At 46.3% G+C, this 112,353-nt stretch carries 119 protein-coding genes and 1 pseudogene (2 of these 120 only partly in view); 71 read left to right on the top strand and 49 right to left on the bottom strand.

Annotation, left to right across the window (positions count from 1 at the left end; translation table 11 throughout):
• A protein-coding gene (locus VBY75_RS04035; RefSeq protein WP_054487254.1) for an OmpA family protein crosses the window boundary here: on the top strand, positions 1-337 show its 3' portion. The gene continues 290 nt to the left of window position 1, outside the view; only the last 337 of its 627 coding nucleotides appear in the window; the start codon falls outside the window, past its left edge; it ends in the stop codon at positions 335-337.
• Between the two features lie 16 nt (positions 338-353).
• Here the strand turns inward: VBY75_RS04035 and VBY75_RS04030 are convergent, their stop codons facing one another.
• The 7 genes from VBY75_RS04030 to VBY75_RS04000 all read right to left on the bottom strand — a co-directional run bounded on the left by VBY75_RS04030 (position 354) and on the right by VBY75_RS04000 (position 4,574).
• On the bottom strand, positions 354-941 hold the full coding sequence (locus VBY75_RS04030) for a DUF938 domain-containing protein (protein WP_271331504.1): 588 nt from the start codon (positions 939-941) through the stop codon (positions 354-356).
• 59 nt (positions 942-1,000) lie between these two features.
• Positions 1,001-2,509 (bottom strand): PH domain-containing protein, encoded by a 1,509-nt coding sequence (locus VBY75_RS04025; protein ID WP_416511147.1) that lies wholly within the window; start codon positions 2,507-2,509, stop codon positions 1,001-1,003.
• Complete coding sequence (locus tag VBY75_RS04020; protein ID WP_416511145.1) at positions 2,502-3,044, bottom strand: PH domain-containing protein; 543 nt, start codon at positions 3,042-3,044, stop codon at positions 2,502-2,504. Before VBY75_RS04020 ends, VBY75_RS04025 begins: the two co-directional genes overlap by 8 nt.
• A gap of 130 nt (positions 3,045-3,174) precedes the next feature.
• Entirely contained in the window at positions 3,175-3,582 is a 408-nt protein-coding gene (locus VBY75_RS04015) for a BON domain-containing protein (RefSeq protein ID WP_416511143.1), read from the bottom strand.
• Positions 3,583-3,654: 72 nt separating this feature from the next.
• Positions 3,655-3,948 carry a hypothetical protein gene (locus tag VBY75_RS04010; RefSeq protein ID WP_054487261.1) on the bottom strand — a complete coding sequence of 98 codons (294 nt, stop codon included), beginning with the start codon at positions 3,946-3,948 and terminating at the stop codon, positions 3,655-3,657.
• A 10-nt stretch (positions 3,949-3,958) separates the two neighbouring features.
• On the bottom strand, positions 3,959-4,330 hold the full coding sequence (locus tag VBY75_RS04005; RefSeq protein ID WP_199494717.1) for a phage holin family protein: 372 nt from the start codon (positions 4,328-4,330) through the stop codon (positions 3,959-3,961).
• Complete coding sequence (locus VBY75_RS04000; RefSeq protein ID WP_199494716.1) at positions 4,317-4,574, bottom strand: DUF883 family protein; 258 nt, start codon at positions 4,572-4,574, stop codon at positions 4,317-4,319. The genes VBY75_RS04005 and VBY75_RS04000 overlap by 14 nt, the downstream gene beginning before the upstream one ends.
• A 232-nt stretch (positions 4,575-4,806) precedes the next feature.
• Here VBY75_RS04000 and VBY75_RS03995 point away from each other — a divergent pair, with 232 nt between their 5' ends.
• Together VBY75_RS03995 and VBY75_RS03990 are read left to right on the top strand one after the other, a co-directional pair.
• Positions 4,807-4,950 (top strand): DUF3149 domain-containing protein, encoded by a 144-nt coding sequence (locus VBY75_RS03995; protein ID WP_082332135.1) that lies wholly within the window; start codon positions 4,807-4,809, stop codon positions 4,948-4,950.
• A gap of 15 nt (positions 4,951-4,965) precedes the next feature.
• A complete protein-coding gene (locus tag VBY75_RS03990) occupies positions 4,966-5,280 on the top strand; it encodes an antibiotic biosynthesis monooxygenase family protein (protein ID WP_054487267.1) in 315 nt (104 codons plus the stop codon).
• Here the strand turns inward: VBY75_RS03990 and VBY75_RS03985 are convergent.
• A complete protein-coding gene (locus VBY75_RS03985; RefSeq protein ID WP_054487269.1) occupies positions 5,277-6,272 on the bottom strand; it encodes a branched-chain amino acid aminotransferase in 996 nt (331 codons plus the stop codon). The genes VBY75_RS03990 and VBY75_RS03985 overlap by 4 nt on opposite strands.
• Positions 6,273-6,409: 137 nt before the next feature.
• Here VBY75_RS03985 and VBY75_RS03980 point away from each other — a divergent pair, with 137 nt between their 5' ends.
• The 3 genes from VBY75_RS03980 to arfB all read left to right on the top strand — a co-directional run bounded on the left by VBY75_RS03980 (position 6,410) and on the right by arfB (position 8,516).
• A complete protein-coding gene (locus VBY75_RS03980; protein ID WP_199494714.1) occupies positions 6,410-7,792 on the top strand; it encodes a serine hydrolase domain-containing protein in 1,383 nt (460 codons plus the stop codon).
• A gap of 69 nt (positions 7,793-7,861) precedes the next feature.
• On the top strand, positions 7,862-8,104 hold the full coding sequence (locus VBY75_RS03975) for a hypothetical protein (protein WP_054487273.1): 243 nt from the start codon (positions 7,862-7,864) through the stop codon (positions 8,102-8,104).
• Between the two features lies 1 nt (position 8,105).
• Complete coding sequence (gene arfB / locus VBY75_RS03970; protein WP_054487275.1) at positions 8,106-8,516, top strand: alternative ribosome rescue aminoacyl-tRNA hydrolase ArfB; 411 nt, start codon at positions 8,106-8,108, stop codon at positions 8,514-8,516.
• Between the two features lie 171 nt (positions 8,517-8,687).
• Here arfB and VBY75_RS03965 read toward each other — a convergent pair whose 3' ends face one another.
• Positions 8,688-9,107: a hypothetical protein gene (locus VBY75_RS03965; RefSeq protein ID WP_416511138.1), complete on the bottom strand. Its 420-nt coding sequence runs from the start codon at positions 9,105-9,107 to the stop codon at positions 8,688-8,690.
• 135 nt (positions 9,108-9,242) lie between these two features.
• Here VBY75_RS03965 and VBY75_RS03960 point away from each other — a divergent pair, with 135 nt between their 5' ends.
• Entirely contained in the window at positions 9,243-9,902 is a 660-nt protein-coding gene (locus VBY75_RS03960) for a flavin reductase family protein (protein ID WP_054487279.1), read from the top strand.
• Here the strand turns inward: VBY75_RS03960 and VBY75_RS03955 are convergent.
• On the bottom strand, positions 9,889-11,073 hold the full coding sequence (locus VBY75_RS03955; protein ID WP_222236813.1) for an MFS transporter: 1,185 nt from the start codon (positions 11,071-11,073) through the stop codon (positions 9,889-9,891). The two genes, VBY75_RS03960 and VBY75_RS03955, sit on opposite strands and share 14 nt — an antisense overlap.
• Before the next feature lie 134 nt (positions 11,074-11,207).
• Between VBY75_RS03955 and VBY75_RS03950 the strand changes: the two genes are divergently transcribed.
• Positions 11,208-11,522, top strand: coding sequence for a YebG family protein (locus VBY75_RS03950; protein WP_416511136.1), 315 nt, complete (start codon positions 11,208-11,210; stop codon positions 11,520-11,522).
• A gap of 66 nt (positions 11,523-11,588) precedes the next feature.
• Entirely contained in the window at positions 11,589-12,500 is a 912-nt protein-coding gene (locus VBY75_RS03945) for a M14 family metallocarboxypeptidase (RefSeq protein ID WP_416511134.1), read from the top strand.
• A gap of 42 nt (positions 12,501-12,542) precedes the next feature.
• Here the strand turns inward: VBY75_RS03945 and VBY75_RS03940 are convergent, their stop codons facing one another.
• Positions 12,543-13,793, bottom strand: coding sequence for a DEAD/DEAH box helicase (locus VBY75_RS03940; protein WP_054487287.1), 1,251 nt, complete (start codon positions 13,791-13,793; stop codon positions 12,543-12,545).
• A gap of 185 nt (positions 13,794-13,978) precedes the next feature.
• On the opposite strand from VBY75_RS03940, the gene VBY75_RS03935 reads away from it, so the two are divergent.
• The 4 genes from VBY75_RS03935 (at position 13,979) to VBY75_RS03920 (ending at position 17,520) form a co-directional block, all read left to right on the top strand.
• Positions 13,979-15,466, top strand: coding sequence for a methyl-accepting chemotaxis protein (locus tag VBY75_RS03935; RefSeq protein ID WP_224797564.1), 1,488 nt, complete (start codon positions 13,979-13,981; stop codon positions 15,464-15,466).
• Complete coding sequence (locus tag VBY75_RS03930; RefSeq protein ID WP_271331497.1) at positions 15,459-16,007, top strand: DUF6436 domain-containing protein; 549 nt, start codon at positions 15,459-15,461, stop codon at positions 16,005-16,007. Before VBY75_RS03935 ends, VBY75_RS03930 begins: the two co-directional genes overlap by 8 nt.
• Before the next feature lie 25 nt (positions 16,008-16,032).
• Positions 16,033-16,935, top strand: a complete 903-nt coding sequence (locus VBY75_RS03925; protein WP_222236816.1) for a GGDEF domain-containing protein — start codon at positions 16,033-16,035, stop codon at positions 16,933-16,935.
• A 78-nt stretch (positions 16,936-17,013) separates the two neighbouring features.
• Positions 17,014-17,520 (top strand): DUF2937 family protein, encoded by a 507-nt coding sequence (locus VBY75_RS03920; RefSeq protein ID WP_222236817.1) that lies wholly within the window; start codon positions 17,014-17,016, stop codon positions 17,518-17,520.
• Here the strand turns inward: VBY75_RS03920 and VBY75_RS03915 are convergent.
• Positions 17,471-19,153, bottom strand: a complete 1,683-nt coding sequence (locus VBY75_RS03915; protein WP_416511130.1) for an isovaleryl-CoA dehydrogenase — start codon at positions 19,151-19,153, stop codon at positions 17,471-17,473. The two genes, VBY75_RS03920 and VBY75_RS03915, sit on opposite strands and share 50 nt — an antisense overlap.
• Before the next feature lie 130 nt (positions 19,154-19,283).
• Between VBY75_RS03915 and VBY75_RS03910 the strand changes: the two genes are divergently transcribed.
• The 3 genes from VBY75_RS03910 to VBY75_RS03900 are packed head-to-tail and all read left to right on the top strand — an operon-like array spanning position 19,284 to position 22,623.
• On the top strand, positions 19,284-20,693 hold the full coding sequence (locus tag VBY75_RS03910; RefSeq protein ID WP_222236819.1) for a diguanylate cyclase: 1,410 nt from the start codon (positions 19,284-19,286) through the stop codon (positions 20,691-20,693).
• Positions 20,693-22,051, top strand: a complete 1,359-nt coding sequence (locus VBY75_RS03905; protein WP_199494710.1) for an MBL fold metallo-hydrolase RNA specificity domain-containing protein — start codon at positions 20,693-20,695, stop codon at positions 22,049-22,051. Before VBY75_RS03910 ends, VBY75_RS03905 begins: the two co-directional genes overlap by 1 nt.
• Positions 22,052-22,104: 53 nt before the next feature.
• Positions 22,105-22,623, top strand: coding sequence for a porin family protein (locus VBY75_RS03900; protein ID WP_199494709.1), 519 nt, complete (start codon positions 22,105-22,107; stop codon positions 22,621-22,623).
• A 42-nt stretch (positions 22,624-22,665) separates the two neighbouring features.
• Here the strand turns inward: VBY75_RS03900 and VBY75_RS03895 are convergent, their stop codons facing one another.
• Positions 22,666-23,364, bottom strand: a complete 699-nt coding sequence (locus VBY75_RS03895; protein WP_199494708.1) for a nucleoside-binding protein — start codon at positions 23,362-23,364, stop codon at positions 22,666-22,668.
• Between the two features lie 170 nt (positions 23,365-23,534).
• Between VBY75_RS03895 and VBY75_RS03890 the strand changes: the two genes are divergently transcribed.
• Positions 23,535-25,124, top strand: a complete 1,590-nt coding sequence (locus tag VBY75_RS03890) for an EAL domain-containing protein (RefSeq protein ID WP_416511126.1) — start codon at positions 23,535-23,537, stop codon at positions 25,122-25,124.
• A 46-nt stretch (positions 25,125-25,170) separates the two neighbouring features.
• On the top strand, positions 25,171-25,866 hold the full coding sequence (locus tag VBY75_RS03885; RefSeq protein ID WP_416511124.1) for a 2OG-Fe(II) oxygenase: 696 nt from the start codon (positions 25,171-25,173) through the stop codon (positions 25,864-25,866).
• Positions 25,867-25,903: 37 nt separating this feature from the next.
• On the opposite strand, the gene VBY75_RS03880 is transcribed toward VBY75_RS03885, so the two are convergent.
• Entirely contained in the window at positions 25,904-28,678 is a 2,775-nt protein-coding gene (locus VBY75_RS03880; RefSeq protein WP_416511122.1) for a M16 family metallopeptidase, read from the bottom strand.
• A gap of 214 nt (positions 28,679-28,892) precedes the next feature.
• On the opposite strand from VBY75_RS03880, the gene udk reads away from it, so the two are divergent.
• Together udk and VBY75_RS03870 are read left to right on the top strand one after the other, a co-directional pair.
• Positions 28,893-29,525: a uridine kinase gene (gene udk / locus VBY75_RS03875; RefSeq protein ID WP_054487310.1), complete on the top strand. Its 633-nt coding sequence runs from the start codon at positions 28,893-28,895 to the stop codon at positions 29,523-29,525.
• Positions 29,526-29,538: 13 nt separating this feature from the next.
• Positions 29,539-30,747, top strand: a complete 1,209-nt coding sequence (locus VBY75_RS03870; RefSeq protein WP_054487312.1) for a NupC/NupG family nucleoside CNT transporter — start codon at positions 29,539-29,541, stop codon at positions 30,745-30,747.
• Positions 30,748-30,771: 24 nt separating this feature from the next.
• Here the strand turns inward: VBY75_RS03870 and tesB are convergent, their stop codons facing one another.
• Positions 30,772-31,632: an acyl-CoA thioesterase II gene (gene tesB / locus VBY75_RS03865; RefSeq protein WP_054487313.1), complete on the bottom strand. Its 861-nt coding sequence runs from the start codon at positions 31,630-31,632 to the stop codon at positions 30,772-30,774.
• 259 nt (positions 31,633-31,891) lie between these two features.
• Between tesB and acnA the strand changes: the two genes are divergently transcribed.
• Positions 31,892-34,561, top strand: coding sequence for an aconitate hydratase AcnA (gene acnA, locus VBY75_RS03860; RefSeq protein ID WP_054487315.1), 2,670 nt, complete (start codon positions 31,892-31,894; stop codon positions 34,559-34,561).
• A gap of 45 nt (positions 34,562-34,606) precedes the next feature.
• Here the strand turns inward: acnA and VBY75_RS03855 are convergent, their stop codons facing one another.
• The gene (locus VBY75_RS03855) at positions 34,607-35,314 is read right to left on the bottom strand and encodes an SDR family NAD(P)-dependent oxidoreductase (protein WP_199494974.1); all 708 of its coding nucleotides are present in this window, start codon (positions 35,312-35,314) and stop codon (positions 34,607-34,609) included.
• Positions 35,311-35,739 carry a 2-amino-4-hydroxy-6-hydroxymethyldihydropteridine diphosphokinase gene (gene folK / locus VBY75_RS03850; RefSeq protein WP_224797554.1) on the bottom strand — a complete coding sequence of 143 codons (429 nt, stop codon included), beginning with the start codon at positions 35,737-35,739 and terminating at the stop codon, positions 35,311-35,313. The genes VBY75_RS03855 and folK overlap by 4 nt, the downstream gene beginning before the upstream one ends.
• Before the next feature lie 88 nt (positions 35,740-35,827).
• Between folK and VBY75_RS03845 the strand changes: the two genes are divergently transcribed.
• The 5 genes from VBY75_RS03845 to asnB are packed head-to-tail and all read left to right on the top strand — an operon-like array spanning position 35,828 to position 40,963.
• Positions 35,828-36,319, top strand: coding sequence for a hypothetical protein (locus VBY75_RS03845; RefSeq protein WP_054487319.1), 492 nt, complete (start codon positions 35,828-35,830; stop codon positions 36,317-36,319).
• Entirely contained in the window at positions 36,312-37,745 is a 1,434-nt protein-coding gene (locus VBY75_RS03840; RefSeq protein ID WP_224797552.1) for a sodium:solute symporter family protein, read from the top strand. The genes VBY75_RS03845 and VBY75_RS03840 overlap by 8 nt, the downstream gene beginning before the upstream one ends.
• Positions 37,735-37,857 carry a hypothetical protein gene (locus VBY75_RS03835; protein WP_263621029.1) on the top strand — a complete coding sequence of 41 codons (123 nt, stop codon included), beginning with the start codon at positions 37,735-37,737 and terminating at the stop codon, positions 37,855-37,857. The genes VBY75_RS03840 and VBY75_RS03835 overlap by 11 nt, the downstream gene beginning before the upstream one ends.
• A gap of 4 nt (positions 37,858-37,861) precedes the next feature.
• Positions 37,862-38,929 carry an aspartate/ornithine carbamoyltransferase family protein gene (locus VBY75_RS03830; RefSeq protein WP_278355902.1) on the top strand — a complete coding sequence of 356 codons (1,068 nt, stop codon included), beginning with the start codon at positions 37,862-37,864 and terminating at the stop codon, positions 38,927-38,929.
• Positions 38,930-38,947: 18 nt separating this feature from the next.
• Positions 38,948-40,963 (top strand): asparagine synthase (glutamine-hydrolyzing), encoded by a 2,016-nt coding sequence (asnB, locus tag VBY75_RS03825; RefSeq protein ID WP_416511116.1) that lies wholly within the window; start codon positions 38,948-38,950, stop codon positions 40,961-40,963.
• A 10-nt stretch (positions 40,964-40,973) separates the two neighbouring features.
• Here asnB and msrB read toward each other — a convergent pair whose 3' ends face one another.
• Complete coding sequence (gene msrB / locus VBY75_RS03820; RefSeq protein ID WP_411814755.1) at positions 40,974-42,038, bottom strand: peptide-methionine (R)-S-oxide reductase MsrB; 1,065 nt, start codon at positions 42,036-42,038, stop codon at positions 40,974-40,976.
• 99 nt (positions 42,039-42,137) lie between these two features.
• Between msrB and VBY75_RS03815 the strand changes: the two genes are divergently transcribed.
• Positions 42,138-43,190 carry a hypothetical protein gene (locus VBY75_RS03815; RefSeq protein WP_224797550.1) on the top strand — a complete coding sequence of 351 codons (1,053 nt, stop codon included), beginning with the start codon at positions 42,138-42,140 and terminating at the stop codon, positions 43,188-43,190.
• Here the strand turns inward: VBY75_RS03815 and VBY75_RS03810 are convergent.
• Genes VBY75_RS03810 through VBY75_RS03790 form a run of 5 tightly spaced genes read right to left on the bottom strand, consistent with a single transcriptional unit; the run spans position 43,094 to position 50,634 of the window.
• Positions 43,094-44,863 (bottom strand): ExeM/NucH family extracellular endonuclease, encoded by a 1,770-nt coding sequence (locus VBY75_RS03810; protein WP_416511114.1) that lies wholly within the window; start codon positions 44,861-44,863, stop codon positions 43,094-43,096. The two genes, VBY75_RS03815 and VBY75_RS03810, sit on opposite strands and share 97 nt — an antisense overlap.
• Before the next feature lies 1 nt (position 44,864).
• The gene (locus VBY75_RS03805; RefSeq protein WP_054487334.1) at positions 44,865-45,344 is read right to left on the bottom strand and encodes a MarR family winged helix-turn-helix transcriptional regulator; all 480 of its coding nucleotides are present in this window, start codon (positions 45,342-45,344) and stop codon (positions 44,865-44,867) included.
• A 17-nt stretch (positions 45,345-45,361) separates the two neighbouring features.
• The gene (locus VBY75_RS03800) at positions 45,362-46,459 is read right to left on the bottom strand and encodes a CsiV family protein (protein WP_222236829.1); all 1,098 of its coding nucleotides are present in this window, start codon (positions 46,457-46,459) and stop codon (positions 45,362-45,364) included.
• Between the two features lie 15 nt (positions 46,460-46,474).
• Positions 46,475-49,957, bottom strand: a complete 3,483-nt coding sequence (gene mfd, locus VBY75_RS03795; RefSeq protein WP_222236830.1) for a transcription-repair coupling factor — start codon at positions 49,955-49,957, stop codon at positions 46,475-46,477.
• 47 nt (positions 49,958-50,004) lie between these two features.
• The gene (locus tag VBY75_RS03790) at positions 50,005-50,634 is read right to left on the bottom strand and encodes a PilZ domain-containing protein (protein ID WP_199494964.1); all 630 of its coding nucleotides are present in this window, start codon (positions 50,632-50,634) and stop codon (positions 50,005-50,007) included.
• Positions 50,635-50,719: 85 nt separating this feature from the next.
• Here VBY75_RS03790 and VBY75_RS03785 point away from each other — a divergent pair, with 85 nt between their 5' ends.
• The 3 genes from VBY75_RS03785 to VBY75_RS03775 are packed head-to-tail and all read left to right on the top strand — an operon-like array spanning position 50,720 to position 53,863.
• Positions 50,720-51,949 carry a lipoprotein-releasing ABC transporter permease subunit gene (locus VBY75_RS03785; protein ID WP_416511110.1) on the top strand — a complete coding sequence of 410 codons (1,230 nt, stop codon included), beginning with the start codon at positions 50,720-50,722 and terminating at the stop codon, positions 51,947-51,949.
• Positions 51,942-52,628, top strand: coding sequence for a lipoprotein-releasing ABC transporter ATP-binding protein LolD (gene lolD, locus VBY75_RS03780; protein WP_416511108.1), 687 nt, complete (start codon positions 51,942-51,944; stop codon positions 52,626-52,628). The genes VBY75_RS03785 and lolD overlap by 8 nt, the downstream gene beginning before the upstream one ends.
• Positions 52,628-53,863 (top strand): lipoprotein-releasing ABC transporter permease subunit, encoded by a 1,236-nt coding sequence (locus VBY75_RS03775; RefSeq protein WP_416511106.1) that lies wholly within the window; start codon positions 52,628-52,630, stop codon positions 53,861-53,863. Before lolD ends, VBY75_RS03775 begins: the two co-directional genes overlap by 1 nt.
• A 2-nt stretch (positions 53,864-53,865) precedes the next feature.
• On the opposite strand, the gene VBY75_RS03770 is transcribed toward VBY75_RS03775, so the two are convergent.
• The gene (locus VBY75_RS03770; RefSeq protein ID WP_054487350.1) at positions 53,866-54,372 is read right to left on the bottom strand and encodes a DUF2062 domain-containing protein; all 507 of its coding nucleotides are present in this window, start codon (positions 54,370-54,372) and stop codon (positions 53,866-53,868) included.
• Between the two features lie 50 nt (positions 54,373-54,422).
• Here VBY75_RS03770 and VBY75_RS03765 point away from each other — a divergent pair, with 50 nt between their 5' ends.
• Genes VBY75_RS03765 through kdsB form a run of 5 tightly spaced genes read left to right on the top strand, consistent with a single transcriptional unit; the run spans position 54,423 to position 60,435 of the window.
• Positions 54,423-56,720: a DNA internalization-related competence protein ComEC/Rec2 gene (locus VBY75_RS03765; RefSeq protein ID WP_416511105.1), complete on the top strand. Its 2,298-nt coding sequence runs from the start codon at positions 54,423-54,425 to the stop codon at positions 56,718-56,720.
• Positions 56,721-56,755: 35 nt separating this feature from the next.
• Entirely contained in the window at positions 56,756-58,504 is a 1,749-nt protein-coding gene (gene msbA, locus VBY75_RS03760; RefSeq protein ID WP_199494799.1) for a lipid A export permease/ATP-binding protein MsbA, read from the top strand.
• Positions 58,504-59,490, top strand: coding sequence for a tetraacyldisaccharide 4'-kinase (lpxK, locus tag VBY75_RS03755; RefSeq protein WP_199494800.1), 987 nt, complete (start codon positions 58,504-58,506; stop codon positions 59,488-59,490). Before msbA ends, lpxK begins: the two co-directional genes overlap by 1 nt.
• A complete protein-coding gene (locus VBY75_RS03750) occupies positions 59,480-59,677 on the top strand; it encodes a Trm112 family protein (RefSeq protein WP_054487358.1) in 198 nt (65 codons plus the stop codon). Before lpxK ends, VBY75_RS03750 begins: the two co-directional genes overlap by 11 nt.
• Positions 59,674-60,435, top strand: a complete 762-nt coding sequence (gene kdsB, locus VBY75_RS03745; protein ID WP_287818251.1) for a 3-deoxy-manno-octulosonate cytidylyltransferase — start codon at positions 59,674-59,676, stop codon at positions 60,433-60,435. The genes VBY75_RS03750 and kdsB overlap by 4 nt, the downstream gene beginning before the upstream one ends.
• Here kdsB and VBY75_RS03740 read toward each other — a convergent pair.
• Positions 60,432-61,778: a KamA family radical SAM protein gene (locus tag VBY75_RS03740; RefSeq protein WP_054487361.1), complete on the bottom strand. Its 1,347-nt coding sequence runs from the start codon at positions 61,776-61,778 to the stop codon at positions 60,432-60,434. The two genes, kdsB and VBY75_RS03740, sit on opposite strands and share 4 nt — an antisense overlap.
• 213 nt (positions 61,779-61,991) lie before the next feature.
• Positions 61,992-63,272, bottom strand: a complete 1,281-nt coding sequence (gene gltA, locus VBY75_RS03735; protein ID WP_199494802.1) for a citrate synthase — start codon at positions 63,270-63,272, stop codon at positions 61,992-61,994.
• Positions 63,273-63,597: 325 nt separating this feature from the next.
• Between gltA and sdhC the strand changes: the two genes are divergently transcribed.
• From sdhC to VBY75_RS03690, 9 genes and pseudogenes are all read left to right on the top strand, one after another.
• A complete protein-coding gene (gene sdhC, locus VBY75_RS03730; protein WP_054487366.1) occupies positions 63,598-63,972 on the top strand; it encodes a succinate dehydrogenase, cytochrome b556 subunit in 375 nt (124 codons plus the stop codon).
• The gene (gene sdhD / locus VBY75_RS03725; protein WP_416511101.1) at positions 63,966-64,313 is read left to right on the top strand and encodes a succinate dehydrogenase, hydrophobic membrane anchor protein; all 348 of its coding nucleotides are present in this window, start codon (positions 63,966-63,968) and stop codon (positions 64,311-64,313) included. Before sdhC ends, sdhD begins: the two co-directional genes overlap by 7 nt.
• A complete protein-coding gene (sdhA, locus tag VBY75_RS03720) occupies positions 64,314-66,080 on the top strand; it encodes a succinate dehydrogenase flavoprotein subunit (protein WP_054487370.1) in 1,767 nt (588 codons plus the stop codon).
• A 15-nt stretch (positions 66,081-66,095) separates the two neighbouring features.
• Positions 66,096-66,809 carry a succinate dehydrogenase iron-sulfur subunit gene (locus VBY75_RS03715; protein WP_222236837.1) on the top strand — a complete coding sequence of 238 codons (714 nt, stop codon included), beginning with the start codon at positions 66,096-66,098 and terminating at the stop codon, positions 66,807-66,809.
• Positions 66,810-66,919: 110 nt separating this feature from the next.
• Positions 66,920-69,727 carry a 2-oxoglutarate dehydrogenase E1 component gene (locus tag VBY75_RS03710; protein WP_054487374.1) on the top strand — a complete coding sequence of 936 codons (2,808 nt, stop codon included), beginning with the start codon at positions 66,920-66,922 and terminating at the stop codon, positions 69,725-69,727.
• 13 nt (positions 69,728-69,740) lie between these two features.
• On the top strand, positions 69,741-71,309 hold the full coding sequence (gene odhB, locus VBY75_RS03705; RefSeq protein ID WP_416511098.1) for a 2-oxoglutarate dehydrogenase complex dihydrolipoyllysine-residue succinyltransferase: 1,569 nt from the start codon (positions 69,741-69,743) through the stop codon (positions 71,307-71,309).
• A 136-nt stretch (positions 71,310-71,445) separates the two neighbouring features.
• On the top strand, positions 71,446-72,612 hold the full coding sequence (sucC, locus tag VBY75_RS03700; protein WP_416511096.1) for an ADP-forming succinate--CoA ligase subunit beta: 1,167 nt from the start codon (positions 71,446-71,448) through the stop codon (positions 72,610-72,612).
• Entirely contained in the window at positions 72,612-73,484 is an 873-nt protein-coding gene (gene sucD / locus VBY75_RS03695; RefSeq protein ID WP_054487381.1) for a succinate--CoA ligase subunit alpha, read from the top strand. The genes sucC and sucD overlap by 1 nt, the downstream gene beginning before the upstream one ends.
• Positions 73,485-73,685: 201 nt before the next feature.
• Positions 73,686-74,113 (top strand): annotated as a pseudogene (locus VBY75_RS03690) (Dps family protein); the annotation flags it as partial.
• A 103-nt stretch (positions 74,114-74,216) separates the two neighbouring features.
• Here the strand turns inward: VBY75_RS03690 and VBY75_RS03685 are convergent.
• From VBY75_RS03685 to VBY75_RS03665, 5 genes are all read right to left on the bottom strand, one after another.
• Positions 74,217-75,287, bottom strand: a complete 1,071-nt coding sequence (locus VBY75_RS03685; RefSeq protein WP_416511093.1) for an alpha/beta hydrolase — start codon at positions 75,285-75,287, stop codon at positions 74,217-74,219.
• Between the two features lie 62 nt (positions 75,288-75,349).
• The gene (locus tag VBY75_RS03680) at positions 75,350-76,006 is read right to left on the bottom strand and encodes a hypothetical protein (protein WP_416511091.1); all 657 of its coding nucleotides are present in this window, start codon (positions 76,004-76,006) and stop codon (positions 75,350-75,352) included.
• An 18-nt stretch (positions 76,007-76,024) separates the two neighbouring features.
• A complete protein-coding gene (locus tag VBY75_RS03675) occupies positions 76,025-76,720 on the bottom strand; it encodes a GOLPH3/VPS74 family protein (RefSeq protein ID WP_416511089.1) in 696 nt (231 codons plus the stop codon).
• A gap of 97 nt (positions 76,721-76,817) precedes the next feature.
• Positions 76,818-77,729 (bottom strand): pirin family protein, encoded by a 912-nt coding sequence (locus VBY75_RS03670; protein ID WP_416511087.1) that lies wholly within the window; start codon positions 77,727-77,729, stop codon positions 76,818-76,820.
• A 15-nt stretch (positions 77,730-77,744) separates the two neighbouring features.
• Positions 77,745-78,884, bottom strand: coding sequence for a DEAD/DEAH box helicase (locus VBY75_RS03665; RefSeq protein ID WP_416511085.1), 1,140 nt, complete (start codon positions 78,882-78,884; stop codon positions 77,745-77,747).
• A gap of 399 nt (positions 78,885-79,283) precedes the next feature.
• Between VBY75_RS03665 and VBY75_RS03660 the strand changes: the two genes are divergently transcribed.
• The 11 genes from VBY75_RS03660 (at position 79,284) to VBY75_RS03610 (ending at position 86,324) form a co-directional block, all read left to right on the top strand.
• Positions 79,284-79,787: a DUF1643 domain-containing protein gene (locus VBY75_RS03660; RefSeq protein WP_416511083.1), complete on the top strand. Its 504-nt coding sequence runs from the start codon at positions 79,284-79,286 to the stop codon at positions 79,785-79,787.
• A 73-nt stretch (positions 79,788-79,860) separates the two neighbouring features.
• A complete protein-coding gene (locus VBY75_RS03655) occupies positions 79,861-80,268 on the top strand; it encodes a GFA family protein (RefSeq protein WP_416511081.1) in 408 nt (135 codons plus the stop codon).
• Positions 80,269-80,357: 89 nt separating this feature from the next.
• The gene (locus tag VBY75_RS03650; protein ID WP_416511079.1) at positions 80,358-80,714 is read left to right on the top strand and encodes a hypothetical protein; all 357 of its coding nucleotides are present in this window, start codon (positions 80,358-80,360) and stop codon (positions 80,712-80,714) included.
• Between the two features lie 126 nt (positions 80,715-80,840).
• A complete protein-coding gene (locus tag VBY75_RS03645) occupies positions 80,841-81,218 on the top strand; it encodes a hypothetical protein (protein ID WP_052503239.1) in 378 nt (125 codons plus the stop codon).
• 98 nt (positions 81,219-81,316) lie between these two features.
• Positions 81,317-81,829, top strand: coding sequence for a hypothetical protein (locus tag VBY75_RS03640; protein ID WP_416511077.1), 513 nt, complete (start codon positions 81,317-81,319; stop codon positions 81,827-81,829).
• 22 nt (positions 81,830-81,851) lie between these two features.
• On the top strand, positions 81,852-82,070 hold the full coding sequence (locus VBY75_RS03635) for a GNAT family N-acetyltransferase (RefSeq protein WP_416511075.1): 219 nt from the start codon (positions 81,852-81,854) through the stop codon (positions 82,068-82,070).
• A gap of 18 nt (positions 82,071-82,088) precedes the next feature.
• Complete coding sequence (locus tag VBY75_RS03630) at positions 82,089-82,373, top strand: GNAT family N-acetyltransferase (RefSeq protein ID WP_416511073.1); 285 nt, start codon at positions 82,089-82,091, stop codon at positions 82,371-82,373.
• A gap of 130 nt (positions 82,374-82,503) precedes the next feature.
• Positions 82,504-83,070 (top strand): hypothetical protein, encoded by a 567-nt coding sequence (locus VBY75_RS03625; protein WP_416511071.1) that lies wholly within the window; start codon positions 82,504-82,506, stop codon positions 83,068-83,070.
• A 139-nt stretch (positions 83,071-83,209) separates the two neighbouring features.
• Positions 83,210-84,445: an acyl-CoA dehydrogenase family protein gene (locus tag VBY75_RS03620; RefSeq protein WP_416511069.1), complete on the top strand. Its 1,236-nt coding sequence runs from the start codon at positions 83,210-83,212 to the stop codon at positions 84,443-84,445.
• Positions 84,438-85,523: a phosphotransferase family protein gene (locus tag VBY75_RS03615; RefSeq protein ID WP_416511067.1), complete on the top strand. Its 1,086-nt coding sequence runs from the start codon at positions 84,438-84,440 to the stop codon at positions 85,521-85,523. Before VBY75_RS03620 ends, VBY75_RS03615 begins: the two co-directional genes overlap by 8 nt.
• Before the next feature lie 30 nt (positions 85,524-85,553).
• On the top strand, positions 85,554-86,324 hold the full coding sequence (locus VBY75_RS03610; protein WP_271331458.1) for an SDR family oxidoreductase: 771 nt from the start codon (positions 85,554-85,556) through the stop codon (positions 86,322-86,324).
• A 14-nt stretch (positions 86,325-86,338) separates the two neighbouring features.
• On the opposite strand, the gene VBY75_RS03605 is transcribed toward VBY75_RS03610, so the two are convergent.
• A complete protein-coding gene (locus VBY75_RS03605; protein WP_278355991.1) occupies positions 86,339-86,794 on the bottom strand; it encodes a hypothetical protein in 456 nt (151 codons plus the stop codon).
• 76 nt (positions 86,795-86,870) lie between these two features.
• Between VBY75_RS03605 and VBY75_RS03600 the strand changes: the two genes are divergently transcribed.
• The 6 genes from VBY75_RS03600 to glnS are packed head-to-tail and all read left to right on the top strand — an operon-like array spanning position 86,871 to position 91,710.
• Positions 86,871-87,131: a hypothetical protein gene (locus VBY75_RS03600; RefSeq protein ID WP_224797524.1), complete on the top strand. Its 261-nt coding sequence runs from the start codon at positions 86,871-86,873 to the stop codon at positions 87,129-87,131.
• A gap of 11 nt (positions 87,132-87,142) precedes the next feature.
• The gene (locus VBY75_RS03595) at positions 87,143-87,547 is read left to right on the top strand and encodes a hypothetical protein (protein ID WP_054487419.1); all 405 of its coding nucleotides are present in this window, start codon (positions 87,143-87,145) and stop codon (positions 87,545-87,547) included.
• A complete protein-coding gene (locus VBY75_RS03590) occupies positions 87,544-88,308 on the top strand; it encodes a 5-oxoprolinase subunit PxpA (protein WP_054487420.1) in 765 nt (254 codons plus the stop codon). The genes VBY75_RS03595 and VBY75_RS03590 overlap by 4 nt, the downstream gene beginning before the upstream one ends.
• Positions 88,301-89,026 carry a 5-oxoprolinase subunit PxpB gene (gene pxpB / locus VBY75_RS03585; RefSeq protein ID WP_416511063.1) on the top strand — a complete coding sequence of 242 codons (726 nt, stop codon included), beginning with the start codon at positions 88,301-88,303 and terminating at the stop codon, positions 89,024-89,026. The genes VBY75_RS03590 and pxpB overlap by 8 nt, the downstream gene beginning before the upstream one ends.
• Positions 89,023-89,976 (top strand): biotin-dependent carboxyltransferase family protein, encoded by a 954-nt coding sequence (locus tag VBY75_RS03580; protein WP_416511061.1) that lies wholly within the window; start codon positions 89,023-89,025, stop codon positions 89,974-89,976. Before pxpB ends, VBY75_RS03580 begins: the two co-directional genes overlap by 4 nt.
• A 48-nt stretch (positions 89,977-90,024) precedes the next feature.
• Positions 90,025-91,710, top strand: a complete 1,686-nt coding sequence (glnS, locus tag VBY75_RS03575; protein ID WP_222236866.1) for a glutamine--tRNA ligase — start codon at positions 90,025-90,027, stop codon at positions 91,708-91,710.
• Here glnS and VBY75_RS03570 read toward each other — a convergent pair.
• From VBY75_RS03570 to VBY75_RS03550, 5 genes are all read right to left on the bottom strand, one after another.
• Complete coding sequence (locus VBY75_RS03570) at positions 91,697-92,734, bottom strand: saccharopine dehydrogenase family protein (protein ID WP_416511059.1); 1,038 nt, start codon at positions 92,732-92,734, stop codon at positions 91,697-91,699. The two genes, glnS and VBY75_RS03570, sit on opposite strands and share 14 nt — an antisense overlap.
• Positions 92,734-93,180 carry a ferric iron uptake transcriptional regulator gene (fur, locus tag VBY75_RS03565; protein WP_054487431.1) on the bottom strand — a complete coding sequence of 149 codons (447 nt, stop codon included), beginning with the start codon at positions 93,178-93,180 and terminating at the stop codon, positions 92,734-92,736. The genes VBY75_RS03570 and fur overlap by 1 nt, the downstream gene beginning before the upstream one ends.
• 45 nt (positions 93,181-93,225) lie before the next feature.
• Positions 93,226-93,759 carry a flavodoxin FldA gene (gene fldA, locus VBY75_RS03560; protein WP_199494639.1) on the bottom strand — a complete coding sequence of 178 codons (534 nt, stop codon included), beginning with the start codon at positions 93,757-93,759 and terminating at the stop codon, positions 93,226-93,228.
• A gap of 77 nt (positions 93,760-93,836) precedes the next feature.
• Positions 93,837-94,052 carry a DUF2788 domain-containing protein gene (locus VBY75_RS03555; RefSeq protein WP_054487434.1) on the bottom strand — a complete coding sequence of 72 codons (216 nt, stop codon included), beginning with the start codon at positions 94,050-94,052 and terminating at the stop codon, positions 93,837-93,839.
• 84 nt (positions 94,053-94,136) lie between these two features.
• On the bottom strand, positions 94,137-94,913 hold the full coding sequence (locus tag VBY75_RS03550) for an alpha/beta fold hydrolase (protein ID WP_054487436.1): 777 nt from the start codon (positions 94,911-94,913) through the stop codon (positions 94,137-94,139).
• 106 nt (positions 94,914-95,019) lie between these two features.
• On the opposite strand from VBY75_RS03550, the gene VBY75_RS03545 reads away from it, so the two are divergent.
• Positions 95,020-95,502 (top strand): N-carbamoyl-L-amino acid amidohydrolase, encoded by a 483-nt coding sequence (locus VBY75_RS03545; RefSeq protein WP_054487438.1) that lies wholly within the window; start codon positions 95,020-95,022, stop codon positions 95,500-95,502.
• A complete protein-coding gene (gene pgm, locus VBY75_RS03540) occupies positions 95,502-97,139 on the top strand; it encodes a phosphoglucomutase (alpha-D-glucose-1,6-bisphosphate-dependent) (RefSeq protein ID WP_416511055.1) in 1,638 nt (545 codons plus the stop codon). The genes VBY75_RS03545 and pgm overlap by 1 nt, the downstream gene beginning before the upstream one ends.
• A 4-nt stretch (positions 97,140-97,143) precedes the next feature.
• Here pgm and VBY75_RS03535 read toward each other — a convergent pair whose 3' ends face one another.
• On the bottom strand, positions 97,144-98,430 hold the full coding sequence (locus tag VBY75_RS03535; protein ID WP_416511053.1) for an MFS transporter: 1,287 nt from the start codon (positions 98,428-98,430) through the stop codon (positions 97,144-97,146).
• A gap of 152 nt (positions 98,431-98,582) precedes the next feature.
• On the opposite strand from VBY75_RS03535, the gene VBY75_RS03530 reads away from it, so the two are divergent.
• Positions 98,583-99,668 (top strand): DUF2066 domain-containing protein, encoded by a 1,086-nt coding sequence (locus VBY75_RS03530; RefSeq protein WP_416511051.1) that lies wholly within the window; start codon positions 98,583-98,585, stop codon positions 99,666-99,668.
• Positions 99,668-100,381: a DnaA regulatory inactivator Hda gene (gene hda / locus VBY75_RS03525; protein ID WP_278358647.1), complete on the top strand. Its 714-nt coding sequence runs from the start codon at positions 99,668-99,670 to the stop codon at positions 100,379-100,381. The genes VBY75_RS03530 and hda overlap by 1 nt, the downstream gene beginning before the upstream one ends.
• Here hda and VBY75_RS03520 read toward each other — a convergent pair.
• The 3 genes from VBY75_RS03520 to arsC are packed head-to-tail and all read right to left on the bottom strand — an operon-like array spanning position 100,378 to position 101,681.
• Positions 100,378-100,767, bottom strand: a complete 390-nt coding sequence (locus VBY75_RS03520; protein ID WP_054487446.1) for a DUF2069 domain-containing protein — start codon at positions 100,765-100,767, stop codon at positions 100,378-100,380. The genes hda and VBY75_RS03520 overlap by 4 nt on opposite strands.
• Positions 100,768-100,776: 9 nt before the next feature.
• Positions 100,777-101,334, bottom strand: coding sequence for an NAD(P)H:quinone oxidoreductase (wrbA, locus tag VBY75_RS03515; protein WP_054487447.1), 558 nt, complete (start codon positions 101,332-101,334; stop codon positions 100,777-100,779).
• The gene (gene arsC, locus VBY75_RS03510) at positions 101,331-101,681 is read right to left on the bottom strand and encodes an arsenate reductase (glutaredoxin) (RefSeq protein ID WP_054487449.1); all 351 of its coding nucleotides are present in this window, start codon (positions 101,679-101,681) and stop codon (positions 101,331-101,333) included. Before arsC ends, wrbA begins: the two co-directional genes overlap by 4 nt.
• A 59-nt stretch (positions 101,682-101,740) precedes the next feature.
• Between arsC and VBY75_RS03505 the strand changes: the two genes are divergently transcribed.
• Positions 101,741-102,190 carry a TlpA disulfide reductase family protein gene (locus tag VBY75_RS03505; protein ID WP_222236868.1) on the top strand — a complete coding sequence of 150 codons (450 nt, stop codon included), beginning with the start codon at positions 101,741-101,743 and terminating at the stop codon, positions 102,188-102,190.
• On the opposite strand, the gene VBY75_RS03500 is transcribed toward VBY75_RS03505, so the two are convergent.
• Positions 102,182-103,633, bottom strand: coding sequence for a M48 family metalloprotease (locus VBY75_RS03500; RefSeq protein WP_054487453.1), 1,452 nt, complete (start codon positions 103,631-103,633; stop codon positions 102,182-102,184). The genes VBY75_RS03505 and VBY75_RS03500 overlap by 9 nt on opposite strands.
• Positions 103,634-103,779: 146 nt before the next feature.
• Between VBY75_RS03500 and VBY75_RS03495 the strand changes: the two genes are divergently transcribed.
• Positions 103,780-104,859 (top strand): AI-2E family transporter, encoded by a 1,080-nt coding sequence (locus VBY75_RS03495; RefSeq protein ID WP_054487455.1) that lies wholly within the window; start codon positions 103,780-103,782, stop codon positions 104,857-104,859.
• Between the two features lie 18 nt (positions 104,860-104,877).
• On the opposite strand, the gene bcp is transcribed toward VBY75_RS03495, so the two are convergent.
• A complete protein-coding gene (gene bcp, locus VBY75_RS03490; RefSeq protein WP_054487457.1) occupies positions 104,878-105,348 on the bottom strand; it encodes a thioredoxin-dependent thiol peroxidase in 471 nt (156 codons plus the stop codon).
• 178 nt (positions 105,349-105,526) lie between these two features.
• On the opposite strand from bcp, the gene dapA reads away from it, so the two are divergent.
• The 3 genes from dapA to purC are packed head-to-tail and all read left to right on the top strand — an operon-like array spanning position 105,527 to position 108,242.
• Entirely contained in the window at positions 105,527-106,417 is an 891-nt protein-coding gene (dapA, locus tag VBY75_RS03485) for a 4-hydroxy-tetrahydrodipicolinate synthase (RefSeq protein WP_199494646.1), read from the top strand.
• Positions 106,417-107,505: an outer membrane protein assembly factor BamC gene (gene bamC, locus VBY75_RS03480; protein WP_416511045.1), complete on the top strand. Its 1,089-nt coding sequence runs from the start codon at positions 106,417-106,419 to the stop codon at positions 107,503-107,505. Before dapA ends, bamC begins: the two co-directional genes overlap by 1 nt.
• 23 nt (positions 107,506-107,528) lie before the next feature.
• Positions 107,529-108,242 (top strand): phosphoribosylaminoimidazolesuccinocarboxamide synthase, encoded by a 714-nt coding sequence (purC, locus tag VBY75_RS03475; RefSeq protein WP_199494647.1) that lies wholly within the window; start codon positions 107,529-107,531, stop codon positions 108,240-108,242.
• Here the strand turns inward: purC and VBY75_RS03470 are convergent.
• From VBY75_RS03470 to VBY75_RS03450, 5 genes are read right to left on the bottom strand one after another with little or no spacing between them, the layout of a single operon-like run.
• Positions 108,239-108,397 carry a DUF2897 family protein gene (locus VBY75_RS03470; protein WP_054487465.1) on the bottom strand — a complete coding sequence of 53 codons (159 nt, stop codon included), beginning with the start codon at positions 108,395-108,397 and terminating at the stop codon, positions 108,239-108,241. The two genes, purC and VBY75_RS03470, sit on opposite strands and share 4 nt — an antisense overlap.
• Complete coding sequence (locus VBY75_RS03465; protein WP_416511042.1) at positions 108,370-109,077, bottom strand: M15 family metallopeptidase; 708 nt, start codon at positions 109,075-109,077, stop codon at positions 108,370-108,372. The genes VBY75_RS03470 and VBY75_RS03465 overlap by 28 nt, the downstream gene beginning before the upstream one ends.
• The gene (gene dapE / locus VBY75_RS03460; protein ID WP_054487469.1) at positions 109,071-110,201 is read right to left on the bottom strand and encodes a succinyl-diaminopimelate desuccinylase; all 1,131 of its coding nucleotides are present in this window, start codon (positions 110,199-110,201) and stop codon (positions 109,071-109,073) included. The genes VBY75_RS03465 and dapE overlap by 7 nt, the downstream gene beginning before the upstream one ends.
• Complete coding sequence (locus VBY75_RS03455; RefSeq protein WP_416511040.1) at positions 110,198-110,542, bottom strand: arsenate reductase; 345 nt, start codon at positions 110,540-110,542, stop codon at positions 110,198-110,200. The genes dapE and VBY75_RS03455 overlap by 4 nt, the downstream gene beginning before the upstream one ends.
• 20 nt (positions 110,543-110,562) lie before the next feature.
• Complete coding sequence (locus tag VBY75_RS03450) at positions 110,563-111,036, bottom strand: PTS glucose transporter subunit IIA (RefSeq protein WP_234972451.1); 474 nt, start codon at positions 111,034-111,036, stop codon at positions 110,563-110,565.
• A gap of 214 nt (positions 111,037-111,250) precedes the next feature.
• Between VBY75_RS03450 and yfbV the strand changes: the two genes are divergently transcribed.
• Complete coding sequence (yfbV, locus tag VBY75_RS03445; protein ID WP_054487473.1) at positions 111,251-111,685, top strand: terminus macrodomain insulation protein YfbV; 435 nt, start codon at positions 111,251-111,253, stop codon at positions 111,683-111,685.
• 24 nt (positions 111,686-111,709) lie between these two features.
• Here yfbV and xthA read toward each other — a convergent pair whose 3' ends face one another.
• On the bottom strand, positions 111,710-112,353 hold the 3' portion of the coding sequence (xthA, locus tag VBY75_RS03440; RefSeq protein WP_199494652.1) for an exodeoxyribonuclease III. It continues 166 nt past the right edge of the window; 644 of the gene's 810 nt are visible here — the last part of the coding sequence; its start codon lies off the right edge, out of view; it ends in the stop codon at positions 111,710-111,712.

The following is a 112,353-nucleotide window of genomic DNA, read 5'->3' as shown; positions in this document are numbered from 1 at the left end:
GCCAAGCAATATTACGTTTGCCACAGGCAGTGCGAACATTTCTCAAAGCTTTAATCCGGTACTGGACGATGTTGCCCGGGTTCTGCAAAAGTATGAGAAAACCACCATGCTGATTGAAGGCCATACCGACAGCACAGGATCCGCAGAATATAACCAGCAATTGTCGTTAAACCGTGCTAAAGCTGTACGCAATCACTTAGTTGGAAGTGGCGTGGACTCGCGCCGTGTGACAACAGAAGGTTACGGCGAGAGTATGCCAGTTGCGGACAACGATACAGAGAGCGGTCGTCAATTAAACCGTCGTGTTGAATTACGCATTGTCCCCAATACCAAATAGGCCTGCGCGTTAAGAGTTAACGCTGAAACTCCAGAAGTTGATTGTTTGCCGGCATAGTATGGGTGTTTTTCAAATGAAACCCATGCTGGCTGGCAAGCTTTGCAATCCATTGTTTATCACGTATTCCCATTTGGCTGTCACGAGTACGCAAAGACTGATCAAACGCACGGTTGCTGTCACTGGTGAAATGCCCGTTGTCATTAAACGGTCCGTAAATACATAAAAGCTTTACTGATTTAAGTTTGTCCCCTAAGTGATTAAACAGCGCTTCGACACCCTCTTTGGGCATAATGTGACAAGTATTTGCGGTAAATAAGGCATCGAACTGTCCATCAGGTGCAGACTGAAACACATCGAACTCAACCGGCAAAGGCTGACCTGATACCCCTTCTTTTTCAATTCTGGCTTTTACCCCCGGTAAATACTCCGGTTGGTCACTTGCCTGCCATTCTAAATGAGAGAGTTTTTTGGCGAAGTAGACGGCATGTTGCCCTGTACCGCTGCCAACTTCTAAAACTTGTGACGCATTAGCAAAAGCGACTTCCAGAACCCCAAGTATTGGGTCTTTATTGTTTTCACAGGCTTGTGAGAAAGGGAGTTCCATAAAATATCACCGAGTTGTCTTCTTAGTGTCGAATAATTTAAGAGAGAATTAATAGGGTTTTACATCCAGGACTTTCTCAAGGCTTCTACCTGATACAGACAGGTGTCTATGTATTTCTCTCCAGTTGCCCTTTTAATGAATGGCAGTGTCTGACCTCCGCAAGCCAGTACCAGCCTGACGGAACACAATTGAAAGCGCCTCATAAACCAGCTTTGATGCAATTGAGTTTGTTGCACTTTATGAATTGGGAAGCATCGGTAATTGACGCCAATGAGTCCTTTCCTTATGTAGATAAACTGCTCGTCCATGGCGTAACCCCATCTTTTCCAACTGAGTATGACGAGGCCGGTGGTTAAGATAAAAAGTCCGCCAGCGGCGACTGAAAGCTCTGCCTGGTCAAAGTAAATGAAAGCGATAGCAAGAGGTATTAGTAACCAGAAGGCAATAAGCGTGTTTCTGATGGCCAGACGTTTGCTAACCGGATGGTAGTTGATGGCGCTTAGTTTATTTTCGGGCCAGGCATCGCTTGCTAAATCGTCAGCTTCGCTCAGGGTGACAGAAGGCACCATGATTTTCCCACCGGATGCTCCTGCGGATTGACGATCAAGGCTCGCACCTAGCTGTTCAAACTTTAAGTTAACTCTTTGGAGTATGCGGTCAAGCCAATTCTGTTGGTAAACAATCATCTGGAGACGGGATAACTTCATGACAACTTCATGGCGAGTAAAAAAGCCGTTACGACGAATGTAGCGATCATTGCTCCGGGTTAACTTGAAGTCATAGAAAGTAATGACTGAACCTAAGACGGAAATTAACGCCATAAAAGCAATCACTACAAAAGCGATTGACAGAAAGAACAGCACGTATTGCCAAAAAGCATACTGGGAGGAAGCCATTAAAGCATCAACATCGACCCCGAGGTTTTCTATACCCGCAATAAACTTCTCTGAGAGGGAATTAAAGAAAGGAGCTAAAGCACCTAACACAATCCAAATTCGGTTGCTGGCAAGCCCGTGGATAACTAAGTCCTGAACTGAGCGAGAGTTTAAAAGTTGCTCTTGTTCTGTCTCAGTGCTTTCAGTTTCTGCACTAGAGGCCTGCTCCGTTTTGTGGGAGAGGATTTCCTGCTTAAGAGACTCCGCAACACCTTTCGATAATGCAATGATCTTTGCTTCGAGCTTACTTGAGCCTGCCGTATCCAACAGCATACATACGTGGTTACTAGGCCGGTAAAAAATAGGCTGTTCGAAGCGAACATTTTGGATACGTTCAAAAGGTAGGTCGATATGGTTCTTTTGAAAGACGCCCGAATGAATTTGTACGCGTCCGTCAGTTAATCGGTATTGATAGAAATAGAATTTTAGCAGGGCACTTATTGCAACAAACAGCAGTAATGCCGCCAGCCCAGAAATAATCGCTAAACCATTCTCAGAAAATTGATTATAGCCAACAAGAATAGCCGGTAATAAGTAAATAAGATTGTTGCCAACGTCTTTTACGAACTGCACTGCAAAGTAAATAATCGCGACTGGCGATAGTTTTAGCCATTGACCTTGATAATTAGTCATTTTCAGCAATATCACTATGAGTTAATACGTAGGATCTGAGTTCTCGCGCTTTTTCGTCCGGTAAACCGGGTATTGCAAAGGTATGCATGGTACCGCCGGCGCTAAAAATCTCCAGAGTGGATAAACCAAAGTGCCGGTCAATAGGCCCATGCTTTAACTCTACATGCTGTATACGCAAAACGGGTTGACTGACAACAGACTTAAAAATGACTCCGCTACGGTAACTGAAGTCATGCTCACGTAGAGCATAGCCTTTGTTTTTATCAGCAATAATGCCGTAAGCGGAAGTCAATAAGCCAAAAATGCCAGCGGCTAGCTGAAGCTGTGGTAAGTAAAGTTCAAGAGTTTTTGGGAGAACAAACCAAGGTTGCCAGTAAAGGCTCAAGAGAGCGCTAACCACAATTAACCAAAAGGTTAAGCGGCACATTAAATTGACTTTCATGTACATTGGGCTTAGCGGAGTAAACGCCTGCGAGCTTACCTTCGGAAGGTTGTCAGGTAATATTGGTTGATTGCTAAAAGTATCGTCTAGCATGATATCGCTTTTGTGATTGTTATTATGTTTTAAAATTAACAGTATTTTTCGACACGTTCTAGTTTCAAGGCAATAAAAAAGCGGCTTAAAAAAGCCGCTTTTATTCAGGGAGTTTTAAAATAAACGATAATTACTGTTCTTCGCGAACCTGAATATCGTTCTCGATGTCTTTGACACCTTTTACGGTAGCAGTCAGATTTTCTGCTGTATCAATATCAGCTTCATTGTCAACAAAGCCTGATAACTGAACAATACCGTTATTTGTTTCAACATTGATGTCCATACTGCTTAGGTTGTCATCTTCAAAGATAACTGCTTTAACCTTTGTAGTGATAACAGCGTCATCAACATATTCGCCAGCGTCTTTCGCTTTTTGCTCAGTGTAGCTTTTTGCTTCTTTAGCTTTTTCTTCCGTTTCCTGCATTGCGCTTTCAGCTTTAGATTCAGCTTTTTCAGTTTCTGCTTCACTACAGCCAGAAAGCGTTAGCATTGAAAGTGCGATTAAACTTGCTGGTAGTGCCGTCTTGAAGTTTTTCATAGATAACCTCCTGTTATTGAAAATCGTTACCACAAACACTATAGCTACATATTTACGACTTTACGGTCATCTTTACAGATGTTTTGCAAAACTGGCTGCAGTCTGTACACCCGTGATAATTCTTAATATTTTTAACGCTGCTCCTGACTTCGACTTACCTTGTTTTTTTGGTTCCATTTTTTGCGGTCTGTCTGATAGTTCCCCTATAAAGAAACCTGTACCAACGGCAAAGCAAAGAGCCGTAGGGGAGGATAATTTGTCACAGGTTGTAGAAACTACCTGACAGGAGCGAACCTTCAACGCCAGCTTGCGATTTTTAAGGTTTTGTTCCAATTGCGCAATTTGATCATCAAGGCTTGAAGTCATAAAGCCTCCATTAAAGATTGCTGCTTGTTTTAGAAAAAAGCAGATTGCGGCTGTTCTGCTTTATACGTCTTATAAGATAAAGCGCAATGGCTAAATGACACGCAGCAACAATAATAAGTGCTGTAGTCAGGGACAGAATGCCGTTACTTACAACAGCAGCTACGGCAGCGGCCACTAGCGCGCCCCAAGCTGACAAAACTAAGCAGCTGGCAATAACGGCAAACGCGACCATGCGAACGAAGCTTTCTCCAGCCCGGCGGGCTTCCATACCTGCAAGCTGGAGCTGTGCTCTAACAACGCCGCGTACTTCACTTTGCAGTGCGCGAACTTGCTGAAGCAACCCTTCGGCTTCGCTCGCTTCCGTTTGATTACGAGCGGTCACTAAATAGCCTACTTAATAGATAGCCACTTGCTGCCGCAATTCCCAAAGACTTAATGGGGTTTTCTTTAACGTAGTCTGTGGCAGTAGAAAGCCATTTCTCCTGCGTGGCCTTAAGTTCATGCCCTTTTTCACCTAAATTGTCAGAGGCATGTTTGGCGGCATCTGCAACTTTATCGATGGTTTCGTGAGCTTTATTGGCTGACTTGTTAACAGCGTCTTCGGTCTTTGCTTGATTGTTACTCATAATACCCTCGTTTTTTGTTGAGAACTCTTATTAAGCAAAGACGCTGATAAGCATATAATCAAGTTTATTTACATCGCTTTACAGAGTATTGATGTTCTTAGCGTTTGATATTGAATGGAGATAAATAAAACCCTATAAAAAGCAGTGTTATTATTATTTTTGATTGAGATCAACATCGTTATTCCCGAGTTTGAATAAACTGAAATTAAGAATTCAAACAAAGGAAATAACCATGAATTTATGGCAAGAGTTTTTCAATGATCCGGTAATATTTTTTTCTTTTAGCGGCTTGGCTATTGTTATTGGGATGTGTGCTTTCTATGCTGTTTTCTTCTATATAAAGATGATTAAGTCAGAGAAAAAGCGTAAACAATAAGCTTAAAGGAGATATATGAAATATATTTTTCAAGTTCGTATTAAGGAAGGTCATACGGCAGAAGAATATGCAGACGCCTGGGTTCGGGCTAGTGAAATTATTCAACAGGCTCCGGGCGCCCGAGGCACAGAGTTACATCGCAAAATTGGTGATGATAAGACCCTAATTGCAATAGCATCGTGGGACAGTAAAGAGCAGCGAGACGCTATGGAAGGTCAGCATAACCAAAAGGTTGCAGAGATTATTCGTAGCGCCGCGCCGTTTTGTGAAATAACGCCATTAGGCGAGTTTGAAGATCCTGAATGGGTTGTGATGCCAGCTAAAAATTAAATTTGCGTTAACCAACCATGTTTGTCTTCAGCTTTACCCCATTGAATGTCGTTCAGCGCTTTGCGCAGCTTCAGTGTCGTCTTTCCTGGGCTTGCATCGCCGACCGGAATTTCCTTTCCTTTATGAATTAAAGTTCCAACAGGCGCCAGTACCGCTGCTGTTCCGGATAGAGCCGCTTCGCTTTCCGGTTTGGCCGCACGTTCAAGTAATTCATCGACGCTCAACTCGCGCTCCGAAACCGTCATGCCCATATCGCGGGCAATAGTCAGAATGGAGTCTCGGGTGACACCGTGTAAGAAACTGCTGTCCAGTGCCTTGGTGATAATTTCGTTGCCGTCAATTAATAAGAAATTAGCTGCTCCGGTTTCCTGTACGTCGCCATTGGGGCAAAATAGAACCTGATCGGCGTTTACAGAAGCACGTGCTTGCAAAATTGGCTGCAATGCACTGGCGTAGTTACCGCCACTTTTCACCATTCCCATATGGGCAGCGCAACGCGAACCATCTTCTTCAAGCAGTAAACGCAGGGTCTGGTCGCCGCTGGCAAAATAGTCACCAACAGGTGAAAGGAGCACATAGAGCATGGATGAGCTGGTCGGGGAGGCCGCTTTACCAATGGCTGCTTCGGTGCCTATATGAGTAGGGCGTATATACATTGAGCCAGGCGGTTTGGGCACGTCGTTGTGAAAATGTTTAACCACATCGGTAATCATTTTCTGCAGGAAGCTTGCATCAAAAGCCGGTAAGGAAAGCAACTGGCTGCTTTGTTGCATACGCTCTATGTTGCGGTCCATTCTAAAGAGGTTTATTGAACCATTTTCATGGCGAAACGCTTTTAACCCCTCAAAACAGGTGCTCGCATAGTGCAGAACATGAGCACCGGGGTGTAATTGTATGCTGTCAGAGGAGACTAGCTCAGGCGAACTCCAGTTTGAGTTTTCGAAAGTTGCCAAAGTCATTTGCGGCATAAATACAGTGCCAAAAGCTGCCATAAAGTTATCCTGCTTGGGTAAATAGTTGCGCCGTAATATACCATAATTTTTAACATTTGGATGACTCTGCCGATTTGCTTCTTGTTAGGCATGCTCGTACATTGAAGTATCTATACGTAGAAACAGGTGAGCAATTAATGAATAAGACACTAAAAATAACTTTAGCTAGTGGGTTATTGGCCACAGCGGTGACACAGGCAGAGGAAACAGACACGACATTAAGTGCCTATGCTGCCGGGTATACCGCAGGCTTTACTTGCAGTGCGATCTTTAATGGCGATAAGTCCATGGAGCAAATTCGAGAGCATGAGTTAAGTGGCATTTATTCGTTAATTGCTGATCGCGTGGCACAAATGGAGCCCAGAGTTGATGAACAAAACCACTGGGTACGAGTGCCATATGATAACGGTAACCGCGAGCGGATATCTGTCTGGCGACCGAAGCTCGGTTGTGTCGATTTGCCGGTTGGCGCAAGTGTTGATGACGTAAAATTTGTTGCTGATCCTTTCAGTGGTCATAAGAAGGCCGGAAAAGACAACGGCCAGCCCTGGAAGCAAAAGGCTGAGGTTAATTCAGTCAGTAGTAATGCTCAATTAGAGTCAGTTCTGCAACAGGCATTTACCAAAAAGTACGGCTCTGGGGCTCGCACTTCTGCTGTTTTAATTGCGACGCCTGATGAAATTATTGCAGAACGTTATATCGAGGGTTTTACACCTGAAACCGCGCAGCGCACCTGGTCAGTTGCAAAAAGTATTGGTGCCAGTGTTATCGGAGCGGCAGTTCAGCAAGACAAGATAAAGCCAGATGAAGCTGCCGGTATTTCAAATTGGTCGCACCCGCTTGATCCCCGCCGGCATATTACACTGGAAAACTTATTGCATATGGCGTCCGGTCTGGACAGCAATAAAGCGGGCAACCGCACCGACCGCGTTTATATGGGGGGAGGGTTAGTCAGTGATACTGCCACTGAAACGGCACTTGAAGTGGCTCCGGGCAGTCGCTGGAAGTACGCGAATAATGACACTATGTTGGCTTTAAGAGCCCTGCATGAGCGCTTTGACAGCACAGAAGAGTATCTGAAGTTTCCGTATAAGGCACTGCTGGAAAAAGTAGGAATGAATCATACCTTTGCCGAAACCGACTGGCGTGGCGATTTTATTTTATCGTCGCAGGTGTGGACCACGTCTCGTGATTTAGCTCGTCTGGGTGTTTTGCATTTGCAACAGGGTCAATGGCAGGGCGAGCAAATTTTACCCGAAGGCTGGCTTGAATATATCAGTATGCCGGCACCGGCTCAGCCGCCGGAGAACTCCCCCGGATACGGAGCACAATGGTGGCTTTATAACGAACGTTTCCCTGAATTACCCGATGACACTATTGCGGCGCGAGGAAACCGGGGACAATTTTTGGTGGTTATTCCGTCAGAGAATTTAGTGGTTGTTCGTCGTGGTTATGATATTGCCGGAGAGCCAGGGTTTAACGAGCATGACTTTGTACGAGATGTACTGAAAGCACTATAAAAACTCCTTCGGGGGAAGCTGAATAATGATAGACTGCTTCCCCCAGCCTGACGGACAGAGAGCTTACTTATGAGCGAAGAACAGCAAGTCATTCAAAGCGAACACACACAAAATTACAGCGTTGACGGTAAAACCGTAGAAATTGATATTTACCGCACTGAAGACAGTGGCTGGATTTTGGAGATTGTCGATGAGAATAACAACTCGACGCTTTGGGAAGATGAATTTGAAAAGGATAATGATGCCCTGGTAGAAGCGTTGGACGCTCTAAAAGAGGAAGGTATTGATAACTTCATAGAACCCGCAAAGTAAAATGATCAGAGTTTCACAGCGCATTGAATTTGCAGAGCACGAAATAGAGTGGCAGTTCATCCGCTCTAGCGGTGCGGGAGGCCAGAACGTCAATAAAGTCGCTACTGCGGCTCAACTCATTTTTGATATTCAGGCCTCTTCGTTACCGGACTTCTACAAGCAGCGCTTGCTAAAAAAGTCAGACCATCGCATTACCCAAAGTGGCAAGGTCATAATTAAGTGTCAGGAGACACGGAGTCAGGCCCGTAACCGAGAGCTGGCGCTGGAGCAGTTGATTGAATTAATTCGCAGCGTTGCACAGGTTCAAAAGAAGCGTATTCCCACAAAGCCCAGTCGCTCTGCCAAAGAAAGGCGGCTGACGAGTAAAAAGCAGCAAGGTTATAAAAAAGCGCTTCGGAAAAAAGAATTTTAATTTCCAAACTTTTGTAACGAACCTGAGCAATTTATTCGGGCACACTCAAGTATGAGCTGCTTGAGTTCGCATTGACTGCAGTAATCGCAGCAACGGATGTCGCTGGCGACTAATTTTTTTTCCAGTAATAATTTCTTAAGTTGTTCTTTACTCACTGAAACTTGTAAGCGATTAGGTTTTTTCCTGCGCATAGCCGTGCTCCTCAAGTTGTTGTAAACAGTGCCCAAGACAACGAGAATGCTGACAGCCAGTAATAAGCAATTGATGACAGTAGTGGCAAAGGTCAGCTAATGATTTTGAGTTGGTGTTATTTAACCATTGGGTGAGTTGTTTGGTACTGTTCTGTTGAAATTCGTATGCTGGCAGTTGCTGATGACGCCGAATATAAGTCGCTATTAATAAAATGGAGCTGGTTGTGTAGCTTTGAACTGCGTTAGCGGCAAGTACTGGCTCGTTAAATACCTGTTTTGCTGACTCGCGTGCCCGTTTAAGGTAAGCAGCCGCAGACTCATAGTCTTTGCTGTTGAGGAGTGAACTTGCAGTCTTTAACTGTTCCTGACTATTAAAATAGTCTTTATAGGTGTTTGTCATTTTGGATCCTTTGCTCGGCTTTAGTTAAATAAGCTAACGCAAATGATAATGGTTCGCAATAAGTTATTTGTAAACGATCGTAATTAAAAAATAATGCGTATAAGTAACTTACAAAACAAGAAACCTGGAGCTTCAATGAAAACTTACAAGCAGCAAGATCTTGCAAACATGGACGATACAGAGAGAGCGCGTTTTGTTAATTGTTTGTCCGGGTTTAAAAGTGCGAATGTGGTAGGCACCCGTGACAGGCATCAACAGAATAACTTAGCAATGATAAGCTCCGTGGTGCACTTAGGAAGTAATCCTCCGTTGCTTGGCTTTGTTATGCGCCCTAAATCGGCCACCCGCCACACCTGGGAAAATATTGAAGAGAGTGGTGTTTACACCATTAATCAGGTGAGTGAAGAGTTTTTCCAGAAAGCTCACCAGACATCAGCACGGTACGACCGGGAAGTTTCAGAGTTTGAAGCCTGTGGTCTTACACCAGAATTTGAAGACGGTTTTCATGCCCCACATGTTGCTGAAAGTGCCTTGCGAATTGGCATGCAACTGGTGGAGGTTATCCCTATACAGCATAACGACACGGCATTAATCGTAGGTGAAATTCGGTGGGTCGAAGTTAAGGAAAAGGCGGTGAAAAGTGACGGTTATATTGATATTGAATCTTTAGGGACCATGGCCATTTCGGGTCTGGATGGCTATCACAGTACTCAACGGGCGGCGCGTTTATCTTATGCCAAGCCCGATAAGAAACTAGAAGAACTGGATGTCGAGGGGCGCTCTAAAGACTCATAATGTCAGGTACTTTACGGCTGTGCTTCTTGGTTATCCAAAACAGCAGTAAACCGACAATAGACAGTGCACAGCCGACCCAGCCTGTGCCTTGCCAACTGAGAGGGGAAATAATGGCCAGCCCGCCCAGCCAGGCCCCTAAGGCATTTGCGGCGTTGAAAGCTGAATGGTTCAATGACGCCGCCAGAGTCTGTGCTTCACCTGCAACGTCCATCAAACGTACCTGAAGCGCCGGAACCAGAGCCGCCGCGCTACCCAGTAATAACACCATTGGCATGACGGTCCAGAGGCTTTGCAATGTTAACGGGAAAATCGCCAGTACAATTGCTGACCACAACAAAGAGCCACCAATAGTCAGTTTCAAATTGCGGTCGGCCGCCCAGCCTCCGACTAAGCTACCTGCCAAAGAGCCTATTCCGTATATTAATAAAGCAACAGGGATCCAGTGCGGAGCAAGACCTGTGGCGTTTATTAGGGTTGGGGCTATATAACTTAATACCGCAAACATACCGCCGAAACCTATGGCGCCTATGGCTAGCGTAAGCCAGACTTGAGGGTTCTGCAGAGCCTTCATTTCTCCCCTTGCCGAGGTTCTTTTCTCATTAGGGTGTTTTGGCACGACAAATAAAATCATGACCAGAGCTAGAAGTCCTAAAGCGCCGACTGTATGGTAAACCGTGCGCCAGTCGATAAGTTGCCCAAGCCAGGTTGCTAAGGGGTTACCGACTAAAATTGCTACAGTCAGCCCCATCATTACCATGGTGACAGCCATACCTCGTTGATTTTTACGAACCATGTCGGCGGCGACAAGACATGCAATACCAAAATAGGCACCATGAGGTAAACCGGTTAGGAAACGCAAAACCTGAAGCAAGGGGTAGCTTTCTGCTGATGCACTGGCAAAGTTACCGAGCGCGAAAGCAAGCAACAGCACCAGTAACATGGGTTTGCGCGGAAAACGCGCGAATAAAATCGTAATGAGCGGTGCGCCGATAACCACACCCAGCGCATAAAGGCTGATCAGATGGCCGGTTTGTCGGGTGTCAGTGTTGAAGTCAGCAGCAACGTCAGGTAGCAATCCCATAATGACGAACTCACCAATGCCAATAGCAAAACTGCCAACTGCCATGGCAAAAATGGCTAGTTGAACCTGTGCTTTAGAGAACTGAGTCATGGATCAGGTTTGCTTCCTGTATTAGTTGAGTCGGTTAGGATTGCGCAGTTTATCGAATGCAGCAGCTATTGCAATCTCTATGACTTTACTGTACAAATAAACAGTATATTTACACATCAGCAAAGGACCATACCATGGCTGTAGTAACCCAGTATGTAGTTATTCGCGACGGAGCCGAGAAAATGACATTCACTTCAAAAGCTGAAGCCGATGCGCACGATAAAATTTTGGACATGGCTGAGGCCCTGAATCCTCTCATTAAAGACAGCAAGCTTTTCACTGATGAACAGCAGCTTGAGGATATGGCGCTGTTTTTGGCGAAAGAACGAGAAAATGTTCTCATAGCTTTAGGTGCTAAAAAGCCAAAGAAACCAAAAACCGAGAAAGTATCTGCGGAAAAAGTTGAGTCATCAAAATCAAACGATAAAGCGTCGTCGAAAGCGGCTTAGTGGGCACGATACGAGTTAAATATTTTGATACTATAGTGACCTGGTTTTAATGAATAGGATCGAACGATGACGCAAGAAACGATTTACCATATAGGAACACCGGGTACCCCTTGGGGCGTTGAAGAAAAAGCGCAATGGTTAGCTGAGCAAAGCAAAAAGCGTTCCTACTTTGATGATGTTGTCAGCAAAATAGAGACTTTTAAAGCGAACTTCGACGTAGAGCAATATGGTGAACTTGCGTACGAAAGCGATACTTATCCTTTGTTTGTGGTCAGAACTAACAACTGGGATGCGGGCAAACCAACGGTTTTAGTGACTGGTGGTGTGCATGGTTATGAAACCAGTGGTGTTCACGGAGCACTGCGGTTTATAGAGACTAAAGCCAATGAGTATCAAACAGACTTTAATGTGGTGGTTGCACCCTGTTTGAGCCCGTGGGGCTATGAAACCATTAACCGTTGGAATCCTGCGGCTATTGATCCTAACCGCTCGTTTGTAGCCGATTCGCCAGCCGGTGAATGTGCAAACATTATGAATTACATTGCTGGCTTAGGTGTGGATATTCTGGCTCACATTGATCTGCACGAAACAACCGATACCGATAACAGCGAGTTTCGTCCTGCAAAGGCGGCAATGGACGGAAAGGTGAATACCAACTGGAATATTCCTGACGGCTTCTACTTAGTTGGAAACTCTGAAAAGCCTTACCCTGATTTTCAAAAGGCGGTACTGGATTCGGTAGAAAAAGTTACGCACATTGCCGATGCTGACGAAGAGAATAAGCTAATAGGTGAAGATATTGCCCAGCGTGGTCTTATTTTATTGCCTACAGCAAAAATGGGCTTATGTATTAGCTTTAGTAAAGCTGAGTATGCCACTACGACAGAGGTTTATCCGGACAGCCCGAAAGCAACCCCGGAGCAATGTATAGAAGCTCAGGTTGCTGCGGTCACCGGAGGCCTGGACTTTTTAAAGTAAAGCCCAACCCTCGTTACTTGGTCGGTAAACCTGGTTAGTCAATTAACGTCGTGTGTCTGGCCGCTTTTGGCGAGGTGCACGGCGTGAGTTTTGAGGCCTTCCGGTTCGTGGCTTTTGAATGGGTTCCGGCTTTATATTCGGGTCTGGCTCAAAGCCTGGAATCAGTTCTTTTGGTATTTCATTTTTAGTCAGCTTTTCTATGTCACGTAGCAATTTATGCTCGTCCACACAGACCAGTGACGCTGCTTCACCTTCACTTCCGGCACGACCTGTACGGCCAATACGGTGTACGTAATCTTCAGCTACCTGAGGTAGTTCAAAGTTAATCACGTGCGGCAGTTCGTCAATATCAATACCACGTGCAGCAATATCGGTTGCAACTAATACTCGTAATTTTCCGGCTTTAAATTGCGCTAATGCTTTGGTTCTGGCGCCCTGGCTTTTATTGCCGTGAATAGCCATTGCAGGCAGACCATCATCCGTTAACTGTGTTGCCAGTCGGTTAGCCCCGTGCTTAGTTCGTGTAAACACAAGAACCTGCCGCCAATTACGACTTCCTATCAGGTAACTGATTAGCTCTCTTTTACGCTTCTTATCAACAGGGTAAACGCGCTGCTGAATGGTATCTGCTGCCGCATTTTGCCTGGCAACTTCAACTAACTTTGGCTGTTGCATAAACTGTTGAGCCAGAGCTTTTATTTCACTTGAAAAGGTTGCAGAAAACAACAGCGTCTGACGTTTTTCCGGAATGAGTTTCATGACTTTTTTAATGTCATGAATAAAGCCCATGTCCAGCATCCGGTCAGCTTCATCCAGAATCAATACATCAATTTTACTTAAATCTACCGTTCCCTGACGACTGTGATCCAACAAACGACCTGGCGTGGCGACAAGAATGTCGACACCGCGTCGCAATGCGTTAATTTGTGGGTTAATACCTACACCACCAAAAATCACTAAAGACTTAAGACCGGTATATTTAGCGTAGGTGTTGAGGTTGTCTTCAACTTGTGCCGCCAACTCTCTGGTTGGTGTCAAAATTAACGCCTTAATAACAGGCTTACCGTCGGTTTTTGTTTGCGACAATTTGTGCAACAAAGGAAGTGTAAAACCTGCTGTCTTGCCGGTACCTGTTTGCGCAGCTGCTAACAAGTCGTGGCCGGCCATGACTGTCGGAATGGCTTGCTGTTGAATTGGAGTGGGGGTGGTATAACCGCATTCAGTAACGGCACGTAGTATATTGTCGCTCAATCCCAATGACTGGAATGAGGTTTGGCTTTGTTCTGTGGACATGAAGCTCCGGGAGTTATAATAGTCGACACCACACTTATGTGGCTTTTTGGCATTGTATCACAGACGACAGTAAACCTTTATTTAGAAACAGGCGTATTAAGGTAACTTTTTCTTGCTTTGATGAAAAAGTGAGCGCATTATTCGCGCCGCTTTACCCTGAGTTTAGGGTGTTTAGAGGAATTTTTATGTTGTACCGCCCCTGGGTCGACTCCGCTAACCGAGTTTTCACTGGTGTTCTACTTGTTCAGTTACTGATCACCTTTGTTATTGCTTTTCTTACTGGCGACTGGTTTGTTCCTGTCGTCCTGTCATTGCTTATTGTTTCTTTACCTTTGCTTCTTATTAGAGCCTCAGGCCAAAGTAAACTGACAAGGCATGTTATAGCCGCCGCGATTCAATTAATTACGGCGGTTCATATCGATCAGACCATGGGTCTGGTTGAAATGCACTTTGAAATTTTTGTGGTAATGGCATTTCTTATTTATTACCGGGACTGGATGATTGTGGTGACCAGTGTCGGGGTGGTTGCCGTACATCACATTTTATTTTTTGTGCTGCAGTCCAACGGTGCCGACGTTTATATCTTTGCTGAGGGTTACGTGACCTTAGGTATTCTCGCTATTCATGCAGGCTTTGCTGTAGCTGAGGGGGCTGTACTTTGTGTTATAGCCAAACAAAGCGATACCGAAGCGGTTAGTGCACAGGCATTACGTAACAGCATTGCCGATATCGTTAAGCAGTCGGATAAACTAAATCTGATGGTCGATGTCAGCGGTACAACAGATGAAGTTACTGCCTTTAAAAACTTACTGACTCAATTCCGGAAGAATATTCAAAGTACTCGCAGTTTATCCAGACGGGTTCAGGATGTGTCGGGTGCGTTGTCTAAGGAGAGCGAAGAGCTTATCAAGAGCCGTCAGAACAGCTCGCAAGAGGTTGACAGTATAGCCAGCGCAATTGAGGAAATGGCCGTTACTATTAGCAGTATTTCAGAGCAAGCTAATTTAGCTAAAATGTCGGCGGAAGAGTCAATTGACCGCTCGGAGAATGCGGCAAATGTCGCTGAAACGGCAGCTGGTTCTATAAGCTCCTTAAAAGCCAATGTTCTTGCCACGAACGACAAGTTGAAAACCCTGGACAGGCAGTGCCATCAAATATCCGATGTTATTGGAGCCATTAACGATATTACCAAGCAAACTAACTTACTGGCTCTGAATGCGGCTATTGAGGCCGCCCGAGCGGGTGAAGAAGGTCGTGGTTTTGCCGTGGTAGCTGACGAAGTAAGGTCATTAGCCTCCACTACAGGAAAAAATGCTGAACAAATTAGCCAAATTAGTCAGAATATACTCACTGAAGTAGCTGAAGCGGTGAACTCAATGGATGCTTGTGTTCAGCAAATTGATGAAGCGGTAACCTATTCAGAGGAGTCAGGCACGTCAATGAAAACCGTTGCTCAACGTATTAATGATGTGGCTCAAAAGGTTATTTCAGTCGCCGCTGCTACCGAAGAGCAGAGAAACGCTAGTGAAGATATCTCTCGTTCAGCGCAGACAATGAGAGAGTTGTCTGAAGCAGAAACACAATTGTTGCTGAACGGGCAGGAAAACGCCACATCACTAAAAACAGTTTCGACCCAACTGGACTCAGAAGTAGGGCGCTTTATTGTTGACTAAGCTATCAGGAGAAGCCCGAACTCGTTGGCTTATTGTGACCATTTTTGCCTGGTTTGCATTAGTTCTCTGGGGCTTGAGTTACTTACTGGAACAGCGTTTGGTCTGGTTTGATGAAAAGAGTCAATTACTTGAGCTGGGCAATAATGGCGAATTAGCTCAACCTTTGGTTACTGAACTGGTAAATAAAGGGTTTTCAGTAAGCGGAAGCGTTTTCCATATTAGCTCAGAAAGTTGTAACTGTAATTGGCGCAGTGCCGGACATACCAGTAGCGTAAAGCGGCAAGTAACGGAGTCAGGTGGCAGAAACTACAACATTGATATAGATCAATTCAGTGAACTAAAAAGGTTCGTTCCTGCAACACCAGCCATTATTATGTTTAATGAGTCATCAGAATTAATTTACCTTGGGCCTTACGCCGATGGTGCATTTTGTACAGCTGAAAGTAGTTTTGTGGAAGCATTAATTCCTTTAGTTTCAATGGAAGAGAAGGCTCCCGAATGGATTAATACCGTTGCAAAAGGATGCTATTGCAGCGTTTAAATATGGTCAAAGAGCGGAGCCAGTAATGGAAGTAAGACAAACCTTTATAGAGTTTCTGGAAGTGATTCCGGACGGGGCTATTGTTATTAATCGAAAGGGCTTAATTATTGCTGTTAATCAGGCCGCAGCGTCCATGTTCCGTTATTCCTCGTCTTCTATGCTGGAGCTGCACCTTAACCAGTTACTTCCCGAAGAGGTTCGTGAAAGGCATGATCAGCATTTAGCGACCTTTTTCAAACACCCGGGGCGACGCTCTATGGGAAACGGCTTAATCTTTTCAGCCATTCGCAGAGACGGTTCAACTTTTCATGTTGATATCATGCTTAATCAGCTTGAATTGGAAGGTGAGCTGTATGGTATTGCCATAGTACGCGACTACACTTTGCAAAAGAAAGCTGAAGATAAAATTCGTCTGGAACTGGAATTTGAAAAGCGTCAGGCGCTGACTGACCACTTAACCGGCATTATGAATCGAAGAGCTTTTACCGCACAATTACAGGATGAAATTGAGCAACTGACAGAACATGGAACGCCCTTCGCGGTTAGCTTTATCGATTTGGATGACTTTAAAGACGTTAACGATGAGCATGGGCATCATTTTGGGGATGAGGTTCTGCAGAAAATTGCTCAACTGATTCGTTTGCACAGTCGCCATACCGACTATGTTGCCCGCATTGGCGGCGACGAGTTTGCGACCATACACCCAATGATTTCTGCTAATGATGCACAGCAGATGATGCAGCGAATGCGCAGTGAATTAGTTAGTGGTATTGACCATGCTGAACTTCCGGTAACTTTGTCGATTGGCTTGTGCCAGTGTGATAAACCTTCAGAGCATTACACCATAGAAGATATTATGGCGAGGGCAGACAAGGCTATGTACCAGGCAAAGAAAGAGGGTAAAAATGCGGTCGTGCTTACCAATTAACTGTAATAAAACGTAATTAAGTTTGATTGTTACTCAAGGTCTACTCTAAAGTGGTTTCAGGACTTTTAAGGAGAGGCCATGGGAATCTTCATATCCTATCTACGAATGATTTTACTGATTATCGGTGTTTTGGCGGGAATACAGTTGCCCGGCTTTGTCGATCAGTATGGAAAAAGCCTACAGGCACATTTAATTGAGTCTGAACGCAGCCTTAATGAATTTCGCGACGAGGCTGAAAAGTTTTTTGACGGTAGCATTGAAGAACTTATTGCCCATTATCAAGCCAGCGACGACAGAGTTTTTCAGGAAGGTGGCCAGAGTATCAACGCAATCTTTCAACGTTATCAACAGTTGAATAAAGCCCATCAGGAGTTTAATCAGAATGCATGGAGAGCCTACCAACAGGCATTTTTCACGCCAGTGGAAGATATTCAGCAAGAGGTTAGAAACGACTTTTCTTACACCGTAAGACTGAACCCCGGCGCTATTTTGTTTGGCCTGGTTTCGGGGTTAATACTGGCGGTATTTGGTGAACTTATTGTTCGACTGCTGGCGAGGCCTTTTCGACAATCGCAGCGCAGTTAAGCCCGCTCGGTAGTGTGCCGTAATTAAACCCGAAATTAACATCAAGCCGACCCGCGCAAAAGGCGTCCGCCATTTCCGGGGTTGCATGTTGAACCAGTAACGCCGCCTGGAGGCCAACGGCCATAGAATCAGCAATGGTGCGTGCTCGATGATATTGTAGGGCTTTGCTGTTACTAAACTCCTCTTTTAGCTTGATCATAAACTGGTCGAGTCTTTTGTCAGCGCCTTTTGCACGTTGCAATTCTGCGAAATAAGCATCCAGGACCTCAGGCTGTTTCTCTATGGCTCTTAGAATATCAAGACACTGAACATTACCACTGCCTTCCCAAATAGCGTTGACGGGTGACTCACGGAAAAGTCTTGGCATAATGTGGTTTTCCATAACGCCACTCCCACCAATGACCTCCATTGCTTCATAGGCATGATTAGGCGTTCGCTTACAAATCCAGTACTTGCCAACAGGCGTAGCAATGCGCGACAACAGTTTTTCATGTTCGTTGTCCTGGTTATCCATTGCTCGAGCCATTCGCATCATGTAAGTCATGGCAGCTTCGCTTTCAAGTGCCAGATCAGCTAATAAGTTCTGCATCAGTGGCTGCTCGCTAAGCCTGGCACCAAAAGCTTCTCTGTTACTTGCGTGATGAATCGCCTGAGCCGTTGCCTGACGCATACCCGCCGATGAGCCAATCATGCAGTCATAACGTGTGGTTGCGACCATCTCGATGATGGTTCGAACGCCCCGGCCTTCTTCACCGACCATCCAGCCCAAAGCACCGCGAAGCTCCGTTTCACTTGAAGCGTTCGCTGCATTGCCCATTTTCTGTTTCAATTGCTGAAGTTGGATAGGGTTTTTTGAGCCATCAGGGCGCCATCTTGGAACTAAAAAGCAGGACAGGCCACTACGGGTTTGTGCCAGCACTAAAAAGGCATCACACATGGGAGCGGAGACAAACCACTTATGACCAACCAGTTCGTATACCTGGCCGGAGCCTTCTGTTGTCAACGGATAGGCCCGCGTAGTGTTACGCCGTACGTCTGACCCTCCTTGTTTTTCCGTCATTGCCATACCAATAGTCACGGCATTTTTTTCCGTATGAGGAATGTTTCTCGGGTCGTATTGACGGGCGGTAATTTTTGGGGCCCACTCTTCGAATAAGCCAGGCTGATGCCTCAGTGCCGGAATTGCGGCAAAGGTCATGGTAATAGGACAGCCGTGTGAAGCTTCTACCTGCGTGTGAAGGTAATATTTAGCCGCGCGAGCGACATGGGCTCCTGGTTTAGGGTCACTCCATGGGCTGGCATGAAGCCCGTGCTCAATTGCTGTTGTCATTAATTGATGATAACTGGGGTGGAAGTCCACCTGATCAATGCGATGTCCGTAGCGGTCATGGGTACGTAATTCGGGTTGGTACTTGTTAGCCTGGAAACCAAGTTCAATGCTTTCTTTTTTACCTGCCAGTTCGCCAAAAGCAATAAGGTCGGAGTAAGCCCAACTGGCACCTTCGCGTTCTACAGCTTGCTGCAGAGCTTTATCGGCCAGATAAAGGTTATAGTTTTCTAACGGTTTAGGCTGGTTTTCAACTTCATGGGTGCTAGCCATAAACTGTTCGGCTTGTGGGTAGTGCTCTGTCATTTCTTACTCCTTGTTACTTCTGAGTGAAGCAGGATAAATTTTATTCGTCAATAGATAGACTAATGGTTGCCTTTTGAACGTTTTTTGATAACAGTAAGGTCAACAATTAACAAAAAATGCAGTAGTTGCTTTGCTTCAAACTATTATTAGAAGTCTGATACTCGTCGTTGTCTGGATACTCCTTTGGCGTATTGCGGCAGTGATGGAGTATGGACCACATGCGAGTATCTGGTTTCCCCCTGCGGGACTGACGTTTGCCGCATTCCTGGTTATGAGCTGGCGGGCCTTTCCGGCCATTCTTATTGCCGGAGTTGTCACTACCTTCTGGGTTTCGGAGTTATACGGAGGCGGTACTCCGGCTAAAGAGTTGCTAACTACGGGCGTTCTTTTTGGTTTTGCTCACACCTTACCTTATTTCTTAGGCGCCTGGTTATTGCGTTCAAAGCTTACCCGACTGGGCAGTTATGGGCTTGCCAGCACCATAATGACGTTTCTTGGTGTTGCTGCGCTTTCATCATTTTGCGCCGCCTGGTTGGGCACCGAAGTCATGATTTCAGGGAAGCTGCTGGAAGCCGACGCTATTTGGTATACCTGGCTGCCCTGGTGGATAGGAGATATGAGCGGGGTTATTGTTCTTTCACCGATTTTTATTGCTCTGATGAGTTGGCGTTATCCGCAACTGGAACATTGGCTTGGAGGGCTTAGCTTTACGGTAAAAACCGGTAACCAAAGCTCTTTTCTTTGGAAACTGCTGCTTATTCTGGCTTTGCTGAGTTTAAGCCTCATATTGACGGCAACCGCAAACAAAGATGAAGCGGCTTTCTCAATATTCTTCCTGATTCTCCCTTTACTGTGGGTCTCGTATACGGAGTCGCCTTTAAATACGGCCATATCATTAGCATTATTCAGCACTATTACGGCATTTTCTGTCGGCATCTTAGGGTTGATGGACTACGCTATTGTGTATCAGTTTGCCGTTACAATAATTGCGGCAAGCGCCTGGTTTGGATTAACGGTCCCGACACTCATGGCGCATAACGAGTTACTGACCCGGCAGGTTTCTGAGGATGGATTAACGAAAACAGCTTCGCGTGAACATTTTATGCAAAGTGCTGATGCTTTAATGAATCTGGGTAAGCGTCAAAATAAACCACTTTCGTTGATCATGTTCGATGTGGATGAATTCAAAAAGATTAATGATAGTTATGGACATGTGGCCGGTGATCGTGCTCTTGTGCAGGTGACAAATATCGTTACTTCGGTGCTGAGAAGCAGTGACTTGCTCGGACGTTTTGGTGGTGACGAGTTTATGATTTTACTGCCGGAAAGTTCACTGCAATTTGCGGAAGAAACAGCTGAAAGGCTGCGAATGGAAATAAGCAGGGCGAGATTAGAGGGTACTAATCATGCCTTTTCTTGTAGCTTTGGAGTGGCTGAAGTCGTGCCGGATGAGCATATTATGGCAACTATCGACCGTGCTGATAAAGCGCTGCTAGTAGCCAAAAAGCGTGGGAAAAACTGTATAGCCAGGGAGAACTGATGCGTATTGTATTTTTAGGTGGAGCGGAAACCGTCACCGGGTCAAAATATTTGGTGGAAACAGATTCCACCCGAATTCTTATCGACTGTGGGCTTTTTCAGGGCTACAAATGGCTACGTAGGCGTAACTGGCAGCCCCTGCCTATGGGGATAAACCAAGTGGATGGTGTGGTTCTAACGCACGCACATCTTGACCACTCTGGCTTTGTTCCTGTGCTTTATAAAGCGGGTTTTAGGGGCCCGGTCTTTGCCCATCATGCAACATCGGGACTCTGCGATATTCTACTCGCCGACAGCGGACGCATTCAGGAAGAAGATGCGAAGTATCTGGGAAAACACAAGTTAAGTCGACACGAAAAGCCCGAACCCTTATACGATGAAGCTACAGCAAAGTCAGCTATGAAGCTATTTCAGGGCGTTGAGTTTCATCAGCAGTTTGAAATAGGGGATATTAAGGTCACTTTGCAGCCGGCGGGTCATATTCTGGGCGCTTCAAGCGTTATTATAGAAGCAGAAGGCAAAAAAGTTGGGTTTTCAGGAGATGTCGGGCGGCCACAAGATATCATGATGTACCCGCCGGAACCTTTACCTGATTTAGATCTGCTATTGCTTGAGTCCACCTACGGCGATCGGCTGCACAAGGAAACTGAAGATGCAGAAGAGCAACTCGCTGCCGTGGTAAAAGAAACGTCTGAGGCTGGTGGTGTTTTACTAATTCCAAGCTTTTCCGTCGGCAGGGCGCAATTGTTGCAGTACTTATTAGTCAAGCTTATGGAAGAAGGCCGAATACCCAGACAAACCATCTATTTAGACTCTCCTATGGCAATTAATGTGTCAGGTCTTTATCAACGTTTTCATCAGCTGCATCGTTTGTCTGACTCTGATTGTGCCAGAACCTTTGGTACCGTTGAATATACGCGCTCAGTTGATGAGTCTAAGGCTATTGCCTCTCAGTCCGGACCGCATATTATTATTGCCGGAAGTGGTATGGCGACAGGTGGGCGTATTCTTCATCACTTTAAGCGCTGGCTAGGCGATCATCGCGCAACGGTTCTGTTTAGTGGCCACCAGGCGGGAGGAACGCGTGGGGCTAAAATGCTGCAGGGAGTTGAATCTATAAAGCTGCATGGCCAGTGGCTACCGGTCAAAGCCCGAATACGTTCGTTAGAAGGGTTGTCTGGACATGCCGATTACCAAGAGATTTTGGATTGGCTAGCGCAGTCTGAATTAAAGCCCAATACGCCGATTCAATTAGTGCATGGTGAACTCGATGCTCTTGAGGCTTTTCGCGACTGCTTAATGCAACGCACATCTTATGATGTTGAAGTGGCTGATTATCAGGGGGTATATCACCTTTAGCCGGTTCTGTTAAAATAGCTGTAACGGAAAAATTGTTTTTATAAGGAAATCCAATGGTGTTTTTTCGAGCGGCTTTATTAGGTAGTGCATTTTTATTCTTTAGTGCGTTGAGTCAGGCGCAGGACAGTGGTTATTACGGAGCTGCATCTTTAGCTCAACTGAATGTTGATACGGAACTGGAAGGTACTCCTTCATTTACTCCGCATGTGGTCAACCTGATGTTGGGCTACCGCTATAGCAATAGCCTTTCTGCCGAAGCTCGTTATGGCTTTGGAGTACACAGCAGTAGTGATAGGGGCGTCAAGTTTGAGACCGATTATATAACCAGTCTATTAGCGAAGCCGCGCTTGTATTTGTCGCCAGAAGTTGCGTTATACGTGACCGGTGGCTTTTCCCGTGGGAAGTTTATGGTAGCTGGTGAAGATACAACGTTAAACAGCGTGAGCTACGGGGGCGGAATTCAATATGACCGGAACCCGAGAACCACTTATTTTATCGACTGGATAAAGCTGATTGATAAAGACGAATACGAGATTAATACTTTAAATATTGGTGTGACTTATCGTTTTTGAAGTGGACGTGAAAAAAAGGGGCTGTGATAGCCCCTTTTTTAATTAGAAGTGCCATTTAACCAAAAGGTTAGGGTTTTTCTCTGTCACGCCGTCAATATAGAACTTATTACGCCAGTAAACATACTCAATACCCACGTAAAGAGGTGCCGATAGCTCAAAGTAAGGGGCAATGTTCCACTTTAATTGAGAAGTGAAGTTAAGGTTCGCCGGGCCAACGTTGCTGATACCTGAAGCGTAATCAATGAAACCGTCAAACATCCACTGTGTTTCACCAATAGAGAAAGGTAAGCCCCAGCTGGCAGTCAACTGATAGTTATTTGGCAAGCCATCGTTATTTCTTTTATAAGCATCAAGCTCAAAGAACTGGAAGCCGGGAACATCAAATGCGGCACCAATACCGTATAAGTAATTGGTAAAACCGTCACCGACCTCAGCCGTTGTGGTGAAGCTAATATTTTTTACCGGATTATCGTCAAACTCAAGCAGGTAGAATTCAGGTGAAAACTCGATATAGGTTTCGGTATCGCCGTTATCCGATTCCAGTCTGTCAGCAAAACTGAATATTTTGCCCCAACTATATCCGCCAACGTACTCCAGGGTGAGTACGTGACGATCGGGATCGCCGACTTCGTAATCGCTTCCGTTGAGATAGGTAAGGCTGGTGTCAGACCAATAACGTTCGGCGTTCACAGCAAAAGGAAATGAGCTGCACAATAGAAGTACTAATATCAGTTTTTTCATCGGGTATAACCTAAAAAGCAGTTAGCTGAGTTAAATTTGAGCGGATTATACGGGACTGGGTGAGTAAGGTTAAGTAAATATCTTGGGTTACGGACTGTTATTATCTCGGTAAATTCGGTACATTACAAAAAGCTAACATTTCTTTTGCGACTTAGGCCGAGCAAGCATGCATGCGTGATCAATTTTTGTTAAAGCAGTACATTAATACGCTTGAATCTGCAGCTTTGTGCGCGCGACTGTCGCCAAACGGCAACATTCGCTGGATGAGCTCTTCTCTCCATAAATTATTAGACATTCATTATCTGAAGCAAGCCACGGTTTTTTCTGCCTTCCTGCATCAAGACAACCGTAACGATATAATGGATGCGATAAAACAAGCGACAGACAGTGGTGAGGCCTGGAATGGTTCACTTTGCCTGAATAGTAACAGTCGCAGCAATTGGTGTCGGTGTATGGCTATCCCTCTGTACGGAACCGATGGTCACTTAACCGAACTGGTTTTACTGTTTCAGGATATTTCGCGTGAAATGTACCTTGATGAGCTATTGCATGAAGCCCGGTTTGATCAGGTTACCGGGCTTGCGACACGAGTTGATTTATTGAATGACCTTAAACGTGTTGGCACACAATGTCTTGCCGTTATGGATATTCGTAAGTTTAGAAGCTATGCCGACTATTACGGTTTAGAGTTTGGTGACGAATTACTGCGCCAGTTTAGCCACTGGGCATCTGAGACTTTAAAAAGTAAACACGTAAAAATTTATCGACTGTATAGCGACAAGTTTGCGCTTATCCCGGATTTTAGAATGATCCCTAATTTGTTCGAGGATCACCTGCTCAGTTTCTATCAGTCATTGCTATCAAAGAAGTTCGTGATTGGCAGTAGCGACATTGCGTTGGATGTTGCTATTGGCATGGGTGTGGGTCGTGGTAAACAATTGCAATTGGCAGAAAGTGCGTTATCAAAAGCAAAAGTTATTTACTCGGGTTACAAAATTGAAGTGGTTTATGAAAAAGAATTTATGCATGAGAATAAAGTGAACTGGATACCGAAGATTCAGTCCGCTTTGACGGATCATCGCTTTGTGAACTATTACCAGCCCATTAAAAGTACAAAAGAAGGGCAGCCGAATTATTACGAAGCGCTGGTGCGGTTAAGAGACGATAACCACGATTTAGCCCCCGGATTGTTTCTCGATAAAGCAAAAGCAACACGTTACTACTGTGAAATTACGCGCTCTGTCATTGAGCAGGCGGTTCTTACCTCAGAACAATACCAGGTTGCCATTTCCGTAAACCTATCAATAGAAGACATTCTGAATGAAGAAACCGTAAGCTTCATCCATTATGTGCTTGCTGAGCATAGGAAAGCTCAGCTTATTTTCGAAATTACGGAAACTGAATCAACTGAGGACTTCACGAAAATCCAGTCCTTTGCGAAAGATGTTCGACGATTAGGCGGCCAAATTGCAATTGATGACTTTGGCGTTGGTTACTCTAATTTTTCGCGGCTGATACGCCTGCGTCCGGATTATTTAAAAATTGACGGCAGTATTGTTCAGAATGTATTACATGACCCGACAAGTGCCAGTATTCTCAATGGCCTAATTAGTATTTGTAAAGAATTACGTATTCCTATTGTGGCTGAGTTTGTGGAGAACGAAGACGTGAATACCTACCTCTGCGACCAACAGATTGAATATCTGCAGGGATACTACATTGGCAAGCCATCCCCGGAAGTGAACCGCGTATTAAATTAAGCCTTTTTGATTTTTAAAACACATAAGGTCAGGAAAAGTCACTGTTATGAATGATTTCATTGAAACTTATGATAATGCTCTTTCGAGCGAGTTGTGCCAGCAACTCATTGATGTTTTTGAACAGTCCCCTCACACCTTTGATGGCCGAACGGGTGGTGGGGTGGATACCACGAAGAAGGTCAGTACCGATTTATCGCTCAATGCCCACCCGGAGTACCAGGAATTATTGCTGAAAATTCAACAGACAACAGCACGTCACGCGCTGGAGTACTTTAAGAAGTACCGATTTGCTTTAATTGGGCCTGTGGCACTGACACTGCAGCACCCGAAAACAAAACAACCTGTTGCTTTAACTAATGATAACTTTGATGAAGTTGCGAAAGGCAACGAAATGGCAATTATGCAAAAGCTGTTTCGGGTTGGCGCAATACAAATGCAGCGTTATAGAAAAGGCAAAGGCAATTACAATTACTGGCATTGTGAAGCTTATCCGCAAAAAGGATCTACGGAACCATTGCACAGAGCTTTATTGTTTATGTATTACCTGAATGACGTGGAAGATGGCGGAGAAACGGACTTTTATTATCAGGAACGTTCGTTACACCCTAAAGCGGGTCAAATGGTGATAGCACCTGCGTATTTTACTCATACTCACAGAGGAAGAACGCCGGTTTCTAACGATAAATATATTCTTACCAGTTGGATCCTGCACAGTCGTGCAGAGCAATTATTTGGCGCATAAAAAATCCCCCAGCCGGGAAGGCTGGGGGCGAACATCATTATTTAATGTCTTCTTCACTTAGGATAGTCACTTCCCCAAGGTTAAGTTCACGAATCTTATCTTCAATTTCAGCTAAGTCGCCAACAATAACCCAGGTCATAGCGTCAGGTTTTAGAACCTTATCGGCATTTTCATGAATATCGTTAAGGGTAATAGCGTTGATGCGCTGTCCATAACCTTCCAGGTATTCAACGTCTTTGCCTTTATTGAAAGTACTGACCAAACCGCTAAGCAGGCTGCCCTTCGTTTCGTACGCGCCAGGTAGTTTAGCTGTTTTATTAGCTTTCACCTTGGCAAGTTCGTCTTCTGTAGCAGGCTTATCGCCTTCGTATTGAGTAAACTCTTTTACGATTTCCTCAACAGATTCTTTGGTCTTGTCCGTTTGTACTGGTGCCAAAGCCACTAATAAGCCCGGACCTTCGTTGTCCAGCCAAATTGAGCGAGCACCGTAAGACCAGCCTTTATCTTCACGTAAATTCATGTTCAGACGGCTGGTAAAACTACCACCAAGGATGGTGTTCATAACATCGATGGTGTCAGCGTTATCAACCTGACCAGAAGGTGCCAGCTGTCCGGCTATAATTAAAGACTGTGGGTTTCCTGGCTTGTCGATAAGGAAAACACGGCTGGTTCCAGATGCCATTGAAGCATCAAGCGACTTTTCAGGCTTGTCAGAAGCCGGAGCCTGCCAACTGGAGAACTGCTCTTCTAATAGTGACTGCGCTTGCTCAACGGTTGTATCACCAACGATAACCAACTTTGCGTTGTCGGGACGTAACCAGGCTTGCGCATGCTCGACCAAGTCTTTACGAGTTAAAGACTTGATAGACTCAACCGTACCTGAACCCGTTAACGGCTGACTATAAGCGTGACCTTCACCGAACATCAAGCCCGGAAGAACACGTAGAGCCTGAGTTTGAGGGCGTGCTTCTTCCTTGCGAATGCCTTCTATCCAGTTTGAACGTTTGCGTTCAATTTCTTCTTCAGAGAAGGCCGGATTTTGTAGAACGTCATTCATTAACGCCAGGCTTTCAGCGAAGTTAACGCTGAGTGTGTCCATGCTAATACGTGAGCTATCGAGACTGGCCGAGGCATTTAAGTTGGTTCCTAAAGACTCTAAGCGCTTATTTAATTCTAGTGCACTCAGGTTTTCAGTACCTTCTTTTAGCATCGACATGGTGTAACTTGCTGTACCGAGTTTACCGCCAACATCTGAGGCATAACCACTGTCAAAAACCAGACTCATTTCAATAGTTGGTGTATCGCTGCGCTGTGCCAGATAAACTTCTAAACCATTGGACAAAGTAAATTGCTCAACTTCTGGCAGCTCTAATTGTGGTAAGTCGCCGACATTGGGTAGTTGTGAACGGTCTGCATTGGTCTCTTGCGCAGTGTAGTTAGGTTGTGGAACGACATTAAGAACGAAGTCACCATGACTTAACCACTGTTCTGCAGCGTTTTGCAGGTCGTTGGTTGAAGCTTGTTTAGTCCACTCCATTTCTTTTTCGTAAAAGCCCGGGTCATTATGATAGACCGCGCCAGAGGCGAGTATGTCGGACTTGCCACCGAAGCCACCGACTTTTTCAGCGCGACGAACAAAATCTGCCGTAGTGCTGAACTTAGTGCGTTGTAATTCTGCTGCTGTCGGGCCTTCTTGTATTAGGCGCGCAAGTTCTTCATCGATAATTTTTTCAATTTGTTCAAGTTCAACACCAGGCTTGGCGTCGGCCGTGATCATAAATTGACCGGCCAGTTTGCGACCGTACTGGAAGGCTCCTACAGAACTGGCAATTTGCTCGTTGTAAACTAAACGTTCATACAGTCGTGAGTTTTTACCGTTAGCTAAAATATCGGCCAGAAGGTTAAGGTACTCAGAGTCAGCAGTTCCCATTTGTGCGGTATTCCACACTTTATAAACTCGAGGAGCCGGAACGCGATCCTCCATGGTTGCACGTTTTTGTTCGTCGCGCTTAGCAACCCAGGCTTCATGCTTCTTCAATGGCTTGCCAGGTCCGATATCGGCAAAGTATTTAGTGACTTTCTCCTTTGCGGTTTCCACATCAATATCGCCTGCCAATACCAATACTGCATTAGCTGCGCCGTAGTAATCTTCAAACCACTGGTGTACGTCGTCCAGAGAAGCTGCGTTTAAGTCTTCCATTGAGCCAATAACAGACCATGAGTATGGGTGACCTTCAGGGAAGGTTTGCTCGGCGATATAACTCCAGGCTTTACCATAGGGTTGAGCTTCACCTTGACGTTTTTCGTTTTGTACAACGCCACGCTGCTCATCGAGTTTTTCCTGAGTTACTGCTCCCAACAGGTGACCCATACGGTCAGATTCCATCCAAAGTGCCATATCAAGTGCTGGCGTAGGGACATTCTCAAAGTAGTTAGTACGGTCATTGTTAGTGGTGCCGTTCATTTCGGTAGCACCTGCGCGCTCAAAAGGACCGAAGTATTCGTCATCGTAGTTTTCGGTACCATTGAACATCAAGTGCTCAAATAAGTGAGCGAAACCGGTTTGTCCGGCTTTTTCATCTTTAGAGCCAACGGCGTACCAAACGTTTACCGCAACAATAGGGGCTTTGCGATCTTCGTGAACAACGACAGTTAAGCCGTTATCTAAAGTAAATGTCTCGTAGTTGACCTTTACTTCGGGAAACTGTGATTGGCTAACAGCCTGTTGGTTATTAGCTGATTGGGTTGACTGACAGCCTCCGAGAAGGGCTGTGGCTACCGCAACAGCGGTAATTGTTTTCATCATTTTCATTGTAGTTCCTGAATTATTTTTTATTAAGCGCCATTACTATACGAGAGTCATCACTAATATGCCTGCTTATGTTCAGGCTAAATTGTAACGAAATTAAACATATGGAAACTTGTGCTCAGATATTGTGAGAATAAAGGTAGCAGTCAAGTCTTTTAATTACGCAGACAATCAAGGATAATTGCGCGCGGTTTGCAGCAAATAGAAACGGAAGCTTGTGAGTAAAATAACAGTGATAGCTATAGCTGGCGCTTCAGCGTCAGGAAAGAGCCTGTTTGCCTCAACGGTGTATCAGGAGTTGGTGGCTGAGTTAGGAACTGACGGTATTGCTATTCTGGCCGAAGATGCTTACTACCGTGACCAGAGTCATATGACCATGGAACAGCGTGTTTTAACCAACTATGACCAGCCTGCCGCTTTCGAACACGATTTGCTGATGCAACATTTGCGGCAGTTAAAAGCCGGCGAAGCCGTTGAGATGCCGCAGTACAGCCACACTACTCATACCCGGTTGGAAGAATCAATACGAGTTGCGCCCGCAAAAGTTGTGATGGTTGAAGGTATTTTGCTGTTAACTGATGAGAAGTTACGCGAGCAGTTTGATATTTCGGTATTTATGGATACGCCGTTGGATATTTGTTTGCTGCGTCGTATCAAACGCGATATTGAAGAACGTGGGCGCACTTTGCAGTCGGTTACTGAGCAATATGAGCAGTATGTTCGTCCCGCATTCTTTGACTTTATATTCCCGTCTAAGCAGTTTGCTGATCTCGTTGTCACTCGCGGTGGTCAAAACGAAATCGCTATTGATATTATAAAAACAAAAATACGTCAGTTGCTGGCGGAATAAAATTGGTTCTTTTATGAATAGTATTCTCGGCGTTGCCGTCATATTTATCGTTGCATACTTGGTTTCAACGAACCGTAAAGCTATCCGCTGGCGTACCGTTTTAGGTGCTTTTGGCATTCAGGTTCTGTTGGCCGGCTTTGTTCTCTACGTACCTATTGGACGGGAACTTTTGTTCAGTTTCGCGCAAGGTGTTTCTGCCGTTATTGGTTATACCAAAGCGGGTATCGATTTCTTGTTTGGTAATCTTGCGTCCGAAGAGTTTGGTTTCGTATTCGCTATTCAAGTTCTTTCAGTCATTGTTTTCTTCTCGTCTCTCATTTCTGTTCTGTATTACCTGGGCATTATGAAGTGGGTAATTCGTATTTTAGGTGGTGGCTTGCAAAAGTTGCTTGGTACCAGTCGGCCTGAATCGATGTCAGCTGCCGCTAATATTTTTGTGGGGCAAACCGAAGCACCTATGATGGTAAGACCATTTATAGGCACTATGACGCGCTCAGAGCTATTCGCGGTCATGGTTGGTGGTATGGCGTCGGTGTCTGGTTCGGTTTTAGCCGGTTATGCCGGTGTTGGCGTTGAGTTGAAGTACCTGATTGCAGCAAGTTTTATGGCAGCTCCGGGCGGTTTCCTCATGGCAAAAATGATGATCCCCGAATGTGAAAAACCACGTAACGACCTGGAAGAAGTGGAAGTAGAAGATAATTCAGCGAACGTTATTGATGCCGCAGCGCAGGGCGCGTCCAGCGGCCTGCAACTGGCTATGAACGTGGGTGCTATGTTGCTGGCCTTTGTTGCACTTATTGCATTGGTTAACGGTATCTTTGGCTGGGTTGGCGGTTGGTTTGGTTATTCTGAACTGACCTTACAGCAAATTTTCGGGTATGTATTTCAGCCGGTTGCCTATGTACTAGGCGTAAGTTGGGACGAAGCGAACCTGGCGGGAAGTTTTATTGGCCAGAAGCTGGTGATAAACGAGTTTGTTGCCTATCTGGACTTCGTTAATTATAAGGACCAGTTGAGTCAGAACTCTCAGGTGATTATTACCTTTGTCCTGTGTGGTTTTGCGAATTTCTCATCCATTGCCATTTTACTGGGTGGGTTAGGTGGTATGGCGCCCAGCCGACGCCATGATATTGCTCGCTTAGGCATGCGTGCCTTATTGGCAGCGACTTTGGCAAACATGATGAGTGCCGCCATCGCCGGTTTCTTTGTTTCGTTGACCTAAACCAAACCCAAGGTGGGGCCGTATTTAACCGCGGTCCCGCATAACGCCTTCCTGTATTGTCGACGCAACTAACACACCATCTCGCGTGAATATTTGCCCACGAACTAAACCGCGTTGACCGCTGGCTGAAGGGCTGTCTATTGCGTAGAGCAGCCAGTCATCCATGCGGAAATCGCGGTGAAACCACATGGCATGATCAACCGTAGCAACCTGCATGTTGGGTTGAGCAAAGCTGACGCCATGAGGCTGCAAGGCTGTTGGCAAGAAGTTAAAGTCTGACGCATAAGCCAATAAGTATTTATGAACGCGTTGATCATCCGGCATATTGCCGTTTGCTCTGAACCAGACGTAGCGGCGCGGCTCATCTTTTTCCGGCTTAAACGGGTTGTAGGGAGTCACAAACCGCATTTCTATGGGTTTGTCGCAAATGAACTTTTTGCGAAGTGGCGCCGGTATTAGTTCTTCATGCTCGCGATAAATATCCAAATCTGAAACTAGACCTTCAGGGCCGGGCACTTCAGGCATAGTGTCCTGATGCTCATAGCCATTTTCCTGCTGCTGGAAAGATGCAGTCATGTAAAAAATTGGCTTACCGTACTGTATGGCTTTGACTCTGCGGGCTGAAAAGCTTTTACCGTCGCGTATGGTTTCCACGTCGTAGACAATCGGCTTTTTCGCATCACCCGGACGTAAAAAATAGCTGTGAAAGGAATGGCAGACGCGCTCTTGCGGTAATGTTTCTTTAGCCGCCGACAAAGCTTGTCCAATAACCTGTCCACCAAAGACAGCGCCAAAGCCTAAATCCTGACTCTGTCCACGATAAAGACCATCCTCAATGCCTTCGAGGGTCAGTAAGTTGAGTAAATCGTCGAGTACCTGACTCATCCATTATGTCCTTATTGATTTCGGTAAGACTGACGTTCTGTTGATCTTAAACGCTTTTTAAAGACTATGTAATATAAACACAATTTATAATAAAAATAGTTGCTTAACTGAGTACTTAACCATCAGTTAATTGGCACAAATCTTTGATTTATGTTTTCATCAAAGCACAATTTCAATGGCTGAAACGGTTCAGTTTGTCTATATTTAAAAGACCGTTGAGCTAAAAACTACGCTTTTGGAAGCGAATGGGAGAGTATCTATGTCAGGCAAAGACAGTCTGAAAACCTTAAGTTCGTTAGACGTTAAAGGAAAAACCTTTCATTACTATAGCCTGCCTAAAGCAGAGGAAGCCTTAGGAGACATTTCAAAGCTTCCGGCTTCAATGAAAGTGTTGCTTGAAAACCTATTACGAAATGAAGATGGCGAAACCGTCACAAAAGACGATTTACAAGCCATGGTTGACTGGTCGAAAAAGAAAAAAATCGACCGTGAAATTCAATACCGCCCGGCGCGGGTTTTAATGCAGGATTTTACCGGTGTTCCGGGCATTGTCGATTTAGCGGCAATGCGCGACGCCGTAGCCAAAGCAGGGCATGACCCTGAAGTCATCAACCCGTTGTCACCGGTCGATTTGGTGATTGACCACTCGGTCATGGTCGACAAATACGCGACGGAACAAGCCTTTAAGGAAAACGTCCGCTTTGAAATGGAACGTAACAAAGAACGTTACGAGTTCCTGAAGTGGGGGCAGGGTGCCTTTGAAAACTTTCGTGTGGTACCACCGGGGACAGGCATCTGTCACCAGGTAAACCTTGAGTATTTAGGTAAGAGTGTCTGGACGAAAGAAGAAGACGGTAAAACTTTCGCCTACCCCGATACCTTGGTTGGTACCGACTCACACACCACCATGATTAACGGTATTGGCGTTTTAGGCTGGGGTGTTGGCGGTATCGAAGCCGAAGCTGCTATGTTGGGTCAGCCGGTTTCTATGTTGATACCAGAAGTTGTTGGCTTCCGTATGACGGGCGCGCTGAAAGAAGGTGTTACCGCGACGGATTTAGTCTTAACAGTAACTCAAATGCTGCGTGAAAAAGGCGTAGTAGGTAAGTTTGTTGAGTTTTATGGTCCTGGTCTGGACAACTTGCCGTTAGCTGATCGCGCAACCATTTCAAATATGTCGCCGGAATATGGTGCAACCTGTGGTTTCTTCCCGGTCGATGATGAAACCCTGCGCTATTTCCGTCTGTCAGGTCGTGACGAAGAAACTATTGAGCTGGTCGAGAAATACTCTAAAGCTCAGGGTTTGTGGCGTGACAATGATAACGAACCTGAGTACACCGATACGCTGGAATTAGACTTAAGCACCGTAACGGCTTCTCTGGCCGGCCCGAAACGCCCGCAGGATAGGGTGAATATGGAGCAGCTTGGCAGTAATTTCGACCTGATACTGGAAACTAACGGTAAGTCGGGCGAGAAAGACAAAGAAGTAAAAGTTAAAGGTAAGGATTATTCCTTATCGCACGGTGATGTTGTCATCGCTGCTATAACCTCTTGTACCAATACGTCAAACCCAAGCGTCATGATGGCAGCAGGCTTACTAGCTAAGAAAGCAGTGGAAAAAGGGTTGGTTCGTAAGCCATGGGTGAAATCGTCATTGGCTCCGGGTTCTAAAGTCGTTACTGATTATTTCGCAAAAGCTGGTTTAGACGAGTACCTTGATAAGCTTGGTTTTAACCTGGTGGGTTACGGTTGTACCACTTGTATTGGTAACTCGGGCCCGCTGGACGATGAAATAACGGAAGCCATTAACGAAGGCGACTTGACTGTGTCTTCGGTATTGTCAGGGAACCGTAACTTTGAAGGCCGTGTTCACCCTGAAGTTAAAGCGAACTGGCTGGCTTCACCACCGCTAGTGGTTGCCTATGCTTTGTCGGGTACAACGCGCACTGACTTGAGTAAAGATCCCCTGGGGAAAGACTCAGATGGTAATGACGTATTCTTAAAAGACATCTGGCCTAGCAGCGCTGAAATTGCTGAAGCTGTGAAAATGGTGGATAACGCGATGTTTGGTAAAGAATATGGTGAGGTCTTTGAAGGTGACGAAGAGTGGCAGTCAATTAGTGTTGCAGAAGGCAATACCTATAACTGGCAGGACGATTCTACCTACGTTAAGAATCCTCCGTTCTTCGAAGGTATTGATAAGCCACTGCAAGCACCGAGCGACATTAAAGACGCTAATGTTCTGGCCGTGTTCGCTGATTCAATTACTACGGACCATATTTCACCGGCAGGCTCTATCAAACCGGACTCACCGGCAGGTAAGTATCTGCAGGAAAATGGTGTAGAAATTAAAGACTTTAACTCCTATGGTTCGCGTCGTGGTAACCATGAAGTGATGATGCGTGGTACGTTTGCCAATATTCGCATTAAAAACCAAATGCTGGATGATGTCGAAGGTGGTTACACCAAGTACATTCCTACTGGCGAGCAAATGGCCATTTACGATGCCGCCATGAAGTATATGGAAAACGACACGCCGTTGGTTGTATTAGCTGGTAAAGAGTACGGTACTGGCTCTAGCCGTGACTGGGCAGCGAAAGGTACAACGCTGTTAGGGGTTAAAGCGGTACTGGCTGAAAGCTACGAGCGTATCCACCGCTCTAACCTGGTAGGTATGGGGGTTCTGCCCCTGCAATTTGCTGAAGGCGAAGGTGTTAAAGAGCATAAGCTGACCGGCGAAGAGCAGATATCGATTTTAGGCCTTGATGATAACCTCAAGCCTGGACAAATGCTGAAAGTTGTTGCTAAACGCAAAGACGGAAGCGAAGTCGAGTTTGAGGTTAAGTGCCGTATCGATACAGGTAATGAAATGAGCTACTACAAAAGTGGTGGTATCTTACATTACGTATTGCGCGGAATGCTTAAATAAGCGTCGCTATACTGAACTGAAACCCGGCCGTTGTGCCGGGTTTTTTTATATCATTAAGCCACGACCGCCGTCGACTTTAATGGACTCGCCGGTAATAAATGGGTTGTCGCGTAAAAAGCGAACGGTTTCTATCATTGGTTCTAAACCACCTTCAACTCGTAACGGTGTTTCATCCAAAACTTGCATACGATGCTCTTTATCATGTTCCGGTAAAAAGAGAATGGGCCCCGGCTGAATTGCGTTGACTCTTACCGATGGGGCTAAGGTTTTAGCAAATGACTGAGTCATATTGGCCAGTCCGGCTTTAGCTGCGCAATAAGCAATGTAATCGGTGGAGGGGCGATCAGCGTATATGTCCGTTATATTGATGACGAGTCCGTTTTCCGACTGACTTAGCTGCTGCTGAAGGCCGCTAATAAGCATGTAAGGGGCTATCCCGTGTACCTGAAACACGGCAGCAAGCGCTTTATTGTCGTTATCAACGGTTTCATTATCGAAGAAACAGGATGCATTATTGACCAAAAGCTCAATCGAATCAGTGGCGTTACTGATTGTTTTTATCATGCCCTGGATACTTTCTATATCGGTAAAGTCTGCCTGCACCGCTGTGGCACCGAGCGACTCTAACTCGCTTATACCGTCGCGTGAACTGTTGTAGTGAGCAAACAGTTGATAGCCTTCAGCCAGCAGCGCCTTTGATAGCTCAAAACCAAAGCGGCGGCCTGCACCTGTAACGAGTGCTGTCTTTTTCATGAGGCAATTCCTAAATCCGTTAGTAACGAGGTTAAGTAATCAGGTACTTTGGGGTTATCACTTACCTTTCCCAGAATATCGATATCAATTGTGCGGTCTTTAAAGCTTCTTTGTGGATCAGAACGGTCACGTCCCAACGCCTCTTCAATGCGATTAAACTCTTGTTTAAGTTGCTCCGCGCTCATCGATGTTTGAATAATGAATAGGGCATTCAAAAAATCTCTTTTGGTATTCATATTCACCGGACGCGTAGGAATATTTCGTGAAAAGCTTATATTGCCGGATAAAGCTTCAAGAGCAGCTCTGGCTTTAGGGAAGTGACTCTGTGGTTCTATATTGGAACCTAAACTGCATAAATATTTTTGCATTGACTCATTGACCGCTAAACGTAAATAAGATGTTGAGATAACTACGGCTTTAAACATCAAATAGATGACTGCTTCAAACAGTTGAAATTGCGAAGTTCTGCTGATAGCCTGAAATTTCAACTGATATTGGTGAGCAGAAGTCTTAATGACGATACAGAAAAACTGCTTTAACTATCGCTATATATTGTTGGTTTTATGTTTTTTAAGCGTATTGCCAACCACCACGCTTGCAAGCCCCCTGAAGCTAAGCGGGCCTGACTCTGTCGTCAAAGAAGGCTATTTTACCGTTTCTGTTAGTACGACTGCTGCAGCCGAGCTTAACAGAGTTACCATTGAAGTTGCCAGTGATTCAGAGTTCTCGGAAAATACTAAACAGTTTCCTGCTTTAGGCGACTTTAAAGACATTTCATTAACCGGCTTTAGCAATGGCTCCTACTACTTGCGGGCAAGAGCAGAAGACGCTAAAAACCAAACTTATCTCAGTAACACCATTGAAATTACAGTAAAGCATTACCCACTTTGGCAGGCTTTAACGCTATTCTTTATTGGTCTCGTTATTTTTATCACTTTGGTGGCAACGCTGTTGTTGCTGCATCGCCAATGGATACATTCTAAACACCATAAGCATCATGACTGAGTTCGCACTAGAGACGAGTACGGGTATTACAATTATCATCCTGTTCGGGGTGTTTTGGGTTGCCTTTGGTTATTGGCTAGGACGCAAAAACCGTAGCCATGAAGACTTTGCTTTAGCGGGGCGTAATGTTGGCTTCGCATTTGCGGCGGCAACCGCTATGGCCACATGGGTCACCAGCAACACCACGCTGGTAGCGCCACAACTGACCTATCAGTTTGGGATTTGGGGAATGATAGGTTATTCCTTTGCAGCCCTGGGACTTATTCTCTTCGCTCCAATGGCCAAGCGAATTAAAGAGTTGCTGCCTAATGGCTACACCTCCGGCGACTTTGTACGCCTGCGCTATGGCAACCTGGCCTGGCTTGTTTTTATTATTATTTCGGTGGTGTATGCGTTCGGTTGGTTAATCAGTCTGGGCATGGCAGGTGGCATTTTGCTCGAATCGCTGAGCGGTCTTGATTACCACATTGGCATGACAACCATACTGGCCATTTGTGTCGGTTATACCTTATTTGGCGGTATGCGGGCTGTAATAGCTACAGACTTTATCCAGGCCTTGATTATTATTGTTGGCGTCAGTTTTATCGCTTACTGGCTGATTGATAACGTCGGGTTGTCGAGCATCCACAGCAATTTAACGGCTGAACACCCACAGTTGCTGGACCTGCTGTTTCCGGCAGCCGTCATGTTTCTGTTCAATAATATTTTCTTTGGGCTTGGTGAAATTTTTCACTCCAATGTCTGGTGGTCGCGTGCGCTTTCTTTCAAAAAGAACGTTGCCTACAAAGCCTACTTAACAGGGGGGCTACTGTGGTTGCCCATTCCTATTGTAACGGGCTTTATTGCTCTTGCGGCTCCTCAGCTTGGAATATTTCCGCCAAGCCCGGATATGATAGGACCGACCGTTGCAGCAGCCGTACTCGGAAAAGCCGGGGCTATTGTTGTCTTTATCATCATTTTTTCCGCACTGGCGTCCAGTCTCGACTCCTTACTTGCAGCGACATCAGACCTGGTGACACAAGATATTTTCCATAAGCGGCTTAAGCCAAAGGCAAGTGACAAAACCTTAATGCGCTTTAACCGCAGCTGCATCCTGGGCTTGGGCATTCTGACCTGGTTGCTGTGTTTGCCGCGTATTGCTACGTTAGGTGCTTTACTTAATTTCGCCGGTGCTTTTGTCGCCAGTACTATCTGGCCAATATTGCTTGGGCTTTATCAACGCAGATTAACAGGCGGTTATGCAGCAGCGGCTATGGCATTTGGTACTCTATTTGGCATGCTGGGCTATTTCGCTATCGGATTTTACGTAGCGGCACTAACGTCTTGCGCGGTATCCGGGCTGATCTGTTTAGTCGGTATTATCCGTAGCGATAAAAAGTTTGACTGGAACCAGTTAGATGAGGGGGAACAAGTTCATGCTGATTAGTGAAGTCGCTTTTGAATGGATGATTTCTCTGGCACTGGTTATGACCTGTGCGGCTCCGGTGTTGTTACTGGGTCTTTTTATTAAAGATTTTATTTCTAAAACCATATGGTAATTGTATGACTATAAAGGATGTCTCCTTTGAAAGAGACCGCCCCGATGTGTGTGGCGATGCTCACCCAAAGGCGTTATTGAAAGCAATTCAGGAAGATGGTGATTACCTGCTGAAACTATCAAATCAGCATGTGGTATCTGCTGACCAGTTTTCGCAGCTGGGTATGTTGCAGTTGTTTCGACTTGCCGCTAAATACGAAGCTAACCCACGTCGATTCAGTACATCGCTGCAGGGAAAGATTTTAATTAGTGCCTTTTATGAGCCCAGCACCCGCACACGGTTATCCTTTGAAAGTGCCTGGCATCGATTGGGCGGTGACATTATGTCCATTACTGATCGTTCCACGACAGGTATCGCTAAAGGTGAGTGCTTGTCTGATGTTGCTGAAATGTTCAACAACTACGGTGACTGTGTTGTCTTGCGTGACAACAACGAAACCTCATTAGAAGAGATGATCGACTCGCTGCGCATTCCCATTATTAACGCGGGCAATGGCTCAGACGAGCATCCGACTCAAGCATTAGCCGATATGTACGCACTGTTTAAGTGGCGTCCCGACCTGGTGACTGATGCAGCCGATAAAGCTCCGATAAAAATTGGCATTATTGGGGTGCCGGATAAAATGCGAACGGTGCGCAGCTTCATAAAATGTTTGGTTAAGTTTCCTAAGGCTATTGATGAAATTGTCATTATTCATGATGAAGAGTCTTCTACCCAATTGTTTGGAGAAGAGCAAAAAGAGCAGATTGAGCAGGCCGGAATTAGAATTCGTACCACTCGGGATTTAGAGCAGGTATTACCAGAACTCGATGTGGTTTATATCAACGCCATTTCGTGGGAAGGTGATACCTTTAGTACTTACGGTAGTGAGTTTCACTTAACGACGCAGTCACCGCTAAAAGACAGCGCCATTATTTTACACCCATTAGCACGCGGTCAGGAATTATCGACCGATCTCGACTCCACCCCCCATAACTGGTATTTCAGCCAGGCCCGGGGAGCGGTGTTTTTACGTATGGCGCTTTTGACCTGTATGGTGCAGCGAGCTGAGCGCGTCATTGATGTCGTCTGATACGAGGAAAAGCAAAGAATGTGCGGAATTGCTGGCGTTTTTCATCATCAAACGGAAAGAGCGATTGAACCCCAAACCCTGGTGAATATGGCGGCGATAATGCATCATCGCGGTCCTGATGGGTTTGGTTACGAAGTACAACAAGATTATGGCGTGGGATTCAGTCACGCCCGCTTATCTATTATTGACCTGGACGAAAAAAGAGGTCGTCAGCCGTTTTTGTCAGCCGACAAACGACTGATGCTGACTCACAACGGTGAGTTTTACGATTTTAAACGTATTCGTGCGGACTTAACCGCTCGTGGCGCACGCTTTAAGAGTAAAAGTGACTCTGAGATTGTCCTGCATTTGTTTGAGCGTTACGGTCTGGAAGACACGCTAAAAGAGCTTCGGGGAGAGTTTGCTTTTGGTTTGTTTGATGCCGAAGACGAAAGCCTCTATTTAGTACGTGACCGTTTTGGAATTAAGCCTCTGTACTGGACAGAAACAGAACATGGGGTTGTGTTTGGATCTGAGCTGAAAGTGTTATTTTCTCACCCGGATGTTAAGCGGGAGTTTTCAGCCGAAGGTTTATACCACCAGTTAATTCAGGTCATGGTGCCGGGTTCTACGGCTTTTGAAGGTATTAATCAGGTTCAGCCCGGTTATGTGGTTAAGCTACAACGAAAAAACGGCAAGGTGGTTGCGACCGAGCATAAGTACTGGGATGTCGACTTTCCGCCTGAAGAAAGCTATCCGGGCGCCGATGTCGATGAAGAATCTTATATAGAAGGTGTTCGTGCTAAATTACTGGAAGCTGTTCAGCATCGTATGACAGCTGACGTACCTGTCGGGTGCTATCTGTCCGGAGGTATTGATTCATGCGCAATTCTTGGTCTGGCATCGGCATCAACTCAAACTTCAGTAAAAGCTTTTACCATTGGGTTTGACTCTGATGACTATGATGAAACACCAATAGCACAAGAAATGGCGGAGGCGACACAGGCCGACCACCATATTATGCGGCTGAAAGCCGATGACCTGTATGACCACTTCGTGAAAACGCTATGGCACACCGAACGCACCATTTACAACACCCTGGGTGTTGCTAAGTACCTTATGAGTAAAGAGGTGCATGAGTCCGGTTATAAGGTGGTGATGACAGGCGAAGGGTCGGATGAACTCTTTGCCGGTTACCCGGCGTTCCGTAAAGATATGTTTTTGCATGGCTTAGATCACTTGCCAGAAGTTGAGCGGGTTGAATGGCAGGAGCTGCTGGAAAAAAATAATAAGCTCTTTAAAGGCGCTATGTTGGCCCGCGAAGAGTTTGTCAGCGACGCTTTTAACCAGAAAATGGGCTTTACTCCGAGCTGTGTACAGCCGTGGCTGTCTTGTTCTTCGGTAGCATTGCCGCTCATGTCAGAGAGTAAACGCCAACAAGTTGAGGGCTATGATCCCAGCACGGCGATTGCTGATACGTTGGACAAGAACATGCTCGATGGCCGTCACCCGCTCGACAGAGCCCAGTATGTATGGATAAAAACCATGCTGGAAGGGCAAATACTGACCTGGGGTGGTGACCGCGTTGACATGGCTAACTCAATGGAGGCGCGCCCCGCATTTTTGGATCACCATTTAGCGGAATACGCATTCACGGTTCCACCGCATTTACGTATTAAAGGCAATAAAGAAAAGTATGTGTTGCGTGAGGCGATGAAAGGGCTGCTTCCGGAAACGCTATATAAGCGAGAGAAGTTTGCTTTTATGGCACCTCCGGCGCATACGGATCCGGAAAAGTGGAAAGCGGTAGAGAAGCTGGCTGAGCAATTTCTGAGTGAAGATGCGGTTAAGTCAGCTGGTTTGCTCGATTACAGCGAAGTGGTTAAGACCTTTGAGCGACACCAGGATGAAAACGTTCCGAATGAAGAGCGTGTGCAGCTTGATGCGGTCATAAATCATATGTTGGGTGTTCAGGTACTGCACCACCACTTTGTGGCCACTGACGTACCTAAACAAGCAGAACAGCGAGCCAGAGAACTCGGCTGGACTGCCTAATTTTCAGCTTTTAATCTCCGGTGACTGCAGGAATGTAGTCACCGTAACCTTCTTCTTCCATATCTTCTAAAGGAATAAAGCGCAGTGCCGCAGAATTCATGCAGTATCTCAGTCCAGTTGGCTGAGGGCCATCTGTAAATACATGACCAATGTGAGAGTCTGCCTTACGACTGCGAATTTCAGTACGCGTGTAAAACCAACTATTGTCTTCTTTTTCAACAACGGCGTTCGGTGTTATTGGTTTTGTGAAACTTGGCCAGCCAGTACCCGATTCATATTTATCCGCTGAAGAGAAAAGCGGTTCACCACTGACAACATCAACATAAATGCCTTGTCGCTCATTATCCCAATAAGGGTTATCAAAAGCAGGTTCGGTGGCGTCCTCTTGCGTAACCGCGTATTGAATGTCCGTTAAACGCTCTTTTAATTCCTTGTCACCGGGTTTAGTGTAACTTTGCTCGGTGTTTTCACGTTCGCCGGCCGGGTTGTCGTTGGTGAACTGTTGGTAGTCAACGTCAGAGGTGTCTCCCCAGTGTTTCTCTACAAAGTCGTAGCGTCCCGAGTTATAGGTGTAAATACGATAACGAACAGGGTTCTTGTCGTAGTAATTTTGGTGATACTCTTCTGCCGGATAAAAACTTTTCAGCGGTGTTATTTCTATAACGACCGGCTCAGAAAAAGGGCCGTTTTTATCGAGCCACTCACGTGACTGCATGGCGATGCGTTTTTGCTCGTCATTATGATAGAAGATAGCGGGACGGTATTGCTCGCCACGATCAACGAACTGTCCCTGGTTATCCGTAGGGTCACTTATGCGCCAGAGTTTCTGCAGTAAAGCAGCGTAACTGATAATATCCGGGTTATAGTAGATTTGTGCTGCTTCGGTGTGACCTGTTTGCCCTCCGGCAACTTGCTCATAAGTTGGGTTAGCTTCATCACCGCCACTGTATCCGGATACAACTTCACGAACACCGGGCATTTTTTCGAAAGCCTCTTCGACACACCAAAAACAGCCACCGGCAAAAGTCGCGATTTTTTCATTTTTTTGCTTTGTTGGCTCATTATTCTGTGCCATGCTGAAACAAGATAGTAACAAACTGGTAATAACAATTATTAGGCGAAATGACATTGTATTCTCCAACTTCAGACGGTATGTAGTTATAGACTATTCAACATGAAAAAGATTACTTGGTTCGTTTTTATTTTTAGCCTTAGCTGTCAATCTGCCGTTGCTGTTCAGCAGTCAGATGAAGAAGGTGAGGGCATGTGGCTGGATCAGTTTCGCAGTGGCCTGGGCTCATCTGTCGACGCTACAGCACGCTGGTTTGACGGACTATTTGGTGATGAAAGTATAGGTCGGTACGAACGTTCGTACGGACGGCTGTCGGTGGCGCCTCAGTGGGACCAGTATGACGGCTTTGAAGTGAAGTCACGTTTTAGAGCGCGAGTGGCGCTGCCTAAGCTAAAAGAAAACTTTTCAGCCTTTATTGGCCGAGTGGATGAAAACGAATTTCTGGATGATGATTCTGCAGGCAGGCCTTCTGTTATTCGCTCACCGCAGTCTGATGAGGAGTGGCTGGTGGGTCTGGGTTTTGACCCGGAAATTAATGAGGCTCATAGAATGTCATACAGCATTGGTATTCGCGGGGGGTTACGCTTTGATACCTACGCCCGGGCGCGTTATATGACGGGTTTTGTTTTTTCTGATAACCAACAAGTTCGTACTCAGTCTTCCGCTTTCTGGAGGGACAGCGACGGTTTCGGCGTTGCACAACGGGTCGATTACGAAGCCACGTTAACCGATACCTGGCTTGTTCGCTGGGCCTCGATAGGAACCTTTGCCGAAGAAACTCATGGACTGCGCTGGAGCAGCACGGCACGTCTGTATCACCTTTATGGTGAGGATAAAGCCTGGGCAACCGAAACCTGGATAGAGGGCAATACGGATCATGCTGTGCCTATTCAGGACTATGGCGTACGTTTTTTAAATCGCCAGCGCTACTTGCGTGAATGGTTTTTTGCCGAAGCCTGGGTTGGCTACCACTGGCCTCGTAGCGAAGTTACAGAGCAACGCAGTGGCCAGTGGTTAGTCGGTATTGAATTTGAAGTTCACTTTGGAACCGATAACGCTTACATGCCCGATCCGGAAAAACGTAAATCAAGCACCAGCGGATCATGGTCTGAAGAACGGAAGGGGCCGTCAGAAAAGTACGTCTCATCACGATAGTCGTAAATCCATGGCTCATCTGCGTTAAAGGGTAAGTGGTAAACTCCCTCAACCTTACTTTCCAGCGAATTGGCTACAAAGATATGATCCAGAGAACCCGCCTGACTGTCATATACATAAGAGTAATCTGTAGCATCCGAAGGGTTATGGAAGCCATTTTCACTAAAGTAGCGAATAGGGTCTTCATGGTAATAAGCGTTGAAGTCGCCTAATAACACCGGGCTTGCTAATGACTCTTCAGAAATCCATTCCAGCAGCTGCTGGGATGATTTAAGACGTAAGTCATTCCAACAGGCCTGGCCATCGTTCTTATTGCTATTAGGACTGTCAGAGTCTTCCGGACAGCTGCCTTTCGACTTAAAGTGATTAACAATGACGCTGAATTCGCTATCTGTGTTTCTATCAATAAAACGCTGTGCTAGTGGTGGTCTGCTGCCCCATGAAAATGGGCCCTGACGAGTGAGGAGTGCGTGTGAACTCGGCTTAACCCGTTTGGGTTGATAAATAATACCAACGGTAATTTGATCCGTACCAATTTTTTCAGCCCGGGGCTCAGCAACTTCGTACTCTTTGCCGGAAGCTTTTTCCAGTGCTTCGACCAGTTGGAATATAGCACTACGCTCACCAAAGCCATCGTTTTCGAGTTCCATCAAACCGACAATGTCAGCATCAAGAGCGGTTAATGCGGCAACAATTTTTTGCAACTGACGTTTCATTTGCTCCGTATTGTCTGCACCTCTTGGTGTGGGGAAGCCCTGGCCTGAACCATTTCCGTTAAAGAAGTTGAGAACGTTAAAGCTTGCAATTCGCACAGAATCATTGGCTTTTTCAGGTAACTGAGGCTGTTTGGATGAACTCTCTAACGTTAAATCTTCAGTTGGCTGAACTCTATACGCATTATTGAACTGACTGATGATACCGCTAAAACTGGCTATAGTGGCTCCTGAACGTAAGCTGTTTTGTTTGCCGTGCCAAAGGTTTGAAAAAGGTAAAGGGCTGGGTTCAACGACATTGCTGTTATCGTCCACCTGAAGTCGATTCAATTGATTCTCTTTAGCTTGACGTTTGGCGTCCTGGCCCGGCATAACGATTTGTGTTGGTGTCCATAAACGACCAGAAGACACATCAAAATAGCCATGGCGTGGATAATTATAATGCCCTGATATTGTTAACTCATTAGCTGAGGAGGCAGATAGCTTTATCGGCATACCTTCTAAAGCTTCTAACTCAGCCAGCGATTGAACCGGCAGTTTTAAGTCGGTTATGCCCGGGAGCGACTCGGCGTCACCACAAGTTGTTATGCTCGATATATCAACCAAAGACGTTAACTGCGAGCGCTCGGTGACCTTACCGGTTAGCTGCACTTGTTCACCGATATCGACACTGGAATGATGCTTTTCTGTAACGGCAAATAAACCTTCTGAGGTAGCAGGGTTATCATCCATATCTTCAGCAAAGCTGTGTATGAAAAAGCCGCTAAGCTGCTCATCGGTTTGCCAACTAGCCGTTACAATGCCGCGCACGGTGACTTGTTGGTCAATTAGACTGGACTGTTCGTTTTCCCCTTGAATTTGGGCTATAGGGGTAACTTCATTTTCATTGTCACAAATATCAGCAACCGCTGCGCCCGAGAAAAAGAGAACCGGTAGCAGAGTAAATAGTTGTTTGTTCATTTTAATTATCCAGTTTGTGATAGCTTCCAACTTCGAGCACGGGCGCTGCGTCCAGACGTTCTGCATCCATCATATTGGCAATTCTTTGCATCGATGAAAGCAATAGCGATTGCTCCCACTCGTCCAATGCCTGAAATTTCTCAATAAAATCTTCCTGAAGGGGCTGAGGTGCTTTCTCTAGTAGATTTAAGCCCTGTTCAGTAAGGTACAGAGAAACCCGGCGTTTATCCTGTTCACTTCGGTGTCTGTGGATGAGGTTACGGTGTTCCAGACGTTCGATAACATTCGAAACAGTAGCAGGACTTAAATTGATATTCTGCGCAACTTTACTGGCCGTAATGCCATTTGCGGCATTAATTTCACGTAAAATGAGCAGCTGAGGTCCTGTTAATCCGGAATATTTGTTGAGTTGTTTAGAATATAAGTCGATTGCACGAATGACTTTCCTAAGTGCCAGTAGTAACTCTTCATACTTTTCCATAGTTTCCCCGAAACCAACTAGTACCGTGGAGCTGACAGGTCAGTACGGCGAATTTGAACCACAACACCCAGCTTAGGGTGATCAAAGTAATGTGTCTCGTGACTGATAACCCGTCTTAACTGTGAGAAATAGAAACTACGCAGATACGGTGTTTGTTCGTTTGCGTTGTTTAAGGCCAGAGACGCCTGCGTTTCGATGTCGTTGGCGAGTTGTTTTATTTTGTCTTTTTCACGCAGATTAAATTCGCCATCAATATGCAGGTAATTACCAACCAGGAAAATATCGATGAGTCCATCGAACTCCCAAGCCAGGCTGGGGTGGCCTGCTGCTATTAAAGGAGGACGTACCGGTGTTCTTTCGTTTAACGGATTAAAAGGTTCTGAGCCTTGCTCTATAGCCGACAAAAGGTACTCAATATTATCCATCCGCTGTTTCTGGCTGGCGTTTGATAATGGCGTAGTAAGTTCTTCTTGTTCTCTTGGAAAGCCATTGTAGAAAAACGTTTCGCTGTAGTTTTTGCCGCCATAGAGTCGAAACTTACGACTTTCGCCACGTTTAAAAACGGGTTGGCGCCAGGCCAGGTGAAGTAACGGTTTACCTTGACCTTTGCGCTCCAACTCTTCACTAACAGGTGTTAGCTCTAAAACGTCTTTTGGCATTAAAAAAGGTTGTGAAGCTGTCTGAATGTCACCACCAGGGCCGTCAATGACAACCTCAGTATTACTGAGCTCTGACAACGCATGAACTGGGGCAAAAGGGTTTCCGGTAATGGGTATCCATTGGTCTTCGTTTTCATATTGGCAAGCAATATCAATTTGCCACTGATTATCTGAAAGTGGCTCGCAAACCGGCAAAGCGCTGCGAAGGCGGCGGTTCTGTAGGCTATGGTAACTGGTCAGCAAATCCCGGCTTTGATTAACGGCTATTGGTTGTATGGTCAAAGGAAAAGTCTCACCGGACTGGTCGGTGATGGTCTGTTTAAAGACCAGAACTTCAACTTCAAACCAGCGCCAGTAGTCTTTATCAGACTGAGCTACCGCATCAACAGACACTAATGTCATTAGTGCTGTTGTTAAACCCAGTACCGATTTTAATCCACGATGAACCAGCGCCATTTATTCACTCCTGTGTTACGCCGCCTGAGATTGTTCTGCAAATTCTTCTAACAGAGACTCTACCAGTTTTAACCGACTTTGAGTATCTTCCAGTGACTGACTTAAACGTAAACGGTTCGGGCCATCCAGTTTGTAGTAATTGGGCGCTTTTTGAATCAACCCTATAATAATTTCCGGGTTAATTTTTGTATCGTCGGCAAACTCAATAATGCCGCCCTGATTACCAATATCAATTTTACGGATACCCAAATGCTCGGCATTATTACGCAGTTGTGTTTGGCGCATCAAGTTCTTGGCTGCGTCCGGAAGTAACCCAAAACGGTCAATTAATTCCACCTGCAAATCATCCAGTTCTTTACTGGTTTCACAGTTGGCTATTCGTTTGTACAAGCTTAAACGGTTATTAACGTCTGGTATGTAAGCTTCAGGTAAAAGCGCCGGAAGTTTCAAGTCAATCTCAGCACGTTCATGCAGCAGTTGCGCAAGAGCGGGTTCTTTACCTTCTTTTAAGGCTTTAACCGCTTGCTCCAGCATGTCCATGTATAGAGTAAAACCAATGCTTTCAATTTGACCGCTTTGATCGTCTCCAAGTAGCTCACCGGCACCACGAATTTCTAAGTCGTGAGTTGCGAGCATAAAGCCAGCGCCCAGATCTTCAAGCTGAGAAATGGCTTCGAGGCGTTTGTGTGCGTCTTTGGTCATGCGTTTGGGATGTGGCGTCAATAGGTACGCATAAGCCTGATGATGGGAGCGTCCAACTCGGCCCCGCAGTTGGTGCATCTGTGCCAGACCCAGGTGATCCGCCCGATCCATAATAATGGTGTTGGCGCTGGGTATATCGATACCGGTTTCAATAATGGTGGTACAAACCAGCACATTAAAGCGCTGATGATAGAAGTCCGACATGATGCGTTCCAGGTCACGCTCACGCATTTGTCCGTGAGCAACCACAACACGCGCTTCCGGAACCAGGGTTTCAATATCGGCCGCCGTTTTCTCAATGGTATCGACATTATTGTGCAAGAAGTAAACCTGACCACCGCGCAGAATCTCACGCAATATGGCCTCACGAACAGTTGGCTCGTCGTATTCGCGGACAAAGGTTTTTACTGCCAGTCGCTTAGCTGGTGGCGTGGCTATAATTGACAGGTCACGAATGTTGTTCATGGCCATATTCAGGGTACGTGGAATAGGCGTAGCTGTTAGCGTCAGAATATCTACGTCAGCGCGCAGGCGTTTAATCGTGTCTTTTTGTCTTACACCAAAGCGGTGTTCTTCATCGACAATGAGCAGACCTAAGTCATGACACTTAACATTGTCTTGCAGTAACTTGTGCGTACCAATAACAATATCGACTTTGCCGTTAGATAAGTCTTCAAGAATGCCTTTTGACTGCTTGGCGGTTTTAAAGCGAGAGAGCACTTCAACCCGAATGGCCTGATCTGCAAAACGGTCGCTAAAGTTCTCATAATGTTGCTGGGCCAGCAGGGTGGTTGGAACCAACACCATCACTTGCTTACCTTCGTTAACGGCAATAAAGGCCGCGCGCATGGCCACTTCGGTTTTACCAAAGCCCACGTCGCCGCATACCAACCGGTCCATTGCCCGTGGCTGTTGCATATCCTGTTTCACAGCATCAATTGCGGCCTGCTGGTCAATGGTTTCTTCAAACGGAAAGCCGGCGGCAAAACGCTGGTAGTCTTCTTCGTTAATATTAAATGCATAGCCGGGCTTAGCTTCGCGGCGGGCGTAAATATCGAGCAGTTCTGCTGCAACGTCTCGCACTTTTTCTGCAGCACGTTTTTTGGCTTTTTCCCAACTGTCATTACCCAGTTTGTTTAAAGGGGCATGGCTTTCTTCACCGCCACTGTATCGGCTCAAAACATTCAGGTTAGCGACCGGAACATAAAGTTTGGCGCCACCAGCGTACTCAATGGTGACAAATTCCGTGGTGACATTACCGGCATCGAGTGTCGTCAGTCCTTGATAACGACCAACACCGTGGTCCAGGTGAACAACCGGCTGGCCAGCCTGCAGTTCTGCTAAGTTGCGAATGAGTGTATCGGCGCTGACAGTGGCTTTTTGCTGACGTCGGCGGCTTTGTACCACGCGGTTACCAAACAGTTCGGTTTCGGTGATAAACCAGAGTTTGGCATCGGGTAAATAGAACGAATTAATAATGGGGCTGATAATCAAACCGACTTGTTTGGTCGGACACTCTTCCAGGCCTGAGCAAAGCGTAACCGGAAAACCGAGCTTGCTGACAATTTCACGCAGAGCTTCACGACGGCCTGCGCTCTCAGCGGAAAGCAGAACCTTGTCGTTATTTGCTAACGCCTGTTCTAATTTGGTTTTTAGTTTGGCAAAAGGCTGTTTTTGCTGGTGATCCGCAGCTATTTCTGTAACGGCTTCTGTCAGAAACGGTGTCGGCCCGGGCTGTGCCATTTCTGCCGGTACGTTGGCTCGCACTCGACGGTACTGCTTGAAACCAGCATGAATATTATCGACCGGAAGAAAAAGTTCATTAGGGTGTAACAATGGCCGTAACGGATCAAACTGGCGTTGATCGTAGCGATGATTAATATCCTGCCAGAGGCGCTCCAGGCTTGCCTGAATATTGCCGAAGGTAACCAGTACGGTGTCGTCCGGAAGATAATCAAATAAGCTTGCTGTTTCTTCAAAAAATAGCGGAAGATAGTATTCAATCCCGCCGGGTAACTGACCCTTACTGACTTGCTGATAGACCGATTCGCGCTCAGTACTTGCTTCAAAGTGTTCGCGGTAGTTTGCGCGGAAGCGTTCAATTGCCGTTTTGGTTAACGGGAACTCGTGTGCGGGCAGTAAATTAATGCCCTCTATAGGGTCTTTCGATAGCTGAGTTTCCGGGTCAAAAGGCCTTATACTATCAACTTCGTCATCGAAAAAATCGAGCCGGTATGGGGTCTGGCTGCCCATAGGATAAAGATCTAAGATTGACCCCCGGGCGCTGAATTCACCATGTTCCATAACCTGGTTTACGTGGCGGTAACCTGCATTTTCCAATTGCTGCCGGAGCTTCAAGCTGTCGAGTTGCTGGCCTTTCTCAATTTGTAGTGCTTGACCCTGAACAAAAGACGTTGGTGCAATGCGGTGGAGCAAGGTATTAATACTGACAATCAGTGCGCCACGCTTAGCTTCCGGAAGGCGTGCTAACACACGCAAACGATCAGATATAATGTCCTGATGCGGAGAAAAGCTGTCGTAAGGAAGCGTTTCCCAGTCAGGGAAAAGCGTTATGTCGTCATGATACTCGGTGTGTTCACCGGCAAAATATTTAATTTCCTGTTCTAATCGGTAGGCCTGGTTAGCATCTGCAGTAACAATTAGCACCCGCCCCGGAGTCGCATCAATTAGCTTAGCAATGGCCAGTGCAGGGGCACTGCCGTGCAGTTCCTGCCAGGTGAGATCTTTATTCGCTGCCGGTGGGAAAGGGGGTCTTAATACAGATGCCTTAGTCATGACTACTCAACTGGTTTGGAAAAACGTCGGTATTATACCGAAATCAATCAGGATTTGGATGACAAGGAGTCGCTTTCTTTTTGTTCCCTGCGCTGTTTTGAACGTTCTTTAAGCTGGCGGCTTTGGGCATGAAGGCTGGCACGAATCAAGAGTTCCTGATCTTCCTCCCGAATTTGAGCAAAGCTAAGAGTGCAAAGGTAAGTATCACCATTTTCTTCAGGCTCTGACTTTTCAGCTCTCAGGTAGCAGTAAATTGCCAGAGCTTCTTCTTTGAAGAACAATTTGGCCTGGAACGTCTGGTCTTCTGTTAATGGCGAGTCATTGACAATACGAATCCCGCCGCCGCCATATTCAACACCCTCAAACCGGTACTCGGGGTCATCCTCATTACGGAGCATATAACCGAGTAATATGTTCATACGCTTGTGCTGCTGCTCCAGAAAAGCCACCAGCGCGCTACCTGACGACTGTTCAACTTTAATGCTTTGCAGTTGTTGCTGATCACTTTCAGCCATACTGGATGCAATAGTAAACAGTTCCGGGATCTCGGCAATAAACGCGTCTTCGTCCGGTATATTGTCAGCCGAATCTAGCGCAATTAAATTGACCGGGAAGTGATCTCTTACCGTGAAGAAATCTCCTATTGGCGATGTCATTGATGTCTGCGATTGCGTCATTGTTTCGGCTTTTAGTTGTCAGGCTCAATACAACTCATTATCCTTGCTCGTTATGAATTAGCAACCATCAAATAATTGAGGGTATATGTTTCAGCCGGTTGTGCTGTTTATTGGCCTGCGTTACAGCCGGGCAAGGCAGGGCTCTGCCTTTACGGCATTTATTAACCGCTTTGCTTTTGCAGGTATTGCGCTGGGCGTAATGGCGCTAGTGGTTGTTATGTCGGTTATGAATGGCTTTGAAGGACAGTTGAAAAGCCGTATTTTAGGTGCCGTGCCCCAGGTCACTGTAACGGATCCGGACAGTAGCACGCAGCTAAGCAACTGGCAGGAGGTTCAACAACAACTGCCTGAACTGGCGACAATAAAGGGTTCTGTCCCTTTTGTACAAACGCAGGGCATACTGCAAATATCGGATAAAATGTCCGTTGCCAACATACAGGGCGTCTACCCGGACAAGGGCGCATTGCCGCCTTCACTTACCGACAAGATGGTTGCCGGCAACTGGGAAAGCCTGGAACCCGGAAGGTACCACTTGGTTATTGGTCAGCGGCTGGCGCAAAAACAAGGTATCGCCCCGGGTGACACTGTCAGAGTGATTGCCGCGCAGGGTGGCGTTTATACCCCCTTTGGACTGGTACCTTCGCAACGTCGCTTTGTCGTCAGTGGTTTATTCGCTATGGGCTCCGAAGTTGATGAGTCGGTTGCGTTCGCTCACGGTGACGACCTGGCGCGATTAATCCGTCTTCCCGAAGGCAAAGTGACCGGCCTGCAGCTGTTTCTAAATGATGCCTTTGATGCCCCCCAAGTTGCTCAAACCCTGCGCAACCAAACCGAGTTAAGCGTTGATGATTGGCGCCAAAGCTATGGGCAGTTGTTTGAGGCTGTTGGCATGGAAAAACGCATGATGTGGCTAATGCTGGCCTTGATCATTGCCGTGGCTGCATTTAACACATTGTCTGCCCTGGTTATGGTCATAAATGATAAGCGCCATGACATTGCCATACTGCAAACACTGGGTTTATCTAACGGCCGCATTCGCACGGTTTTCTTACTTCAGGGGCTTTATAACGGCGTTCTTGGGTCTTTGTTAGGTATTATTTTAGGACTTCTTTTGAGTTGGTATTTAAATGACATTCTGGATTTATTCGGGGCTCATATAGTTTCAGGCACCGAGGAAGGCTTACCTATTATCATCAACCTTTTCCAGGTTACTGCTACGGCTGTTGCTGCAATTCTGTTAACTCTGGTGGCAACATTATACCCGGCTTCACAGGCAGCTCATGTTCAACCATCGGAGGCATTACGCTATGACTGACGCGCTGTTGCGTTGCTCAAAACTGAGTAAATCGTATCAGGACGGTAATAATGAAGTGACCGTTTTAAAAGATATAGACTTTAGCCTTCAGGCTGGCGAGATGGTGGCTGTAGTCGGAACCTCCGGCTCGGGGAAAAGTACTTTGCTGCACTTGTTGGGGGGCTTGGATAAAGCTTCCGGCGGACAATTGTTTTATAAAACTGATGAAATGACGCACTGGAAAGCCGACAAACTGGCGCAGTGGCGTAATCAGAACCTTGGGTTTGTGTATCAATTCCACCATTTGTTGCCCGAGTTTTCGGCACTGGAAAATGTCGCAATGCCGCAAATGATAGCGGGTAAAAGTCCGGCCGAGGCAAAGCATCAGGCAAAGCAATTGCTGACCAGAGTAGGTTTAGAGCATAGATTATCTCATCGGCCTGCGCAGTTGTCGGGGGGAGAACGTCAGCGGGTTGCTATTGCCCGGGCTTTCGTGAATAAACCTCAAATTGTGCTTGCTGACGAGCCTACCGGTAATCTGGATGGTGAGGCCGCAGAGAGTATTTATCAATTAATGCTGGAGTTGAATAAAGAAACCAACACGGCTTTTATTGTGGTAACCCATGATTTGCATCTGGCAGAGCAACTCCAGCGCGTAGAAGTCTTGAAGAACGGTGTTTTGCATAAGGAAGAAGACTAATGCGGCTTGCCTGGTTAATTGCCCGTCGCTTTCGTCAGGGAACAGCGAAGCAAGGCTTCTTGTCGTTTATATCGGCATCATCAACTATTGGTATTGCCCTTGGGTGTGCAGTATTAATTGCAGCACTGTCAATGATGAATGGCTTCAACCAGGTGTTACAGAATAAGCTCTTAGCGGTTGTACCTCAGATTGAATACAGTGCCGTTGAAGGGGCTTTGGATGACTGGGAGCTCGTGGCAGAAATTGCTGAGCGGAACCCTCAGGTTGTTGCTACCGCACCGGGTGTCAATGCCACGGTAATGGTACAAACCCAGTCGACATTTCATGGCATTCAGGTTCGGGGCGTTTCGGCAGAGCATGAACAAAAAGTTTCTTCTTTATCGGACTACGTCAGTAAGGAAGACTGGCAGCGCTGGCAGCAAAAGGGCGGCTTGCTATTAGGTGCGGGGTTAGCGGAAAAACTGGATCTAGAAGTAGGCGACTCGGTTTCGTTGTTAACCCCCGAAAAATCAGAACGAGGTTTTCGCTCTCCCGAGCGTGTCAGGCTGCAAGTGACGGGGCTTTTTCAGTTTGGTGGGCAAATTGATTACCACAACGCTTACGTTTCACTCGATACAGCGATAAATGAGCTGGATTTTGCCCGCGATGTCAGTTCTGTCCGATTGCGGGTAAAAGATGTGTTTTCTGCGCCGGCTGTGGCCAGACAAGTGGGTAATGAACTGCCTGAACTGGTGTACCTTGACGACTGGACGCGAAGTCACGGGCACTTGTATCGCGATATTGAACTTGTGCGCTGGGTGGTTTATCTGGTTCTTATTCTGGTTATGGCGGTTGCCTGTTTTAACATTGTATCGACGTTAATTATGACGGTCGCCAAAAAACGTAGCCAAATCGCAATGCTGAAAACCTTGGGTATGAAAGACAAAACCTTATTGCAGTCTTTTGTTCTGCAGGGGATTATGAATGGGTTGTACGGCGTTGTTATCGGATGTGTTTGCGGAATACTGCTGGCCCAACTTTTACCCAGTATTATGTTGACGCTGGAAACCTGGTTTAATTTTGATGTGCTTTCCAGCGATATCTACTTTGTCGGTGAAGTGCCTTCTGAATGGATTTGGTCGGATGTTTTTCTGGTGGCGGGGGTAGCACTGCTAATGAGCTTGCTTGCGACTCTTTATCCGGCCTGGAGAGCAGTGAAAGTTGAACCGGCTAAAGCTTTACACCAAAGCATTTAATTTTAAGGATTACGGCGGCGCCAGGCTTTGACCACAGACTGGCGCCACAACAGACGAATACCAATGTAACCAATAAAGCTGGATAACGTTCCTAAAACCAAACAGCCAAGCAAGAAAGCCGGACCTATGGTTGAAATACTGTGCATTAACCACTCCCAACTGGCTTCAAAAGCAAAGGGCTGTGGTGGTTCTGCTAACAAAGCATTTCCTACCAGGTAGCAAAGGTAAAACATGGGGGGCATGGTAATAGGGTTGGAGACCCATACCAGACCAACTGAGAGTGGCAGATTTACGCGAAAGGGAATTGCTGATGCTGCCGCTAATAACATTTGAAAAGGAACAGGTATAAAAGCGCAGAACAAGCCTACCGCAAAGGCTCCTGACGCCGAGCGTCTGTTCAGGTGCCACAAGTTTGCGTCATGCAAAAGGCTGCCAAATAAGCGGATCGCTTTTGACTCGCGCACTTTTTGGTGATCAGGCATTAACCGTTTAATGAAGCGTCTGGCCATAATGTGACGTTTATTACCTATCCTGTTACTGCCCCAAGGAAGGAGCAACGATGGATCGCTGGTTACTCGTGTTTTCAGGCGGAATTTTGTTCGCCTTCACTCACTCTGACATTAAATTCTGGCTGATTGTTTCAACTATCGCATTACTACTTTTGGCGATAGCTTACACCCGCATGGGGGCCGGCCCGAAAAAAGCAAAACGGCGATCGATCGCACGACTACTGATGGCGTTATTTTGCGGTATTTTATGGGCTAATGCCAACCTTTATTGGCAAAATATACAGGCAATACCGGCGTCTTTTCTCAATTCCGACGTTAAGCTCAATATCGAGGTGGATGAAATATCCCGGAGTTACCCTTACCACGTACGGATAACGGGCAGGGTTAAAACGCTGTCAGACAACGCGTTGCCTATTTGGAAGCAATCCAGAGTCCGGTTGAACTGGTACCGGGCGAATCTTAAACAAGCCCCTAAAGCAGGAGAAACCTGGCAGCTGGTTGCGCGCTTAAAGGAAGCGACAGACTATCGTAACCACGGGAGCTTTCGGTATCGACAATATTTGCTGCGCAATAACATACACGCAATAGGAAGTATTAAAGAGGGCGTTAAGCTTGATTCTGATATCAGTCTTCGGCAAAAAGTCTTTGATTGGATACAACAGAGTGATCTGAACGAACCCGGCATACTGGCTGCCTTAACTATTGGTGAACGCAGCTTATTGAGCCGACAAACCCGGGAAAGTTGGCAAAAAACCGGTTTGGCTCACAGCCTGGCTATATCGGGTTTACATTTGGGGATGGTTGCCGCTTCCGCTGTATTCTTTTTTCGCCTCTGCTTTCGCTTTCTCCCTGTTGGCCTGAAAACCAGAGAGCTCATTAACAGCCGTTTCTGGTCGCTAGTTTTAGCGGCTTTTGTTGTGACAGGTTATGCCGTTCTGGCCGGTTTTCCCGTGTCGACAGTAAGGGCGCTCGCCATGTTTTTGATCGTTCTTTTGCATCTGATGCTAAGCCTGAAATTAAGACCATTAAGTTTACTGTTACGAGTTACTGTTGCGGTACTTGTGGTTGATGTTTTTGCTTTGCAGGATCCGGGTTTTTGGCTTTCGATTACAGCGGTTGCGGCATTGTTTCTGGCAAGCTGGCGCTGGCAAAAAGCCCGTGGAAAACTCTCTGCTATTAAGAGTCTTTGGTCCGTGCAATGGTTGTTACTGGTGGTTATGGCACCTTTGTCGTTTTTGTTATTTGGCGGGTTTTCGCTGCTGGCACCGTTAGTTAACTTGCTGGTATTACCGGTTATAAGCTTTTGGTTGTTGCCATTGGCGCTAACCGGAACGGTTGCTGCACTTTTGGATTTAAGTTTTGCATCAACGCTTTGGCAATTAGCAGAGCTTCCAATTGTACATATGAATCCGTTTATCGGTTTTTTAGCAAAGCAGCCAGTAACCTGGTTGCAATTAGATGCGTGGCCTGTAAGCCGTGAGGCAAGGTTCGGTGGTTTGTTTGCGTTAATCCTCGTGCTGCTGGTGCCGCTTAAAAACACCTGGCAACGCACAATACTGCTTTTATGTTTGCCTCTTTCTGTTTTGGTGCTGCTAAATCAAAGAGACGGGAAATTGCGCCTTCACGTTCTGGATGTGGGGCAAAGCCAGGCTGTGGTGCTGGAGAGAAATGGCAGAGCCATGCTGGTCGATACAGGTATTGAATTTAATTCCGGTTTTAGTGTGGCCGAGTCGGTGATTGAACCGTTTTTGAATTACCATGGACTTGTTCCGGAGCTTGCGTTTATCAGCCACGGAGACAGTGACCACAACGGCGGCCGTGCTTTCTTATCAAGGCGCTATCCCAATTTGCAGTGGCAGGGGGAAGGCAGCGATAAACCGTGTTTAGCAGGTGATACGGGATACTGGAATGACTTACAATGGAGAGTTTTATGGCCTGCGCGGGAATATCAAGATTCACCCGCATTAAGTAAAAATAATCGTTCTTGTGTCTTACGGGTTCAATTCCGGGGTTTTACTGTACTTTTGCCCGGAGACATTGAAATGCCTGCCGAGAAAATGCTGTTAGAGCGGTTGCGAAGCCCTGCTGAAATAGAGTCCGATGTCATGCTGGTTCCGCACCACGGCAGTAAAACGTCCACCAGTTGGCCATTATTGCAGGCCGTAGATGCGGATATCTACTTGATAAGCTATGGTCGGCATCGTGGATACCGTTTTCCCCACCGATATACTCTGGAAAGACTTGCGCGAAAGAATCGCCCCTGGCTTGGGACGATGAAGAGTGGACAATTAACCATTGTGAGTGACGGCAGTACATGGAGTTTGGAGTTACCCTTTGAAAACAGGTAGAATACCAAAAGTGTTAATGACTTAATTGAGACTACATGGATTCTCAGATTAAAAAAAAGACGACCTTCAAGCGCTTGTTAGGCTACATCAAACCTTATAAAGCGGCCTTTACCCTTGCTATTATCTGCATGATTGGCTATTCGGCCATTGATACCTTATTTTTGTCCCAAATAGAAACTTTAATTGATGACGGTTTAACTGAGCAAGACTCTAAAATATTGCTCTACGGTGCGCTTTTTGTTCCTTTTATTTTTATCCTTAGAGGGTTACTAAACGTAGCTTCCAGTTATTTCCTGCATTGGGTTGGCTTTAAAGTTGTCACTAAAATGCGTCAGCAGTTATTCGACCATATGATGAAGCTGCCTGTCAGCTTTCACGACCAGCACTCAACCGGTGACTTAATCTCGAAAATAACTTATGACACTCAGCAAGTAGCCGAAGCGAGTAGCCGCGCGCTACTGGTTTTGATTAAGGAAGGTGCGTTTGTTATTGGCTTGCTTGGGTTGATGTTTTATCAAAGTTGGCAACTGTCGTTAGTATTTTTGGTTGTAGGTCCTTTAATTGCTAAAGTTGTTGGGGTCGTGTCCAAGCGCTTCAGAAAAGTCAGTAGTCGTATCCAGACGGCGATGGGCAATGTTACAACAACGGCTGAGCAGATGATTAATGGCCACAAAGTGGTCGTAATGCATCAAGGACAAAAAGGTGAGTCTGCACGTTTTTCCGAGATCAATAATATTACCCGTAACCAGAATATGAAACTGGTTAATACGCGGGCCATTAGTACTTCGGTTATTCAGTTCATCGCTTCTTTAAGTCTTTCCATGGTTTTGGTTATTGCCAGTTTTCCGGAGATGCTGGGAGAGCTTTCAGCCGGCGCATTTACAACTTTGCTGACAGCTATGATTATGTTGCTGCGCCCATTAAAGCAGTTAACGAACGTGAACAGTGATTTCCAGCGGGGTATAGCCGCGGCTACCAGTGTGTTTGATATTCTTGATGAGCCCATTGAAATTGATAAAGGGTCTCGAGTTATTGATCGTGCGGCCGGGGATATTGTTTTTGAAGATGTGACTTTTGCTTATCAAAAAGATGATGAGCCAGCACTTCAGCAAATTAATTTTAGCGTAAAACAAGGCAAAACCCTTGCATTGGTGGGTCGCTCGGGCAGTGGTAAATCGACGATTTCAAACCTGCTGACCCGGTTCTATGATGTAGAGCAGGGTCGCATTTTGCTCGACGGCTACAACATTAACGACTATAAACTGAAATGTCTGCGTCGCCAGTTTGCTCTGGTTTCACAAAACGTGACGCTGTTTAATGACACTATCGCTAATAATATTGCTTATGGTGCAGCGAAAGAGTTGTCACGGGAGCAAATCACTAAAGCGGCAGAGCAGGCTTACGTTACCGAGTTTACTGATAACATGCCGAAAGGGCTGGACACCATGGTCGGCGAAAACGGAGTGATGTTATCCGGAGGGCAGCGGCAACGTATTGCTATTGCTCGTGCATTATTGCAGGACGCTCCTATTCTGATTCTGGACGAAGCTACATCTGCGCTAGATACGGAGTCTGAACGTCATATTCAGGATGCTTTAGGCACCTTGCGCCAAAACCGGACCGCCATTGTTATTGCACACCGCTTGTCGACCATTGAAAATGCGGACGAAATTATCGTAATGGATAACGGCGAGATTGTTGAGCGAGGTACCCATCAGCAGTTACTGGATCACGAAGGTGCGTATTATCAATTGCATAACTTGCAGTTTAGCGGAGGCGCCTAGTGTGGCTACAAAAGCAGTGGTATAAAGCCAAACTGCACCCCCTTTTAATTCTGCTGGCGCCGCTGTCATTGCTGTTTTGGCTACTGACCAACCTGCGCCGCAGTTTTTACCATTTAGGCCTAATAAAACGCTATAAAGCAGAAGTGCCTGTTATCGTTGTTGGCAATATCAGCGTTGGCGGTACAGGGAAAACGCCAATGGTGGTTGCTCTATGCCAGTGGCTGAAAGATGAGGGTTGGACGCCAGGTATTATTAGCCGTGGTTATGGTGCAAAAGGTCCATTTCCTCATTCCATTGCAGAAAATGATAATGCCGCAGGTGTTGGAGATGAGCCTTTGCTTATGCGCCGGAGAACCGATTGTCCGGTAGTCATCGCACCTAAACGAGCCGAGGCCGCGCAGCTCCTGTCCGAACAACATCCCGAAGTCGATGTCATTATTAGTGATGATGGTTTACAGCATTACGCATTAAAACGTGACATTGAGCTGATTATGATTGACGGTGAAAGAGGCACAGGAAATGGCTGGTTGCTGCCGGCAGGTCCTTTACGTGAAGGACCATGGCGTTTAAAAGGTGCGGACTGGGTTATTTCTAATTACGGTCGTCATGCTTTTGCGCGTCATGTAGTGGATGTTAAACCAGGTCACTGGTATCGGGTTGATAACGATGAAAAAGTTGAGCTAGAAACGGATAGTAGTTTTAATGCAGTTGCCGGTATTGGTTACCCCCAGCGATTTTTTAACTCTTTGTCTGAGCAAGGGGTACAAGTTGAGAAAAGCCAGGCATTTGCTGATCATCACGTTTTTAGCGAAGAAGACTTTTCTCAATTAAGTGGTAAGCCTATATTGATGACAGAGAAAGATGCCGGAAAGTGTCAGTCATTCGCGCAACCGGACTGGTATTATCAAACAATAGAAGCGCAACTGCCCGAGATAATGAAAACTAACTTACTGGCAGAGCTGGAAAGGAAGAAAAATGCCCATTGATAAAAATACATTAGCGATTTTAGCTTGCCCTAAGTGCAAAGGTAAGCTGACTTACTACGCCGAAAAAAATGAACTGGTCTGTCGGGGCGAGCGACTGGCTTATCCTATCGATGAAAACATTCCGGTTTTATTAGCCGATAAAGCCCGTGAATTATCTGCAGAAGAGTTAGAGAAGGTTCCTTCATGAGTTTTACCGTTGTTATTCCCGCACGTTATGGCTCCAGCCGACTGCCTGGTAAACCTTTGGCTGACATAGGTGGTAAACCAATGATTCAGCATGTGGTTGAAAGGGCTGAAGCCAGTGGCGCTGCGGAGGTGATTGTCGCAACTGATGACCTGAGGGTAAAAGAGGGCGTTGAGAAATTCGGCGGCCGAGTCATGATGACTTCAACGGAACATTCATCGGGTACTGAGCGACTGGCTGAGGTTATTGAACAGTTGGCGCTTGCGGAAAATGAAGTGGTGGTTAATGTGCAGGGCGACGAGCCTTTCATTCCACCTGAAATTATTCGTCAGGTTGCGGATAACTTAGCCAACCAACGGCAGGCGCCTATGGCGACTTTAGCCGTTCCTATTACCGACGCTGAAGATATTTTTAACCCGAATACAGTAAAAGTGGTTACCGATGCGGCCGGATACGCTCTGTACTTTAGCCGTGCAGCTATTCCATGGGACAGAGAGCACTTTTCTGCAGAGCGGGATACCAATGTCATTGCCGATCATTACCACCGACACATTGGTATTTATGCCTATCGGGCAGGTTTTGTCAGACGTTATATTGAGTGGCAGGCTAGCCCTATAGAGCAGCTTGAATCCCTAGAACAGTTGCGAGTGCTTTGGCACGGGGAGCGTATTCATGTGGCCGAAGCTATTCTCGCGCCGGCTTCTGGTATTGATACAGAAGAAGACCTGCAGCGGGCACGAGAACGGGCAGTCGATGGTTAATCCATCGCTGCCATTTTTGAGTATTCGTCTTCGAAAAAGAACTTTTCTTCTCCAAAAGCCGGCTTTAATTGATGTAACCAGGTTGCATCCGGGTCGTACTTAGCAAAGAAGGGGCGTTGAACCCAGTCCGGGTTGCGTCCCTGAATAAAGCGTAAAGCAAAAACTTTTTCGCCTGCAATTTCGGTCACACCCTGAACTTCCACTTTACCCGGGCCTGCACTCATTGAAGGGCCGCGAACCGTGCGGGCAATGCCGGATACCTGTTGGTAAGCTTTTTGGAAAATCTCCCAGGTGCGTTCCAGTGGCACTTCAAAGTAACGTTTGGCACCAGTATCCCGCTCAACAAACATATAGTAAGGGATCATACCTAACTGTACTTGTTTCTCCCACATAGAAGCCCAGACATCGGGGTCATCGTTAATGTGTTTAAGCAGTGGAGCCTGGCAGCGTATTTGTGCACCAGTAGCGCGCAGGCGACGAATCGCTTCCTGACAGACTTCCGTGCGCAGTTCATTCGGGTGGTTTAAATGCGCCATAATGGATACGTGTTTGCCGCCGGCAACTAAACGCTCTAATAGACGCAGCATGTCGTCTGCATCCGGGTCAGTAATGAAGCGGTAAGGCCAGAAGGTCAGCGACTTAGTGCCAATACGTATGGTCTTAATGTGCTCAAACTCTGGTTTAAGTAAGTCTTCCAGGTAGTGAGCCAGCTTACGTGTGCGCATAACCATAGGGTCGCCACCGGTGACCAGTAGGTCGGTCACTTCTTTGTGCTGAGCTAAGTAGCGATGTAATTGATCGGCGTCATTAGAGTTAAAGCGTGTTGCTTTACCCACGAATTGTGCCCAGCGGAAGCAAAAGGTGCAGTAAGAATGGCAATACTGCCCCTGAGCCGGGAAAAATAAAACCGTTTCACGGTATTTATGCTGCATGCCAGGCAAGGGTTCACCGTCAACATGGGGGACGTTCATTTGCATTTGGCCAGCAGGGTGAGGGTTCATTTCATCACGTAGCTGAGTTGCTAAGTCAAACACTTCGTTAGTCGTGTGTTTACCTGACATCAAATCCGCCATGCGCTGATAGGCAGACGGCTCCAGCATATCCTTTTGTGGAAATGTTAGTTGAAACAGCGGGTCATTGGGTACATTTTCCCAGTCAATGAGTTCATTAAACACATACTCGTTTACTCTGAACGGCAGGACATTAGCAACGACTTTCATTTCAAAGCGCATGTCAGCAGGAACTTTTTTAAGCGCCTCAATTTTATCTAACTGGCGATGCTGATATACCTTGAACTTACGTGGCGTAATGATGGGTTGTTGTACATTGACTACTTGCTGCATAAGCCTCTCTGTAATTATCTGCAACCTGCTAAAAGCACGTTGAAAATGAATTTGTCTGTCAGCTCTTGGGCGACCAACGAAATGCGACGTAGTATAAAGAAATTGGGGGTAAGTTGCACGTTCTGTAAGGGATAAAAAGCGATGTACACGAACTAATTAGCGATAGACATAAAAAAAGCGCTCATGAGAGCGCTTTTTTAAAACATGACGATTTTACTTTTTGATTGGTGTAAATTCGCGTTTTGTATAACCGGTATACAATTGACGTGGACGACCAATTTTTTGGTTCGCTTCGCCCATCATTTCGTGCCAGTGAGAAACCCAGCCAACAGTACGCGACAGCGCAAAGATAACAGTGAACATGTTGGTCGGAATACCAATAGCTTTCAGCACGATACCTGAGTAGAAATCAACGTTAGGGAACAACTTCTTCTCAATGAAGTAATCGTCTTCCAGAGCGATACGCTCCAGTTCCATTGCAACGTCCAATAATGGATCGTCACGGTTAAGTTCTTTCAATACTTCGTGGCATGACTCACGCATAACGGTAGCGCGAGGGTCAGTGTTTTTGTAGACACGGTGACCAAAGCCCATCAGACGGAACGGATCGTTCTTGTCTTTTGCTTTCTCGATGTATTTTGGAATGTTCTCTACTGAGCCAATTTCAGCCAGCATGCGCAGACACGCTTCGTTTGCACCACCGTGTGCAGGTCCCCATAAAGAAGCAACACCAGCCGCAATACAGGCGTAAGGGTTTGCACCCGAAGAACCGGCAAGACGAACGGTTGAAGTTGATGCGTTTTGCTCGTGGTCGGCATGCAAAGTAAAGATGCGATCCATTGCACGGGCAACTGCAGGGCTAATTTTGTAATCTTCAGCTGGTACAGAGAACATCATGTTTAAGAAGTTTTCTGCATAACCTAAGTCGTTACGTGGGTAAACGAAAGGTTGGCCAATGCTGAATTTGTAGGCCATTGCCGCAATGGTTGGAATCTTAGCAATTAGGCGATAAGCGCTACGTAAACGCTGGTTTTCATCGTGAATGTCTAAATCATCATGATAGAAAGATGATAAAGCACCTGTTACTGCGCATAGCATCGCCATTGGGTGTGCGTCACGACGGAAACCATTAAAGAAGTTATGGATTCCCTGGTGCACCATAGTGTGTTTAGTAATGGTGTCTTTAAATTCGGTGTACTGTTTTTCATTCGGCGCTTCGCCGTGTAACAGCATATAGCAAACTTCTAGATAGTCTGCTTTTGTTGCGAGCTCACCAATTGGGTAGCCGCGGTGCAGTAAAACTCCGTTCTCACCATCGATGTAGGTGATAGCCGACTCGCAAGAGCCTGTAGCCAGGAACCCAGGGTCAAAGGTGAAGTAACCATGTTTGCCCAAAGTTCGGACGTCAACTACATCCTTGCCTGCCGCTGGTGAAAGTACCGGCAACTCAATGGATTGGCCGTCAATCTGTAAAGTGGCTTTACGATCAGCCATAAGGAATTCTCCTCACTGTCTACTTTGAAAAAGTGCGCTAATTTAACTCGATCATGCCCTTAAATGTCAATTTTAATCGGGGAACATGAACTAATTATAGTCAAACATACGTAATAAACATGACGAAAAGATTACTCAGATTGAACAATTATTGAGTTACGTTAGACTTTAGTAGTAAGCCGTAATAACTGAGCGTCCAAATCTGAGTTTCTCGTTGTAATTAATGGTTTGGCTCGATATACTTTGCGCCGTATTGGTGGCATGTATCTGTGTCGCGCAAACGAAAATTGCATTTCTTTTGTGCTTTATTAAAAGGCAATCTATCGTGAAAAAAGAAAGACCTGTTAATTTAGACTTATCAACTATCAAGTTTCCTGCCGCTGCCAAAGCATCCATACTGCACCGTATTTCTGGTGTTGTTATGCTGTTCTCTCTGGCATTTTTAATTTGGGCTTTTGCCGTGTCACTTAGTGGCCCAGAAGGCTTTGCTCAAATCGAGAGTATCATGACCAGCTTTATTGCGAAGTTTATTGGCTGGGGTATTTTGACAGCGCTAGGATTTCACTTAATCATCGGTCTGCGTCACTTAGTGATGGATATGGGCTACTGGGAAGAACTCGATTCGGGAAGAATCAGTGCAAATATTTCAATTGCTCTTTCTGTCATTCTTTCCGTATTAGTAGGAGTTTGGCTATGGTAACAGCAGCAGCAACGTTTGGTCGTAGCGGTTCTCATGACTTTATCTTGTTGAGAGCCAGCGCGATCGTTATGGTTCTTTACACACTGTTCATGGCTGGCTTTTTCCTTTCTACACCAGACGTGACGTATGAAGTCTGGAGTGGCTTGTTTGCCAGTATCTGGGTGAAGGTTTTTACCATGCTAGCACTGTCCGCTGTGTTGATTCACGGTTGGATTGGCATTTGGCAGGTATCAACAGACTATGTAAAAGCGGCTGGTCTCAGAGCTTTTATCCAACTAGTTTTCAGCGTTGGTCTTATCGCTGTTTGGCTCACTGGCTTATTCGTACTGTGGGGTGTTTAAGTGAACGTTAAAACTTTAGAATATGATGCAGTGGTGATCGGTGCTGGCGGTGCTGGTATGCGAGCAGCATTGCAAATTTCCCAAGAGGGAATGAGCTGTGCGTTGATGTCCAAAGTGTTTCCAACGCGCTCTCACACAGTTTCTGCACAAGGTGGTATTACTGTCGCTTTAGGTAATGCGCACGAAGATGACTGGCAATGGCACATGTTCGATACCGTAAAAGGTTCGGACTACATTGGTGACCAGGACGCTATTGAATACATGTGTAAAGCAGGTCCGGAAGCAATTCTTGAACTGGAAAATATGGGCTTGCCATTTTCACGTTTTGAAAACGGAAAAGTTTATCAACGTCCGTTTGGTGGTCAGTCAAAAGAATTTGGTGGCGAGCAGGCAGCTCGTACAGCCGCAGCCGCTGACCGTACTGGTCACGCACTTCTGCACTTGCTTTACCAGCAAAACGTTAAGAACAAAACGACCGTTTTCTCTGAGTGGTACGCACTAGACTTAGTGAAAAACCAGGACGGCGCAGTAACGGGTGTTACTACGCTGAATATTGAAACTGGTGAAGTCTATTATGTGAAAGCTAAATCTGTTGTGCTTGCTACCGGCGGTGCTGGTCGAATTTATGCCTCAACAACAAATGCGCACATTAACACCGGTGATGGTGTTGGTATGGCGCTACGTGCCGGCGTTCCAGTGCAGGATATGGAAATGTGGCAGTTCCACCCAACTGGTATTGCTGGTTCAGGCTGTCTGGTAACTGAAGGTTGCCGTGGCGAGGGTGGTTACCTGTTAAATAAAGACGGCGAACGCTTCATGGAGCGTTACGCTCCAAACGCGAAAGACCTTGCTTCACGTGACGTTGTTGCTCGTTCAATGATGACAGAAATTCGTGAAGGCCGTGGTTGTGAAGGCCCTTGGGGACCTCACCTGAAACTGAAATTGGATCACTTGGGTAAAGAGACTCTGGAAAGTCGTCTTCCGGGCGTTTGTGACTTGTCACGTACCTTCGCTCACGTTGACCCGGTAAAAGAACCGATTCCTGTTATACCAACCTGTCACTACATGATGGGCGGTATTCCGACAGACGTTAACGGTCAGGCTCTGACAGTTGACGAAAAGGGTGAAACCAAGCCTGTACCTGGTTTATTTGCTTGTGGTGAAATCGCTTGTGTATCTGTTCACGGTGCTAACCGCTTAGGTGGTAACTCATTGCTTGACCTTGTTGTTTTCGGTCGTGCGACTGGCATGCACTTAGGTGAAACATTAGCGGCGAACAGCGAAGCACGTGAATCGTCAGCGTCTGACGTTGATGAGGCAATGGCTCGTTTCAACCGTTGGGAAAATACGCAGAAAGGCGAAGACCCAGTACAAATTAAGAAAGACCTACAGAACTGTATGCAGATGAACTTCTCGGTATTCCGTGAAGGTGAAGCAATGGCTGATGGTCTTAAAGAGTTGAAAGAAATTCGTGAGCGCCTTAAGCACGCACGCTTAGACGACACGTCTAAAGAGTTTAATACTCAGCGTGTTGAATGTATGGAACTTGATAACTTAATGGAAACTGCTTTCTCTACTGCAGTTGCCGCAAACTTCCGTACAGAAAGCCGTGGAGCTCACAGTCGCGCAGACTATCCAGATCGTGATGACGAGAAATGGTTGGTTCACACTGTGTTCCGTCCAGAAACCGAAGACATGGTGACTCGTCAGGTTAATATGGCACCGAAACTGCGCGAAGCTTTCCCTCCGAAAGCTCGTACGTACTAATAGAGGGGTTCAACGATGAAAACATTGAATATTTCGATTTATCGTTACAACCCGGATGTTGATGACGCGCCGTACATGAAAGATTACACCCTAGAGGTGGAAGAAAATCAGGACATGATGGTGCTGGACTTGCTTATCAAACTGAAAGAGCAAGATCCATCGTTGGCGTTCCGGCGGTCATGCCGTGAAGGCGTTTGTGGTTCAGATGGTCTGAATATGAACGGCAAAAACGGCTTGGCTTGTATTACTCCAACTTCTGCATTGAAAGGCAGCAAGATTGTGATTCGTCCGTTGCCTGGGCTACCGGTTATTCGTGACTTAATTGTTGATATGAGCCAGTTCTATCAACAGTACGAGAAGATTAAACCGTACCTGATTAACGATGATAAAACGCCGCCGGCGCGTGAGCGTCTGCAGTCACCAGAAGAGCGTGCTAAACTTGACGGACTGTATGAGTGCATCTTATGTGCATGTTGTTCGTCATCATGCCCGTCGTTCTGGTGGAACCCGGATAAATTTGTTGGTCCGGCAGGGTTGTTACACGCTTATCGTTTCTTAATCGATAGTCGTGACACAGCAACGGACGAGCGTTTAGACGAGTTGGACGATGCATTTAGTGTGTTCCGTTGCCACGGAATTATGAATTGCGTCAACGTTTGTCCTAAAGGGTTGAACCCAACTAAGGCTATTGGACACATTAAATCGATGCTTTTGAACCGCGCAGTTTAAGTTGTTAAATTGTCGCGTCAATTTGAACGGTTGATGTTGTGGATAGCCATCCCACAAGGATGGCTATTTTTTTATAAAAACGGTTTATCTATTCAGGTGAAGGAAACGCAATGCAAGATGGTGTAATGCGTGAATGGTTAGAAACATCGCATCTAGCCGGTGGTAACGTTGCCTACATTGAACAAATGTTTGAGGCGTATCTGGATGATCCGACGGCAGTCAGTGATGAATGGCGTCAAATGTTCGATGCGTTGCCGAAAGAGAATCACATTGTTGATACCAAACTCAGCGAAGTGAGAGAGCAGTTCCGAGAAGCAGCAAAGAATAAGCTCAAGCAGTCTCAAACCGGCAGCACGACCGCCGCCGATCAGAAGCAAGTGAAGGTTTTACAACTTATCAATGCTTACCGATTCCGCGGTCATCAGCATGCCAATCTTGATCCTCTTGGTTTATGGAAACAGGAAACCGTTCCAGACCTTTCATTAAACTTCCACGATTTAAGCAAAGACGACTTAGAGCGCGAGTTTAATGTAGGCTCTTTAGCCGTTGGCAAAGACACAATGAAGCTGAGTGACATTCACGAAGCTTTAGAAAATATTTATTGTGGCTCTATTGGTGCCGAATACATGCACATTGTTTCAACCGAAGAAAAACGCTGGATTCAGCAACGGTTGGAAGGTGTTCTTGGTCAGCCTAAATTTAAAAAAGAGCAACAAACCAAAATCTTAAAAGAGCTTATAGCAGCAGACGGGCTGGAAAAGTATCTGGGGTCTAAATTCCCTGGCGCTAAACGCTTCTCGTTAGAGGGCGGAGACAGTCTGGTTCCGTTGTTAAAAGAACTTATTTCACGCTCGGGTGAGCAAGGCGCCAAAGAAGTGGTCATTGGCATGGCTCACCGCGGTCGTCTGAACGTATTAGTGAATGTTCTGGGTAAGAAACCTCAGGACCTATTTGACGAGTTTGCCGGCAAGCATGACAGCACTAAAGGCTCAGGTGATGTTAAATATCACATGGGTTTTTCATCTGACTATGCAACACCGGGCGGCGATGTTCACTTAGCATTAGCTTTTAACCCATCGCATCTGGAAATTGTTAATCCGGTTGTTATGGGCTCGGTTCGCGCACGTATGGACCGCCTGCAAGATCCAGAAGGCAAAAAAGTACTGCCAATTACCATTCACGGTGACGCCGCCGTTGCTGGCCAGGGCGTAGTACAAGAAACCTTTAATATGTCGCAAACACGGGCTTATCGTGTTGGCGGATCAATCCGCATTGTTGTGAATAACCAGGTTGGTTTCACGACCGCAAAACAGGAAGATGCGCGTTCTACTCAATACTGTACTGACATTGCAAAAATGGTACAGGCGCCAATTTTCCACGTTAATGCCGATGACCCTGAAGCTGTCGTTTTTGTGACTCAACTGGCCCTGGATTATCGAAACGCCTTCCAGAGAGATGTCGTTATCGACTTGGTTTGTTATCGCCGTCACGGGCACAATGAAGCTGACGAGCCGAGTGCAACCCAGCCTTTAATGTACGCTAAGGTGAAAAAGCAGCCGGTTGCTCGTGAGATTTATGGCAAACAATTAATTAAAAACTCGATAGTTGATGAAGACACTGCCAAACAGTGGATGTCTGACTATCGTGACGCATTAGATAAAGGCGAAGTTGTCGTTGATGAACACCGCCCTATGCGTCAACACTCCGTTGACTGGTCACCGTATATTGGAAATGACTGGGATGTTGAGTATGACTACAAAGTCTCGATTAAAAAGCTGAAAGATCTGGGTCAGAAAATTACGACATACCCGGAAGAACATAAGCTGAACTCCCGCGTTGCAAAGGTTTATCAGGAACGTCTGAAAATGGCGAAAGGCGAAAAGTCTATGGACTGGGGTTTTGCAGAAACCTTAGCCTATGCCACCCTGGTAAACGACGGTACTCATATTCGTCTGACCGGGCAGGACAGTGGGCGTGGTACGTTCTTCCACCGTCATGCGGTGCTGCATAATCAGGAAGACGCTTCAACTTATATGCCTCTGAACAATCTGGGATCAGAGCAGGGCCAGATTGAAATTTATGATTCAGTGCTGTCAGAAGCCGCGGTTGTTGCCTTTGAATATGGTTATGCCACAGCGGAACCAAAAGCATTGGTCATGTGGGAAGCTCAGTTCGGAGACTTCGTAAACGGTGCTCAGGTTGTTATTGATCAGTTCCTAAGCTCTGGCGAACAGAAGTGGGGCCGTTTGTGTGGTTTGACATTATTGTTACCGCACGGTTACGAAGGTCAGGGGCCAGAACACAGTTCGGCGCGGCTAGAGCGTTTCTTGCAGCTTTCAGCTGATCACAACTGGTCTGTGTGTGTGCCAACGACACCGGCACAGGTTTTCCATATGATTCGTCGTCAGCACTTACGTCCTGTTCGCAGACCGTTAGTTGTGATGACACCGAAGTCATTATTACGTCATCCGTTAGCCGTTTCAGAAATGGACGATTTAGCGGATGTCGGGTTCCAGAACGCGATTGCGGAAATTGACGACCTGAATCCGAAAAAGGTAAAACGCGTGGTATTTTGCTCCGGTAAAGTCTACTACGATTTACTGAAAGAACGTCGCGAACGCGAACAAGAAGATGTTGCCCTTATTCGTATTGAACAGCTTTACCCGTTCCCTGCGGAAGAAGTGGCAGAAATTATGAAAGATTATCAGCACGTTAAAGATTTTGTCTGGTGTCAGGAAGAGCCTCAGAACCAAGGCGCATGGTATAGCAGCCAGCACCACTTCTGGGCCGCAATTCCGAAAGGAGCTCAGTTGTCTTATCGTGGTCGTAGTGCGTCAGCCGCACCAGCGGTCGGATACATATCAGAGCACAACAAGCAGCAGCAAAAACTTGTTGACGAAGCGCTAACCATTAAATAGGTGAAGATGAACCATGGCGATTGATATAAAAGTTCCTCAATTACCCGAGTCTGTTGCAGATGCAACCATTGCAACATGGCACGTAAAACCTGGCGATAAAGTGTCTCGCGACCAGAATCTGGTTGACATCGAAACCGACAAGGTAGTGCTTGAAGTTGTTGCGGAAGCGGACGGTGTGCTCGGCGAAATTACGGCTGAAGAAGGCACAACCGTAACTGCTGAAGAAGTTATCGGTAAAATTGAAGAAGGTGACGGTGGGTCAGCTTCTGAAGATAAATCAGAAGATAAAGATTCAGGCGACAAGAAAGAAAAGTCAGAAAAGAAAGAATCTGATTCTTCAGACGACAAAGGCTCTGGCGAGAAGATGGAAGTTAAAGTTCCTCAATTACCAGAGTCTGTCTCTGATGCGACAATTTCTACCTGGCACGTTAAAGCTGGTGATGCGGTAAAACGTGACCAGAACCTGGTTGATATTGAAACCGATAAAGTGGTTCTGGAAGTTGTAGCTCCGGCGGACGGCGTTTTGGCTGAAATTAAGCACGACGAAGGCGACACTGTTGGCGCTGACGATGTCATCGGCATTGTTGAAGCAGGCGGTTCTGCCGGTGGCAGTTCAAGTAAGTCTGACGATAGTAAATCTGAGTCTTCTTCAGAAAGTAAAGACGAGAGCAAAGACGACGGTGGTGACAATGAAGTAGCTGGTCCTGCGGTTCGTCGTTTGTTAGGTGAGCACGGTCTTAAGCCAAGTGATGTTAAAGGCACAGGCAAAGGCGGTCGCGTCACTAAAGAAGACGTTGAAAAACACGTGAAAGGTCAGTCTTCGTCTAAATCATCTGACAGTGGCAGCAAGCAACAGTCTTCACAGCCTGCAGTTTCAGGTGACCGAGACCAGAAGCGCGTACCAATGACACGTCTGCGTAAACGTATCGCAGAACGTCTGTTGCAAGCGAAGAACGACACGGCCATGTTGACCACGTTTAACGAAATCAACATGAAGCCTATTATGGACTTGCGTAAGAAATACAAAGACGTGTTTGAAGAAACGCACGGCACGCGTCTTGGCTTTATGGGCTTTTATGTCAAAGCTGTAACAGAAGCATTGAAACGCTTCCCAGACGTGAACGCATCCATTGATGGCGACGATATTGTTTACCACAACTTCTTCGACATCAGTATTGCTGTATCGACACCTCGTGGTCTGGTAACGCCAGTTCTGCGTGATACTGACCGCCTAAGCATTGCGGACATGGAAAACGGTATTCGTGACTTGGCCATTAAAGGTCGTGACGGTAAGTTGACTATGGACGAAATGCAGGGTGGCAACTTCACCATCACTAATGGTGGCGTATTTGGTTCGCTGTTATCGACACCAATCTTGAACCCACCACAAAGCGCTATTCTGGGTATGCACAAAATCCAGGAGCGTGCCATGGTGGTGGACGGTAAGATTGAAATCTTACCGATGATGTACTTAGCTCTCTCTTATGACCATCGAATCATTGATGGTAAACAATCGGTAGGTTTCCTGGTTACCGTGAAAGAGTTATTGGAAGATCCTCAACGTCTTATCCTGGATATCTAAAGACGCTGAGAACCAGCCGCAACGCTAATTGAGCTTGCGGCTGTTAATTATGCGCCGATCACGTTAAAATTCGGCGCGGTATTCGGGTAGGCAGCACTTCGCTGCTTAAGTTGTTTCAACGAATCGGAAGAGCATCATGAATTTGCATGAGTATCAGGGTAAGCAACTCTTTAAAGAGTTTGGTTTACCAGTATCTGAAGGTTTTGCTTGCGACACTGCTGATGAAGCGGTAGAAGCGGCAAAACGTATTGGTGGCGACATTTGGGTCGTCAAATGTCAGGTTCACGCTGGTGGCCGCGGTAAAGCGGGCGGCGTGAAATTAGTGAAAAGTTTAGACGATGTTCGCGCATTTGCTGAGCAGTGGTTAGGTAAAAACTTAGTAACTTTCCAAACCGACGAAAAAGGTCAGCCGGTTGCTAAGATTTTAGTTGAAAGCTGCACTGATATCGCAGACGAGCTTTACTTAGGTGCAGTTGTTGACCGTGCTTCACGCAAAATCGTGTTCATGGCATCGACCGAAGGCGGCGTAGAAATCGAAACCGTTGCTGAAGAAACACCGGAAAAAATCCTGAAAGCTGAAATTGACCCAACGGTCGGCGCGCAGCCATACCAGGGTCGTGAATTAGGCTTTAAACTGGGTCTGACTCCAGACCAGGTTAAGCAATTTACTAAGGTCTTCTTAGGCCTGGCTAAAATGTTCGAACAGTACGACTTAGCCCTGTTAGAAATTAACCCATTGGTTATCACTGACGAAGGCAACGTTCACTGTCTTGATGCGAAAGTCGGCATCGACAGCAACGCATTGTACCGTCAGCCTAAAATCCGTGAAATGCACGATCCGTCACAAGACGATGCGCGTGAAGCGGAAGCAGCTAAATGGGAACTGAACTACGTAGCGTTAGACGGCAACATCGGTTGTATGGTTAACGGCGCAGGTTTGGCGATGGGTACTATGGACATCGTTAAGCTGAGTGGCGGCGAGCCTGCTAACTTCCTTGACGTTGGTGGCGGCGCAACAAAAGAGCGTGTTTCTGAAGCGTTCAAAATTATCTTGTCTGACAGCTCTGTTAAAGCCGTATTGGTTAACATCTTCGGTGGTATCGTTCGTTGCGACATGATCGCAGAAGGTATCATTGGCGCGGTTGAAGAAGTCGGCGTTAAAGTACCAGTGGTTGTTCGCCTTGAAGGTAACAACGCTGAACTGGGTACACAGAAATTGAACGAAAGTGGCCTGAACATTATCGCTGCAGAAAGCTTGTCTGATGCTGCCGATAAAGTGGTTGCTGCGGCAGGAGGTCAATAATGAGCATTTTGATCGATAAAAACACCAAAGTAATCTGTCAGGGTTTCACTGGCGGTCAGGGTACTTTCCACTCTGAGCAAGCAATTGCTTACGGTACGCAAATGGTTGGCGGTGTAACACCTGGTAAAGGTGGTCAAGAGCACTTAGGCCTGCCTGTATTCAACACAGTAAAAGAAGCAGTAGAAGCAACTGGCGCAACCGCATCAGTTATCTACGTACCAGCACCTTTCTGTAAAGACTCAATCATCGAAGCAGCAGACGCTGGTATCGAACTGATTGTTTGTATTACTGAAGGTATTCCTACACTGGATATGCTTTACGTAAAAGAATACCTGACGCACAAAGGCGTGCGCATGATCGGTCCAAACTGCCCGGGTGTTATCACTCCGGACGAGTGCAAAATCGGTATCATGCCTGGCCACATCCACAAGAAAGGTAAAGTGGGTATCGTTTCACGTTCAGGTACATTGACGTACGAAGCGGTTAAGCAGACTACTGACGCAGGCTTTGGTCAGTCTAGCTGTGTTGGTATCGGTGGCGACCCTATCCCGGGTTCTAACTTCATTGATATTCTGGAACTGTTCGAAAAAGATCCAGAAACCGAAGCTATCGTAATGATTGGTGAAATCGGTGGTACAGCAGAAGAAGAAGCGGCAGAGTACATTAAAAACAATGTATCTAAGCCGGTTGTTTCTTACATTGCTGGTGTTACTGCTCCTCCGGGCAAACGTATGGGCCACGCTGGTGCCATCATTGCCGGCGGTAAAGGTACTGCTGACGAGAAATTCGCTGCACTTGAAGCAGCAGGCGTTAAAACTGTACGCAGCCTGGCCGAAATTGGCAAAGCTGTTGCAGAGAAAACTGGCTGGTAATAACCCGCCAACGCTTAAACAAAACCCGGCCTTCGCGCCGGGTTTTTTGTGGCTGCTTTCTAAGGAAAAAGAGTTCGCTATCACGGAGACGCTACGAGCACATCCTTGTGGGCTTGACGAAGGCCATCCTTGGCCTTCGACACTCCGTGATAGCGAACTCTTCTTCCTTGCGCTGCCACAAAGCGATCTTCCTGGGTATTTGATGATCACCTAGTCGCATTGCTTGACCTGCAATTGACACTAAAACATGTGCATTGGAACGTTGTAGGGCCGAACTTCATTGGTGTGTACGAAATGTTAGATCCGCAAGTAGACGCAGTGCGAGAAATGACTGATACCATCGCAGAGCGAATTGCAATGTTAGGTGGAGTTCCAGTAGGTACGCCTAAAGCGATTTAAGAGCGTCGCAGATGGGAAGACTACTCTTTAGGTAAAGGGTTAGTGGCAGAGCATTTAGTTGCTCTGGACAAAGTTTACAATGGCGTCAACGGTGACCACCGAGAAGCTATGGAAATACTGGCTGAGCTCGATCCAGTATCTGAAGACATGTTAACCTGGGTGAGTTAGAGCAGTTTCAGTGGCTTGTCCGCGCCCATATTGAATCGTCCTCTGGCGAATTGAAAAATTAATTTTATTCAGTGATTAAAGCTTTGCAGCAAGCTATAAAGGGCGCACTCAAACACAAAAGCTAACCCTCAATGTTGCCGCGGTAGGTTTTCATCATGTCCAAATTCATCGTCCTTGTTGATCTTTTTCTTGGGGGGCCGTCATAAGTTGTTTGTCGACGACTGAGTTTTTTAGCCAATCTTCGATAACAGAGTTGATGTGATTATCGTAAATCATCATTTCAATATGACCGCGGTTATCCAGTGTTTCTATTTGAATCGTGTCAATGTTTTCCAGGCGTTTGACTTGGTCGGAATCACTGATTTTGTCTAGCGAGCCGATTATAATTAATGTCTGAGGCAGCGATTTCCCTGACTGACGCAATAAAACACGTGGTGTGGATAGCCGACGCGAACTGGTTTGGTGGTTGATAAGCACTTCTTCGAAGGTCTCTTGTAGCCATTGGTCAGATACGAACGAAGTGATAAATGAGCTTGAGCTTTTAGCCATACGCAGTGCGGCCGGAGTGAAGTCGGTCATGGGGGCGACAGCGATAAATCGAGCGATATTGCCATACGATTCAATGTACTGCGCAGCGATGGAAGCACCATAAGATTTGCCATATAAAATTATGGGTAGCTGATATTGCCGCTTTAGCTTTGTGACTAACCGGTGCAGACGCCTAACATCTGCTTGGCCAAAGCTCACCGGTTGGTCCTGTGCAGTACCGTGCCCAAGTAAATCAACGATAGCTGTGTGGTAGCCTTGTAGCTGCAGCGCGATGCTATCAAAAAGAACCGACTGAGCATTGGTACTGTAGCTGTGCAATAGAATTACGATACCTTTGGCGCGAATTGTTTTATTAACTGAAGGTTCGAGCTCCAGGTGATATTTTCTTACTGGATCTATACCTTCCGGTGCATCGGTATAGGTAAAGGTTAAGTCAAGTGTCGGCGGTACATAATCACTGGTCAGCGTTTCGGCATCACCAAAATAGAACGGTAAGTGTTGCTTGCTAGACAATGTGCGCTTCTGTAAATGATAAATTTTTAATAGTTCGCTTTCATTAACCCCCTCAATAACAAGGTTGTCGCCACCCGGGTAGAGTACCTGTTGTTCGACGAAGTGCGCACAGCCTACGGCAAAACTTAATAGCAGTCCTACGATGATGGCTTTAACTGAGGAGTCTAAATTCATGTGAGTTAAGTTCCCTTTAATAATTTAATAATTTAATTATTTAATTATTCAATATTACAAGCTTAATTACCCTGCAAAGTCATTACTTCATCAAAGCGCAACTCGCCAGATATGACTTTTGGGTTACGTTTTAAAGCATTGACGATAGCATCTCCCCAGCGTTCGTTGGTGCGTTTAGACAATGCGATTAGTATCTCATTAGGCGTGTTGGAGTTAGCTGCCAGAGTTAAGTCGGTGCCGATCTGGCCTTCTTTGTTGTATAAGGACACCAGCGTATCAACAGGCGTTGATGGATTACCTGCCACTCTGTTGTCCAGTTCGTAGCCATAGTCTATATCGGCTTTTGCAAGTTCGGTTAACCTGTGCGAAGAAGTTGTTGGATCAGCCGCAGCGATTAAAGCACTATTTAATTGCATGGCGGTATAAGTGGTGTTAGTTGCATAGCCGACAAATAAAAAAATCAATGCGGCGGTGATAACGGATTTAAACCGATGCCCTTGCGCGAGTGCTCGCATAAAATGAAAAATCGCAATCGATAAAAATAACCAGAGCACAACGTTAATGATGAGCGAGTAAACTGTGACAATGCCACCTTGTGCGTCAGGTACAGTCTCGGTGACACGGGTTTGAGCTGTGTAAGTAGTGAAGGCAATGGCAAAGCTTATAAATATAGCAATTAAGCCAGCCTTCCATTGTTTGAGTTTCTTAAGAAGTATCATGTAAGTTCCTTTTAACAGTTAACATCCCCCGGAAGTTGGCGCTGACGCTGCTGTTATGGCGGGCATAATCACGGCCACCATAACCGCGGCTTCAATTGCCTGGACAGCTTCTTTAGCGGCTTTAGACACAAGTTCACCATTTTCCAGCTGCTTAATGCGTTGTTTGCGGTCTTTCAGCTCTTGCTTACTGAACACCTGTGGCAGTAGCTTGGCGCTATTGGCTAAGGCAACGGCAATAGCAATTTTCGGTTCAATATCTTCGCTATCACTGAGTACTGCATCTCGCATGGCCTGACGCAACTCCTGCTCTGGTTGCGGGTTTACTTCGGGGTAAACCTGGCGCTCGAACAGCCACAACACTTTCTCTTTTTCATGAGACACAATGCCGTCATCAGCTAATGCTTGTGCAACTTTATGTTTCAGGTTCTTAATGCCGCCGAGTTTTTGCACCCAGTCCTTGAGTTTACGCGGACGTTTGGCTTCAGCGATCATCGTTAAAGCTTCATCTAACAACGCATCGCCAGTAGGGCTGTCATCGAGCACGGCGACTTTGTTTTTATTGTCTTCATCGGTCTTTATCCGGCCTAACATTAGCAACTCAGCGGCTATGGCTCCAGCGGTGGCATATTCCACGTACATGCCGTTCATGGTGCCTTTTTCCTCACAGAATGCGAGCAGCATAATGGCTTCGTAGAGTTTTAATTTCTCTGGCATGACGCACCCGTCTTTTTAGGTTTTTCGATCATTTAGTATTGATGATATCAGATACGCTCTCAACAACACTTTTTAGTTGTGATCCCAAAATTACTCTTTATGGCAGTGGAATAAACTCCGCAGCATCTCCTGGCACGTCAGGAAACTCCTGCTGTTGCCAGCGCTGTTTGGCCGCATCAATCAATGCTTGATCGGTTGCCACAAAGTTCCACTCCATGAAGCGAGGACCAAGCGAGGCCCCACCTACCAACACAAAGCGAGTGTTAGCCTGTGCGGTCACCTTTATACCTTGCTCTTCATTGAATATCGCCATGTGGTGATCTGCCAAAGTAAAGTTTTCTATTTTCAGGCTACCTGCGACGACATAAAGTGCAAGCTCTTCAACCTTGGGAAGCTCGAAACTTATGCCCTCGTTTAAATTCACTTCAACGTACAGGGTCTCAGAAAATGTTTTCACCGGAGAACGTTCGCCAAACGCCTCGCCAATAAGTACTTTTACGCGCGCACCATCAAACTTCACCGTAGGCAGGCTGTCGCTATCGTAATGATGAAAACTGGGCTCACATTGTTCATGGGCTTGCGGCAGTGCTAACCATAATTGCAAACCATGAGTGCTGTGAGGGTGTTTTGTAATTTTCTCGAGTTGCCGCTCTGAGTGAACAATGCCATGACCAGCAACCATTAAGTTTATGTCACCCGGTTGCACCGCGACATCCGTGCCTAGCGAGTCTTTATGCTGAATTTCACCCTCAAACAAATAAGTAACCGTAGCCAGCCCAATGTGTGGGTGAGGGCGCACGTTAATACCGTCACCAGCGGCAAACTCAGCAGGACCCATATGATCAAAGAACACCCAGGGACCGACCGATTTCATGCCTACCGAAGGTAATATGCGCTTTACCGTAAAACCGCCCAAGTCACGCGATTTAGGGCTAATGACGCGCTTAAGCGCATTGCACCCCGAGACAATTTGGCATTCACTTTCTAACGCTTTGGCTAAGTTACTCATTTTCGGGCTCTCCGTTTATGATTTAACTTTAGCAGAGTCTTCCAAGGTGCGCTGTTCAATTGGCTGGCCAATGAGTTTTTCAATGGCCTGCAGAAAGGGCGCGTCCTCGTCTGTAACTAACGATATAGCATGACCCGTTTGGCCGGCGCGACCTGTGCGACCAATGCGGTGTATGTAGTCTTCCGCGACGTGGGGTAGGTCGTAGTTAATCACGTACGGCAGCTTTTCAATATCAATGCCACGTGAGGCTATGTCAGTGGCGATAAGCACCTGCACTTTGGCACTTTTAAAGCCAGCCAACGCTTTAGTACGGGCGCCCTGACTTTTAGCGCTGTGAATAGCGGCGGCTGAGAAGCCGGCTTTATCCAGCTGTTTGACTAATCGATTAGCCCCTTGCTTGGTGCGTGAGAACAGAAGTACTTGGGATAAGTCGAGGTTTTTCAGAAGTTTTAATAACAGCCCCAGCTTTTGGCTTTTTTGTACCTCATACAAAGTTTGTTCAATAGGCTCGGCAGTGGCGTTGGGTAGTGCCACCGAAATTTCGACCGGGCTTTTCAGTAAGCCTTTAGCCAGCGCACGAATGTCGTTAGAGAAGGTTGCCGAGAACAGAAGCGTTTGGCGCTTAGCCGGAAGTAACTTAATAATTTTCTTAATGTCGTTAATAAAGCCCATGTCGAGCATTCGGTCGGCTTCATCCAGCACCAGAACTTCTAACTTAGGAAAGCGAACCGCGTTTTGTTTGCATAAGTCCAGCAGGCGGCCCGGTGTTGCCACCAGAATATCCACGCCTTTGCGAAGCTTCATCATTTGCGGGTTAATTTTTACACCACCAAACGCCACCGCGTAATTCAATGGCAGACCCGCGCTTAAGTTCGCAACGTTTTCACCGACCTGAGCCGCCAACTCGCGAGTGGGCGTTAAAATAAGCGCACGCGCTGTGTTTGCTTTGGCGCGGTCGTTACCTTTCAGAAGCTCTAAAATAGGCGCCGTAAAGGCCGTTGTCTTTCCCGTACCCGTTTGCGCTGCGGCCATGACATCTTTCCCTGCAAGCACCAACGGAATTGCCTGCGCCTGAATAGGTGTAGGTTCGCTGTACCCCTGACGTGAAAGGGCAGTAAGGGTTTCAGGGGAAAGTGCGAGATCAGAAAAGTTCATGTGGTCGTGTGTGGTTTTATGGTGTTTAGGGCGAGTATTGTACGTTAGATGTGATGTGTTTGGTACGGGGGAACGGCTTGTTATTAGTGGCTCGCTGATTCAACTGCTGGTGGTGATGCTTTGCGCATATCGGTCGGCGGAGTTGCTCGATTTAGTATTGCCTTATGGGGTTAACTCTTTTATCGTCATAGATATAACAAAAAATTAAAGTCTCATATTGCGCATTAATAAGAGCGAAAGTGAGCATGCTCGAATAGTTTTTCGGGAAAGTTTGAATTAATGGTGAAAATAGTAACTGTTATCAGTTGTTTAAGACGGTTTAGAGTGCTGTTTTTGAGCGCTATAAATGCGCATGCGCAGTATATAAATGTTAAATGTCAGCCAGAGACGAGGTTGGAAATGGTATTCAATCATATCAATGGAGTTGTAGCCGAGGCTCAGTTCTCTCCTTGTGGCCGCTACAGATATCGATTGACGATTGATCGAGAAGATTCGACTGGGGACCGCAGCGTATCTGTCATTATGCAGAATCCGAGCGTCGCCAATTCTGAAGTTGCAGACAGATCTGTCCAATTTCTGGAAAATCTGATTTTCAACAAGGACTATGACGAGTTCAAAGGTGTCAAACGCATAATCGTCGTTAACCAGTTCGCTTTGATTCAAACGAATGATTTTGAAGGCGTTGACGATCACATTGGCATCGAAAATGACCGCCATATAGAAAATGCTCTCAATGAGTCTGATATTGTTCTTATTGCCTGGGGCGCCGGAAACCCTTATCTAGAACGGCAGCAAGCCATCAATTCGATGCTTACACAACATAGCGGGAAGAGGCTTCTGAAGACTAAAAAGCACCCGTCCCGTGGCTCATATAAAGATTTCGTCGAGCCACTCAACATTTAACAATTCGCGTAAGGCGGACGTCCCTGACGGGCCGCCGCTTCGCTCCGCGTTATGTGGTCTTAGGAATTCAAGTATGACGATAAATCTTAAAGAAGTTGACGGTGCGCCCATACAAGTTAAACACAAAGCTAGATGCCACTGCGGCATCTTAGAGCTTGAACTTAGTCTGCCAGATGGTCTTGTAGACGTGCGTCGTTGCGATTGCTCCATGTGCCGCAGGAGAGGGGCTGTCGTTGCCTCCGTGCCTTTGTCAGGAATCAAGGTCGTCAAAGGAGCAGAAGCGCTGAAGCTATATCAGTTCAACACAAAGACAGCAAAGCACTATTTCTGCTCCAACTGTGGAATTTATACACATCATCAGCGGCGTTCCAATCCGACCCAATATGGGGTTAATGTGGGCTGCCTGGAGGGCATAAATCCACTAAAGATCGAGGGGATTCCAACCTATGATGGTGTTAATCACCCCGCAGATCGTGGATAGCTCACATAACAAACGCGTTAAAGGCAACGCTCGTAACTCGCGTGTTTTACGCGGGCGTTATGTGCTAATCAGTATTTAAAGGGATTATCATGAGAAAAGTAATGTTTCTAGCCGCTATAGCAGCCTTCTCGGTGAATGCTGAATTTATTCATCCTTTACAGTTTGATGGCTCAAAAGCGCAACAAAACGAAGTAATTAGTTATATCCAAAACCGCGTCAAAAAAGATTACTGTGACACTGTCGATATGTGCCAGGAAACTATGTTGCGAATGATGGAGAAGGAAAATTTGGATGCATTTAAGCGGCTAACTAATGCGAAAAATCCAGATATTCTAGACCGTGCTATACATGATTATTGTGGAACAATTGATATGTGTACTTATCAAATGATTGAAATGATGTATAACGAAAACTTAAATGCATCTAAGCATGAGTTGTCATGGTAATACGCACATAACAAAGCGCTTAAGTCTGATTCGTAAACGCGTGCCAATTTCGCTTCGCTCAAATTATGGCACGCTTTCACTCGCAGCTTAGCGCGGCGTTAGCTGGTAAGGATCACGAGAGGCCATATGGACATAATTTCTGGTATTAGCACGTCGATCACCTTGGCTAGAAGGCTGCGTGAAATCTCAAAGAACATCGAAGATGCTGAGTTTAAGAATCTACTCGCAGACCTATCGAGTGAGTTGGCAGATGTGAAACTGGAAGCGGCCTCGCTCAAAGACCAGATCGCAGCGCTAAAGGAAGAAAATGCTTTGTTAAAGCAAACCGCATCTCCTTCAGACGAAAAGCCTACGGGGAGAAAGTGGGGCTGCTATCAATTCGAGGGGGATACGACTCTTTACTGCCCTGCTTGCTGGGACTCTAAACGAAGAAAATCATCGACTACTCGCATCAACACAAAATTCCGCCACTGCCCTGTGTGCAATGCCCCAATTGGCAGCTAACCAGGCGCTTAAGTACGTTCCCGGCCTGACGGCCGTCCACCGGACGCCCCTGACGGGCCGCCGCTTAGCTTCGCGTTAAGAACAAGAAAAACAATATTATGGCATCAGGCACATCAAATAAATTAACAGGGCAGGTCGGCGAACATCTGGTGTCGGCAGTACTGGGTACGTTAGGTTACTACGCTTCTCCGTACTCTGGAAATGTGCCTGGGTTTGATGTTACAGCCGTGCATTCCGAGTCATTAAAGTCGTTTCCTGTTCAGGTTAAAGCAAGTACTAGGGGAGCTCTGGTTCAGTCCACAATCGATAAGTGGTGTAATCACAGTATTGATAAGAATAATCGTCAAACACTGGGCGAATTGACACCTCTCAAGCACCCTGATTTGATATGGATTTTGGTGCGGTTGCCTGACTCAGGGGTCAGTGGAGCTAGATTCTTTATCTGTACTGAGCGTGACATACAGAAAAAAATTGTCGATAGGTACGTGGCTTTCATGGAAAAGCACGACTACCGCCGCCCTGGAGGCGGGGCTTCACCGCAAGCGATACTCAATATCAAAGACGTTGCTGAGTTTGAGAATAACTGGGAAATGCTTTCGGGTTACCAATAACCATTGCTATAAAAGGGCTTCCATGAAAGTAGTCTGTGAAACTGAACGTTTAATTGTCCGGCAGTTTGCGTTAAGCGATGCTCCTTTTATTGTCCGCTTACTCAACGACGACTTATTTATCCGGTACATCGGCGATAAAAACGTTCGTACGCAAGAAGACGCAATTAATTATCTTGAAACAGGTCCTATGGCTAGCTATAAGAAGCACGGCTTCGGTCTTAACTTGGTTTGCCTAAAATAAACGCACACAAAAATTGGCATGTGCGGCTTATTGAAACGAGACGAATTGGAAAGTCCGGATTTAGGCTACGCTTTTTTACCAGAATACAGCGGCAAAGGTTATGCGAGAGAGGCTGCGGGAAATACCTTAAAAACCGTTATGAGAACCTGTTCACTCGATACGATCGTTGCTGTCACTCTTCCCGACAACTTTAGATCAAATAAGCTGCTGGAAACTATTGGTTTCAGCTTCAAAGAGACAATAGAACTGTATGGGGCGCAGAATAACCTTTATGAATTTAAAAGCTTAGGTGCTCTTTGCTGAGGAAACGATGTCTGTCTTTCGACTCACAGGTGTGAGTTAACAGAGTTGAAACTTTTCTTCAGGTTCACAGTCAGATTCTTCCTAAATAAACATTTTATTAACATTAATAACTAATAAACTAGGATGAACTGTGAAGAAATTAAAAGCACTCTTGATTGCTATAACACTCAGCGTTGTTACCGGTTGTAGCAGTATCCCTCTCAGTACCATGATTAAGTTAATGAACTTAAACCCTTTAGAGGCAGATCCTAATCAAATCGTTGTTGCCGTGAAATCTCCTGACGAGGTAGATGTAAGAGATGGAGATGTGGTGATTGACTTTAGTTTTAGAACAGGCAACCCAGATACTAGCTTCAGCTATAGTTATCCTGTGATTGTTGACTCAAGCTATGTAATACCTGTAACACTAAAAAATGAGCTTGAGAAAGACGAGCAGTTTACGGTGATGCGTTTATCTGAAAAGGACGCTCAATTAATGAAGCAAGGACAGGAAGTGATTCGCAAATATCGTAGTGCACATGAGGAGGGTGGGGCTGGTAGCATCAATGTAAGATTGTTATCGGCATGCCAAAGCAAGGAACTCACATGGGGTAATTCCGAATTAGATGTTTATTTGAAAGTTGATCAGACTGATGAATTTTTATTGTTCTTAGAGGACATAGATCTTAGCGAGTTAGATATTAATAAAAACTGTTGAGTCTGTGGTGAGCGCTCATGGATGAGCTCGCAGCGTCTCCAAACTCAGATCATTTGTTTTGCTCCCCCTCCAACTCTGGTTGTACCACCAACACTTTCAAGTCTACAATGCTGTTAACTATTCGTTGGGAGCGGGCATTATGGACTTTTCCTACAGTGCGAAAACAAAGGACTATTTGGCGCGGCTAGATGCGTTTATGCGCGAGCATATTGAGCCGTATGAAAACCAGTATCAGAAAGAGAATTATCGGCTGAACAGCACGCCTAACTGGCGTGAGTGGCAGGTGCCACCACGGGTGGCTGAGCTTAAGCAGTTAGCCAAAGAGCAGGGGCTTTGGAACTTGTTTTTGCCGGACGAAGAACTGGGTGCTGGTTTAAGCACGCTGGAATATGCGCCATTAGCTGAGCGCATGGGTCGCAGTCTGCTAGCGCCCGAGGTGTTCAACTGTAACGCTCCCGACACCGGCAATATGGAAGTGCTGTATCATTTTGGTGATGATCCGCAGCAAGAGCAGTGGTTAACACCGCTTCTAAATGGCAACATTCGCTCGGTATTTTGTATGACAGAGCCCGATGTCGCGTCCTCCGATGCTACCAATATGCAAACCACCATTAAGGCCGATGGCTCCGACTGGGTTATTAATGGCCGCAAGTGGTGGAGTACGGGGCTGGGACACCCTGACGCTGAAATTGCCATTGTTATGGGGCTTACTGATGAAGACGCTGAAAAGCATCATCGACATTCTATGGTGTTGGTGCCGTTAAACACTCCGGGCGTTAACATAGAGCGCATGCTGCCGGCGTTAGGCGAGTACGACGCGCCTTATGGTCATGGCGAGGTGGTGTTCGACAACGTGCGCGTCCCGAAAGAGAACATTATTGTTGGCCCCGGTGCGGGTTTTAAAATTGCGCAGGGGCGTTTAGGGCCGGGGCGTATTCACCATTGTATGCGGGCTATTGGCGCGGCAGAGCGGGCGCTGGAGCTTTTCATTGAGCGTGGCGTGTCGCGCATTGCCTTTGGTGAACCCTTAATGAAACTTGGCGGCAACACCGAGCGTTTAGCCGATTTACGCGTGGCGATTGATCAAGCGCGCTTGCTGACTCTGCACGCGGCCTGGCAAATCGACAACATTGGCGCCATGAAAGCCATTAAAGAAATATCGGCCATTAAGCTGGTGGCACCGAATGTGCTGCAAAAAGTGGTGGATGAAACCATGCAGCTGTTTGGTGGCGCTTCTATGTGTCACGACACACCGTTACCGGGGCTACTGACGGTAGCCCGTTCATTACGTATTGCCGATGGACCCGATGCGGTTCACCGTGCGACTATTGCAAAAAACGAATTAAAACAATGGAAAGGGCGCACCAATGACTGATCCTTCATCCGCCGTAGTTGACCAGGCGAGTGACGTACGCGAAGAAGAAACCTTACCAATTGAGGCATTAGATAACTGGTTGGCAGAGCATATTGGTGATGAGCTGCCTAAAGACCGGGGTACGCTACGCATTACTCAGTATACCGGTGGTGTGTCTAACTGGACTTACCGATTAGATTACAACGGTCTGGCTTTGGTTTTGCGCCGCCCGCCAGATGGCACAAAGGCCAAGTCAGCCCACGACATGGGTCGTGAGTTCCGCCTGCAAAAACGACTGAGACCAGAGTTTCCACACGTACCCAGAATGTTGGCGTATTGCCGTGACGAGTCGGTTATTGGTGCTGAGTTTTATGTTATGGAGCACATTACCGGTATTATCCCGCGTCGGAAGTTTCCAAAAGGGCTGGACTTAAGTTCTGAACAGGCTCGGCAGCTATGTACGAATGCACTGGATAAACTGATAAAGCTGCACCAGGTAGATTTAGACAGCACTGGCCTACGCAAAATTGCAAAAGGTAAAGGCTATACTGACAGGCAGGTGAATGGTTGGTGTGGCCGTTACGAAAAAGCAAAAACCTGGAATGTGTTCGGTGCGGGTTCGGTCATGCGCTGGTTGCAGGAAAATAAGCCTGAAAATGAAACCATTTGTCTTGTTCATAATGACTTTAGGCTGGACAACCTGATACTCAACCCGGAAGACCCAACTGACATTATCGGTATTCTGGACTGGGAGCTGGCGACCTTAGGCAACCCGTTAATGGACTTAGGTAACTCGCTGGCGTACTGGATAGAAGCAGGCGATGACAAAGTGGCGCGCGCAACTAAACGCCAACCCAGCGACTATCCGGGCATGCTAACGCGCAAAGAAATTATCGATTACTACTGTGAGCGCACCGGCACCAAGGTGGAAGACTTTGCCTTTTATGAAGTGTTTGGCTTATTCCGTTTGGCAGTTATAGCCCAGCAAATTTATTACCGGTATCACCATAAGCAAACCAATAACAAAGCCTTTAAGAACTTTTGGTTCCTGGTGAATTATTTGCTGTGGCGCTGCCGTCGCCGTATCGCTAAAGCTTAACGAATTATAATAAAAAAAGAGAGCTCAACAATGCCGCAAGAACGGAAGACCATTTTAATTACGGGTGCCAGCTCCGGCTTAGGGCAGGGCATGGCGCGCGAATTTGCTGCAGAAGGCAAAAACTTATGTCTGTGCGCCCGCCGTTTAGATCGCTTAGAAGCGCTAAAAACCGAGCTGGAAGACAAGCACTCAGGCATAACTGTCAGCATTAAAACGCTGGACGTAAATGCTCACGAAGACGTATTCCGTGTGTTTCAGGAATTTAAACAAGAGCAGGGGCACATTGACCGCTTTATTATTAATGCGGGCATGGGCAAAGGCGCGGCGTTAGGTACGGGCTACTTTGAGGCCAATAAAGCCACGGCGGAAACGAATTTTGTGGCGGCGCTGGCGCAATGTGAAGCGGCTATGGAAATTCTGCGCGAGCAAAAAGGCGGGCATTTAGTGACTATTTCGTCCATGAGTGCTTTCCGTGGTATGCCACGGGCTATGACGGTGTATGCAGCAACCAAGGCTGGTTTGGCGTCGTTAACCGAGGGTATTCGTGCAGACTTAATGAAAACCTACGGCAGCAACAGCCCAATTAAAGTGTCGACCATTTATCCGGGCTACATTCGCTCTGAAATTAATGAAAAAGTGAAAAATACGCCTTTTATGGTGGATACCGAGACAGGTTGCCGACTGCTGGCGAAGGCCATTAATAAAGAGCCGGTAAAAGCGTACGTCCCTTACTGGCCCTGGGCATTAATGGCGTTCCTAATGAAACGCCTGCCGCTCAAGTGGGTGTTAAAGCTGGCTTAATCCGAGCCAGCGTTTTACTCAGAGCCAGGGCACACGGCGTCGCCACGGGTAGAAACCTGAACCGACAGAGATTGGCTGACGCCTTGTGCATCGTTAAACAGAAATACCGGTTCGACTAAAAACATGTCACCGCGTTTTCCGTCGTGGTTTATCTCGAGTTTATGATCAGCCAATTCCAGTTTAATGCAGCCGTCGTGTTCGGTGGTCATAATGCGTTGCCATTTATCCGGCTGCGGCTCGTGTAACCAAATTTCATAACCTTTCCATTGCGTGTTTTTACCACGCTCACACCAGTAGCTATGAGCTTCTAAAGAACCGTCGTCGGTTGTTACTATTTGCTGTATTTCACAGTCTTCCTCGTGCGGAAGGTCAGGTTGCATGGTGGTCTTCTGATAAATAACAGCGCTACCAAGAATGACGATAACAGTAATAATAATAGCGCTCACGCCGAGCAGAATTTGCTTTAACATATGGCTCCAGAACCTGATACAGTATAAGTTCTTAGTATAAAGACAATAAATATAAGAACAATGACTTGGGGGAAGTATGTGGCAACGTGTTTTGGCATTACTGATTCTTATTGCAGGCCTGTTAATGGCTGTTTTGGGTGTGGTAAGTGACAACGATACTAATGTCAGGCTGTCGGGTGCGGTCCTGATGCTGATAGGTATTATCTGGCTTTATAAGCAGCCGACTTTAAAGTCGCTTAACCGCACCGATAAGCCAACGTTAAAATGGTATCAGTCTCCAATTCTCTGGGTTCCGATTATCGCGATTATCCTTTTTATTATCAGTCTGTTTATGTAGGAATCTAAGTAATGAATATAGCAAAACGAATTGTTATTTTAGCAGGTGCAGTCGGCTTATTTTTCTATACTGCAGAGCAGGAAGAACTGATTACATTGATTGCGAACTTTGATCTGAGTTGGTACAAGTTAGGCGTTCCTATTGCCTGGGGGCTTGTCCTTGGTGGGCTGGGAGCCTTACTTCGATTGCGCTCGCTTATCTCATGGATGGGGCCGGTAACCTTGGTTGCCAGCGCCATAACGACTATGGGACTCATTGGTGCAATCGCCGTATTTGCTAAACACCAGTTGATAGTACTAAGTTTACCGCCATTACAGCTAGCTTCTGTTGGTATTGGTTTGTACTTGTTTGGTGTGGGGTTAACCAAGCTAATGGGTGATATTGAAGCCAGAAAGTCTGAAAAAGGTAAGGAATGAGCCGTCAAATTACACTAAACAGTGATATTGGAGAAAGTTTTGGTGCCTGGACAATGGGGGCAGATGATTTGATCATGCCCCACATTGACTGCGCCAATGTGGCTTGTGGTTTTCATGCGTCAGACCCCCTGACCATGCTAAAAACGGTTAAGCTGGCAAAACAGCATAATGTGACCATAGGAGCGCACCCGGCGTATCCTGATCTTGTTGGTTTCGGGCGACGCCACATGAAGTTAAAACCCGACGAAGTGACGGCATTAATTCAATACCAGGTCGGCGCTCTGCAGGGCATTTGCGCCGGACAGAAAACTGAAGTGAGTTACGTGAAGCCGCACGGAGCACTTTATAATGACATGCTGAGCGACGGGCAGCAGTTTGATGCGGTCTGCGAAGCTATCGCTGCATTGCAGGACGACCGCCATGAACCTTTACCGTTAATGGTTATGGCAACCCCTGAAAACGATGCCTGGCGCCACCGTGCACAAAAATTTAATGTCGAATTATGGTTTGAAGGCTTTGCTGACCGGGCTTATGACGACAACGGGCAACTGCGCTCACGAAGCAATTCTGATGCCGTGCATGGTGATACGGAAACCATGTATGCTCAAGCTGAGGCATTTGCTAACGGTCGTGCTATTGAGAGTGTATCTGGTAAGTCGTTGCAAATTGAAATCGATTCTCTTTGTGTTCACGGGGATAATCCAAAGGCGATAGAAACAGTGGAGAAACTGCGGGATATCGTCCGAAAAGCTTATGACTAACTCTGCGACTAAAGAGTCTAACTTTCCAAAACTGGTTTCTGCCGGTGCCGATGCCGTTATCGTCTACTTAGGCGAGGGCATCAGTGTTTCGGTTAACCAACAGGTTCTTGCAGCGGTTAAAGCGGTAGAAGAACAACTGTCGGACGTGGTGCTGGACTTAGTGCCGTCTTATAACTCTTTAATGGTGTATTACGATGTTCTGCGCACCGATGAGCCGGAAATACGCGAACGCCTGCGTAAAACCCTAAGCGATTTAACCAGCGATGACCAAGAACTGACCGGCAAGCATCATCGTATTCCGGTTTATTATGACGAAAGCGTCGGGCCGGATTTAGCCCGCATTGCAGAGACAAACAATTGTTCAGTGGATGATGTGATCAAAGCCCATACTGAGCAAACCTATCGTGTGTACGCTATGGGCTTTGCGCCGGGGTTTGCTTACCTGGGTGAGGTTAACGAGAAGATCAGAACGCCCCGTTTAGATAACCCCCGAAAACGTATTACCGCAGGCAGCGTTGCTATTGCCGAAAGCCAGACCGCAGTTTATCCGTCATCGTCTCCCGGCGGTTGGAACATTATTGGCCGCACTTCAACGCAATTGTATGACCCGTCCTCCGGGACCATCAGCCCACTGAATGTGGGTGATGAAGTGGAGTTTTACTCGGTCAGCAAAGAGCAGTTTGTTGATGACGGCGGCGACACGGAGGCTTTGTCATGATGCGTATTATTGAGCCGGGCATGCGCGCAGCCATTCAGGATTTTGGACGCTTTGGCTATTTGTCGAAAGGCCTGACCCGGGGCGGACCGATGGATGAACATGCGTTTTTATGGGCAAACCGGCTACTGAATAATGATTTTAATGCCGCACAAATAGAAGTCACTTTGGGTGGCTTTGAAGCAGAGTTTGACTGTGATTGTCAGTGTGCTGTAACCGGCGCTGGTGTTGAATTGACACTGGACGGCGAAACGCTAAACAACTGGCAGAACTTTAAGGTACGTGCTGGTCAGCGGCTAAAAATGGGTTACGCTACGGCGGGTGTTCGCGCGTATTTAGCGGTGCAGGGCGGGTTTCAGGTTGAACCTAAGTGGGGCAGCTGTGCAACCGTTACCCGTGATGCAGTGGGTGGTTTGTATGGAGATGGCTCTCCTTTAAAAGCGGGCGATGAGATTAGTTTTAATCAGCAAGAATTGCAGATGTCTCGCCGTGTTGGCTGGGCTTACCGGCCGAATTATGAAAAGACACCGGTTATTGGCTTAATACCGGGCTTTCAGTACGAGGCTTTTCCCATGTCTGCAAGAGAAGCTTTCTGCTACGAAGATTATGAAGTCACTAAAGACAGCGACCGTATGGGCATTCGTTTGTCTGGTAAAGCCTTAGATTATGACGGTGAGGGGCTGGTATCTGAAGGTGTGAATGTGGGGTCTGTACAGGTGCCGGCGAATGGCCAGCCTATTATTATGATGCACGACAGGCAGACCTTAGGGGGCTACCCCAAACTGGGCACCATTAACCCGTTCGATTTAGGTCGGCTGGCGCAATGCCAACCGGGTCAGACCGTTCGTTTTACCCGCATTGAGGGTAAAGTTGCACAGCAGCAACTGCGCCGTTTTTATCAGTTTTTTAATGTTCGCTTAACTTGTCAGGCAGGCGATAACCTGCGATCATAACCGCTTCATTTTATCCGGTGTTGATTTTGTAGCGGAGACAAAAGGTTCATGGCTGATACTGATTCACGTCCCAGTAATTTTATTCGTCAAATCATTGATAAAGATTTGGCCAGTGGTAAGCACTCTACCGTACATACCCGTTTTCCTCCGGAACCTAATGGTTACCTGCATATTGGCCATGCCAAATCGATAGTGCTGAATTTCGGTATTGCCGAAGACTATAACGGCACCTGTAACCTGCGTTTTGATGACACCAACCCACTGAAAGAAAAAGTGGACTATGTGAACTCCATAAAAAAAGACGTGGAGTGGCTGGGTTATGACTGGGAAGGCGAGCCGCGTTATTCCTCTAACTACTTTGATCAGCTGCACGCGTTTGCAGTTGAGCTCATTGAAAAAGGCCTGGCCTACGTTGATTTCAGTTCGCAGGATAAAATGCGCGAAATGCGCGGTACCCTGAAAGAGCCGGGTGTGAACAGCCCTTACCGTGATACTTCTGTGGAAGAGAATTTAAAGCACTTCGCTGACATGACAGCAGGTAAGCACGAAGAAGGCACCGCGGCATTACGGGCAAAAATTGATATGAGCTCGCCGTTTATGTGTATGCGCGATCCGGTTATTTACCGTGTGCGTTTTGTGCATCATCACCAGACGGGTGATAAATGGTGCGTTTACCCAATGTACGACTTCACTCACTGTATTTCAGATGCGCTGGAGGGCATTACACACTCGCTGTGTACGCTTGAGTTCCAGGATAACCGTCGCTTGTACGACTGGGTACTGGATAACATCAGCATAGACTGTCACCCGCAGCAAATTGAATTCTCGCGTCTTAACCTGCAATACACGGTGATGAGTAAGCGCATTATCAATACGCTGGTAGAAGAAAATAAAGTGACCGGGTGGGACGATCCGCGTGTTGCCAGTATTGCTGGTTTGCGCCGCAGAGGTTACACGCCGGACTCAATACGTGAGTTCTGTCGTCGCATTGGTGTGACCAAAATGGATAATCAGGTAGAGATGAGCATGCTGGAAGCCTGCATTCGTGACGACCTGAACGCCAATGCACCACGCGCAATGGCTGTTATGGATCCGGTGAAGATTGTTATTGAAAACTACCCTGAGGGTGAGCAAGAGTTGCTGGATGCGCCAAACCATCCGAATGACCCTGAAATGGGCTCGCGTCAGGTAACCTTTAGCCGCGAGATTTGGATTGAGCGGGAAGACTTCCGTGAATCGGCGAATAAAAAGTTCAAGCGTCTGGTGCTGGATAAAGAAGTGCGCTTACGCAATGCCTATGTTATTCGCGCGGATCGCGTTGAAACAGACGATAACGGTGAAATTCAGACTATTTACTGCCACTACGACGCTGAGACCTTAGGCAAGGACCCTGCGGACGGCCGTAAGGTAAAAGGGGTTATTCATTGGGTTTCGGCAGAAACAGCGAAAGAAGCAGAGTTCCGCGTGTATGACCGTTTATTCCAGGTACCTAACCCGGCTGCAGAGGAAGACTTATTCTCGACGCTGAACCCTGAGTCTCTGGTTATCAAGAAGGGCTTTGTGGAAGCTAACTTAGCGAATGCAAAACTGGGCGAGAACTTCCAGTTTGAGCGCCTGGGCTACTACTGCCTGGATCAGGATGCTGATACAGAAGCTCGTTTGATATTCAACCAGACGGTTGGACTACGTGACAGCTGGGCTAAAATAGAACAGCAGCAAGCTACTGAATCGTAAACTGGTCCAGTAGCTTAGCGCCGTATAAACGCGAGGGGGTGTAAAAGCCCCCTGACTGTTTCTGGCTTAAGGTATGAATGGCTAACTCAACTGCGCCTTCGGCGGTTAGCGAATAGCCATTTTTCACTTTTACCCGCATACTTTTCTTATTACCTTTGCCATCGGTAATTTCACCCCAAACGTAAGTCGGGTTGTTCTTCCGTTCTTTTTCTTCAGGGCCTGCAGGCTGAGACTCCAGCTTCTTCTTCAGCTTAGCCTGAACCCATTTCCAGTTAAATACCCAACGGAACCAGTTCATCCGGCGCATTTTCTTCACTAAGCGTGGGCTGGCCGGTATGTACACTTCAATATTGGGAATTTCTGTCGTGTAGTAGGCGGTAGAGACATCGCCCCAGGGAATGGTCATGGCACACTTCTCACCATTACCAAAATCTATCCAGCGAGAATGCCAGGCGTGCGGAACATCGGTAATTTGTCCGTTAATGCGGGCTGCACCTCCACGACCTAAACGCTCGATACTGGTTTTGGCTGTGCCCCGGCTCATACGTGAACCGGAGTCAAAGCCTAAAGCCAGATGCTCGGCTTCCGGCATTTGGGCATTTAGCCTTGCGGCAATGCAATCTGTTGGAATAACGTCAAACCCAACACCAGGACAAATAACAATACCGGCCTCGCGCGCGGCTTTGTCCATGGAGTGAGCGTATTCAAATACGTCTATCTCGCCGGTAATATCTAAATAATGAGTTTTGGTATCGATACAGGCTTGAATAAGAGGGGCCGCTGTTTGACTAAACGGACCAGCGCAATTAATGACAAGATCAACATCTTCTAATTGCTTTTTCACTTCATCGATATTGTCGAGCGAAAAGGCTTTGTATTGAAAGTTCAGATGTCGGGCAACTGGCTCAAGGGAGTCTTCGTTACGGCCGGCTAAAATGGGTTGATAACCGCGCTTTTTTGCCTGATGAGCAATGAGTTTGCCCGAGTAACCGTATGCCCCGTAAATGAGCCAGCGCAGAGCCATTAGTCTGCCTCAGCAGCAGCTTTGTATTCGCAGCTTTCGCCACGCTGACATTCGCCGTACAAATAAAGGCTGTGGTTTGTTAGCTTAATTTTATTGGCTGCGGCAACTTTGTCCTGACGTTCTTCAATAACGTCGTCTTCAAACTCAAAGACGTGCCCGCAGGTTAAACACACCAAATGATCATGATGATGTTTTGCGCTTAATTCAAATACCGAACGACCACCTTCAAAGTGGTGGCGAGTAATAATACCAGCGTCATCAAACTGGTTTAGTACCCTATATACGGTAGCCAGGCCAATTTCATCTTTTTGTTCCAGCAGAATTTTATAGACGTCTTCAGCACTGATGTGTTGGTTTTCTGGTTGTTTTAAAATCTCCAGAATTTTCATCCGTGGGGAAGTGACTTTGAGTCCTGCTTTTTTTAGCTGTTCGTCGTTACTCGCCATAATGATTCGTATCTCAGTTAAACATGTACAACAGCATACCCTGTATTAGCTGTCACTTGCCAGTTCTGCCAGACACATTTCTTCATAAACCTGCTGGCACCATTTGCTAACACGCTCTTTAGTGAGCTCTGGTTGACGGTCTTCGTCAATACCCAGGCCGACAAAGTGATCATCATCTGCCATGCCTTTAGAGGCTTCGAAGTTATAACCTTCTGTCGGCCAGTGCCCGACAATGATGCCGCCACGTGCTTCGACAATATCGCGTACCATGCCCATAGCGTCCAGGAAGTATTCGGCGTAGTCTTCCTGATCACCACAGCCAAAAATAGCAATGAGCTTGTCGGTGAAGTCTATTTCTTCAAGTTCGGGGAAAAAATCGTCCCAATCGCACTGAGCTTCGCCGTAGTACCACGTCGGAATACCGAACAGTAGTAGGTCATAACTGGCAATATCTTCTTTACTGGATTTAGCGACGTCTTTAACGTCGACAAGTTTTTTACCCAGTTCTTTCTGAATCATCTGAGCGACGGCTTCGGTGTTACCGGTGTCGCTTCCAAAGAAAATTCCAACAGTTGCCATAAATCAATTTTCACCTGGTTATACGAACAAACAATACTGAATGGATTGCCATTCAGCGGCGTAAATTATCAATTGGGTTAAACTCCGGACTCCCAGAGCACCTGAATAATACCTTTAGCAATAAAACCAAAACAGCCAAGAAACAGTACTGCCCACACAATTATTTGGCCGAACTTGGGTACCGCTGAGCGTTTTAACACATCACGAATGGCTAAGCCTATGAGTAAGAATAGTATGGCCAGTGTGAAATTAGTGGCCAGAACTTCAATTTGTTCGTAATACTCAGCTAACATACTGCTTAACCTCGCTGATGTGTAACGCCTGAACTGTTTTTTTAACGGCGCCTAGATTACCATAAAGCGCCGCCGCTGGCGAGATTACTGAGCCAGAAACTCAAGCACGAGCCGGTTGAATATTCGGGGCTTCTCGGCGTGCAGCCAGTGACCTGCGTCTTCTATTATTTTTACTGAAGCATTGCTAAAGCGCGAGTTAACCTCTTGTTGGTGCTTTTCTGTCAGGTAGTTTGAGTTACCGCCTTTGATAAAAAGTACAGGGCCTTCGTATTGGCCTTTACTGACAGCCGCTGAAATTTGCTCGTAATTTTGTTTTAACCCTTCGAGATTAAGGCGCCATTGATAGCCGTCGTCGGTCTTTTTTAAGTTTTTTAGTAAAAACTGACGCACGCCTTTTTCTGAAATTTTATCGGCTAACTGCTTGTCCGCGTCGCTGCGACTTTTTACCTGACTTAAATCCAGCCCTGACAGTGCATCCATGATGCTGTCGTGAGTTCCGTCATAAGCGGCGGGGGATATGTCTGCGAATATGGCCGCTTTGACCCTTTCCGGCGCCTCCATGCAGACTTCCATAGCGATTTTGCCACCCATGGAGTGCCCCAGTACAGCAAACTGCTCAATATCTAAGGCATCGGCCAGTTTAATAATATCATCTGCCAGGGCCGGGTAAGTCATGGTGTCACTGTGAAACGAGTCACCGTGGTTACGAGCATCCGGTAATATACAGAAGTAATCTTCGGACAGTTCGCGGGCGATACTTTTTAAATTGTCTTTGTCGCCAAACAGGCCATGAATAATGATGACAGCCGGATTGCTTTCGGTGCCAAGTGTTTCGTGATTCAACAATGAAGAGTCTGCCATCGAACGGCCTTTAGTGATAAACTTTGGTCTATATTTTCAAGGCTTTGTCGGGGCGTTGCAAGTGACAAAGCGAAACCTTTCAAATTTTAGAGGTAGAAAGTCAACAATGAAGCGGATTGACATTGACGACGACTTATACGCGTATATTGCAAGCCACACCAGACAAATAGGCGAGAGTGCTTCAGATATTCTGCGCCGATTACTTGATGTGAGTAGTACAGAATTTGCTGTGGATGCTAAAGGCGAACAAACCGAATCGGTTTTTAATCGTTTAAATGAGCAGGATGTTCGTATTCAGAAAAGTGTGGTCGCGCGTTTTTTGTATATTTTGAGCATGCTTTACCGTTGTCATTCCAGTGAGTTCTCGCAGGTGCTGGATATTCGTGGACGTGACCGTCAGTATTTTGCCCGCTCAGAAGAAGCTTTGCTGACTTCGGGTAACAGCACCAATCCGAAGCAGATACCGGACTCTCCGTTTTGGGTTATTACCAACACCAATACCACAAAGAAAAAATCGATGCTGACTCAGGTTGCAGAAAAGCTGGGTTATGATTCAGCAGATGCAGAAAAAATTAGGGACTTTTTATAATGGCGAATCACGAGCGAGCAGGTCAGTTGGCACAAGCTGGCGATTTGACGAATATTGCGCGATTGATCAGTGCTTATTACGTTTACGAGCCGGATCCACGTAAAGCGGCAGAAAAAGTCAGCTTTGGTACATCGGGTCATCGTGGCAGTTCATTGAAGCGCTCGTTTAATGAAGCCCATATTCTGGCTATTGCTCAGGCCATTTGCGCTTATCGCGAAGAGCAGGGAATTACTGGGCCGATTATGGTGGCCAAAGATACTCACGCCTTGTCAGAGTCGGCTTACATTAGTGCTTTGGATGTATTTATTGGTAATGGCATTGAGGTTCAGGTTCAGACGGAGCACGATTACACACCAACGCCGGTATTAAGCCGTGCTGTTATTGAGTGGAACAGCAAGAATAAAGCGAAAGCAGACGGTGTCGTGATCACACCATCGCACAACCCGCCGGAAGATGGTGGGCTTAAATATAACCCTCCGCACGGCGGACCAGCAGATTCTGATGTCACACGAATTATTGAAAAATACGCTAATGCGTTGTTGTCATCAGGTTTGGTCGGGGTGAACACCTGTGAGAGTGAAGATGTACTGCAACATCCGAAACTGACTTTTGTTGACTGGCGTTCGGATTATATCGGTCAACTTGAAAACTGTATTGATATGTCAGCTATTCAGGATGCAAAACTGACGCTGGCGGTCGATGCCATGGGTGGATCAGGTGCTAAATACTGGCAGCAAATTGCTGAGCATTACAACTTATCGATTGAGGTTCGTAATGCCGTTGTTGACCCAACATTCGCATTTATGCCCCTGGACAAAGACGGCAAAATTCGCATGGATTGCTCCTCGCCGTTTGCCATGGCCAGTTTACTGGAGCTAAAAGAAAAATACGACTTAGCTTTTGGCAATGACCCGGACTACGACCGTCACGGTATAGTAACTCCTACACACGGCTTGCTGAACCCGAATCATTATTTGTCGGTTGCGATAGATTACTTATGCAAAAATCGTGGTTGGGACAAAGGGCTTGCCATCGGCAAAACACTCGTATCCAGCGCTATGATTGATCGTGTGGTGAGCGCAAACGAACGTCCATTGATGGAAGTGCCTGTGGGTTTTAAATGGTTTGCGAAAGGGTTAGCTGAGCAAAGTGTTGCGTTTGCCGGAGAAGAGAGTGCCGGTGCAACCTTGCTTGATCGTAAAGGCTGTACCTGGACCACCGATAAAGACGGCATTGTCATGGCCTTATTAGCGGCCGAGATATTGGCAAAAACCGGCAAAAACCCGGGGCAGTACTACGATGAACTATGTCAGCAGCATGGCACGTCTTACTATCGTCGTGTCGATACCGTTTCCAGTGCCGACAAAAACGCTCGCTTTAAAGGCATTCGCGCATACAAAATGAAACTGCCAGAATTGGCAGGTGACAGTGTGTCTGATATTTCTACAAAAGCGTCGGGTAACGGGGCACAGTTTGGCGGTATTAAAGTGACCACCGACAATGGTTGGTTTGCGGCAAGACCTTCAGGGACTGAACCGGTTTATAAAATCTACGCGGAAAGTTTTGTCAGCGAACAACACCTAGATGACATTCTGACGCAGGCCACCATCTGGGTGAATGACCTGCTGACAGATTAGTCTCTTAACGAAGGACGGCGTTAGATTCCATTTCTTCGTCGTCCTCTTCTTCTGACTCCGGCGCTTCTTCAGCCATTGACGTTAATAGTTCATCAGAGGTTTGTGACGGAGCCAGTATGGCAAAGTTACTGTGTTGCTGGTCTTCGGCTTTAGCGCGACGCGTAATGCGGTACAGCGAATAAAAACCAACACAGGCGGTTAACGCAGCCAGAAGCAGGAAGAAGTAATTAATAGCACCAAACTGCATTAATGCGGCTACAGCAGGTGCCCCGATAATAGAGCCAGCCCCGCCAATTTTTATGATAGCTCCCGTTGCTCCGACCATTTGATCGCGTTCGAGAAAGTCGTTGGTGTGTGCCATGCCCAGTGAGTATAACGGCAAAATGAAGGCACCTAATAAACCAACATTCAGGTAAATAAGAAGCGCATTTGATGCGGCTAACTGGGAAAGAGCGATTGCGGTCAGCGTGCCGCCGGTTGCACAAATAGCAATAACAAAACGGCGATCAATTCGATCGGATAATAAACCGAAAGGGGCTTGTGAGATCAGGCCGCCGACAATAAAAGCTGACATGAAGAAGGTAATTTGCACAACGCTCAGACCAATATAGGACGCATACATAGGTCCGATACCATAAAACATGGCGTAGCAGGCTTGCATAATGAAAGCGTTTACCACACCCAGCGGCACCGTTTTAAGCAGCAATGAGACAGGAACCTTACGGTTTTCATGGGTTGTCGGTTCCACTGTTACACTGACCAAAATTGGAATCAAAGCAAGGTTAATCAGAAGTGCGACAATAGCAAAGGCGACAAAGCCGGCAGGGTCTGCCACGCCTAGAATAAGTTGCCCCGCAATGAGGCCAGTGTAAATAATGACTAAATAGATAGACAGTAAAGTACCGCGGCTGCGGTTATCTGCCATGGTATTAAGCCAACTTTCGACAATGACAAAAATACCGGAAATGGCAAAACCGGTAATAAAACGCATAACAAACCAGACTACGGGGTCAACCCAAATGGCCTGCATTAGAATACTGAAGGCGGCTAATGCGGCAAGCCCCCCGAATGAGCGAATATAGCCTACCCGGCGAATGTCTTTAGGTGCGCGGGTAGAGCCAAACAGGTAACCGATAAAGTAGGCTGACATAATAAAACCGGTAACCAGGGTACCGAAGTCTTCAATGGTGGCACGCAAACTGAGTAGGGTACTGGTCATGCCAACACAGACCCCAATTAAACTGATGCTGCCAAGCAGTGAGCTGATACCGCGAAGTTGTTGTTTTAGCATGCCTTTGTCACCCTTCGTCCGTTTGTGGCAATACTACCTGTAGTCGCTTTATTTTCCTAGCGAAGATTCCCACAAGCTTATCCACAAGTTGTTACTTGCTGTTCGCTATCTGGCTGTTTAATATGCTCTCAAAGTCTTATTTGGATAATGACATGTCAAAGTCGAAGATTCATTACATTGCAGTCGCTTTTTTAGTGCTGTTAGTCACTTTTACGGCAACAGATGCTGAAGCGCGGTTAATTGAAAATTTGTATTCGGCAGAAGTTGAAGTCGCGTCACAAAGTTCATCGCACCGACAGCAGGCAATTGGTGAGGCTTTTGATCGAGTCATTATTAAGCTCACCGGGAAATCGGATGCGACAGAGCACGAAGCGATAGAACGAGCCAAGCGAGATGTCAATAATTACCTGGTGCAATATGGTTACAGCGATAACCAAGGGCAACGAACGTTAACAGCCACGTTTGACGGCAGGAAGTTAAGAGCACTTCTTGCCGAGCATCAACTGCCTTACTGGGGGAGTCGCAGACCTCAGTTAATGTTGTGGATTGCGAAAGAAAGTGACAACGGGCAACGCACAATAATTGACAGTAACAGTGAATCTGTTTTTACCCAGCAACTTCGATTTTTTGCAAAACAGTACAGTATTCCGGTGCAGCTTCCGCTAATGGATTTAACCGATAATTTCACCATTAGCGCAATGGATGTCTGGGGGCGCTTTTTAGACCCTGTGAGGACAACGACAGAGCGCTATGGTACGGATGGGTTACTGGTAGCACGTATTGTTCGCCAGGAGAATGAGGAAACACCCTGGAGTTTGAATTGGTTTGTAGAAATTGGTGATGACAGGTTTGCCGGAGAAGTGACGGCAACAAGCGTTGACTGGCTGGCAGAACCTTTAGTAGAACAGTTAATGATGAAGCTGTCAGCTAAATACAGCATGACCGCCGGTGATGAGAACGTACGCAACACACTGACGGTCAAAGTTGAGCAGCTAAACAGTCTGAGCAGTGTTTTAAAACTGGAAAGCTTTTTGAAAAGTATTGTATCGGTTCGGGAGGTTCGCTTATTGAAATACTCTCAGAATATGAGCGAATTCGAGATTGTTGTGAACGGACCGGTCGACCAAATACTGCAGGCTATCAACCTGGATGGGCGTCTTGTTTCTCAGGAAGTTGGTCCTTTTGTCGCTGCAAAACAAACGGAAACCCCCGTTTACCGCTGGGATGAGGGTCGCTGATGCCTCCACAGCAATTGCCGCTGGCTGTTCAGTTACCGGACGATGAGCTTTTTTCCACCTTTCTTGAGGGCAATAACGCGACCTTATTAAGTTGGCTAAAAGCCTTACCCGAAGCTAAACCTCCGTTAAAAAGAAATCAGCAGTTAACCTGGTTGTCGGGAACAAGCGGTGTGGGGAAAAGCCATTTAATGCACAGTGTTATTGCATCGGTTGGGCCTCAGCAGCGTATTGCTTATTTACCATTAAAGGAACTTGTTGAGGTTGATGCAGAAGCGGTGTTGAACGGTATTGATCAAGCTGATCTTATTTGCCTGGATGATATTGACACTGTGACGTTGAAACAGGACTGGTGCTTCGAACTGTTCTCTTTAATTAACCGGGTAACCGATAATGAGTCTACCCGGCTCATTATGACAGCAAAGCAGTCGGCGGCTCAGACCGAGGTCGTATTGCCGGACTTACAGTCGCGTTTTCAATGGGCAACGGGGTTTCAGGTACACCCGTTAAACGATGATGAGAAAAATAACGCTTTAATACTCAGAGCACAATGGCGTGGACTGGAGCTTCCTGCCGATGTGGCGGCTTTTATGACTCAGCGACTGGGGCGTTCTATGCGTGATTTAATGAAAGCCCTGAATGAACTTGATCAAGCTTCTATTACCTATCAGCGACGCTTAACAATTCCTTTTGTTAAGCAGGTTCTGGAAATTTAGTTGTAGTCTTTTAGCTTTTTAAGTCCTAAACCTTCTGCTCGTCCTTGATAACGGGCATAACCGGTTGCCCCGATAAAGGCTCCGGTTGTCAATATGATTTCCAGTATCGACCAAATCCGCTCGTCCGGATGTGTGTAAACAACAGTGAGTCCGTGAAGAAAGTAAAACATTAAAATAAAGTTGGTCCACGCGTGTGTATAGGCTTTGCCTTTAACCAGACCGTAGAGTGGAAACAACAACGGCAGTACCCATAAAACAAGAGCAATATAAACGGGCAGCGTTCCTGGCGCATCGGTTGGCATACCGTGCCATAAAGCCACCAAAACCAGTAATGGCCAGTAGAAAACCTGTGTTAACCAGCGGTAAAAGCGCGGAGATGTCGGCATTTAAAATTCCTATGATGAAAGCTTGCTAGCAAAGTTTGTAACCCGTTTGCCTAGTGCAATAGCACATTGACGTTCGTGCTCAGTCAGCTTGTTACTGTGCTCGTGGTGACTGGCTCCGTATGGTGAGCCACCCGATTGAGTTTGATGCAGGGCAGGCTCCGAATAGGGAATACCAACTAACATCATACCATGGTGAATTAAAGGCAGTGCCAGTGTTAGCAGCGTTGACTCCTGTCCACCATGAAGTGAGCTGGATGAAGTAAATACGGCACCAGGCTTATCGGTCAATGCGCCTTGCAACCATTCACGAGAGGTTCCTTCCCAAAACTTCTGCAGGCTTGATGCCATATGACCAAAGCGGGTCGGGCTTCCGAGAATCAGTGCGTCACAGTTTTCAATATCGCTGTTTTCAACTTCCAGATCTCTGTCGCTGACCGCATTACTGCCGTGCCCAGTGCTACGCAGAACAGCTTCGCCACCTGCGCTGGTTACTCCTTCTGCAATAGCGTCGGCAAGCCTTTGTGTTGCCCCGTTGCGGCTGTAATACAGGATCACGACAGAAGTCATGACAGAATATCCAAAACGGCTTCAGGAGGACGCCCAATAGCGGCTTTGTCCCCGGAAATGACAATAGGGCGCTCAATCAGTTTGGGGTTGTTGATCATAGCGGTAATTAATTCGTCTTCGTCGTTTATGCCGGCTAGCCCCAACTCTTTATAGACAGTCTCTTTTTTTCTCATGAGTTGCTCAGCAGAGAGGTTTAATTTAGCCAGTATGTCTTGTAATTCTGCCGCATTCGGGGGTGTTTTAAGGTACTCGACAATTTCCGGTTCAATATTATTTTTCTGCAGTAGTTCCAAAGTTTGTCTTGATTTTGAACAACGTGGATTATGATAAATTGTTACTTGGCTCATAAGTGTCGTACCTTGTAGTATCTGAATATCCGTTAATAGTAACGTAATTGAGGTAAGGAATGAAACTGAGAACACTAGTCTACGCCGCCACGGTGTTATTGATAACGGCATGCTCACCAAAGCCAGATGTTATTACCGACCAAAACAATGAGTTCAGTTGGTCTCAGCTTGAAGGCAAAACTGTTGTTGTTAACTATTTTGCTGAATGGTGCGCGCCGTGTTTGCGAGAACTTCCGGAACTTAATGAATTTAACAGCCATAAACCCGAAAATGTTGAACTAGTTGGAGTAAGTTTTGACCCGATGTCAAATAGCGAACTCGCTGAGCTCAAAAAGCGCCATGGCATTGAATTCCAACTGGCGCTGATGGACCCTGCACCTGCGTTTCCATTTCAACGCCCACAAATGTTACCGGCAACCTATGTGATAAAGCCTGATGGCACGGTAAAAGGCCCCCTTATGGGCGAGCAAGATCTTGAATCATTGGAAAGTGCCATTAATTCACATTAAGTTTTGTACTTGCTGCTCTAAGTTACGAATTTGGTCAATACGTGCGTTAAGTCGTTTGTGAGTAAGGTCACTGTCTGTATGATTATGAGCCGTATGCAACTGGTCGATAGCCAGTTTAAAGTTACCTCTTAGCGCGAGTGCCTCAGCGCGAGTTTCATACATAGCCGCACGTTTTCCATTACGTTCATAAACCTGGGTAAGAAGGTCAAGCGCGAGTGGATCATTGGGTTGTTGTAACAGAAAGTCTCGTAGCAGCTTCTCTGCCAGAGAGGTGTCCTGCGCCTTCAGGGCAGCATTGGCAAAATTTAATGTAATAACGGGTTCATTGGGTTGTTGAACATACTTGCCGCGCAACCAGTCCAATACCGTTTCATAGTCATCTTTTGCAAGCAAAATATCGGTTTGAACATCGATATAAAAGGGGTTGTTGGGTGCTCGCTCCAGCAAAGGCTGCATCAGCTCAAGGGCAACATCGGTATGACCGTTATCTAAAGCACGTATCGCAAGAGCGTACTGTCCGGCTTGCTGGTTTATCGCGTTACGGCTAGAGCGCATAGATTGAAAGTCGCTTTGGGTGCTGTTGCCAATATATCGAGCCTGAATCCTGGCCTTTGCCAGAGCAAAATCGAGACTTGGCGGGACATCGACACGTTGCATGTTTTCTGCCCGGCTTCGGGTATCGGCAATACGAGACTCCGGAAGGGGATGCGTCATTAGCATTTCAGGCGGTTTGCTAACGTACCGGTACTTCTCCGCTAGACGCCCAAAGAAATCAGGTGCACCTCTTGGGTCAAACCCGGCGGCTAACAAAACTGAAAGGCCAATGCGGTCAGCCTCTTGTTCATACATTCTGGTGTAATTAATTTGAGACTGTCCGGCCATACCTATAGTGGTATACAGTCCCGCCGCTCCGGCTTCTGGATTCGCCATGCCGACTAAAATTGACCCAATAATGCCAGCTATGGTCATTGGCATGCTGCGTTGCTGCTCCTGCATGCGTCGCACAATATGGCGTTGAGTTATGTGCGCAACCTCGTGCCCCAGCACTGCGGCCAGTTCTGACTCGGTTCTGGCTTCGTCAATTAACCCTGTGTGCACACCAACGTATCCGCCCATAAAAGCGAAGGCATTAATTTCTTTATTGTTAATCCAGAAAAAGTTAAATGGGTATCGGACACCACTGGTATTTCTTACCAGGCGCTGCCCTATACTATTTAAATAGCTATCTAACACCGGATCGTGAATGATAGGGGCTTGTGAGCGCACTTGTCGCATATAGAAGTCGCCAACCACACGTTCACGCTCAATACTCATGAAGGCTGCACCAGTGGTGCCTATCTCCGGTAAACGCTTATTATCCTGAACGGCATTACTTGCAGCGCTATAGCTTATTGAAAAAGTGAATAAGCAAGCGATAAAAAAGTGTAATATTTTGGTGGACATCAACGACTCATTGGTTCAATGGAACAGGTTCTATCTAACTATCAGAACAGAATTCTTATCTTTAGTTCCTTTTTACTCTATGGGGTTATGGAAAGATTGCAAGGGCTGATATTATCAAGAGAACTTAAGAATAAGGGACGATGACTATGTGGGAATATATTCAGCAGTGGTATAGACGGAAATTTTCAGACCCTAATGCGGTGACTTTGTTTCTATTACTGGTAGTTACTGTACTTGTCATTGTGCTTTTTGGCAGTTTAATCGTGCCTTTATTAATCGCTATTTCTTTAGCGTACCTGCTAGATTGGCCTGTGATGCGACTCATGCAGTTAGGCTTGTCCCGACTTACAGCGACCATTATTACATTTTCCCTGTTCCTGGCAGTAATGCTCATTGGCTTACTGACGCTGGTGCCAGTTATTTGGCAGCAGAGCACGACCTTAATTCAGGAAATGCCGGATATGGTGACCAACCTACAAATTTGGCTACATAAGTTGCCCGAGATGTTTCCCGGCATAGTTGATGACCACCAAATTAATGAATTCACTCAAGAAATGAAGCGACGGGCGGTCGGTCTGGGTGAGAACCTGCTAACGGTGTCGTTAACTTCTATTGTTAACGTTATGGCTATGTTGGTTTATTTAATTATCGTGCCGTTACTCATTTTCTTTATGCTAAAAGATCGGGATATTTTAATTGCTCACTTTAGTCGGTTGTTGCCTTCAAACAGACAGCTAATTTCGCAGGTGGGGCAGGAAATGAACCTGCAAATTATGAACTACATTCGAGGTAAAGCTATAGAAGTGGTCGTGGTTGCCGTAGTAACCTTTGTTACCTTCAGTCTGTTTGGTTTGCGTTATTCGGCGTTGCTTTCCATTATGGTGGGGCTATCCGTTTTAATTCCTTATATTGGGGCCGCGGTTGCAACGATACCGGTTGTGCTTGTGGCTTTGTTCCAGTTTGGCCCGACAGCCGCATTTGTCTGGGTTACTGTCGCTTATTTAATTATTCAGGCCCTGGATGGCAACCTTTTAGTGCCGCTATTATTCTCTGAAGCTATAAGTCTGAATCCGGTTTATATTATTGCCGCGGTATTAATTTTCGGCGGTATTTGGGGCTTCTGGGGCGTTTTCTTTGCTATTCCGTTGGCGAGTTTGGTTAAAGCCGTCTTAACAGCCTGGGACAGTAATACGGGTGACAATATGGTGGAAGAAACACCGCAATAATGCGGTGTTTCTGGAGTATTAAGCTTGTTTTAGGTGATCCAGTACTACGTCATGGTGCTCTTTTGTTTTAAACTTATTAAATACCTGAGACACGGTTCCGTCTTGTTCAACTAAAAAGCTAATACGGTGGATACCATCGTATTCTTTACCCATAAACTTCTTGAGTCCCCAAACTCCAAAATCTTCAGCAACTTTATGGTCTTCATCGCTTAACAAAGTAAAGTTTAACTCATCACGTTCGGTAAATTTCGCTAAACGCTTAGGCGCATCAGGACTAATGCCAACAGATACAACATTAAACTCTTCAAGCTGCTTACGACTGTCGCGTAAGTTTTGCGCCTGAACGGTACAACCGGGGGTCATGGCTTTAGGGTAGAAATAAACCAGTACACGATGCTCTTTTAATAACTCCGATAAAGTGACGGAGTTTTCATTCGCATCAAGTAAGGTGAAATCCGGTGCTTTATCTCCGGCTTTTAGTGTTTGCATAGCTTTCTCCTGGAACTTCGTTAACAGTACGCTACATGATAACGGACACAAGCAAACTTGGAAAATGCTTAAGTCGCAGAAGTTTATGGAACCTTCTTGGTAACTTATGTTCCTATCACTTGTGTTTCGTTAGGGCTGGCATTACCATTGGAGCCCCAATTTAGGACTTGGAGAATGTATGCTTAAGGGCAGTATTGTCGCTTTAGTTACCCCTTTTACAAAATATGGCAATGTCGATTACAGCGAACTTGAGTTTCTGGTGAATAAACATTGCGAAGCGGGTACGGACGCTATTGTAGCGGTTGGCACGACAGGGGAGTCAACAACCTTAACGCATGAAGAGCATATTGATGTCGTTAATGCGATGGTCGAACTTAGCGCAGGACGTATTGATATTATTGCTGGTAACGGTTCAAACTCGACCAGCGAAGCGGTGCAATTAACTGAAAAAATGACTCAGGCAGGTGTGAGTGGATTTTTAAATGTTACGCCGTACTACAATAAACCTTCTTTAACCGGTCTTATTGCACATTACAAGGCTTGCGCCGACGCCTCTGATAAACCCCAAATCCTATATAATGTTCCGGGCCGTACAAGTCTTGATATGACACCTGACATGGTCGAACAGTTAGCAAAAATTGATAATGTTATTGGTATAAAAGAAGCAACTGGTGACGTAAGTCGTGTACAAGAGCTGAAAAAGCGCTGTGGCGATGACTTTATATTGTTAAGCGGTGATGATCCGACAGCACGCGAATTTATGTTTGCGGGTGGTCATGGCGTTATTAGTGTTACTGCCAATATTGTCCCTGCCAAAATGAAAGAACTGGTTACGGCTGCAGTTTCAGGTGATACCGAGCGGGCTAATCAAATCGATGCTGAGCTGGAACCTTTGCATAATATGTTATTTGTTGAATCCAACCCAATACCTGTTAAATGGTCTTTAGCGTTAATGGGCTGGGTAAGTGCAAACTATCGACTGCCTCTGACTCCTCCGGAAGAACAGAATCAACAATTGATTGAGTCAGTGTTGCAAAAAGCAAATCTATTGAATATTCAGGAGTCTTAATGAAATTGTCTCGCCTTGCGTATATGGGCTTAGCTGCCGCAGTTATCACAGGTTGTTCTTCGGTAGAAAAAGAACGTGCAAGTGGCGGGTTTGAGTATGTGAATATTCAGCCGACTTCAGCACTGGATATTCCGGGGGGCCTGGAACAGCCGGAAAAAGGAAGTAAGTATCGAATTCCTGAAACCGATATTGCACAAGCTCCTATTGGCCACCGGGTTAACATTACTGCCCCTCAGCAAGTTCGTCCTCTGGGTTTAGGAAGTCGCGTTTTAGAAACTGAAACAGAAACTCGGGTGTATTTTGACGTTGTCGATGGCATGGGTGATTCAGTTGCTGAATTTGTTCGTCAGGCAGCGCGAGATGTTCTGAAGCGCCGTAACCTTGAATGGCAAGAAGTTAACGAGAACCGTTGGTTAACTGAGCAAATGACCATTCAGCAAACAATTGACGGAGAAGGCGGCTTTCTTGGTTTTGGTGGTGAAAGCGACAGTGAGTTAGAAAGAACATTTCGTTACGAGTTGCTTCAGGAAACAGAGTCTCACAAGCGTACGACAAGTTTGCGGGTAAATGTTAATGACTTCACCCAAGTCGTTGGTGGTGAAGAGAAAGTGGTTGCTCCACTCATTGTGCGAAACCTGGAAACCGATTTATTAAACGCTATTATTTCTGAAGTGAACCGTAAGCAGCAATTGGCTGTTGCCCGTAATAAAGCAGAAGGAATTGATACTCGTTTATCACAAGCGGCTGAAGGTCACTCTATATTTGTGGTTGAAGATAACTTCGATCAAGCATGGCCACTGGTTAACCTTGCTCTGGAAGAAATTGGGTTCGAAGTTGACGACTTAAACCGTGAATCAGGCACTTACTTTGTTGAGTATAGTGAACCGGGTAGTGGCTTCCTGTTTATCGGCGGCGATGACTATGAAAACCTTGGTATAGCTGAAGGTGAGTACGAATTCTGGTTATTGGATGACGGCGAGAATACATCGGTTACGGTTTATAAAGACGATAAACTTGTCTCGGATGAATGGATGAACAAAGTATTTGAAGCCTTTAAAGCAGCTGTTAAACAGCAAAGCAAACTTTAACTTAAGCGCGAGTGGAAAGATTCATGGAAAAACGCAGTGAACTGTATCGGGGTAAAGCAAAGACGGTCTATCATACCGACGATCCTAACCGTCTTATTCTGGAGTTTCGTAATGACACTTCAGCGTTCGACGGCGAAAAGGTCGAACAGCTTGATGATAAAGGAATGGTAAATAACAAATTTAACCACTTTATTATGGCTAAATTAGAAGAAGCCGGTATTCCGACACAGTTGGACGAATGCTTAAACGATACCGATTCGTTGGTGAAAAAACTGGATATGATTCCGGTTGAATGTGTTGTTCGTAACGTCGCTGCTGGCTCTCTGGTTCGCCGTTTAGGTGTTGAAGAAGGTAAAGAACTTAATCCACCAACATTTGAATTCTTTTTGAAAAACGATGCGTTACACGACCCTATGGTTAATGAATATCACATTCAGGCCTTCGGTTGGGCAACGGCAGAGCAAATTGAAAAGATGAAAGAACTGACGTTTAAAGTGAACGACGTACTTAAAGCTTTGTTTGCCGATGCAGGTTTGCTGCTGGTTGATTACAAGCTTGAGTTTGGCGTGTTTGACGGGCAAATCATGCTGGGTGATGAGTTCACTCCAGACGGTTGTCGCTTGTGGGACGCTGAAACCCGTGAAAAGCTCGACAAAGATCGTTTTCGTCAGGGCTTAGGCGGCGTTGTTGAAGCGTACCGCGAAGTTGCTAAACGTCTGGGCGTGAAGCTGGATTAGTCTTTTTTATCGGGTTCCTGGTCGGAGTCGTCTTCGGTTTTAGACGATTTCGTACCAGGCCATTTAAACTTCGCTGTATATTTTAAGACCATAATATTGCTGATAACGACACCCAGTACTAACAGTATCAGTAACCACACCAAATATTCGTCCATCCGTCATCCTCCGTTATTGTATCGATATACTGTTTTTTAATTTGCTCCAGATTTTCCAATATGATGTGCTTGCCTTCAATAGCAAGCGAATTGATGGTTTCGGCCAGTAACTCCAGGTTCAGCTGCTGGTGGCATTCTTTCGCCACTGGGCGGTAACTTAAATGCCATGGTTCCTGGGCAACGCCTCCCTGATAACGGGCGTACGGAAAAAAGAAGCCGCTTTCGTGAGCATGTTGAGTTAGCCATTGCCAAAGTGTATGACAGGGGCCTTCCGCATCCGTATATTCTGCTGGTACTAAACGTAATTTAAGCTCATTGCTTTGAAATGGGCGAGGGTCATAGATATCGAAGTCACTTCCCCAGTGATGTCGGCTACTGCCAGGTAATGCAGACCAGTGCAAAATAGCGTGCATTTTTTCTGTATCGGTTAAGGTGGAAACATCCTGCGGCTCACCTTGTTTGGACAACAGTGGCAACTTGCCTCGCCATTTTCTATTCCAGATAGAGAGCTGCCTGTCCAGTGAACGGAACCCGCTGGCAATAGCGAGCTCAATTCCATTAGTGGCCGCTGCTTTCTGCATAGCAAGATAAGCTTGTGCGGCATCCGGGTGAAGTTTATGCCCGTCTACCGCAGTTAGATGTGTTTCAGAGGCGCCCGTAAGCTCGTTGCTACTCAACATAGTAGCTTCTCCATACAGCGGTAATACACTTCGCTGAGCTTATCTAAATCACTGGCTTTAACGCATTCGTTCACTTTATGAATGGTGGCATTGACGGGGCCAAGTTCTATTACCTGAGCTCCGGTCGGCGCAATGAAACGTCCGTCGGAAGTACCACCAGCGGTGGAGAGGGTTGTCGAAAAGCCACACTCATGCTCAATGGCAGACTGAACGGCCTCTACAAGCGCGCCGGAATCGGTTAGAAACGGTGGTCCGTTAAGCTTCCATTGCAGTTTGTACTTTAATGAATGCTTATTGAGAATTGCCTCAACCCGCTGCTTAATTTTGTCCGCGGTCAGTTCAGTTGAGAAGCGAAAGTTGAACTGTGTCTCAATACGTCCTGGTATCACATTTCCTGCGCCGGTTCCGGCCTGAATGTTTGACACCTGAAAGGTCGTTGGCGGAAAGCTGTCGTTGCCTGTGTCCCATTCCTCTTGAATCAAGTCACTGAGTGCGGGGGCAAGGTCGTGTACCGGGTTTTGTGCCAGATGAGGGTATGCAACGTGGCCTTGTATGCCTAATACCGTTAAGTCACCGGTTAAACTTCCCCTGCGACCATTTTTAACAATGTCTCCCAGAGTTTCGGTACTGGAGGGCTCACCAACAATGCACCAGTCAATTTTTTCGTTACGCTGTTCCAGCGTTTCGATAACCCGCTTGGTTCCGTTAATAAAAGGCCCTTCTTCGTCACTGGTGATCAAAAAACCAATATCAGCATCAACCTCAGGGTAATCCTTTACGAAACGTTCGGTCGCGGTGAGCATAGCCGCTAAACTGCCTTTCATATCGGCTGCACCGCGTCCATAAAGATAGCCATTATGAATCGTTGGCTGGAATGGAGGAAACTGCCAGTCGTTGACATCACCAGGAGGAACCACATCGGTGTGCCCGGCGAAACAAAACAGTTTACGGCCCTGACCACGACGCGCCCATAAATTGGTTGTGTCCTCAAAGATCATGGATTCGAGCTCAAATCCCAACGCTGCGAGCCTTTCACCGATAAGCTGCTGGCAGCCTTCATCTTCTGGTGTAATAGAAGGGCGGGAAATGAGCTCATGAGCAAGCTTTAGTGTCTCTGAACTCATAAGTAGCGTTCGCTCCAGAGTTTTTCATTAAAACCACAATGAATAGCCTGGCCGGACTGAACCAGTGGACGTTTAAACAGAGTTGGTTGCTCGGCAATTAACTCAGCTATCTTAGTTGTATCTTCAAGCGCTTTTTGTCCATCAGAAAGGTTACGCCAACTGGTACTGCGTTTGTTTAATAGCGACTCTGCAGGCACTTGCTGTAACCAGACGTTTACCGTTTCTTTTTGTAATGGCTGCTGCCGAACGTCAATAAATTCGTAATCGACTTTGTTTTTATCTAACCATTTAAGTGATTTCTTAACGGTGTCGCAGTTTTTTATGCCATAAACGCGCAACATAGGTACAGCTCCTGTCGGTGTTAATAAGTAATAAGTGGACTGTCTTTTGCGGTAACGAGTCCGGATTGCAGCCAGTCAAAGGGTTCAGTTATCTGTTCAGGACCGAGCGAACAAATGAGAACCGCAAGCCGTTGTTGCACAGGCTTTAAACTGCGCAGCAACGATTGGTTAATTTTAACCAGAGGATCGCCGCATTTAACCTGGCTTTGTTCACGGCAAAGTACGGTCAAAGCTGGGTGGGTTCCGAAGGCATCGCCTGAACCTGTGATTAACTGTAGAGAGTAAGTGTCATTCAGACGTAAAGACAAGTAATCGCCACTACTGCTTATCTGGGTCAGTTCGCCATCAGCCGGCGCATACAAGGTACTGCCGGTCATTTCTATGACAACACCTTTACCGAGTAAACCATGCTGGCATACTGGTGGAGAAGGTTGCGCTGTGATAATGCGTCCGGTTATCGGCGCATAGAGAATGGGAAGCTTACTTGTTGTCACTGCTGACACCATGCTACTGACTAATTCAGATAGTATAGTGGCAAAGCTAAAGGCTGGCTGCAACTGTATCCACATTAACTGTGGATATCTTTGTGCACTACGCGGTTGTAAGGCTGCAAGTGCATGAAAAATAAAGATAATAATGAAAGTGCGAATATCGTACAATAGACAGGTAATCGTTTATAATTACATCAGGTTTGGCAAAGAGGTCATCATGAGTCGTTCATTTTTTGCTGTTTTAAGAGATGGAAAGGTGTATGCCGATAAATGGCCTCATCATTCAGTTGTTGCCGCTATGGCTGAATCGAGAATTATACCGGTGACACGCAAGGCCATTAGCTGGACTCCGGCCATTGCTGTTTTAAATGCAGCATTAACCTGGCAATTTATGCCAGAAGAACAACTGGCTCCGGGATTTATGCTGTCTTTAATTATGCTAAGCCTGCCGTTGCAGGGATTATACTGGCTGGGGTGGCGTTCGAGACAACTACTGAAGCCTTCGTTGCGTCATTGGTATAAAGAATTAAGAGACAAGCTAAGAAAACAAGGCGTTGAGTGTCATCCACAAGGTAAAAAAGGGCCGGAGTATATGGATCTGGCAATTATTTTGCGCAAAGCGCTGGAAACATTACCGCCGGAAGAACATTAATATCAACCGGCGGCAATGTGTTAATCAGACTGTAAAGGTTGACCAGACAGGCGCGTGATCGGAAGGCTTCTCGATACCCCTGAGTTCGTAGTCTATGCCGCTGTCCTCGCACTTTGTTGCCAATGCTTGTGTGGCGAGAATAAGATCAATCCGCAGTCCGCGGTTATCGTCAAAGCCACGAGAGCGATAATCAAACCAGCTAAACTGGTTATCCACATCTGGGTTTAGTTTGCGGTAGGTATCTGTAAAGCCCCAGTCCATGAGCTTTTGCATCCACTCGCGTTCTTCTGGTAGGAAGCTGCACTTGCCGGTTTTCAACCAACGCTTTTTGTTGTTCTCACCAATGCCGATGTCCAGATCGATGCGGGATATATTCACGTCACCCATAACTATAACGGGCTGCTCAGGAGAGAGGTCGTTATCCAGATAGCTCATTAAGTCCTGATAGAATTTCTCTTTTGCCGGAAATTTGGTTGGGTGATCGCGACTTTCTCCCTGAGGAAAATAACCGTTTAAAATGCGCACATAACTACCGTCGTTAAGTTGATAGTCACCCATAATCATTCGGCGCTGGGCGTCTTCGTCGTCAGAAGGAAAGCCAAACTGAGGGTTTTCCAGAGGCTTTTTACTGAGCATTGCTACTCCGTAGTGGCCTTTCTGCCCATGGA

Origin of the sequence: Idiomarina sp. HB (genome assembly GCF_048059115.1) — a bacterium.
In the GTDB taxonomy this organism is placed as follows: Bacteria; Pseudomonadota; Gammaproteobacteria; order Enterobacterales; family Alteromonadaceae; genus Idiomarina; species Idiomarina abyssalis.
The sequence above is the reverse complement of the archived record's forward strand: the minus strand, read 5'-3'. Positions and strand labels throughout refer to the sequence as shown.

Bases quoted from the DNA above. Each gene is read 5' to 3' on its own strand.
- VBY75_RS04030 (WP_271331504.1), bottom strand. From the start codon at position 941: ATGGAACTCCCTTTCTCACAAGCCTGTGAAAACAATAAAGACCCAATA.
- VBY75_RS04025 (WP_416511147.1), bottom strand. From the start codon at position 2,509: ATGACTAATTATCAAGGTCAATGGCTAAAACTATCGCCAGTCGCGATT.
- VBY75_RS04020 (WP_416511145.1), bottom strand. From the start codon at position 3,044: ATGCTAGACGATACTTTTAGCAATCAACCAATATTACCTGACAACCTT.
- VBY75_RS04015 (WP_416511143.1), bottom strand. From the start codon at position 3,582: ATGAAAAACTTCAAGACGGCACTACCAGCAAGTTTAATCGCACTTTCA.
- VBY75_RS04010 (WP_054487261.1), bottom strand. From the start codon at position 3,948: ATGACTTCAAGCCTTGATGATCAAATTGCGCAATTGGAACAAAACCTT.
- VBY75_RS04000 (WP_199494716.1), bottom strand. From the start codon at position 4,574: ATGAGTAACAATCAAGCAAAGACCGAAGACGCTGTTAACAAGTCAGCC.
- VBY75_RS03995 (WP_082332135.1), top strand. From the start codon at position 4,807: ATGAATTTATGGCAAGAGTTTTTCAATGATCCGGTAATATTTTTTTCT.
- VBY75_RS03990 (WP_054487267.1), top strand. From the start codon at position 4,966: ATGAAATATATTTTTCAAGTTCGTATTAAGGAAGGTCATACGGCAGAA.
- VBY75_RS03985 (WP_054487269.1), bottom strand. From the start codon at position 6,272: ATGGCAGCTTTTGGCACTGTATTTATGCCGCAAATGACTTTGGCAACT.
- VBY75_RS03980 (WP_199494714.1), top strand. From the start codon at position 6,410: ATGAATAAGACACTAAAAATAACTTTAGCTAGTGGGTTATTGGCCACA.
- VBY75_RS03975 (WP_054487273.1), top strand. From the start codon at position 7,862: ATGAGCGAAGAACAGCAAGTCATTCAAAGCGAACACACACAAAATTAC.
- arfB (WP_054487275.1), top strand. From the start codon at position 8,106: ATGATCAGAGTTTCACAGCGCATTGAATTTGCAGAGCACGAAATAGAG.
- VBY75_RS03965 (WP_416511138.1), bottom strand. From the start codon at position 9,107: ATGACAAACACCTATAAAGACTATTTTAATAGTCAGGAACAGTTAAAG.
- VBY75_RS03960 (WP_054487279.1), top strand. From the start codon at position 9,243: ATGAAAACTTACAAGCAGCAAGATCTTGCAAACATGGACGATACAGAG.
- VBY75_RS03955 (WP_222236813.1), bottom strand. From the start codon at position 11,073: ATGACTCAGTTCTCTAAAGCACAGGTTCAACTAGCCATTTTTGCCATG.
- VBY75_RS03950 (WP_416511136.1), top strand. From the start codon at position 11,208: ATGGCTGTAGTAACCCAGTATGTAGTTATTCGCGACGGAGCCGAGAAA.
- VBY75_RS03945 (WP_416511134.1), top strand. From the start codon at position 11,589: ATGACGCAAGAAACGATTTACCATATAGGAACACCGGGTACCCCTTGG.
- VBY75_RS03940 (WP_054487287.1), bottom strand. From the start codon at position 13,793: ATGTCCACAGAACAAAGCCAAACCTCATTCCAGTCATTGGGATTGAGC.
- VBY75_RS03935 (WP_224797564.1), top strand. From the start codon at position 13,979: ATGTTGTACCGCCCCTGGGTCGACTCCGCTAACCGAGTTTTCACTGGT.
- VBY75_RS03925 (WP_222236816.1), top strand. From the start codon at position 16,033: ATGGAAGTAAGACAAACCTTTATAGAGTTTCTGGAAGTGATTCCGGAC.
- VBY75_RS03920 (WP_222236817.1), top strand. From the start codon at position 17,014: ATGGGAATCTTCATATCCTATCTACGAATGATTTTACTGATTATCGGT.
- VBY75_RS03915 (WP_416511130.1), bottom strand. From the start codon at position 19,153: ATGACAGAGCACTACCCACAAGCCGAACAGTTTATGGCTAGCACCCAT.
- VBY75_RS03905 (WP_199494710.1), top strand. From the start codon at position 20,693: ATGCGTATTGTATTTTTAGGTGGAGCGGAAACCGTCACCGGGTCAAAA.
- VBY75_RS03900 (WP_199494709.1), top strand. From the start codon at position 22,105: ATGGTGTTTTTTCGAGCGGCTTTATTAGGTAGTGCATTTTTATTCTTT.
- VBY75_RS03895 (WP_199494708.1), bottom strand. From the start codon at position 23,364: ATGAAAAAACTGATATTAGTACTTCTATTGTGCAGCTCATTTCCTTTT.
- VBY75_RS03890 (WP_416511126.1), top strand. From the start codon at position 23,535: ATGCGTGATCAATTTTTGTTAAAGCAGTACATTAATACGCTTGAATCT.
- VBY75_RS03885 (WP_416511124.1), top strand. From the start codon at position 25,171: ATGAATGATTTCATTGAAACTTATGATAATGCTCTTTCGAGCGAGTTG.
- VBY75_RS03880 (WP_416511122.1), bottom strand. From the start codon at position 28,678: ATGAAAATGATGAAAACAATTACCGCTGTTGCGGTAGCCACAGCCCTT.
- VBY75_RS03870 (WP_054487312.1), top strand. From the start codon at position 29,539: ATGAATAGTATTCTCGGCGTTGCCGTCATATTTATCGTTGCATACTTG.
- tesB (WP_054487313.1), bottom strand. From the start codon at position 31,632: ATGAGTCAGGTACTCGACGATTTACTCAACTTACTGACCCTCGAAGGC.
- acnA (WP_054487315.1), top strand. From the start codon at position 31,892: ATGTCAGGCAAAGACAGTCTGAAAACCTTAAGTTCGTTAGACGTTAAA.
- VBY75_RS03855 (WP_199494974.1), bottom strand. From the start codon at position 35,314: ATGAAAAAGACAGCACTCGTTACAGGTGCAGGCCGCCGCTTTGGTTTT.
- folK (WP_224797554.1), bottom strand. From the start codon at position 35,739: ATGTTTAAAGCCGTAGTTATCTCAACATCTTATTTACGTTTAGCGGTC.
- VBY75_RS03845 (WP_054487319.1), top strand. From the start codon at position 35,828: ATGACGATACAGAAAAACTGCTTTAACTATCGCTATATATTGTTGGTT.
- VBY75_RS03840 (WP_224797552.1), top strand. From the start codon at position 36,312: ATGACTGAGTTCGCACTAGAGACGAGTACGGGTATTACAATTATCATC.
- VBY75_RS03835 (WP_263621029.1), top strand. From the start codon at position 37,735: ATGCTGATTAGTGAAGTCGCTTTTGAATGGATGATTTCTCTGGCACTG.
- VBY75_RS03830 (WP_278355902.1), top strand. From the start codon at position 37,862: ATGACTATAAAGGATGTCTCCTTTGAAAGAGACCGCCCCGATGTGTGT.
- asnB (WP_416511116.1), top strand. From the start codon at position 38,948: ATGTGCGGAATTGCTGGCGTTTTTCATCATCAAACGGAAAGAGCGATT.
- msrB (WP_411814755.1), bottom strand. From the start codon at position 42,038: ATGGCACAGAATAATGAGCCAACAAAGCAAAAAAATGAAAAAATCGCG.
- VBY75_RS03815 (WP_224797550.1), top strand. From the start codon at position 42,138: ATGAAAAAGATTACTTGGTTCGTTTTTATTTTTAGCCTTAGCTGTCAA.
- VBY75_RS03810 (WP_416511114.1), bottom strand. From the start codon at position 44,863: ATGAACAAACAACTATTTACTCTGCTACCGGTTCTCTTTTTCTCGGGC.
- VBY75_RS03805 (WP_054487334.1), bottom strand. From the start codon at position 45,344: ATGGAAAAGTATGAAGAGTTACTACTGGCACTTAGGAAAGTCATTCGT.
- VBY75_RS03800 (WP_222236829.1), bottom strand. From the start codon at position 46,459: ATGGCGCTGGTTCATCGTGGATTAAAATCGGTACTGGGTTTAACAACA.
- mfd (WP_222236830.1), bottom strand. From the start codon at position 49,957: ATGACTAAGGCATCTGTATTAAGACCCCCTTTCCCACCGGCAGCGAAT.
- VBY75_RS03790 (WP_199494964.1), bottom strand. From the start codon at position 50,634: ATGACGCAATCGCAGACATCAATGACATCGCCAATAGGAGATTTCTTC.
- VBY75_RS03785 (WP_416511110.1), top strand. From the start codon at position 50,720: ATGTTTCAGCCGGTTGTGCTGTTTATTGGCCTGCGTTACAGCCGGGCA.
- lolD (WP_416511108.1), top strand. From the start codon at position 51,942: ATGACTGACGCGCTGTTGCGTTGCTCAAAACTGAGTAAATCGTATCAG.
- VBY75_RS03775 (WP_416511106.1), top strand. From the start codon at position 52,628: ATGCGGCTTGCCTGGTTAATTGCCCGTCGCTTTCGTCAGGGAACAGCG.
- VBY75_RS03770 (WP_054487350.1), bottom strand. From the start codon at position 54,372: ATGGCCAGACGCTTCATTAAACGGTTAATGCCTGATCACCAAAAAGTG.
- VBY75_RS03765 (WP_416511105.1), top strand. From the start codon at position 54,423: ATGGATCGCTGGTTACTCGTGTTTTCAGGCGGAATTTTGTTCGCCTTC.
- msbA (WP_199494799.1), top strand. From the start codon at position 56,756: ATGGATTCTCAGATTAAAAAAAAGACGACCTTCAAGCGCTTGTTAGGC.
- VBY75_RS03750 (WP_054487358.1), top strand. From the start codon at position 59,480: ATGCCCATTGATAAAAATACATTAGCGATTTTAGCTTGCCCTAAGTGC.
- kdsB (WP_287818251.1), top strand. From the start codon at position 59,674: ATGAGTTTTACCGTTGTTATTCCCGCACGTTATGGCTCCAGCCGACTG.
- VBY75_RS03740 (WP_054487361.1), bottom strand. From the start codon at position 61,778: ATGCAGCAAGTAGTCAATGTACAACAACCCATCATTACGCCACGTAAG.
- gltA (WP_199494802.1), bottom strand. From the start codon at position 63,272: ATGGCTGATCGTAAAGCCACTTTACAGATTGACGGCCAATCCATTGAG.
- sdhD (WP_416511101.1), top strand. From the start codon at position 63,966: ATGGTAACAGCAGCAGCAACGTTTGGTCGTAGCGGTTCTCATGACTTT.
- VBY75_RS03715 (WP_222236837.1), top strand. From the start codon at position 66,096: ATGAAAACATTGAATATTTCGATTTATCGTTACAACCCGGATGTTGAT.
- VBY75_RS03710 (WP_054487374.1), top strand. From the start codon at position 66,920: ATGCAAGATGGTGTAATGCGTGAATGGTTAGAAACATCGCATCTAGCC.
- odhB (WP_416511098.1), top strand. From the start codon at position 69,741: ATGGCGATTGATATAAAAGTTCCTCAATTACCCGAGTCTGTTGCAGAT.
- sucC (WP_416511096.1), top strand. From the start codon at position 71,446: ATGAATTTGCATGAGTATCAGGGTAAGCAACTCTTTAAAGAGTTTGGT.
- sucD (WP_054487381.1), top strand. From the start codon at position 72,612: ATGAGCATTTTGATCGATAAAAACACCAAAGTAATCTGTCAGGGTTTC.
- VBY75_RS03685 (WP_416511093.1), bottom strand. From the start codon at position 75,287: ATGAATTTAGACTCCTCAGTTAAAGCCATCATCGTAGGACTGCTATTA.
- VBY75_RS03680 (WP_416511091.1), bottom strand. From the start codon at position 76,006: ATGATACTTCTTAAGAAACTCAAACAATGGAAGGCTGGCTTAATTGCT.
- VBY75_RS03675 (WP_416511089.1), bottom strand. From the start codon at position 76,720: ATGCCAGAGAAATTAAAACTCTACGAAGCCATTATGCTGCTCGCATTC.
- VBY75_RS03670 (WP_416511087.1), bottom strand. From the start codon at position 77,729: ATGAGTAACTTAGCCAAAGCGTTAGAAAGTGAATGCCAAATTGTCTCG.
- VBY75_RS03665 (WP_416511085.1), bottom strand. From the start codon at position 78,884: ATGAACTTTTCTGATCTCGCACTTTCCCCTGAAACCCTTACTGCCCTT.
- VBY75_RS03660 (WP_416511083.1), top strand. From the start codon at position 79,284: ATGGTATTCAATCATATCAATGGAGTTGTAGCCGAGGCTCAGTTCTCT.
- VBY75_RS03655 (WP_416511081.1), top strand. From the start codon at position 79,861: ATGACGATAAATCTTAAAGAAGTTGACGGTGCGCCCATACAAGTTAAA.
- VBY75_RS03650 (WP_416511079.1), top strand. From the start codon at position 80,358: ATGAGAAAAGTAATGTTTCTAGCCGCTATAGCAGCCTTCTCGGTGAAT.
- VBY75_RS03645 (WP_052503239.1), top strand. From the start codon at position 80,841: ATGGACATAATTTCTGGTATTAGCACGTCGATCACCTTGGCTAGAAGG.
- VBY75_RS03640 (WP_416511077.1), top strand. From the start codon at position 81,317: ATGGCATCAGGCACATCAAATAAATTAACAGGGCAGGTCGGCGAACAT.
- VBY75_RS03635 (WP_416511075.1), top strand. From the start codon at position 81,852: ATGAAAGTAGTCTGTGAAACTGAACGTTTAATTGTCCGGCAGTTTGCG.
- VBY75_RS03630 (WP_416511073.1), top strand. From the start codon at position 82,089: ATGTGCGGCTTATTGAAACGAGACGAATTGGAAAGTCCGGATTTAGGC.
- VBY75_RS03620 (WP_416511069.1), top strand. From the start codon at position 83,210: ATGGACTTTTCCTACAGTGCGAAAACAAAGGACTATTTGGCGCGGCTA.
- VBY75_RS03615 (WP_416511067.1), top strand. From the start codon at position 84,438: ATGACTGATCCTTCATCCGCCGTAGTTGACCAGGCGAGTGACGTACGC.
- VBY75_RS03610 (WP_271331458.1), top strand. From the start codon at position 85,554: ATGCCGCAAGAACGGAAGACCATTTTAATTACGGGTGCCAGCTCCGGC.
- VBY75_RS03605 (WP_278355991.1), bottom strand. From the start codon at position 86,794: ATGTTAAAGCAAATTCTGCTCGGCGTGAGCGCTATTATTATTACTGTT.
- VBY75_RS03600 (WP_224797524.1), top strand. From the start codon at position 86,871: ATGTGGCAACGTGTTTTGGCATTACTGATTCTTATTGCAGGCCTGTTA.
- VBY75_RS03595 (WP_054487419.1), top strand. From the start codon at position 87,143: ATGAATATAGCAAAACGAATTGTTATTTTAGCAGGTGCAGTCGGCTTA.
- VBY75_RS03590 (WP_054487420.1), top strand. From the start codon at position 87,544: ATGAGCCGTCAAATTACACTAAACAGTGATATTGGAGAAAGTTTTGGT.
- pxpB (WP_416511063.1), top strand. From the start codon at position 88,301: ATGACTAACTCTGCGACTAAAGAGTCTAACTTTCCAAAACTGGTTTCT.
- VBY75_RS03580 (WP_416511061.1), top strand. From the start codon at position 89,023: ATGATGCGTATTATTGAGCCGGGCATGCGCGCAGCCATTCAGGATTTT.
- glnS (WP_222236866.1), top strand. From the start codon at position 90,025: ATGGCTGATACTGATTCACGTCCCAGTAATTTTATTCGTCAAATCATT.
- VBY75_RS03570 (WP_416511059.1), bottom strand. From the start codon at position 92,734: ATGGCTCTGCGCTGGCTCATTTACGGGGCATACGGTTACTCGGGCAAA.
- fur (WP_054487431.1), bottom strand. From the start codon at position 93,180: ATGGCGAGTAACGACGAACAGCTAAAAAAAGCAGGACTCAAAGTCACT.
- fldA (WP_199494639.1), bottom strand. From the start codon at position 93,759: ATGGCAACTGTTGGAATTTTCTTTGGAAGCGACACCGGTAACACCGAA.
- VBY75_RS03555 (WP_054487434.1), bottom strand. From the start codon at position 94,052: ATGTTAGCTGAGTATTACGAACAAATTGAAGTTCTGGCCACTAATTTC.
- VBY75_RS03550 (WP_054487436.1), bottom strand. From the start codon at position 94,913: ATGGCAGACTCTTCATTGTTGAATCACGAAACACTTGGCACCGAAAGC.
- VBY75_RS03545 (WP_054487438.1), top strand. From the start codon at position 95,020: ATGAAGCGGATTGACATTGACGACGACTTATACGCGTATATTGCAAGC.
- pgm (WP_416511055.1), top strand. From the start codon at position 95,502: ATGGCGAATCACGAGCGAGCAGGTCAGTTGGCACAAGCTGGCGATTTG.
- VBY75_RS03535 (WP_416511053.1), bottom strand. From the start codon at position 98,430: ATGCTAAAACAACAACTTCGCGGTATCAGCTCACTGCTTGGCAGCATC.
- VBY75_RS03530 (WP_416511051.1), top strand. From the start codon at position 98,583: ATGTCAAAGTCGAAGATTCATTACATTGCAGTCGCTTTTTTAGTGCTG.
- hda (WP_278358647.1), top strand. From the start codon at position 99,668: ATGCCTCCACAGCAATTGCCGCTGGCTGTTCAGTTACCGGACGATGAG.
- VBY75_RS03520 (WP_054487446.1), bottom strand. From the start codon at position 100,767: ATGCCGACATCTCCGCGCTTTTACCGCTGGTTAACACAGGTTTTCTAC.
- wrbA (WP_054487447.1), bottom strand. From the start codon at position 101,334: ATGACTTCTGTCGTGATCCTGTATTACAGCCGCAACGGGGCAACACAA.
- arsC (WP_054487449.1), bottom strand. From the start codon at position 101,681: ATGAGCCAAGTAACAATTTATCATAATCCACGTTGTTCAAAATCAAGA.
- VBY75_RS03505 (WP_222236868.1), top strand. From the start codon at position 101,741: ATGAAACTGAGAACACTAGTCTACGCCGCCACGGTGTTATTGATAACG.
- VBY75_RS03500 (WP_054487453.1), bottom strand. From the start codon at position 103,633: ATGTCCACCAAAATATTACACTTTTTTATCGCTTGCTTATTCACTTTT.
- VBY75_RS03495 (WP_054487455.1), top strand. From the start codon at position 103,780: ATGTGGGAATATATTCAGCAGTGGTATAGACGGAAATTTTCAGACCCT.
- bcp (WP_054487457.1), bottom strand. From the start codon at position 105,348: ATGCAAACACTAAAAGCCGGAGATAAAGCACCGGATTTCACCTTACTT.
- dapA (WP_199494646.1), top strand. From the start codon at position 105,527: ATGCTTAAGGGCAGTATTGTCGCTTTAGTTACCCCTTTTACAAAATAT.
- bamC (WP_416511045.1), top strand. From the start codon at position 106,417: ATGAAATTGTCTCGCCTTGCGTATATGGGCTTAGCTGCCGCAGTTATC.
- purC (WP_199494647.1), top strand. From the start codon at position 107,529: ATGGAAAAACGCAGTGAACTGTATCGGGGTAAAGCAAAGACGGTCTAT.
- VBY75_RS03470 (WP_054487465.1), bottom strand. From the start codon at position 108,397: ATGGACGAATATTTGGTGTGGTTACTGATACTGTTAGTACTGGGTGTC.
- VBY75_RS03465 (WP_416511042.1), bottom strand. From the start codon at position 109,077: ATGTTGAGTAGCAACGAGCTTACGGGCGCCTCTGAAACACATCTAACT.
- dapE (WP_054487469.1), bottom strand. From the start codon at position 110,201: ATGAGTTCAGAGACACTAAAGCTTGCTCATGAGCTCATTTCCCGCCCT.
- VBY75_RS03455 (WP_416511040.1), bottom strand. From the start codon at position 110,542: ATGTTGCGCGTTTATGGCATAAAAAACTGCGACACCGTTAAGAAATCA.
- yfbV (WP_054487473.1), top strand. From the start codon at position 111,251: ATGAGTCGTTCATTTTTTGCTGTTTTAAGAGATGGAAAGGTGTATGCC.